This is a genomic window from Afipia broomeae ATCC 49717, assembly GCF_000314675.2.
Classification (GTDB): Bacteria; Pseudomonadota; Alphaproteobacteria; order Rhizobiales; family Xanthobacteraceae; genus Afipia; species Afipia broomeae.
Window position 1 is genome coordinate 709,939 of sequence record NZ_KB375282.1, and the last position, 115,343, is coordinate 825,281.

The following is a 115,343-nucleotide window of genomic DNA, read 5'->3' on the forward strand; positions in this document are numbered from 1 at the left end:
CTCCATTTGGACGAATAAGACGCCGGGAAAAGTTGTGGCACCTTCTTTGCGTTCATGTACTTCTGGATCGCCGAGTTCGACGGCGTCCCCATCGGGCTGAAAATCAGCAACACTTCGTCGCTCTCGATTAGTTTGCGCGCTTGTTCGACGGCCTTCGGTGGGCTGTAGCCATCGTCGTAGCTGATGAATTCGATCTTCCGGCCATTGATGCCGCCGTCATCGTTGATCTTCTTGAAGTAAGCGGCTTGCGTCTTTCCGATGACGCTATAGGCGGAAGCCGGTCCGCTGTAGGGCATGATGTTTCCGAGTTTGATGGTCGTGTCCGACGCGCCCGGATCGTATTTTTTCTGGGCGTGCGCCGGTGCGATAACGCTCATGCTCAAGCCGACGACGCCAGCAATTATCGACGATCGAATGTGCCTCATATTCCCTCCGTGTAATCATGTTTGGGTTGCCAGATCTTGGGCCTGGTCACAAAGCGCCGTGAAGAACCGGATTTGGGAGTGCGCCCTGATGCACGCCATCATTAAATTCGCGGCCGGGCCCCTCTGGAATGTCGCTTTGAGAACCGTTCTGCATGAGTCGCAGCGGTTGCCTTTCGAGAACAGCGCCTTCCAAAACGATCAGGGCATAAATGCTATCGAGGTTGCACATGGAGTCTCCCAGGCGGCCACGCCAATCTTGTGCGCTCTACCTGGTATGACAACGTCGAACCGTGCCAAATGCCGCGTCCTAAAATGCCAAGGCGGGACGGTTGCATCGCGATTAAACGCGATGTTTTGCTGCGTATGTCAGGCTGGGACTGCTAGCCGGGGTGACGCGGACGATAGTGTGTCGGCGAATGACCGGTCCACTTACGGAAAGCCTTGCGGAAGCTCGTGGCGTCCGAAAACCCGACCCGCTCGGCAACCTCGTCGATCATGAGATGGGTATTTTCCAGAAATTCGGTCGCCACCGAGCGGCGCATATTGTCCAGAACGGATTGATACGACAGTCCTTCCTGCGCCAATCGCCGATGCAGCGTACGCAGAGAAAGACCGAGCTGGTCCGCAATCTCTTCAGCGGTCGGGAAGCGCCGCGGGCTGTTGAAGCACGCGGTTCTTATCCGGCGCACCAGCTCTGTTTCTCCGGGAGTTGGGGCCATCACTGCGTTGCAGAACTGCTGACAGACCTGTGTGGTGATCGGGTTGGCGTTAGGACAGCACCGATCCATCACCTCGACCGGGAAGTGCCATTCCATCGAGCCAGCGTCGAACTCAATCGGGCAATTAAACATCCGCTCATAGTTTCGCCAATGAACGGGGGCGGGATAGGGAAACAGCATGCGTGTTGTCGGGAACGGCGCCTCCAGAACCCTGCTGAAAAGCGCTGTCATCGAACTCCGCCAGAATTCCGCGACGAACGGAAGCAGGTGACCGAGTGACTGGGTGCCATGGCTGCGGAGGATCGCTGTGCCATTCTCCACGCGATAACTGATTTGCAGCACGGTGGATCCGGCTTGCGTGATGTGCTCGATAGAAAACTTCAGTGCTTCCCCGAATGTCGGGCTGCTGACCATCGCATAGCCATAGATTCCGTAATCGCTGATGCGCTGCCGCGCGCCTGCGAGCAGCCCGATATCCGTTCGTTTCGCGAGTGCGACGGCATTTCGATAGATCGCCAGACGCTGACGCCGCGAGATGCGCGCATGCGGGTCTTCGAGCTGGGACGGAAGGGCACCGGTGCGGGCGAACAGATCCTTCACGGAAACACCTTCGGCGGCGAGCTCGGCCGCAAGAGCGGCAAGCCCAAGCATGCTTTGAGTCGGCGCATCGATATCGTCCGACAGCGGACTGATGATCTTGGATATCAGCATTGGTTCCTCCGGCCGCGTCGTGTTCTTTTCTTTCAGATTGGCACGTTTGGACCCCCTCTGTCATCGCATTGTGCACTGCAGTTGGCATTTTCGGACCTGAATATTGGCACTTCTTGACGTTGCTGGCGGCGTGAGCGGCGGACAAGTTGCCGCAACGAGGAAGCGGGCTTCAGGACCCGCCGCGCCGGTGAAATGGGAGAGAGAATTGACGACAGTCACGCACGAGATGGACGGCGCAGTAGGCGTCGTGACGCTCGCCAAGCCGCCGCACAATTTGATCGACGACCAGATGATCGCGGATCTGATCGCAGCTTACCGGGCGGTGCTCGCAGGGGGCTGCCGCGCAATTTTGCTGCGCAGCTCGATGCGCCACTTCTGCGCCGGGGCAGAGCTTAAATCGTTCGGCACGACCACAATGATCCAGAGCGATCAAAAACGCTTCACCGAGTTTCTCGATGCGATTGAAGATGTCCCGGTCCCGACTGTTGCTGCGGTACACGGAGGCGTTCTCGGCGGTGGTCTTGAACTGGCGCTGACCTGCGACATGATCATCGCCGCGGACACCGCGTTTCTGGGGCAGGTTGAAGTTACCGTCGGACTGCTCCCGCTGCTTGGCGGGACACAGCGTTTGGCGCAGCGTGCCGGCGCGGCGCGGGCAAAGGAAATTGCCATGCTCGGGCGGCGGCATACGCCGGAAGCCTTCGAGCGCTGGGGCATCATCAATCTCGTGGTGCCCGAGGCGGAACTGCCCGCCGCGTCGCTGACGTGGGCGCGTCAACTGGCGGCGGGTCCGACGGCGGTGATCAAAGGCATCAAAATGCAGGCGAACCTCGCATCGCGTGGCGGCGTTGCGTCTGCCGACGAGCGGCAGATCGAGATCAATGACATGATCTGGAAGGCTGCTGATCGGCAGCGGGGCTTCGACGCGTTCTTTGCAACCGGCCCGGCCTCTGCAGCGTTCAAGGGAGACTGACCGTGTCTTCAGCTCCTCTGGAAGGATTGCGCGTTATCGATTTCACCCGTGTGCTCGCAGGACCGCATTGCACGAAAGCGCTTCGCGATCTCGGTGCGCAGGTCACGAAGATCGAGCCGCCGTCGGGCGATCTCGGCCGCGTGAGTCTGCCGCATATCGGCGATATGGGCCTCTACTATGTCCAGCAGAACGCGGGAAAGCGGAATCTGAGCATCGATCTGAACTGGGCGGAGGCGCGCGAGATCGTGATTGATCTGTGCCGCAACGCCGACGTCATCGTTGAGAATTTCCGGCCCGGCACGCTGAAGCGCTTCGGTCTGGCATACGAAGACGTCCGCGCCTTCAATCCGAAGGTTGTTTACGCTTCACTCAGCGGATACGGCCAGACCACGTCGTGGCGCAATCGGCCCGCTTTCGCTCCCACGGTGCAGGCCGAAACCGGACTGACTGCGATTGTCGAGGAGCATTTCGGCAATGCGCTGTCCGAGCCGCGAGGAGACGCCTGCAGCCACGCGGACGTCTATACCGGGCTCCAGGGTGTTATTGCGATTCTCGCCGCACTGAATCATCGCAGTCGAACCGGTGAGGGCCAGCACGTGGACGTGTCGATGGCAGCCACGATGCTCTCCGTCAACGAGCGCGCGGGCGCGCAGCTCTCGGGCATCGACACCGACGGCGAGCCGATCGCGCTGTCGGCCAATGAATCTCATATCTTCGAATTGTCCGACGGGCGCAGGCTCACCATCGCGGGAAGTCCGATCTACTCTCCGATGTTCAGCCGATATTGCGCCATGATGCGGCGAAACGACCTGCTGGCCGATCCGCGTTACGCCACGGCGAAACTGCGGCGTCAGAATTTGCCATCGCTTCTGGCGGAAATCCGGTCATGGCTGACCACATTCTCCGATCTTGAACTGCTTCAGGCGCAGGTCAGCGAGGCCGGCCTTGCGGTCGGGAGAGTCCGGACTGTCCGCGAGTTTGCTGAGTCGGAATGGGTGAAGGAATGGGGCGCGGTTGTCGAGGTTGAGGACCGCGCCGGAAATACCACCCGCATGCCGGGCAATCCATGGCGCTTCAGCGAATCCGAACTGCCTCTTCCTGGTGTCCCGGCGTTTCAGGGCGAGCACAACGAGGAGATTCTCCGGGAGAACAATGTTCCGGATTCGCGCATTACGGATCTGCAACAGCGCAAGGTGCTCCTCAGCAGGCGAAGTCCGGTCGGGGCGTATGACTGAGCAGTGCCCGCCGTCTTGCATGACCGGAGTTTGTAATGAAGCCAATGATCGATGAAAAAACTGCGGCGTACAATGTCATGCGTTTTTGGCTCGTGCACGGGTATGATTACCGAAGCGCTGCCACTTTGAATCACAGGCGCGGCTCACTTAATCCATACAAGGTGAGCCAAGCAAAAAGGGAATCACAGATCGTTCGTATTGGTACGCTGTTCTAGTTCAGCAATCACGTCTTTCAGCCACTTGCGAATTGCCTTGATCTTCGCGCTGGTGGCGTCCTCTTTCCGATAGACGAGATGAAAATCGCGCTTGTCCATCAGGAGTGATGGACGAAAAAGGGCCTTGAGGCGGCCAGCCGCCACAACCGATGCCGCCAAGGGGAACGGCGCGAGGACAACACCGACTCCTGACTCTGCCATCTGGATTGCCGCCAGCAGGCTGTCGCTCGACAGGTTGAGTTCATTCAATTTGATTCTGGGGTCTGCCTTGGCAAACCATTGCTCCCACATTCCAGGAATATTATTGAGCTCGATAAGAGGCATTCGCGCGAGATCCCTGGCGCTCTTCAATGGCGCGAATTTCTCGCAGAGATCGGGATGGGCCAAAGGCGCAAGTTTTGACCGAAACAGCCTGTGGGCATGCAAGCCGCGAAACGGCGGTCCACCGACCTGAATGGCGGCATCGATGCTTTCAGTGTTGAAATCCACATCGGTGTTTCGTGCTTCAAGTCGGAGATCGAGAGACCTGTTAGCGGATTTGAATTTCTGAAGATGGGGCAGCGCGGCGAATGTCGCGAAGCTGGGCGAGGCGCTAACCCTCACGATTTCCCTGCGTTCCTTGCTTAGCAGCGCTTCGCCGGCGCGTGATAATTCCGCGAAAGCTTTCAGGATTGACGTCCCGTACATCGCGCCATCTTTCGTAAGCACGACCTTGTTTCCGTCGCGCACGAAAAGTTTGACGCAAAAATGCGTTTCCAGCGAACTGATCTGATGGCTGATCGCCGACTGAGTCAGGCTCAAGTCTTCCGCAGCAGCCTTGAAGCTGCCCAATCTCACTGCGGCTTCGAATGACCGTAGCGTGGATAACGGTGGAAGCGATGATCGCGATCGTTGCATGTGAATTTCATTCATATGGCCGCAAGGGAATTCATTTGCGCCCCGGAAGACGCCTGATCATGCTCGCACCAAATGTCAGGACGGGCAACGCGGCTGCCGCAGCATGTCAGCCATGCTCGCTAACCGGCAACAAGCTCACAAAGGGCATGACGGAGGACGATGATTGGCCAAAGCATTCGAGCGCCAGGGCGATGCAGCATGTCGCTGCAATTGCCCGGCCGATTCAACCGCCTCCATTTCGGTTGCAGATGACCGCGGTTATCTCCGCCGACATTAATTCCTGCCGCGCGGGCGGGGCATGCGAGTGCCTGCTGGCCGGCGACCGTTCCAGTTGCGCATATACAGTGAAGGAGAACCAGATGAACGCCCCGCAGAAATTCCATGACTCAACACCGGCTGCCGAGAAGATGTACACGGATCTGCCGCGCCCGCCGGTATTTGCAACAGTTGGCGAGGAGCGGTTGCATCGCAAGCAGCGCCTGGCCGCCAGCTTCCGGTTGTTCTCGAAATTCGGCTTCGACGAGGGTGTCGTTGGCCACATCACGGCGCGCGATCCCGAATTCACTGACACGTTCTGGGTCAATCCGTTCGGAATGCACTTCAGCCTGATCAAGGCATCCGATCTGATCCGTGTCGGGCACGACGGAAAGGTCGTCGAAGGCAATCGGCCGGTGAATGCTGCCGCGTTTGCTATTCACTCGCGTGTCCATGCAGCTCGTCCGGACTCAGTCGGCGCGGCGCATTCACACTCGACTTATGGCCGCGCCTTTGCCGCGCTCGGCCGCAAGCTGGATCCAATCTCGCAGGACGTTTGCGCCTTCTACAACGATCACGCGCTTTACGACGATTACGGCGGGGTCGCGGTCGATCTCGACGAGGGACAACAGATCGCGAAAGCGCTCGGTCCGCACAAGGCGGCCATCCTGCAAAATCACGGCCTTCTCACAGTGGGCCAGACCGTCGACGAGGCGGCATGGTGGTTCATTACCATGGACCGGTCGTGCCAGGTGCAACTGATGGCAGAAGCCGCGGCTGCTCACTCCGGGCAGAAGCTCAAGATGATTTCGGAAAAGTCTGCACAGCAGGCTTATCAGATCGTCGGCTCGTCGTTCAGCGGATGGTTTCAGTTCCAGTCGCTCTACGCGCGCATTCTGAAAGAGCAGCCGGACTTTCTCGACTAGGAGCATCGCGGCAGCTCCTACGTGGGCGGCCACGGATCAAATTCTTAAATGCCAGGAGGAATTCATGAACCGGCACGTCAAACCAAAGCTGTCGCAGATATCGTCTGAAGAGCGCCACGCACGTGAGCAACTGGCGGCGTTTTACCGGATATGCGACCAGTTCGGCTGGACCGAGCTTATTTACAATCATATTACGGCGCGCGTTCCGGGACCGGAGCGTCACTTTCTCATCAACCAGTTCGGGTTGATGTACAATGAAATCACCGCGTCGAATCTGGTGAAGATCGATGTCGATGGCAACGTCGTTGACGGCAGCGATGCCAAGGTCAATGCGCCGGGGTTTACCATCCACTCCGCGATCCACATGGCGCGCGAGGATGCTCATTACATCGTGCATACCCATACGACCGAGGGCGTGACGGTTGCATGTGCGGACGGCGGTCTATCGCCGCACAGTTTTTATGGCGCGCAGCTTTACGGCGAAGTGGCCTATCACGACTTCGAAGGGATTTCGGTCGATCTCAGCGAGCGCGAACGGCTGGTGAAATCGTTAGGCAACAAGAACGTCATGATCCTGCGCCATCACGGTTTGCTGACCTGCGGAGAGACCGCCGCGGCTGCATTCTTCCGGATGTATATGTTGCAGCGGGCCTGCGAGGTGCAGGTGCACACCTTGCAGATGGGCAAGGAGCTGAGGCATCTGCCGGAAGCGGTACTGAAGCGTACCGTGCAGCAGTCGCAAACGGCCGTCGCCAAGGGCTTCGATGAGAAGCATGCGTTCGGTCAGGACACCTACGACGCATTGATCAGGCAGCTCGACGCCGAAGGATCGACGTTCCGTCAATAAGCAGACGAACGGACAAAACAAACAGTTTCAAAGCAGCAAACAGCCGGCGGGCCCCAAGAGCCGCGCCGGCTGCAATAAGACGCGGAAAAATCCGCCCAATTATTTGCACATGGGGAGAAACACAGATGAGTCAGATAGCAGTTGATGCCTTACCGAAGGATATGGCGGAAAGCGATATCGAAAAATCGACGATGCGCGCCGTTTCAGTCCGAATCTTGCCATTTCTGATCCTAGCCTATTTCATATGCGTGCTGGACCGGGTCAACGTCAGCTTCGCTGCGCTGACCATGAACGCGGATCTCGCATTCACGCCGCTCATCTATGCCTGGGGCGCCGGCATCTTCTTTATCGGCTATTTTATCCTGGAAGTGCCGAGCAATATCGCCTTGCATCATTTTGGCGCGCGTCGCTGGATTGCGCGCATCATGGTGACGTGGGGATTGATTTCGGCTTCGATGGCGTTCGTCAGCGGGCCGAACAGCTTCTACGCCCTTCGCTTTCTGCTCGGTGTTGCCGAGGCCGGATTTTTCCCGGGGATCGTTCTCTATCTCACCTACTGGTATCCGGCAAAATATCGGGCCCGCGTGATGTCAGCCTTCATTCTGGGCGCGCCGCTGTCCGCAGTTTTCGGCGGACCGGTTTCGGGTCTCCTGCTCGAGATGAACAACATGCTGGGCCTGAAGGGTTGGCAATGGCTTTTCATCATCGAGGGAATTCCCGCTGCGATCCTCGGCGTCATTGCCTTCTTTTACCTGACGGACCGTCCGTCGGATGCGAAATGGCTCGACCCGGAGCAGAAGAAATGGCTCGAGGCCAGGCTTGACGGCGAGCGCAGCGCCAAGGAAGCGGCTCATCGCATGACGCTGTTGCAGGCGCTGAAGTCGTCCAAGGTGCTGGCATTGAGTTTCGTCTACTTCGGACTCCTGGCTGGTCTCTACGGAATACAGTTCTGGTTGCCGCAGATCGTAAAGGGCTTCGGGTTGACGAACGTTCAGACCGGATTTGTCAGCGCGCTGCCGTTCGCCTTCGGCACCATCGCCATGTATTTGTGGGGACGCCGCTCGGATCGGGCACAAGAGCGCGTGTGGCACATTGCAGTTCCGCTGTTCATAACGGCCGCCGCGCTCGTCGCATCAGCCTATGCGGGGAACCTGCCTCTTACCATGGTGGCGCTCATCGTGGCGGCCGTCGGCGGATTTGCAGCATTCGGGCTGTTCTGGACTCTTCCGACGGCCTTGTTGACCGGGGTTGCAGCCGCCGGCGGCATTGCGCTGATCAATTCGATCGGCAGCCTGGCGGGCTTCGGCGGCCCTTATCTGATCGGCTGGGTCAAGGAACTCACCGGAAACACAATAACCGGATTACTTGTTCTCGCGGTACTTCCGGCTGTTGCTGCGTTTTTGGTGCTGGTATTAGGGCACGATACGAAAACGGAATTCGCAGGCGACTCGAAGAAAGTCTGACGCCACCAGCTTCCGGCCTGCGGTGTTCTGACGACACCGCAGGTTTTCGCTACGTGCAGCGTACGCTACGCGTCCCTTTCGCACGGTGGATTGCCTCCAGCACCCGCCGCGGTGTCATCGGACAGCACAGTAATTCTACCCCCAGCGATTTGAGTGCGTCGTTGACAGCGTTGCCGATGGCGGCGGGAGGAGCAATCGCTCCGCCTTCACCGAGACCTTTGACACCGAACTCCGTGTAGGGTGACAGCGTTTCCATGTGCTCGACTTGGGGAGCGGGAACCTCGGTTGGCCCCGGCAGCAGATAATCCGCGAAGGTCGATGCCAGCGGTTGTGCTGATGGATCGAACGGCATCTCTTCATAGAGAGCCGTGCCGATACCTTGTGCGAGGCCGCCGTAGATCTGGCCGTCGACGACCATCGGATTGATCAGCTTGCCGCCGTCCTCGACGATCACGTAGTCGAGAATTTCGATGTCACCCATTTCCGGGTCCACTGCAACGACGGCGATATGTGCGGCGTAGCTAAATGTGCCGGAGTCGCGCACCGGCTTGTAGCCAATCGTGGTTTCAAGGCCTCGCGGATCGACCGAGGCAGGCAGATCCTGAGGGCGCCGATACCAGGTGTGAGCGACTTCCTTCACAGTCACGCTTCCCGATGGCCCGATCACACAGCCGTCCTCAAGGCGTACATTCGCAACATCGGTTTGCAGCAGATGCGCCCCAATGCCTTTGATGAGGCCGGCGATTTCCTGCGAGGCGCGTGACACGGCACCGCCTGCCATTACCGCTGATCGCGAACCCCAGGTTCCGGTCGAGTATGGCGTGTATTCGGTATCGCCGTGGACGAGCTTGATCTTCGGAGTCTCGATGCCCAGAATCTCGTGGGCGATCTGCGGCAATGTGGTTTCCATGCTCTGCCCGTGCGAATGGACACCGATACGAAGCTCGAGACCTCCATCCGGCGTGACGCGCGCAGTCGCCTGTTCGTGTCCCGGGATCATCGGGATTCCCCAGCCGGAATAGACCGATGTGCCGTGCGCGCCCTGCTCGCAATAGATCGAAAGACCGATGCCGATCAGTCTGTGGGTGTTTTCCTGCTGTTTGCGGATGGCGTCGAGATCGATCCTCGCCATGGCGCGTTTCAAAGCTTCAGGATAATCGCCGCTGTCAAAATGCTTTTTGGTGATGTTGTCGAACGGCATCTGCTCAGGCTTCACCAGATTTTTCAGCCGCACCTCCAGAGGATCGAGTCCTGCCTCGCGCGCGACGGCATCCACCATCAGTTCCATGGCATAGCAGACGCCCGTGCGGGCGACGCCGCGATAAGGGAGAATTGGACACTTGTTGGTTGCGACCGACCAAGTCCGGCAGCGATATGACGGAAAGTCGTAAGGCCCCGGCAGGATGCTCGCAATCTGTGCGGCCTCAAGACAGGCCGAGAACGGGTAGGATGAGTAAGCGCCGGAATCGACGGTGGCCTCGCACTCGATGCCGCGCAGCGTGCCGTCGCGATCCGCGTATGCGGTGATGACATAATGGTGCTCGCGGCAGTTTGCGCTCGCAGTCAGATGCTCGCGGCGATCTTCGATCCAGCGGACCGGATGACCGCAGTGCATCGCAAGCCAGGCGAGGCAAACATCTTCCGGCGGCATGAGCGCCTTGTAGCCGAAGCCGCCTCCGACGTCGGGCGAGATGACCCGTACCTTGCTCTGGTCGAGCCCGAGACATTCGGAGATGCCGGTTCTGATAATGTGCGGCTGCTGCGTCCCGGTATAGAGCACAAGCTGATCGAGGCGCTTGTCCCAATAAGCAACAGTGGCGCGCCCTTCCAGCGGCGCCATGCATTGCCGCGCCGTCCTGATTTCACGGGTCACTTTGATCGGGGCGTCGTAGGCCGCCTCCATATTCACGTCGATATACGTTTCCAGGAAAACGTTATCGCCCCAATGGTCGTGAACCAGCGGTGCACCGGGCCGTCTCGCGGTCAGCATCTCGCTCACCACCGGCAGTTCGTCGAGGTCGAGTTCAACTGCGCCGGCGATGTCTTCAGCTTCGGCGCGCGTACCGCCTATGCACATGGCGACAAGCTCGCCGACCTGCCGGACCTTTTCGTGCGCCAAAAGAGGCTGCTCCGAATGCTTGAAGCCGGGCAGGCCGGATGCGGCGACGATCGGTTTGACGTCTGTAAGATCGCTGGCGGTGAAAACGCGATCCTGAAATTCCGGCGGGATTCGCACGCCACGGATCTTCGCGTGAGCGAGTGGGGAGCGGACGAAGGCGACGTCCTTGAGTCCGGGCAGCTTGAGGTCGCCCACATACTGGCCGCGGCCGCGCAAGAAGCGGTCGTCTTCCTTTCGCAGCAACGACGCGCCGACGCCCTGAAAATCCATCATCCCTCCGATCCGATCACCGCTTGCCACAGGCCGAATTGCTTTATATCATTCTATCTATAGGACAACAATGAGATAGAGAGATATGGTTCAGATTACAGTCATTCAGCCGTCGGGAACAGCATCTCAACTGGATGTGCCCGAGGGCTGGAGCCTGATGCAGGCCGCGGTGAAAAACGGCATCGACGGTATTGTCGCCGAGTGCGGCGGGTCCTGTGTTTGCGCAACCTGCCATGTCTACGTCGAGCAAGAGCGATTGACGGAACTCCCGCCGCCCGGCGAGGACGAACTTGAACTTCTGGACGAAGTGAAAGCCGAGCGGCGCCCCAATAGTCGCCTGTCATGCCAGATCAAGGCCTCACCCGCGATCGAGGGACTCGTTGTCACCGTTCCCGAGTGCCAGACGTGACCGGTACCGATCCCCACATAGTCATTGTCGGGGCAGGGCAGGCCGGTCTTCAGGCAGCCGAAACGCTTCGCAGCGAAGGATTTGAGGGCCGGGTCACGTTGCTTGGTGCCGAGCCGCACGCGCCTTATCAGCGGCCTCCGCTTTCGAAAGCGTGGCTCATGGACAAACTGGACCCTGAACAGCTCACGCTGCGTGATCCCTCCGTGCTGGAGAGGAAGCAGATCGATCTCTGCACCGGCGCATCCGTGTCGGCGATCGATGTGAGATCGCAAGCCGTGTTGCTGCGCGATGGGCGAGCATTGGCCTACACCGGGCTGGTTCTCGCCACGGGCGCAACGCCGCGTCAGCTTCCGCAGGCGCAAGAAGCCGGCGATCTGGTTCGGACGCTGCGGTCACGCGCCGATGCTGACGCTATCGCGCGCGGACTTCAGAATTGCGCGCAAATGAAACTACCTCTGGTCGTTGTCGGGGGAGGGTTCATCGGGCTGGAGGTCGCAGCGAGCGCGCGAAAACTTGGTATCGAAGTTACTGTCCTCGAGGCGGCTCCGCGTCTGCTGGAAAGAGTTTTGTCCGCCGAACTGTCCGCGTGGTATGCCCGGCTGCATGCCGATCGCGGCGCGACATTGATTTTTGAAGCGCGGATAGCTGAAATCCGAAAAATCACAGCGCATGCTGTCGAGGTCCAGCTTTCTGATGGGCGTTGCATTGTTGCCGGGCTGGTGGTTGCGGGAATTGGCGTGACGCCCAACGACGAACTGGCGAGGGCTGCTGGAATCGTGTGCGAAAACGGAATCGTAGTGGATCCATGCGGACGCACCTCCGTTCCTAATGTTGTCGCTGCGGGAGACTGTACGGTTCGCCGCTTGCTGGATGGCACCATGCTTCGGCTGGAGTCGGTTCAGAACGCAGTCGAGCAGGGCCGGTCGGCGGCCTGCGCACTGCTGGGAACGGACAAGCCAAGTCTTGGAACGCCGTGGTTCTGGTCGGACCAGTACGACATGAAGCTCCAGATTGCGGGGCTGTCGCGGGGGGCAGACACGCATGTTCTGCGCGGCGACATGGGAGGCCATTCGTTTTCGATCTTTCATTTTCGCGAAAGCCGTCTTGTGGCGGTGGATTCGATCAACGCCGCCAGGGATCACATGGTCGCGCGGGACCTGATCGGGCGGCAAATTTCACCAACTGCGCAGCAGGCCGGTGATGCCGCGTTCAATCTCGCAAAGCTTCGCACCGTTCAGGCCTAGTTTTTTCGGAGTAAAAAAATAGCGGCGGCGCCGATATCGGCGCCGCCGCTGATCCTTGCCCGTTACTTGCTGACCAGCACGACCTTTCCATCGTCGATCTTGACGAGGTGCGTTGTCGCCGGGCTCTGTCCGCTCTCGGCGCCGGCCGGGCCGACTTTCTCGAAGACGATGCGGCCGGTCAGGCCGGGAAACTCGATCTCCCAAAGAGCTGCGCGAATCTTCTCCGGCTCAGCGACACCGGCTTTCTTGATGGCTGCGGCCAGCACCTGAATGCCGTCATAGCCGCGCGCGCCCTCAGGCAGTCCCGCAAACGGAAGTCCGGTTTTTTCCCACGCTGCGATGAACGAGCGGGCCGCTGCCGGATCTGCCGAGGTTTCCGGGAACCATGGCGCAAACATCGCGTCATGCAACGAATTGTTCGCTGCCGAGCCGGCCTGGGCAATCAACTGATCCGGCACGGTACCGCCGGTGGTGATGATCTGTCGCTTGATGCCGAGCGCCTGCGCCTGCTTCATCACCAGCGTCATCTGTTCCGGGCCGGATGTCGTGAAGAGGGTGTCGCTGTCTGTGCTCTTGATGGTCGAGAGCTGCGAAGACATGTCTTGCGCCGCTGCGTCCATGTGCAGTGTGCGATTGACGGTGATGCCCTTCTCCTTCAGCATTTTCCCGAATTCGGCAGCCGCACCGAGACCCCAATCATTGTTGACGACAAGGAAGTCGACCTTCTTGATCTTCAGCGGTTCGACAAAGCGGGTGAAGCTCTTGGCTTCCATGCTGTTGGTCGGGCTGATGCGGAATACATACGGGTTGCCCATGGTCGTGATCTTGTCGGCGCTGGACGTTTCGACCAGCATCGGGACCTTGTATTCCATCAGCTTTGGCATAACTGCGAGTGTGTAGGTCGAGCTCCATGCGCCCATCATTGCAGGCACCTTGTCGCGCGTAATCAGCTTCTCGGCGACGTTCGCAGCTTCGGTGGGATTGCTCTTATTATCTTCGATGATCAGTTGAAGCTTCTTTCCGAGCACGCCTCCTTTCGCATTGATCTCTTCCGCGGCGATCTTGGCGCCGTTGGTGACGAAATTCCCCGACGCGGCGACCACGCCCGTCAGGGGCTGATTGACGCCGAGCTTGATGGTTTCCTGGGCTATTGCGCCTGTCCCGACACTGGTTGACAGGACCGCTAGCAATATTCTGGACCAAGACGATTTCATTGAATTCCTCCCTCCGGTTTACCCGCCCGCTCGTTTGCGCGCTAAGTCACACTATCACTCTATTAATAGGATGACCAAGCCGCAAATGTAATCGATGATGCTATTTTTCGGGGCAATTTGCACGAAAAACTCACTTTGTGTACTTGCCGCATATCTCTATCATGCTATAAATAGAATGATTAGGTCGGCGGACGCGCTTATTGTTTGGCGAATGCCGCAAATCCACGTCGGAAGGCCGCGCATTCTGTGCGCCAGGTGAGTGCGGAATGAATCGGAAGCTTGCGCATCTTCGTCGTCTCGTTCGGTTAAGTGACGCCAGGGCGGACCTGCCTGCACACACTCTGCTTCATGCTGGACCGCCTTACAAAGGCAAACCGCCGGGCGCGGTCATGGCGGCAGCGGAGCAGGCCGCGGTGATCGGAGGTTTCGCCGAGGATATCTCAGCCGCGCGCGGGATGCTTGAGGCGGGTTCACTTTCACTCAAGCCGGCGCAGGACCACGGCATTGCTGTTCCGCTCGCGATGGTGGCTGCGCCGTCGATGTGGTGTTTCGAGGTCGGGGACAATGACAGCGTCTTCTATTCTCCTGTCTCCGAAGGGCCGCCGCCAGCGTTGCGATTTGGCTCCGCCGATCCACTCTGTGTCGCGCGCGCGCGCGATTGGACTGCGGAGGTGGCGCGAGCACTCAATCCGCAGCTTGGCAAACTGCCGGACATCGAATCGATAATGCGGGAGGCGCTGCGCGAGGGGGACGACTGCCACGCCATTACACGGGCCGGAAACGATCGGTTCCTCGAACTCATGAGCGAATTGCCCACCGGCATCGGGGCCGATATCCGGGCGAATCCCGGTTTCGTCCTGGGCATCTGGATGGCTTGGGCCGCGTGGAAACTGCACACATCGGCAAGCGAGATCGTGGCCATTGGCGGCAACGGCATTGAGTTTGGCTTGCGACGGCGCGGCGAGACAAGCTGGTCGACCGTATCATGCGCGCCGCCAACAGGAATCCGCTTCAATCCACAGCAGACGGCGCCGGCCTTGGGCGCCATCGGTGACAGCGCGCTCGTCGATGTCTGCGGGTTTGGCGGACAGGCGTTAAGTCATGCACCAGTGCTCGCAGCGGAGTGGGCACATTTGCTCCCGCCGGATGCGCAATCGCGCGCCAGCGCCATCATCAACGCCGGTATGCGTGTCATCGATACCGACGTCGTCCGCGCCACCGGCGTCACGCCAATCATCAATCTTGCGATCCTCGATGAAAGAGGTGCTGCCGCACCCATCGGAAGAGGGTTCTACATCGTACCGCCCTCACTTTTCGGAACTGGAGACTAGGAATGGACCTGACAGGAAAGGTGGCTGTCGTCACCGGCGGCGCGATGGGGATCGGCTATGCGATCTGCGAGGCGCTGGCCGGGCAGGGCGCGTCGATCATGATTGCAGATCTCAAGGGAGGTTCGGCCGCCGCCGATAAATTGCGCCAGCGCGGATATCAGGCCCACCATGTCGATGCGGATGTTTCCAGCGAGCAGGACACCGGCCGCATGGCGTCAGCGGCCGTCGAACGGTTCGGGCACGTCGACGTTCTGGTGAACAACGCCGCGATCTATTCCACTCTATCCCTCAAGCCCTTCGAGCAGCTTACGGTCGATGACTGGCAAAAGATGCTGAATGTCAATGTCATCGGGCAGTTTCTGTGCTGCAAGGCGGTGCTGCCGGCATTCAAGAAGCAGGGCTCCGGGCGCATCATCAACATCTCGTCGGGTGTCGCCTTCAAGGGCAATCCCGGCATGTTGCATTACGTCGCCTCAAAGGGCGCGATCGTGTCCATGACGCGAACGCTTGCGACCGAGCTTGGCGAGCACGGTGTTCTCGTCAACAGCGTCGCGCCCGGCTTCACGCTGAGCGATGGCGTTCAAAACAATCCCGAACTGGCGAACACGGTTTCCGGATTTTCCGTGCGCAGCAGGGCGCTCAAGCGGGACATGCTGGCTGGAGACGTTGTTGGCGCCGTCGCTTTTTTTGCGGGCCCGCATGCCGCTTTCATCACCGGCCAGACCTTGGTTGTCGATGGCGGCGCTTACTATCATTGACGGCTGCGGAATTCTTGACTGTCGAAGGGAAGCAACAAAATGAAATACGTTACCAATGCATGGTACCCGGTGGTGTGGGCCGATCGTGTTGGCCGGGAGTTGACTCGGCACGTGGTGCTCGAAGAACCCATCGTCATCTATCGTCTGGAGGACGGAAGCATCGCGGCTCTTCAGGATGCGTGTCCGCATCGTCTTGCCCCGTTGTCCCTGGGCAAATTGAAGGGTGACAACATCGAATGCGGCTATCACGGCATGACATTCGACTGCAGCGGAAAATGCGTCCTCATTCCGGGGCAGGATGTGATTCCGGGCAACGCGCTGGTCCGCTCATATCCGCTTCAGATCAAGTACGGGCTGGTGTGGCTTTGGATGGGCGATCCGAAGAAAGCCGATCTCAGCAAGATGTTTCATCTGCCGCAGTATGAGGCCGAAGGCTGGCACGCCGTGCAGGGCGACACGCTGCGGATCGAGTGCAACTATCTCAGCCTTTGCGACAACCTGCTTGATCCGGCGCACGTCACGTTCGTTCACACAACAACTCTTGGCACTCCGGCCGGTGCCACCGTTCCGGTGAACAACGAATACCGCAACAACGAAATCACCGTGTGGCGATGGATCCGCAACGGGCCGGCGATTCCGCTTTTCTCGAAGTACGGCAAGCTCACCGGGTCAGTCGATCGCTGGCACTACTACAATTACTCGACGCCGTGCTACTTCGCGATCGACATGGGATCGTGCCCTGCCGGCTCGATTCCCGATACGGAGGACAGGGATAAGGGCGTTCGGATGTTTGCCTGCCACGTTCTGACCCCGGTCGATGAACGGACGGTGCTTCAGCACTGGTTCCATGTCCGTAACTTCCGCACCAACGAGCACAACATGGACGCCTCGCTGACCGCCGATCTCGATATGGCGTTCAAGGAAGACAAGGTCATCCTGGAGCGGATCCAGCTCGAGGAAGAGCGCGACCCGAACTACAAGCGCATCATTCTGGGAATCGACGCGGCGCCGATGAAGATGCGCCGGATGGTCGATAAACTTATTATCGCGGAACTGGAGTCTGCCGGTTGAGCTGACGATCCGTACACAATCGCGCGCGCCAAAGATCATCTCTGGCGCGCGGACACTTCCTCTGTACTGCCTGGGGTTTCGGCCCCAGGATTTTTTTGGGGGCGGGGCTTTGCCGGAGCGCTTGGCTAGCTGCGATTCATCAGATCGCGCCGAAGCGCGAAACAATTCCGGTGGTAATGAAAATCCGCGACGTAGATCGCAACATTCCGGTCGTCCAGAAGAACGATCCTGCAGTCGGCGGTGGGCTCGCCAAGTCCGATCTTGAGCAGGTCGGCGACCTCGGGATTCGCTATGCCGATCGTCACCGTCTGATAGGCGTGACTGATCGAGATATCCTTCATCTCCATAATGCGCGGTAGGGCCGGTAAACGCGTGAACTGTTTCCGTTCGCGTGCGAATATCTCCTGCGACAGGTGCAGGTTGACGACTGAAAACGGCTCATCCCCGTTGTACTGCACGCTTCTCAGCAGCGCATATCTATGCGCGGGGACACCTTCACCCTCGCCGAGGGGAGGGCTGGCAACTTTTTCTTCAATGTGAACGATCTCGACGCGATTGTCCTTGATAGAGCTGATAAGGCCGTCGAGGTCATTGGCGATGTTCAGCCAGTGCCGTTCCTTCGGCACGTAGGATACAAAGGTGCCGAGACCCTGCCGGGAATCGAGCATTTTTTCTTCGCGAAGAATCTCGATGGCCTTGCTGATGGTGATCTTGGCAACGCCGAATTCGGCTTCGAGCTCTTCTATCGTCGAGATCTTGTCCCCGTTCTGCCAGCGGCCCGCTTCAATGCGCTGCCGCATTACCGATGCCAGCTGCAAGTACAGAGGCATACGGCTGCGGTCGAAAATGACTGAGAGCTTATTCATCTCTCTATTATAGAGTAGTCCTATATATAAGGCGAGCCGTGTTTAGAGGTCATCTAATGGGTGCGGGACTGCGACAGCCGGCGCCGGCGCACGATGTGCCGCGCCGTCCAGGTATCTTACCGAACGGTGAGGACTAGCGCCGCTTAGAGCGTCGCCATTGCTTTTGGCGAGAAGGGTGCAAGTTCGGCGAAGCGTCTGTCGCGCACCTTGGCCGGCCACTCCGGATCGGTAATCAGCGCGCGGCCAACTGCGACCAGATCGAACTCATTATCCGCAAGCCGCGCCTCGAGTTCGCTGAGATCGCCAACTTCCGCGCTTTCACCCTTGTAGGACTGAATGAAGTCGCCGCCCTTCAGACCCACCGATCCCACCGTGATCGTTGGCTTGCCGGTGAGCTTCTTGCTCCAGCCGGCGAGATTGAGGTCGGAGCCCTGGAATTCGGGCTCCCAGAACCGCCGCGTCGAACAGTGGAAGATGTCGGCGCCTGCGTCGACCAGCGGCTGTAGGAGCGCGGCGAGTTCGTCGGGCGAGTGAGCCAGCTTCGCACCGTAGTCCTGCTGCTTCCACTGCGAAAACCGGTGAATAATGACGAAGTCTGGCCCCACACGCTGGCGGATGGCCTTGATGATATCGGCAGCAAAACGAGTACGCTTGATGAGATCCCCGCCGTAAGCGTCGTCGCGCCGGTTCGACTGCTCCCAGAAGAACTGGTCCACCAGATAGCCGTGCGCACCATGAAGTTCGACGGCATCGAAGCCGATCTCCTTGGCGGCGCCCGCGGCTTTCGCAAACGCTTCGATGGTGTCTGCGATATCCGCGTCGGTCATCGGCTCGCCAACCAGCTTGCCTGAACCGGACAATCCCGATGGCCCATCAGACTTGCCTTCCGGACGCGGACCGGTCCCAGCCTTGCGGACCATTCCCTGATGCCAGATTTGCGGCGCGATCTTTGCTCCGGCCGCATGCACTTCTTTCACCACGCGACGCCAGCCATCGAGGCTTTTCGGGGCATAGAAGTTCGGAATGTTCGGATCATTCGATGCGCCTGCGCGGTCGACCGTGGTTCCTTCGGTGATGATCAACCCGACGCCGCCTTCCGCGCGGCGGCGATAGTAGGTCGCGACATCCTCACCGGGGGTCCCGTCCGGACTCTTCGAGCGCGTCATCGGCGCCATCACCACGCGATTGGGCAGTGAAAGCGATTTGTGCCGGAATGGCTGGAACAGCGGGTTCGTGGTCGACATGAAGGCCTCGCGACAGTTGACTGGCGATTTTCTGATGAAAATTGTGCGGTTGTAGTTCTGGCAACGTCAATTCAAAACGGTGGCGCGGCAGCTATGCAAATGGTTCTCCAAGGATAGCCGCCTGATTTGGATCGCCCTCTAGGCCCCCTGAAAAACGACCTTGCCGCGGAAGTTTTTTGAACCGTGTTCCACCACTGCTTGCACGCCGGCCCTGAAGTCCGCGCTGTCGAAGAGCGGCGGGCCGAGGTCGAGCAGCAGTTCGTCCGCAGCGCGCACGCCGTGGTCAAGAAACGCGCGCATCAGGCGCTTGGTGACGGCGTGAGCTTTGGTCGGTGCGTTGGCGAGCTTTTGAGCCCATGCCATGGCCTCGGCTTGCAGCGAGGCCCGAGGAACAACCCGATTGATGATATTCCAGCGTTCAAACGATGCCGCGTCATAGAAGTCGCCGGTGAAACAGATTTCGCGCGCGCGGGCGGGGCCGCATCGCTCGGCCAGAAGATAAGCGCCGCCCAGGTAGGTCGCAGCGCCAATGTGCTGTTCGACCTGTGCAAACTGCGCATCATCGGCCGCGATGATGACATCGCATCGGAGTGCGATTTCGAGCGCTGCTGCGAGGCAAAGCCCCTGAACGGCGCAGACGACAGGAATGTTCAGGCCTTCCAGCCGGGTGCAGATCCGAATCCCCCGGCCCAGCATCTGACGGGCGCTCTTGCTGTCGACACCAACGAAGGTGGTCTGCACATTCACGCCGCAGCCGAAATGATCGCCCGCGGCCTGGACCAGCAGCGCGCGGATGTTGGACGCCTCAACCTCGTCGAGTACAGTCTCGAAAGCCGCAAACAGCGCGTTATCGGCGAGATTGATCGGCGGATTGTCGATTGTGATGACGCCAACATTCGCCTGTTTTTCGAAGCGCACTGAACTCATTTTTTATCCCTTCTCGAACAGTCGGGCCGGGCTGGACTCGATGTGTCCCGCGGCTAAGTGCCTGGAAACCGGTAGTGCTGAAACTGTTCCCGTAAATCGGTCTTCTTGATCTTGCCGGTTGCGGTGTGAGGTATCGCATCGACGACGGCGACATCGTCGGGCATCCACCACTTCGCGATCTTGCCTTCCATGAAGTGGAGAATGTCGGGACCCTTCGTCTTCGAATCCGGTTTAAGCTGGACGATGAGAAGGGGCCGCTCGTCCCATTTGGGATGGCGGATGCCGATCACCGCGGCCTCCAGCACGTCGGGATGGCCGACCGCCAGATTTTCCAGATCGATCGAGGAAATCCATTCGCCCCCGGATTTGATGACATCCTTGGAGCGGTCGGTGATCCGCATATAGGCGTGCTCGTCGAGAGTGGCGACGTCTCCGGTGTCAAAGAATCCCTCGTCATCGAGAATATCGTCGGTGATCCGATAGTACGCCTTGGCGATGGCCGCTCCGCGGACCTTCAGGCGTCCAAACGTCTTCCCATCCCGTGGCAGCTTCTTGCCGAAGTCGTCCGTGATCTTCATCTCGACAAGGAAGGGCGGAAAACCTTGGCTGGAGAGCCGGTCGATCTTGTCCTTGCCGGAGAGATTTTCGAATGGCGGTTTGAGTGCTCCGATCGAGCCGATCGGACTCATCTCGGTCATGCCCCAGCCCTGACGCGCCGGAATCCCCATGCGGCCGAAAGCCTCGATCATGGCGGGCGGTGGGGCTGCGCCGCCAATTGTCAGATGCTTGAGATCGGGCAGCCGCAGGTTGTTTGTTTCCATGTATTGCTGAAGCATCAGCCAGACGGTCGGCACACCAGCCGTCAGTGAGACCTTTTCGTCCCGGAGAAGTTCGTAGATCGACGCACCGTCCATCTTCGCGCCCGGAAACACCAGCTTGGTGCCGGTCATCGGAGCATGGAACGCCAGCCCCCAACTGTTGGCGTGAAACAGCGGGACGACAGGCAACACGGTATCGGTGGACTTCAGGCCGACTACGTCAGCCTGCGCGACCATCAGCGAATGCAGGACATTGGAGCGGTGGGAGTAGAGCACCCCCTTCGGATCCCCGGTCGTCCCAGACGTGTAGCAAAGACCGGCTGCGGTATTCTCGTCGAACGACTTCCATTCGAAATTGCCGTCGACGCTATCGATCCAGTCCTCGTAAGCAATTGCCCCGGGCAGATTTGTCGTCGGCATGTGCGCGCGGTCGGTGAGAATCACGAAACGCTCGACCGAGGAGAGTTGCGGCGCCAGCTTCTCCAACAGCGGCACGAAGGTGAGGTCGGTCAGCAGGATCCGATCCTGAGCGTGATTGGCGATCCACGCGATTTGCTCAGGGAACAGCCGCGGGTTGATCGTATGACAGACCGCGCCGATGCCCATGATTCCGTACCAGGTCTCAAGATGACGCCATGTGTTCCAGGCTAGGGTCGCGACGCGGTCTCCGAGCCTGATGCCGTCACGGTCGAGCCGCTGTGCAACCTTCAGGGCGCGCGTCCGGATGTTCAGATAGTTGGTGCGATGGATCGGTCCTTCGACTGACCGGGTCACGACCTCTCGCGTGGGGTGACAGTCCGCGGCATGGTCGATGATACGGTGGCACAGCAACGGCCAGTCCTGCATCAGGCCTAACATGGTGTGAAGCTCCTTGAGTTCTTGTCCTGCAAATAAAAAGAAACCCGGCACTCGATGAATGAGTGTCGGGTCAGTCTGGGTGGAGCTACATAGGTTTGTTTTCGCTGCTGAGAATAGGGCCGAACAACTCCCATTGATCCTTGGAAAAGCGCATCATCTGAAGCTGCTCGATCGGCCGGTAGTCGCTCGCGCTCGTCTTCACGCGGATGCCAGGCAGAAGCATATTCACGTCCATATCGAGACTGGCGGCCTGCTTCATGACGTTTTCGCGGGTCAGGTCGTCGCCGCACTGCTTGAGCACCTGTGCCATGATTTGGGTGACCGCATATCCATAAATGTAAAGGCTATCCGCCCGGTCTGCGTCCGGAAGATACTTGTCCATGAAGGCATTCCACTCGATCATGCCCTGATCGTTCTTCCATTTCGGATCGGTGGCGTCCTTCAGGTAATAGGCGCTGAGCACGCCCTGCGCGTTCTCGAAGCCTGCCGGCTTGATGACGCCTCCGATCGTGGTCGAAACCTGAGGGATGATCTGAACAACCTTCCAGTTAAGCTCGCCAACCTTCTTGATGCTTTGTGCGACGAACTTCGGCGTCCCGATGTTGATGAAGACCGCCGGATTCGCGGCCTTCATCTGCACGATCTGGGAATCGATGGTTGGAGCCGAAACCTCGAAGGGCACCTCGGCGACGATCAGCTTGCCGGCGTTTTCGCCGAGTCCTTCCTTCAGGCCGATCAGATAGTCTTTGCCGAAATCGTCATTCTGATAGAGCACGCCAATCGTGGCGCCGGGATAGTTCGATAGAATGTACTGGGCATAGATGCGTGCCTCGCCGCGATAACTGGGCAGAAGTGCCATGGTCCACGGATAGTTCGCCGGATCGGCCCACTTGTCCGCCCCGCTGGTGACGAACAGTTGCGGCACCTTCTTCTGGTTCATGTACTTGTGAATGGCCGTGTTGCCTGGCGTGCCGAGATTGCTCAGCAGGAACAGGACCTCGTCGCTCTCGACCAGCTTGCGGGACTGTTCGACGGTCTTGGGCGGACTGTAGCTGTCGTCATAAGAAATGTAAGTGATCATGCGGCCGTTGATGCCGCCGCGGTCGTTGATCATCCTGAAGTAGGCCGCCTGCGCTTTTGCAATCGCAGAGTATGCCGAAGCGGGTCCGCTGTGCGGCGATGTGTTGCCGATCTTGATTTCAGTATCGGTCGCTCCCGGGTCGTAGCGTTTCTGCGCGAGCGCTGCATCGCTTGTTGCGAGCCCATATGCTACGATCAGTCCAAGCGCGATTTTTGCGAATGTCTTGAAATTCATGGCGCCCTCCCAGGCTTTACGGCTTTGCGTTGCCTTTTTCGGCTTTTGGCAAAGTCGCGAGAGCTAAGCAGGCGGACTTTGTCGGCCCCAATGAAAATCTTGAACCGGCGCTATTCAGAGGTGAAGCGCTGCGTGGCCCAAGATGGTCATTCACTGATGAATAGCAATCATCCAGAATTTTAGTAGCTGGAAGACGTGTCGGCTGATCTGATCGAGCCCAAGCGCGCCCGACGCCTGATCGGATGGCAACGGGTATTGCAGGAAGCTGGATGGAGCATTCGGAAGGTGGCTGGTTTCATTCCGCTAATCCATTTACCCCGATAGCGCGCCCGGCTTTTATGGCGGATCGTCGATCCCAATGTCGGGCAACTTGATCCAAGAGAATTCAGGAGGAAACAACGTGAGTGAGACAAAGGCTGCTGTAGGGCAGGTTCGAACCGAGGTGCATGGCCATGTATTGAAGATCATCATCGACAACGCGGCCAAGAAGAATTCCTTCAGCCCGCAGATGATGCATCAGATGTCCGATGCGCTTACTCTCTTGCACAATACCGACGACTATTGGGTCGGTGTGGTCTGCGCGGAAGGAAGCGATTTCACAGCCGGCCTCGATATGCCGAAGTTTTTCGGTCCTACGGCGGACAAGGATGCGCTCAAGCTAAAAGAAGGCAACGTAGATACATTCGCGCTTCAGAAGCGTTGCCGAAAGCCCGTCGTCACGGCGGTTCAAGGTATCTGCTTCACCATCGGCATCGAAATGATGCTTGCCGGCGATATTGTTATCGCTGCCAGCGACGCGCGTTTCTGCCAGATGGAATCCAAGCGCGGGATCGCCCCGCTGGGTGGCGCGCATTTTCGCTTTCTGACGCGCGCCGGCTGGGGCGACGCGATGTATCATCTCTTCCTTTGCGATGAGTTTTCGGCGGAGCGGGCCTACAAGATCGGTCTGGTCCAGGAGGTGGTGACGCCCGGCCAGCAGATCCAGCGCGCGATGGAGATTGCGCAGACGATAGCGAAGAATGCGCCGATCGGCATTCAGGTCACCAAGGAAGCCGCCCTGAAGTTCATCGAGAGCGGCGAGCGGTCTGCAATCGACTACATCCCGAAGATCAGAGACCGCGTGTTTAACAGCGAGGACTTCAAGGAAGGCATTCAGTCCTTCGTTGAGCGCCGCCCTGCGGTCTTCCGCGGAAAATAGCCGCATCCGAGACGGTAACCATTCAACTCATCAGAGGGACGACAAGCGACATGGGAAGCATCAAGAAGGCATTCGATCTGACCGGCAAGACCGCACTCGTTACAGGGGGCTCGCGCGGGCTTGGGCTTCAGATCGCCGAGGCACTTGGCGAGCAGGGGGCAAAAATCGTCCTCTCGTCGCGCAAAGCCGGTGATCTGGAAGACGCTCAGGGCCATCTCGCCAAGCTCGGCATCAAGGCAGACTGGATCGCAGCCGACAATTCCAAGGACGAAGACATCAAGCGGCTCGCGGATGGCGCAATCGCCAAGCTCGGCAAGGTCGACATCCTCGTGAACAACGCCGGTGCGACCTGGGGCGCGCTGACGGAAGATCATCCCATCGAAGCATGGGACAAGCTTATGAACCTCAATATCCGCGCGTTGTTCGTGCTTAGCCAGCAGATCGGCAAGAAATCGATGATTCCCAACAAGTACGGGCGGATCATCAATCTCGCATCGGTTGCCGGGCTGTTCGGCAGCAGCGGTGAGATGCAGACGATCGCCTACAACACCAGCAAAGGTGCGGTGGTGAACTTCACTCGCGCTCTTGCGGGCAGTTGGGGCCGTCATGGCATCACGTCCAACGCGCTTGCGCCGGGTTTCTTCCCGTCAAAAATGACGAAGGGAGTGATCGCATCGGTCGGTGTCGACAAGTTGACCGAAGGTGTGCCGCTTCGCCGCCTTGGCGATGATGACGATCTCAAGGGTGCTGCGCTATTGTTCGCCAGCGACGCCGGAAAGCATATCACCGGGCAGATACTGGCGGTCGATGGCGGTCTGACGGCTGTGCTGTCGTCGTCCTGAGCTATCAAACCCGGCCCGGAAACGGGTCGGGTTTTTGATGATCGGTCGCATCGTCACCTGATTAAGGGATGATGAGAGCGAGACTCTCCGCCACCAGAGCCGGAGACTGATTGTTTTCGATCTCCAGCGTTGCTTTGCTTTTGATCAGGAATTGCCCGTTTTCCTTCGGCTCGATGCCGATCAGAGCCAATTGCAGGCGAACCCGCTCGCCGGCCTTCACGGGCGTAATGAACCTGACTTTATCCAGCCCATAGTTGATGACTGCAGAGGCATCCTTAGGAGCAAGTCCCAGCTTCATTGCCAGTGCGGCGACCAACGAGAGACTGAGATATCCGTGGGCGATCGTGCCGCCGAACGGGCTCTCTTTCCTGGCGCGTTCAATATCGATGTGGATCCACTGCCGGTCGCCGGTGCATTCGGCGAATTGATTGATTCGGAGCTGGTCAACATCGACCCAGTCCGACGCCCCAAGGCTCTGGCCAACGAAGTCCTTGACGTTGGCGAGCGTGATATCCGTCATAACAATCAGCACCTTTCATCATGGTTATGACCGTCATTGTCGTCGCAGCCGGAATGATCGCCATGGCAGATATTTCGAGCCTATACCCAGCAGTGAATAGCGATTGCGTCATTCATCATTGAATAGCCAGTCGCCAAATTCTCCCTACCTCTTCAGGACGGGCACGTTCAGCCTGCTGTCCTAAGGGTCCAGATTCAATGGAGCCCAAGGGAAACGCTGTTCATGACCAACTCCATAGCCTTGGCTGACGCCGTCGCGCCAATCGAGACGCTCTCCGATATTCCACGATACTATGCAGCTTTGACCCCGGATGCGGTCGCGCTGAATTTTGAAGGCAGGGAAACCACCTATGGTGGTCTCGATCGTGCTTCAAACCAGGTTGCAAATGGCCTGATCGCGGCCGGCGTCAAACCTGCGCGCCGAATCGCGATTCTCGACAAAAACAGCGACGCCTTCTTTTCGGTTCTTTTGGGTGCCGCCAAGGCGAATGCGGTGCTCGTGCCCATTAACGCACGGCTTGCCGCTCCGGAGATCGCGTTTGTGATCAACGATGCCCAAGCGGAAGTGCTGTTTATCGGTGAACCGTTTCTGGAAACGCTCGGCAAGATTCGCGATCAACTTGTCACGATCCGCGAGGTGATTGTTCTCGATGCATCTTACGCGGCGTGGCGCGACGCGCAGAACCCCCGTGATCCCGGCGTGATCTCACAGCCCGAGGACGTCTGTATTCAGATGTACACCAGTGGAACGACTGGTCATCCCAAGGGGGTTCAGCTCACTCACCGGAATTTTTCGTTGACGTCGCCGGCGGTATTCGACTTCTGGGGTCACTGGACATCCAGTGACACGCTGTTGATTACAATGCCGCTGTTTCATATCGCCGGGGCCGGGACGGGCATCCTGGGCCTGCTCGCTGGTATGAAGATCGTCGTTCTCCGCGAGTTTGTCCCGTCTCAGGTCCTTCAATCGATTCAACACGATCGTGTCACGGCTTCGTTCTTTGTGCCCGCGATGATACTGGCGCTTCTGTCGGAAAAGAATATCGATCAGATCAATACGTCTTCGCTAAAGCGAGTGATTTATGGCGCCTCGCCAATTCCAATCGATCTGTTGAAAAGCGCGTTGCGCGTGTTCAGGCAAACCGCTTTTGTCCAGGTCTACGGCCTTACCGAGACCACCGGAGTGCTGACCGCGCTTTTGCCGGAAGACCATTCCCGTATCGATAGCGAAGTCATGAAATCATGCGGCCGGGCCATCGACGGCGTTGAACTGCGAATTGTGGATGCTCTGGGAGCGCCGCTGCCACCGCGCGAGGTGGGAGAGGTCGTCTGCCGGACGGCAAAGAACATGGTTGGATACTGGAATCGTCACGACGACACAGCGAAGACCCTCAAGGGTGAATGGCTCCATACCGGCGATGCAGGATATCTTGATGAAAACGGATACCTTTATATCCACGATCGTATCAAGGACATGATTGTCTCCGGCGGAGAGAACATCTATCCCGCGGAAATCGAGAGCGTCTTGTTCAGCCACCCGGATGTCGCCGATATCGCGGTCATCGGCGTACCGGATGAGCGGTGGGGCGAAGCCGTCAAGGCTCTTGTAGTGCCGATGCAGAATGCCGTTGCGGACGCCGACAGCATTTTGCGATATGCGCGGGAGCGCCTGGCAGGTTACAAGATTCCGAAGTCGATCGAGTTCTTGTCAGAGATGCCGAGAAATCCCTCGGGAAAGATATTGAAGCGCAAGCTTCGTGAACGGTACTGGCAGGGACACGACAGGCGTGTAAACTAGCTCTGCATGCCCGTCCCATTACTATCCCTTCCCAGGCAGCGCGGAATGCAGATGTGACCGAAGCAAACTGGGACCTGTACCGTCTATTCCTGGTCGTGGCCCGAACGGGAAGCGTCAATCGCGCCGCCAATGAACTTGGGATGAGCCAACCGACACTGAGCCGGCGGCTAAAGGAGCTTGAGCGGTACGTCGGAGCGCCGCTGTTCTTTCGGGCGTCGTCGGGAGTAAAACTCACGCCGGAAGGCGAAGATCTCCGACGCTCGGCTGGGGATATTCTGTCCGCGTTCGACTTGTTCAATCGCGAGCTGCGTTCGCGGGTCGGCCAGAGGTCGTCCGTCGTCAAGATCTCCGCGACGGAGGGGCTGACAAAACACTGGCTCCTGCCTCGCGTCAAACAACTCCGTGGCCTGAACAGCCGTCTGCGTCTCGAACTCACATCGACAATGCATCAGCAGTCCCTGGCGACGAGCGATCTCGACTTCGTCATCAGAATGGGTGATCCCGGCGAAAGTGAACTGATCGGAAAGCGGGTAGCGACCGTCGCGTTCGGGATATTCGCTTCGGAGGAATATCTGGCGGCGCATCCTGCACCGCGATCGCTGGCTCAACTCAAGGATCACGACATTATCGGACTCACAGAGGATTTTGCCGGCTTCCGAAGTGAACGCGCCGGCCAGATGCAGTTGGCCACACAGTTCTTTGCCGCGACGGAGGTGCGAAATGCCCTGCGCATTTTGCCCGTTGCAAGTCACTTTGCTGCGGCGGCGGAAGGCCTTGGTCTGGCCTTTCTCGCTGTGCCCTTTGCGCAAGCCGAACGACTTGTCCGGGTGCTTCCGAATGAGACGGCATTTTTGAACGTGTGGTTGCTTCGCCGTCCTGAAAGCGATCTTAGAAAGCTGACCAGAGAGGTCAGGCGTTTTCTTGAGAGTGAGTTCGTAAAGTCGAAGAGCTGGTTCTCCGGTAACCAAAGACCCGCGCATACCCCAACCCGGCGTAAATTCTGAGCGCCGCGAGATAAGCAATATGGATATGGCGAGAGCTCGTCGCTGGACCCATTTTGGAGACGATGTCAAAAAGCAGCATGCTGCCGAGTAGACGAACCCCACAGGAGCCCTGACATGATCGACGGCGGCCGGGACGTCGGCTGAGATCCATCCCGGTTCGCGTGTCGTCCGAATGGACACCTCATTCTGCGGCCGGCTGTCCGCAAGTAACAGCTAGATGGTCGGACGGAACCTTCCCCCGAACCGCGGATCTTGCATATGTTGGCGTCAGGAGCGCGCAGACGAGGAGATCTTGCTCGATCGGATCATGATCAGGGCTCGTGAGATGCAGCAAGCCGGCGGGGACGTTCGTCTCGATGACAATCACGAAGCGCTGAAAGTGCGTCTGCATACGTATGATGAGCAGACCGCTCCGCTCATCGAATACTATCAATAGAGAGCCATCCTCAGGAGCATCAACGGTTTGCTGCCGGCCGACGCCGTGACTGCGGAGCTTTTGACGCTCATCGGGGGCAGCCGATAGCGACAACCGGCTCAGGTGATGCATAACGTCGCGAGCATTGCAAATGAGCCCGCGACGCGGTGGATCATGCCCCGACCCCAATCCTCTCTGCGCCGCTTGCCTGGGCCTCTCCTCCCAGATAGGCGGCTTCGAGCGAGGGGTCCTTCGCGATGGTCTCTGCGGCTCCACTTTTGACGATCGCGCCTGTTTCCAGAAGATAGGCCCTGTCAGCCAGAGCAAGAGCCTGTCCGGCCATCTGGTCGACGACAATCAGCGTCATTCCTTCAACGCGGAGGCGTTCGAACGACGCGAAAAGCTCGTCGACCACAAGCGGCGCGAGTCCAAGCGATGGCTCGTCCAGCATCAGCACTTTCGGCGACGTCAGCAGCCCGCGGGCGACTGCCAGCATTTGCTGTTCACCGCCGGAGAGAAGACCGGCGCGATGATCGATACGCTGGTTGAGGCGCGGAAAGCGGGCCAGCATGGCTTCGACTTCGGCATCGAGATCGATGTCCGTGCGAGCATAGGCCCCAAGCTGCAGGTTTTGCCGGACCGTGAGTTCCGGGAATACCTGCCGTCCCTCTGGCACCAGCACGACACCAATGCGGGCGCGTGCATGCGCGGGCAGGCTATCGATCCGTTTGCCGGAAAGCGAAATCTCGCCGGTTGTGCGTGGCGGCTCAAGCCCTGCGATCGAGCGCATCAGCGTGGTTTTACCCGCACCGTTTGCGCCAAGCACGGCAATGGCCTCGCCGTTACCGACAACGACGTTGATGCTTTCGAGCGCCCGCGACAGACCGTAGAACGCATCGAGCTTCCTGATGTCGAGCACAGTCTCCTGCCCGGGCTGCCGGGCGGGACGGTGGCGCTGTTCGCTCGCCGTTGCATCGCCGAGATAGGCCTTCCGGACCAGAGGATCGTTCCGGATGGCCGCAGGCTCGCCGACGGCGATGCGTTTGCCGCCATCCAGGACCACGATGTGATCGCTCAGCGACATGATCATCGGCATGTCGTGCTCGACAATGATCACGGCGACACCGAGATCCGCGATGCGGCGCAGCAACGTTGTCAGGCGCAGCTTGTCACCCTTCGACAGGCCGGCGGCGGGCTCGTCAAGAAGCAGGACCTTCGGCCGCAACGCCAAAGCGCGCGCGATTTCGACGAGACGTTTCTCACCATGCGGAAGCGATTCCGCCGGCCGGTCGAGGTCACCATCAACTCCCGCGAACCGCAGCAGGGATCGCGCGAAACGCTCGGTGTCCGGATTGCGGAGCGGCGAGACGATGCCGCCCAGCTTGCCGGCGGTTTCCGCCAGGAGCGTGTTTTCGATAATGGTGAGCGAACCGAACAATTGCGTGGTCTGGAATGTCCGGGCCACGCCGGCGCGGGCGAGGGTGTGTGAGGGCAGGCCGGTCAGGTCACGATCACCAAGTTTCACCGTACCTGAAGTCGGCCGATAGAATCCGCAAAGCAGGTTGAGTGCGCTCGTTTTGCCGGCGCCGTTGGGGCCGATTACGCTCGTCACGTGACTGAGCTGCGCGGTAAACGAGACGTTCTGCACCGCGCGGACACCGCCGAACGCGATCGAGAGGTCCGTGACGTTGAGCGGGGGCGCGCTGCTGCTTTCCACGCGAAGCGCGGCGCCGGGGTCGCCGATCGTCGACACACCATCCGCGCCGGATTGCGGCCGGGACGCCGAAAAGAATTTTGCAAAGAGTTGCCCGGCGAGACCCGCGACGCCGTTCGGAGCAACGCGCAGCACAGCGAACAGCAAAAGACCAAACGCGAGCAGGCGATATTCCGCCAGATCCGAGAGAAGCTCTGGTAGCAGTACGACGAGTACTGCACCGATCACCGGGCCAAGCGCCGACCCGGCTCCTCCGATCATGACGCCGAACAGCAGCAGGATCGATTGCAGGAAGGGGAATGAACTGGGGCTGATGTAGCCTTGAAGCGGGGCGAATAATGATCCTGCCAGCGCCATGGCTGCCGCTGAGATGACAAAAGCCATGGTGCGCACGCGGACGAGATCGATACCCACCGAGCGGGTCGCAACTTCAGAGTCGCGGGCCGCGCGCATGGCATAGCCCCAGCCGCTTCGCTTCAGCCGATCGAATAGCACGACGCCGGCAAACATCAGGGCGACGCTGGCGATGGCGAGGCCGCGCTCTGATAGGGGCATGCCGAAAATGCTCGGTGGAACGGTAAGGACAAGGCCGTTGCCGCCGCCGGTGAGATCGCGCCATTCGATGGTGCCGTGTTCGACGATAAAGCCGAACGCAATCGTGACCATAGCCAGATACGGGCCTCGGACGCGCAACGCCGGCATGGCAAGAAGACCGCCGATGATGCTGACGAGGACAATGCCGGCGCCGGTCGCTGCCAGATAAGGCCAACCGGCCTTTTCCATCAGAAGCACCGTCGTGTAAGCGCCTATTGCCATGAAGCCGATATGTCCGAGCGAGATCTGCCCCGCCAGTCCGAGCAGGACATTCAGGCCGATGCAGGCAATGGCAGTCAGCGAAATGGTCGCGATGAGAAACACCGCGTAGCTGTCGGCGACTGCTGTATAGCCAATGGCAATCGCCAGCGCGGCGCCGCCGATGAAAAGAGACGTACGGGAAGTCATACCTTTTTCACTCCAGCGCGGCCGAGCAACCCGTGAGGCAGAACGACGAGAATCACGATGACAGAAGCGAATGTGATGATCTGGGTGTAAACCGAGCCGAGATAGCTGGTGGCGAACACCTCAATAAGGCCGAGGCAGAGTCCAGCCAGCATGACGCCCCATGCGCTGCCGAGGCCTCCGATGATTGCGGCGGCAAATGCCTTGATGCCGAACAGTGTTCCCATTTCCGATGAGACGTTGAACAGCGGCGCAATCAGAAGGGCGGCGATCCCGGCGAGAACCGCCGATACCGCGTAGCTTGCGGCGATGGCGCGGCCGACATCGATGCCCATCAGGCGTGCGGCATTTGGATTTTGCACGACCGCGAGCATGGCGACGCCATGGCGCGTACGGCGGGTGAAAAGATGAAGCGCCGTTGCCAGGAGAAGACCGATGACCGGGATCAGAAGCTGAAGCGGATAGACGCCGGCTCCTTCGACGATCTGGATAGGTTTCACCGCGAGCATTGAGGGGAAGCCGCGCGGCTCCTTGCCGAACACAAACAGCATCAGGTTATCGACGATGATGCCGACGGCAACGGTTGCCATCAGCCAGTTGTCCGATCCGCGCTGCACGAACGGACGCACGGCATAGCGTTCGATGATAAGGCCATACAGGGCGCAGATTGCGAGAACAGCCGGAATGCCGAGCGCGCCCGGCCAGCCCCACAGAACGAGAAAAAAGTATCCAGCCACGGCTCCCAGGGTCATCGAGCTGCCCTGGGAGAAGTTCACCGTGCCGGATACTGCGTAAGTGACGTGAAAACCAAGCGCGAGCAGTCCGTACATGCTGCCGAGCGCCAATCCTGTGATGATCGCAGGAAGAAGTGACATGTGCTGATCGCCTTGGGTTGTCGGCCAACGCGCCGGTTTACTTCTTCACAAACGGCAGGATGTGGTTGTCCTCGAAGCGCGTCCAGATGTAGTCGCTCTCCGTGAGCGCGTCGTGCTTCGTCTTCGTGAACGGCTTGTCATAGGTCTTGATAAGGCCGTCGACGCGGTCGATTGCATAGAAGCCGTCGCGAATTGCGACTGGCTCTGCTTTGCCGGCCTTCTCGATTGCCTTCGCAATGACGAGGACCGAATCGTAGGCGTTGGCAACGCCGACGGCGGGGGTGATATCTGCCGGACCCTTGATGTCAGGATACTTCGCCTGCAGCGCCGCGATGACTTTCTTGCCGACGGGCGAGAGGTCGCCGAAGAAGCTATAGGTCTGAACGAAGATCACGTTCTTGGCGTTAGGCCCTGCAAGTTCGGTGAAGCGGCCGCCGGCGGGCCCCCAATGCGAGACGATCGGCGGAGCCCATCCCATCCGGTCGAGCGATTTCACGACCTGCGAAGCCGGACCGACGTTGCCGACCAGGAACAACGTATCAGCGCCTGCCTGCTTCAATCGCGACAGCTGCGGCACGACATCGACGTCGTTTCCTTCGAACTTCTCGATGCCGGCGGGCTCAGTGCCAGATGCCTTCATGGCGGCCTTGAGGCCATGCTCGTTTGACTCGCCCCATGGATTATTGACCAGGATCAGCCCGGGCTTTTTGGTGTCGTAGGTCTTGCGGGCGAACTGGACGATGGCCTTGTCGACTTCATCATCCATCGCAGAGACGCGGAACACGAAGTTGTCGGCGGCACCGTTCTGCGTGATGTTGGTGCCCGCAGCCCATGGCACGACGAAAGGCATCTTGGCGTTGTTGACGAACGGCACGATCGCGAGAGCAACCGGCGTATCGAGGCCGCCGAGTAGGGCTGAAACCTTCTCACGCTGGATCAGTTCGCGTGCGGCGATGAGTCCTTTCGCCGGGTTGCTTTCGTCATCGCGGCGAACGAGTTCAAGTGGCCGGCCGAGAACGCCGCCCTTGGCGTTGATCTCTTCGATGGCGATGGTGGCTCCACGAGTCAGAGCTTCACCAGCCCGTGCCGATTGACCGGAAAGGGCGGTGACGAGACCGATCTTGATAGGGTCGGCGGCATGACCAGGTGAAGCGGCCAGTGTTACCGCGAAGGCCGCGCCCATCATGCCTTGCAGGAACGAAGGACGAGAAAAGGCACGGTTCGATGATGTCGAATTGTAGCGCATTCTGTTATTCCTCCCGATAAGGCGGTCGCTCTCCGTTTCGAGAACAAACTCGCCAGCATTTCCGCCGCTCATCGTTTCGCGAACTTGACGGAAGTAAAAACTTTCTTCAACTATAGTCGAAATGTCAAGCGGCCATAATTACTTTGAGGGAGTTTCCGGGATGGTCGAGAAAACGTCCACACCAAAAGAGAAGCAGATTGTGCCGATATCTGCGGCAGTTGCCGATGCTTCGAGCAACCAGAAAAATCAGTTGCGTTCGCGTAATGGGAAAAGTCTCGAGGTTCCTTCGCACGGGCGATACGGCTACAGCGCGATCGTCAACCGGCCTGACTTCAACTGGCCCGACGGCAAGCGACTTGCCGTCTATATCGGTTTGAATCTTGAGCATTTTTCGTTCGGCGACGGACTGGGCGCGGAGTTGTGCCCCGGCGGTCCGCATCCGGATGTCCTGAATTATGCATGGCGCGACTACGGCAACCGTGTCGGTGTCTGGCGGCTAATCGATCTTTTCGACGAGCTGTCACTGCCCGTGTCTGTCCTCGCGAACAGCAGTATCTACCATTACTGCCCGGAAGTGATGGAGGCTTTTCGGAAGCGCGGCGCCGAGGTGGTCGGTCATGGGCGAACGAACTCCGAGCGGCAGGGCATACTGCTCGAAGCGGAAGAGCAGCAACTGATCGCCGAGTGCACTGCGGTGATTGCCGATTTCGAGGGGCGCCAGCCGGCGGGATGGCTCGGACCGTGGATCTCGCAGTCTCACCTCACGCCGGACCTGTTGGCCGAGGCCGGGTACGGATACTTGCTCGACTGGTGCATGGACGATCAGCCGATCTGGTTTTCAGCCCGCAATGGCGGAAGGATTCTTTCGGTGCCCTATCCGCAGGAATTGAACGACATTCCCTCGATCGTCGGGCGAAAGGACTCGGGCGAGCAGTTTGCCCAAATGATCGTCGACAACTTCGAGGAAATGCTGGAGCAGTCCACGAAGCAGTCTCTCGTGATGGGCATCGCGCTGCATCCTTATATTGTGGGGCAGCCGCATCGTTTGAGGCCGCTGCGGCGCGCGTTGCAAACCATCGTTGCGAAGCGGCGCGACATCTGGATCACAACCCCAGGACGCATCGCCGATTACTGTCGCACGCTGCCCGAAGGAATCATCCAGTCGTGACGAGGCGCAACCGCACAGCCGATCGACGATGCATGTGCTTGCTTACAGATTTGGGGACTTTAATTGACTGACATCGATACCCTGTTTCAAAACGCACGACTGCCCGATGGGCGAACGGTCGATATCGCAGTGAAGAACGGGCAGATTTCTGCCATTGCGGCCGGTCTGCGCGTTGCGGCGCGTGAAAGTACTGATCTCAAGCGGCGTCTCGTGCTGCCGGGCCTGGTCGACGGTCATATCCATCTCGATAAGGGGTTCATCGGCGACGAATGGAAGCCGCATCGGCCGTGTACCGCAGGCTTCAATGTCCGCGAGCGGGTTGAGTTCGAGAAGCAGGCACTTGCCAAGGCGAAGCCGATTCCTGTCCGCGCCGCCGGTCTGATCGAGCTTTGCGTTTCGCAGGGTACGACCCATATGCGCAGCCATGTCGATATCGATCCGCAGATCGGATTGCGGAATCTCGATCAGGTGGCCGCGGTCCGCGATGCGCATCGGGGCAAAGTGTCGATCCAGATCGTCGCCTTTCCGCAAAGCGGCATCGTGACTGCGCCCGGCACGCGCGAACTGCTCGACGAGGCCGTCCGCAATGGGGCCGATCTTGTCGGCGGTCTCGACCCCGCCGACTTTGACGGTGACATCGCGGGACACCTCGATGCAATCTTCGATGTCGCGGAGCGTCATGGTGTCGGCATCGATATCCATCTGCACGACGGCGATCTGCTCGGTGTGTTCGAAATCGAGGAGATCGCGCGGCGCACGAAGGTGCTTGGCCTTGGAGGCAGGGTGACGATCAGTCACGCGTATGCGCTGGGTCAGGTTCCGCGAGATATAGCGCTGCGGGCGGCAAATCGGCTTGCGGAAGCGGGGGTTTCGATTCTGACGAATGCGCCCGGCGCTCACGCATTTCCGCCGGTCCTGCTGCTTCACGAAGCCGGCGTGAATGTCTTCGCGGGCAACGATAACATCCGCGATTCCTGGTGGCCTTATGGCGATGGCGATCTGCTCGAACGGGCGATGATCGTGGGGTATCGTTCAGGTTTCAATACCGACGCGGAGCTCGCGCTTGCGTTCAACATGGTGACGTCGCACGCGGCGCGAGCACTCGGTATCAAGGGGTATGGTCTTGTGGAAGGCGGGCCTGCTGATTTTCTGGTGATCGATGCGCAGCACGTTCAGGAAGCGGTTATCGCGCGGCCCAAACCCCGTGACGTCTATAAAGCCGGCCGCCTGGTCGCCCGCAACGGCGTGACAGTCTCCGATGTACGTTGAAGCAAGCGCATTGGCCAATAGGCCGTCCACCCGGCGAGGACGGCCGATCTCGTCATTTGATTGCAGTTGCGGCGATGTGGTAGCTAGGACCCATATTGCCCGCAGAATGCAGTTTCAGAGGTCGAATGACCCCGCCGGTAACGGCAACTATGTTAAAGTCACCAAATGCTTTCAATGGTGTTGACCAGGTGCACGAATGAACGAGACGTCAGCAAAGAAGCAGCCCGCACGCAAGAAAGCCGCCGGGGGCAAGCGCAAACGGGATTCCGCCCTCACCAAGGAATCGATCCTGCAAGCTGCGACTTATGAATTCTGCCGCAACGGACTTGGCGGGGCGCGCGTCGATGCGATTGCTCACCGTGCGAAGGCCAATATGCGCCTGCTGTATCACTACTTCGGCGACAAGGACGGGCTCTATCTCGCTGCTCTGGAGCATGTCTATACGGATATCCGCGCCGCCGAACAGCAGCTTAATCTCGACAGTCTCGACCCCGCGGAAGCCCTGCGCGAGCTGGTCGATTTTACGTTCACGTTCTTCCAGAATCACCAAGACTACATCGCGATGATCAACACGGAGAATCTGCAGCGCGGAAAGTATCTTCGCAAATCACGCAAGATCGCCGCACTGACAATGCCGCTCGTATCCAACATCGAGAACATTCTACGGCGAGGCGCGGCGGCCGGCATTTTCCGCAGCGGCGTGGATCCGATCCAGCTCTACGTGACGATTACGGCGTTCAGTTATTTCCACGTATCCAACCGGCATACACTGTCGCTGATGTTCGACAAGGATCTGGGCGATGCAGGCTGGCTTGAAGACCGCCGCAGGCACGCTCACGACGTGATCATGGCGTGGCTGACGGTTCCCGATACCTTGCGCAAGGATGGTAAGAAGGTCTCCTCACCGAAGCTTTCGCCGGTGCAGGGCAAAGCCCCTAATCTCGTCTAACCTTGTCCTGTTTACGCGCGCGGAAACAATTCGTTCCCGATCATGACGTTGTCGGTATGTGCAGCACGCTCTTCCCGTTTGACATAAAAGTAAGAATATTATTACTTATATGAAATTCGGGGCGCGGGGTCGCCTGAGAGCCGGATATGGCATTAAAAGGTTACATAGAGACTTCTGTGTCACGGCCGGGTATCCGGCCGTTGCCTACCATTCGCGAAATGGGGCTGTTCGCGGAGAAGGCGCTGCGGAGCGAGAGCGAAGGGCGGGTTGTCGCTGTTTTCGAGAACTCGTTTTATGCCGTGCTTGGTGGCCAGTGGATTTGTGTTGGCCTTCCGCATCTTGGCTCTGGTCCGCTGCATGTCCTGTGCGAACGTCGGCCGCTTTGCTGGCCAGCGATAGACGCTGCCGTTTCGGTGAATCGTTCAACTCTCTGTATCGACAACAGGCCATTGGCGACGATCGGCGATGCATCGATTTGGAGGCCGGTGTCGGCAGTATGCTGGACGCTTGCAGGATTGCAGCGCGGACTTGGCGCCGTTGATCAATCTTTTCTTGTTGGGGTGGCGGAGGAGGGATTGGCGTCTGCGGGTTGTGCGCAGCGTCACGAAAAGCTCACGCCGCTTGTCGCTGTCGCCGCGCCGGGAATAGCTGCTCTCGATCGCGTCATCACGAATGCGCTCGCTGGACGTGCTCCTCTGCCGGCGGATAGCGCGGAACTGGTAGCACTTATCGGTCTCGGACCGGGTCTGACGCCGTCCGGTGACGATCTGCTCGGAGGCGCGCTCATCGCGCTGGCGGCACTGGATCTGCCGAAAGTGCGGGACCTGCTGTGGAGCGCCTTCCGCGAGCATCTTGATCGTACCAACGACATCAGCGCGACACATCTGCGGACCGCGGCGCTGGGTTACGGAGCCGCCGCGATGCATGCTGCAATTCACACGACGATAAGCGGGGACATCAATCGTGTGGCGCCGGCTTTGGCCGCGGTATCGGCGATAGGTCACAGTTCGGGCAGGGACGGCTTTGCTGGCGCGTTGATTGCACTGCGGGCTATTGAGCGGCACTTCGCCCGCGATGAGCCGCGGCCTCCGTCTTTCAATCGCATTTAGCGGCACCGCATCCGATCTCCCAACTTAACTGCTCCGGGTGCATGCCCGGAGCAGTTCTTTCTCTGCGGTGCAGTGCCTTTTCTCGTCGATGGTTTCTGGCGCTGCGATCGCGCGCCGACTGGATGGGCGCTCGCTCAAGGCTCTTGACGGTATATAAGTAAAAACATTATTACTTATTTTTGCGTGCGGAGCTCTCGGATGTTGCAGACGAAAAGAAGCTATCGAGGCATGGTGACGGCGCCGCATCATCTTGCGGCCCAGGCCGGTCTTTCCGTTCTGTCCGATGGCGGCAATGCGATCGAGGCAATGATTGCCTCCGCTGCGGCAATCGCCGTGGTCTATCCGCACATGAACGGCCTCGGCGGCGATAGCTTCTGGCTGATCGGCAAGCCGGGATCGGCGCCGATCGGAATTCAGGCGTGCGGGCGTTCCGCGATGGCTGCCGATCGCAATTGGTATCGGGAGCGTGGGTGCACGGCCATTCCCGGGCGCGGTCCATTGGCGGCGTTGACTGTTGCGGGCACCGTTGACGGCTGGGAGAAGGCGCAAAATCTCAGCCGCCGGCAGCATGGCGGACGATTGCCAATGTCGCGTCTTTTGCAGGATGCGATCCGCTACGCATGGGAAGGTGTGCCGGTTCCGCAAACACTCCACGAGAACATCAAGAAGAAGCGCCCGGAGCTGCAGGACGTACCGGGCTTCGCTGATGTCTATTTGCCGAACGGTGCTCCACTCGCTGTCGGTTCAAAGCTGCGGCAGCCTCGCGTCGCGGACACCCTCGCGCGCCTGTCGCAAGCGGGCCTGTCGGATTTCTATCGCGGTGATCTCGCCCGTTCGATGGCCGCCGATCTTGAAAAGGCCGGCAGCCCGCTTCGTCTGCCCGATTTCGAGCGTTATCAAGCCACGCTGGTAACCCCGCTGTCGCTCGATGTGGCTGGCCACAAGGTTTTCAATATGCCACCGCCGACGCAGGGTCTCGCGTCGCTGCTGATCCTTGGACTTTACGCACGGCGGATTGCCAACGAGGCTGACGGCATCGACCATCTTCACCGGCTGGTTGAGTGCACCAAGGCAGCATTTCGTGTCCGCAATCGGCATGTGACGGATCCCGACTATATGGAACGTGCCGCGGTGGACTTCCTGACGGAGGAATCCCTCGCGGCCCTCGACAAGACTGTTGCGACAGATCGCGCTGCTCCGTGGCCCGATCCGTCAAAGCATGGCGACACGGTTTGGCTCGCTGCGACCGATCGCAGCGGTTTGAGCGTCAGCTTCATTCAGAGCATTTACTGGGAGTTCGGCTCGGGTGTCGTTCTTCCTCAGAGTGGCGTGACCTGGCAAAATCGCGGAACAAGCTTCGGCCTCGGTGAGAACGATACAAACCGGTTGGAGCCGTCGCGGCTTCCCTTCCACACCATCCAGCCTGCGATGGCAGAACTGAGCGATGGCCGCCTGATGTCCTACGGCACGATGGGCGGTGAAGGACAACCTCAAACGCAGGCCGCAATTTTCTCGCGCTATGCGCTGCACGGCCAGGATCTCCAGTCGACGGTCACCGCTCCGCGCTGGCTGCTTGGCCGAACGTGGGGTGAGGAGAACAACAATCTGAAAATCGAATCCCGTTTCGATGCAGGAACGATCGAGGCGATGCGCAGTCTTGGGCATGATGTGCAGGTTGTGGGGCCGTTCGAGGAATTCATGGGGCACGCAGGCGCAATCGTGTGGCATCCGGACGGATTGCTCGAAGGTGCAAGCGATCCCCGCAGCGACGGTGTGGTTGCTGCGCGATAGCTGCGATGGGACGGCGCCGCCACCGCCGATTTGCCGAGATGTAGTCGCGTGCACAATCGCGCGGCGTCTTGATGCTTATCATCGCTAAGCCGCCGCTGCCGCTTTCATTCGGATCATGATCCTTCAGGGTCTCAATTCAGTTTTGGTATCGGCAATTGACAAAGTAAGAATTTTCTTACTAATCTTGAAGCGTCGATAAAGAGTGAAGGAATGACGTCCATGGCAACTGAGAAAAATGCGCCGTATCAGGCTCTGCTGACGGGCGACGTGAAGGTCGTGAACGTCGGCCTTGAAGGCTTCGTGAAAGATCTGCGCGACTGCGACATCGAGGTCGTTCATGTCGACTGGTCGCCGCCGGCCGGTGGTGATCCTGAGATGGCTGCGTTGCTCGCGAAGCTCGGCGTGTGAGGAGGCGTTCATGAAATTAATAGAAGAAGCAAACAAGCAGGCTCTGGCGCGCATTCTGGAAGGCGAGCCGAAGCTGATCGACATCGTTCCGGCGCGGGAGGTGTTGAAAGGATTGAAGGATCGGATGGTTCTTCATGCCGGGCCGCCGATCACATGGGACAAGATGTGCGGTCCGATGCGGGGCGCGGTCGCCGGCGCAATTGTCTTTGAAGGCTGGGCGCCAGATCTCGAGGCTGCCACCAAGCTCGCCGCCAGCGGCGGTATCGAATTTCATCCGAACCATCATTTCGGCGCGGTCGGTCCGATGACCGGAATGACGACGGTGTCGATGCCGTTGTTTGTTGTCGAGAATACCAGGTTTGGTAATCGCGCCTATTGTGCGATCAACGAGGGACTTGGGAAGGTGATGCGCTTTGGCGGCAATGACGCGAGTGTGCTCGCGCGACTTGCCTGGCTGCGCGACGTATTCGGACCGGTCCTTGCCAGGGCCATTCGGGCGCGCGGCGGCATTGAGCTCAAGTCGATCATCGCGCGCGGCCTCTCGATGGGCGACGAGATGCACCAGCGCAATCTCGCCTGCTCAAGCGTGTTTCTGCGGGAGGTGGGGCCGTCGCTGGCGCGGACCTCGACCGACAACGAAGTTCTGGCCGATTGCATCGCTTTCATTGCGCAGAACGATCAGTTTTTTCTCAACATCGCGATGGCCATGGGCAAGGCGATGACCGATCCGGCGAAGGGCATTCGCGGTTCGACCATCGTCACCGCCATGTGCCGCAACGGCACCGACTTCGGTGTGCGTGTCAGCGGCCTCGGCGACCAGTGGTTCACCGCGCCGGTCGAAATGCCGGAGGGTCTCTACTTCGCTGGTTACTCTGAAAAGGACGCTAATCCGGACATGGGCGACTCCGCCATCGTCGAGACCATCGGTCTTGGCGGTTTCGCCATGGCTGCGTCACCCGCAGTCGCCGGATTCATCGGTGCCGGTGCGCCGTCGTCAGCGGGAAATTTCACCCGTGCGATGGGTGAAATCACGGCAGGCCAAAATCCTGAGTGGACAATCGCCGCGCTCGACTTCGCCGGCGTTCCTACCGGAATCGATGTGCGTCTGGTGGTCGAAACCGGGCTGGCGCCGGTCATCAATACCGGCATCGCACATCGAGAGCCCGGGATCGGGCAGGTGGGCGCCGGCGTGGTGAAGGCGCCGATGGCCTGCTTCCAGCAAGCTGTCCGGGCCATTGCGAAAGATCTGGGGGTATCATGAGCGCGTTCGTTCTGAATGAAATTCGAAAAGGTTTCTATCTGGATTCGGTCGCGCTGATGCGGCTGTCGCGTGAGATCGCGTCTGCGCCCGGCATTCTCGAAGCTGCGTTGATGATGGGGACGCCGTCGAATGTTGCCATCATGCGTAACGCTGGACTTCTCGACGGTGATGTCGCTGCACTGGGCAACGATCTCATCCTTGCGGTCAAGGCCGAGAGCGAACAGGCCGCACGGACCGCGCTCGGCGACGCGTTCAAGGCGCTCGATAAGCCAAAGACCCGGAGTGCGGGAGAGGCCGCATGGCGGCCGCGCAGCATTGGCGCGGCGGTCAAGTCCACGCCTAATGCCAATCTGGCGCTGATTTCCGTTCCCGGTGAATTCGCCGCGGCCGAAGCGCGCAAGGCGCTGAACCGCGGGCTTCATGTGCTGATGTTCAGTGACAACGTCTCGATCGCGGACGAACTGTCGCTCAAGCAGCAGGCTCGGGAGTTGGGCCTGCTGATGATGGGGCCGGATTGCGGCACGGCCGTCATCGGCGGTGCGCCGCTGGCGTTCGCCAACAAGCTGAAGCGCGGCAAGATCGGTATCATCGGCGCGTCCGGAACCGGCACGCAGGAAGTCTCGTGTCTGATCTCCGAGGCAGGTGAGGGCATCTCGCACGCGATCGGCGTAGGCGGACGCGACCTGAAGAAGGAAATCGGGGGCATCACAACGCTGATGGCTATGGATGCGCTGGATGCTGATCCGGAGACGGATCGCGTGGTTCTGATTTCCAAACCGCCGCATCCGGATGTTGCGAAGGTTGTGATCGCGCGCATCGCAAAAAGTCCGAAGCCCTATACGGTGTGCTTCATCGGTGCAGCTTCAGCCGCCGATCTGCCGCCGAATGCGAAATTTGCGCGCACCCTGAAAGATGCAGCGGAGCTCGCGCTCGGAGGCCGGACCATCGGCGGCAACTTCAACGTCACGAAGCTTGCCACGCGCTTGCCCCGGCGCAGGGGGGGACGCCGGATCGAGGGTCTGTTTGCCGGAGGGACACTCTGCGCCGAAGCGCAGGTGATCCTCGGAGCCGGCGGACGCAAGGTGGCGTCGAATGCCGCGATTCCGAATGTTCCCTATCTCGATGCGCCGGAGAGCGCTGGCCGGGATCGGATCATCGATCTCGGCGCGGACGAATACACCCAGGGCCGGCCGCATCCCATGATTGATCCATCGGTGCGCGACGACGCCTTGCGTGCGGCACTGAGCGATCCGGAGCTTGCGGTGATTCTCGTCGATCTCGTGATCGGTTACGGCGCGCATGCCGACCCCGCATCGCATCTGGCGGAGATCGTAGCCAACCGGCCTGACAGTGCCCCCATCATCGTCGCTTCGGTGACCGGCACGGAGCTTGACCGGCAGGTGCGCTCCGTGCAGGTCCGGCGTCTGGAGGACGCGGGCATTATGGTCGCGCCGTCGAACGCGCAGGCATGCGAACTCGTGCTGGCTCTTGCGGCCAATGACATGAAGGTGAGCCGTTATGCGAACTCTTAATGAAGTTCCGCGCCGTCTTGTAATCGCCATCGGTGGCAATGCGGTTCATCCGGAAGACATCAGTGGCACCTCCGAAGAGCAAAAGTCCGTTGCGCAGCAGACCGCGGAGGCGCTGTTGCCGCTGGCGCAGATCGACAATGAATTGGTGATCACGCACGGCAATGGCCCCGTGGTCGGCAAGATCATGATGCGTCAGATGCTGACCATGAGCCGCATTCCGCCGATGTCGATGGACATCTGCGTGGCGCACAGTCAGGGCGGCATCGGCTATCTCCTGATGCAGGCGATCGAGAACGCCTTGCGGGAACAGGGCAATCAGCGGCACGTTGCAAGTCTCCTGACCCAGGTGGAAGTCGATGCCGACGATCCCGCCTTCGGCAACCCGACCAAGTTTGTAGGTCCGTTCTTCACGGAAGAGGAAGCCAAGAACATCAGTAAGGAACTGAACTGGGCAATGCGCGAGGATTCCGGTCGCGGCTGGCGTCATGTTGTGCCGTCACCGAAACCAAAACACGTCTGCGATATTTCGCTGGTCGATGCGCTGGTCAAGCGCGGCACCATCGTTATTGCTGGCGGCGGGGGTGGCATGCCGGTGATCCGCGATGCGAAGGGCGTGCGTACCGGCGTGCCTGCGGTCATCGACAAGGATCTGACGTCGGCACACATCGCCAATGTGCTCGATATCGACGAATTGCTGATCCTGACGGCGGTGCCGCGTGTCGCCATCAATTTCGGCAAGCCGAACCAGAAGGAGCTTACGGAGGTCACGCTCGACGAAATCAAGGCCTATCACCGGGAAGGACATTTTCCGCCGGGCAGCATGGGTCCGAAAGTCGATGCGGCAATCCGCTTTCTGGAAGGCGGCGGCAAGCGCGCCATCATCAGTCACCTTGATCATGCGATGCCTGCGCTTCGCGGCGAGACCGGAACGCATATCGTTCGGAACCCATAACCGCTTTCGTACTCACAAGAAGAAAGCTTCGCCGACTGGGAGAAAAGAATCGTAGCTCACTCCGGCATGAACTCAATGATCGCGCTTGGACGCATGACGGGAGTGCATGATCCGCGCAGCGACGGGCGAGCACTCGGGATGTAACCGGTCTCAAGCGTTTCCGCTGTGGACGACGGAGTCGCAGCGGAAACGCTTCGGTGATTGGTTCTACGGCTTGTCGCGCCCCCACGGGAGCAGAGAAGCCGGAAAATCGGCCGCGTAGCGCCGTCCTTTCGGCGGGTGTGGCGGTTCCTGGTATGGATTCGGATCCGGCTCGAGCACCTTGCGATAAAGATGCCACGTGGCATGACCGAGTACGGGCAGAACAACGGCGAGACCGAGGAACAGCGGAATCGATCCGATCACCAGCAGCGCAGCAACAATGAGACCCCACGTCGCCATTGCAACGGGATTCTTCGCCACGACCCGCAGAGAGGTCCGGATGGCATCGATCGTATTCGCATGCCGGTCAAGCATCAGCGGAAACGCCACGACACTGATGCACAAAGCGATGACAGCGAACAGAAAGCCGACGCTGCATCCAACGACCATCAGCTGCAGCCCTTCCTTGGTCGAGAAAATGCGTGAGGCGAAATCGGGAATGCTTGCAGCAGGAGTGTTGCCGAAGATGGCAACGTAAATGGAATCTGCGGTGGTGACCCAGACAACGAAAAGAATGAGCAGGATCACGCCAAGTCCGAGCATGGCTCCGAAAGACGGTGATCGCAGCACGGCAAATGCATCCCATGCGGAAGGCTCTTCCCCGCGCTCGCGCCGGCGGCTGAGCTCGTAGAGCCCAAGCGCGGCGAAGGGACCGATCAGTGCGAAGCCCGCCGCAAGCGGGAACAGCAGCGGCAACACCGAATAGCCGAGCACTGTCCTTGCGATCACAAGTCCGAGCACTGGATAGATGACGCACAGAATAACCGCGTGGCTTGGGATCGCCTTGAAGTCTTCCCAGCCCAGCCGCAAGGCCTCGAGCAGATCGGAGGTTCCGATGTCGCGAACGACAGGGACGGCAGCGCCGGAAGACGCGTCTGGTACAACTTGTGGAATGTTGTCTGAATACGGTGTGGCCATGGCCGCAATCTCCCATGCGTTCGCACCGGCGAGATTGGGCGTCTTTTTCAAGCGACGTTCAATCGCCTTCGTGCGCAGAAATGGCGACCAGATGAGACGGCCAAGTTCACGAAAGAGCTATGCCGGGCAAACCGGGTCGCGACCTGTGGAGCAAGTATAGCGCAACCAGACAAGAATAGCACGCGCTGTTAGATCCATTGTGCATCTGCAAAATTTTTGAAGGCAAGGTGAGAAGACGTTACGCGCTTCTGTGTTCCCGATTGCATTGCGGCATTGTGCGACGGCACAGCACTCAACAAGCATCATCCGTTCGCATGAGCCGGTCTATTGACAATCAAGCCCGGCGAGGAACATCCTCTAGTGGTAATGCCCATAGTTCAATGACACCTGCGATCGCAGCATCTTCGCTGAATTGAACCCGACCGGCATACTTGCTCTTTAAACTGCTGATGTCGGTTTCGATGTTGCGACCGGTTAAGGGGGCAAGGCGGCCAGCATTGCGATGGCTATCTTGAGGCATGCCATCCCGTGTCGACATGAGCCGTGCCCCTTAAGTCTTGTCCGTAGCCTCTAGAGGCAAGGATGAACAAGGCATGGCTGTAGCACTCATACTGCTTTTGATCGCGATCGCTTCCGTGCTGTTCCACCTCTGGAGTCCGTGGTGGTGGACGCCGATTGCTTCAAACTGGAGCTACATCGACGACACCATCACGATGACGTTCTGGATCACCGGAGCGGTGTTCTTCGCGGTGATCGCGTTTATGGCCTATTGCGTCTTCCGCTTTCATCACAAGGAGGGAAGGCGGGCAGCCTACGAGCCGGAAAACAAGAAGCTCGAATTGTGGCTCACGATAGGAACCGCCATCGGCGTCGGCGCAATGCTCGCCCCCGGTCTGGTGGTCTGGCACCAGTTCGTCACCGTTCCGGCCAACGCCACCGAAATTGAGGTCATGGGCCAGCAATGGCGCTGGAGCTACCGCCTTCCGGGTAAGGATGGCCGGCTTGGCACAACTGATGCCCGCAACATCAGCGCCGAAAATCCCCTTGGACTGAATCCAAACGACCCGAACGGACAGGATGACGTCGTGATTGAAAACGACGATCTTCATCTGCCTGTAGGAAAACCGGTGAAGGTATTGCTGCGCTCGATCGACGTCCTGCATGATTTCTACGTGCCTGAGTTCCGGTCGAAGATGGACATGGTGCCCGGCTCCGTTACCTATTTCTGGTTCACTCCAACGCGAACCGGGACGTTTGAGGTCCTCTGCGCAGAGCTGTGCGGCATCGCGCACGCGCAAATGCGAAGCAAGGTTATTGTTCAGGAAGAGAAGGACTATCACGCGTGGCTTGAGAAGCAGCAGACGTTTGCGGAGCTATCCGGTGAGCGCAACATCATGAAGGCAATTTTCAAGACAGGCAGTGAATGAAAAATACTGATGAAGAGGCGCCGCACCTCGTGAGGCTAACTCCTCTCGGATGAGTGGAAGACCAAGGAGGACATTTCGATGGTTGATGTCCCGTCTGACGTGCTCGCAGGAATTCCGCCTGCTGAAGTGGGTGAGGTCGATCTTTATCATCCGCATAGCTGGTGGACCAAATACGTCTTCTCGCAGGATGCGAAAGTCATCGCGATCCAGTACTCGCTCACCGCGATGGCCATCGGCATGGTCGCGCTGGTGCTCTCGTGGCTGATGCGGCTGCAACTTGGATTCCCCGGTACCTTTTCATTCATCGATCCAAGCCAGTATCTCCAGTTTATCACCATGCACGGCATGATCATGGTGATCTATCTTCTCACGGCGCTGTTTCTCGGAGGTTTCGGAAACTACCTCATCCCGTTGATGGTCGGCGCGCGCGACATGGTTTTCCCGTACGCCAATATGCTGAGCTACTGGATTTACCTGCTTGCCGTGCTGGTGCTGGTGGCGACCTTCTTCGTGCCCGGTGGACCGACCGGCGCCGGATGGACGCTCTATCCGCCGCAGGCAGTTCTCTCCGGAACGCCAGGACAGGAGGCCGGCATCATCATGATGCTGCTGTCACTGGTTCTGTTCATCATCGGCTTCACCATGGGCGGCCTGAACTATGTGGTGACAGTACTGCAGGCCCGCACGCGCGGGATGACGCTGATGCGAATGCCACTGACGGTGTGGGGAATTTTCACAGCGACCGTGATGGCGCTGCTCGCTTTTCCCGCTCTGTTCGTCGCCTCGGTGATGATGCTTCTTGACCGGCTTCTCGGCACCAGCTTCTTCATGCCCACGCTGGTGGAAATGGGCCAGCAGATGAAGTACTCCGGCGGGAGCCCGCTGTTGTTCCAGCATCTGTTCTGGTTCTTCGGTCATCCCGAGGTCTATATCGTCGCGCTGCCGGCTTTCGGGATCGTCTCCGATCTCATCAGCACCCACGCACGCAAGAACATTTTTGGCTATCGCATGATGGTGTGGGCGATCGTCGGAATCGGCGCGCTGAGCTTCGTGGTGTGGGCGCACCACATGTATGTCAGCGGCATGAATCCGAAATTCGGCTTCTTCTTTGCGACGACGACGCTGATCATCGCGGTGCCGACTGCGATCAAGGTCTACAACTGGGTCCTGACCCTGTGGCGCGGCGACATTCATCTCACCATCCCGATGCTGTTCGCGCTCGCGTTCATTGTCACCTTCGTCAACGGCGGCTTGACCGGCCTCTTCCTCGGTAACGTCGTTGTGGATGTTCCGTTGTCCGACACGATGTTCGTCGTCGCACATTTTCACATGGTGATGGGCATTGCGCCGATCATGGTCGTGTTCGGTGCGATCTATCACTGGTACCCGAAAGTCACCGGGCGGATGCTGAACGAATCGCTCGGGCGTTTTCACTTCTGGGTGACGTTCATTGGCGCCTACGCAGTCTTCTTCCCGATGCACTATCTCGGGCTGCTGGGTATGCCGCGCCGTTATCATGACATTGGCGATACGGCATTCGTCCCGGCATCCGCCCACGATCTGAACGCATTCATGAGCATCGCAGCCTTGATCGTGGGATTCGCCCAGCTTGTGTTCGTGTTCAATCTGTTCTGGAGCCTGCGCAAGGGGAAAGAGGCTGGCGGCAATCCGTGGCGGGCGACCACGCTGGAATGGCAAACGCCTGAAACTCCGCCGGCGCATGGCAACTGGGGCAAGGAACTCCCCGTCGTCTATCGCTGGGCCTACGATTACAGCGTGCCCGGTGCTGCGCAGGATTTCATTCCGCAGAATGAGCCACCGGCTGCTCTTGCACTGAAGGGGACGCATCCGTGACAGCAATTGTCCTGTTCATGGCTGGAATCGCGGCCATTGCGGGATGGTGGCTCTCGCAGCAGCGCCTTGCCGCCAAGCCATGGCTGGAGGAGGGCGTCATTGGCGATTTTCCCGATGGGAGCGTTTCGTCGCTGCCGCCCGCGAAGATTGGACTGGGTGTGTTTCTGGCGGTCGTCGGATCGTTGTTTGCCCTCTTCATCAGTGCGTACTCCATGCGCATGGAGCTGATTGACTGGCGGTCGATGCCGGTACCGAAGCTGTTGTGGTTCAACACCGGCGTTTTGATCGTAAGCAGCGCAGCACTTCAATGGGCGCAAGTCGCGGCGCGCCGGGATGACGGTGACAATGTGCTTATCGGCTTGCTCGCAGGAGGCGTCTCTGCCGTCGTTTTTGTGATTGGCCAGTTGCTGGCGTGGCAACAACTCAACGTAGCCGGTTATTTTTTGACGGCTAACCCGGCCAATGCCTTCTTCTATCTCATCACCGCGGTTCACGGACTGCATGTGCTGGGCGGCCTCGCGGCGCTGGGCAGGACCGTCGCCAAGGCTTGGCGCGGCGTTGAGGTCTCGCGGCTGCGGTTGAGCGTCGAACTGTGCACCATGTACTGGCACTTCCTGCTTCTGGTTTGGCTGATCCTGCTTGCGTTGTTGACTGGCTGGGCGGACGATTTCGCCGCCATCTGCCGCCAACTGCTGACTTAAGGAGATTGGACCGATGGCGGAGACTGTGCTGACAAACACCGGACAATCCCACACACGGGCTAAGGGCTGGCGAGGCATTACGGCCGACTGGTCGTCAGATCAGCGGGCGTTCAAGAATGTCTCGTGGGGCAAGGCCATGATGTGGATCTTTCTCCTCAGCGACACCTTCATTTTCGGCTGTTTTCTGCTGTCATATATGACGGCGCGGATGTCGACGACGGTGCCTTGGCCGAACCCCAGTGAAGTGTTCGCGCTCGAGATCGCCGGACATCATATGCCGCTGATCCTGATTGCCATCATGACCTTCGTGCTCATCAGCAGCAGCGGAACCATGGCGATGGCCGTCAACTGCGGCTATCGGCGCGACCGCCGCAAGACTGCGATCCTGATGCTGGTGACGGCTGCATTCGGCGCGACGTTCGTCGGCATGCAGGCCTTTGAGTGGACAAAGCTGATCATGGAGGGTGTCCGGCCATGGGAGAATCCGTGGGGGGCAGCGCAGTTCGGCTCATGCTTCTTCATGATTACGGGTTTCCACGGAACGCACGTCACCATCGGCGTGATTTTCCTGATCATCATCGCGCGAAAAGTCTGGCGAGGGGATTTCGACACCGAGCGGCGCGGCTTTTTCACGAGCCGGAAGGGACATTACGAGATCGTCGAAATCACCGGACTCTATTGGCATTTCGTCGATCTGGTGTGGGTCTTCATTTTTGCGTTTTTCTATTTGTGGTGAGGTGACACATGGCTGAAGTCACGATGAACGGAGTTTCTCATGCGGTACCGGCTGCTGCACATGCCGAGGGACAACAGCATCCGATCAAGCTGTACCTCGTGGTCTGGGCATGGCTGTTTGTGCTGAGCGCCTGCTCTTATCTCGTCGATTATTTCGGCGTTCACGGATATCTACGCTGGTCGCTGATCCTGCTGTTCATGATTCTGAAGGCAGGTTTGATTGTGGCGGTCTTCATGCATATGGCCTGGGAGCGCCTGGCGCTGAGTTATGCCATCCTGCTGCCGCCGCTGGTGTTGCTGGTGTTCGTGGGCATCATGGTTCTGGAGTCGGACTACACCTTTTTGACCCGGATCGTGTTCTTCAAGTCAGGGGCGTGAGACTGGTGGGGGCCTCGTACGTACGGAGGACTGCCATGACGACATATATCATGCTGGCGAACTGGACCGACAAAGGCGTGCACGCCGTGAAGGACTCGCCGCGCCGTCTGGATGCGGCGAAGAAGGCGCTCAAGGATATGGACGGCGAGTTCAAATCATTTTTCCTGACCATGGGACAATATGACATCGTCGCGGTTTACGAAGCTCCGGACGATGCGGTTGCTGCGCGTTTCAACCTGCAACTTGGAATGATGGGAAATATCAGGACGCGCACATTGAAGGCGTTCCCCGAAGCAGCTTACCGGGAAATCATCAATTCGCTGGGCTAACCCGCCAACAGCGCGCTCGTTTCAGATTTGGTTTTCTCAGCCGTTCTGTTTGTCAGACATGGAGTGGTCGCATGCGCATTTTCATTCTCGTCGTAGGAGCAGGGCTTCTCTCGGTTGTTCCCGCCACCGCCCAGGATGCGGCCGCAGGCGAGAAGGTTTTTGCTCAGTGCAGGGCTTGCCACCAGATCGGCGAAAGCGCGAAGAATGCCGTCGGGCCCGTGCTCAACGGACTGTTCGGGCGCAAAGCCGGGAGTATCGAAGGCTTCAACTACTCGGCGGCGAACAAGAACTCCGGCCTCACCTGGGATGAAGCGACCTTCCGGGACTACATCAAGGATCCAAAAGCCAAGATTCCGGGCACCAAGATGATTTTCCCGGGCCTGAAAGATCCAAAGCAGATTGACGATGTCGTCGCCTACCTCAAGCAGTTCGATTCCAAAGGAAAGAAAGCGGAGGCAGTTCCATCGGGCATCAGGCAGGCGAGCCTGAAATGAAGTGCTGTCCTGGTAGCTCTCTAGTTTCGCCCGGGTCCAACGGTCTGCGTGCCGGGGGGCAGGAAGGTGTTCCTGCGTCCATGATTGCCCTTGCCGGGGCATGCAGATCGGCGTTGGAGCCCTTACTCGGTGCGGCGGTTGGCGCAGCAGATACCCTGCCGCCAATCATATCCACGCACTGTCACACTCGGCTGCTTAGATGGGAAGCGGGTAAACATGAGTGGTATCCATCGCTCTTCCGAAATAGATGATTTTATATTCATCTAGTAAATCAATGACTTGGTCGTGTGTTACTGAGTGGTAAACGCTGTCACACCGCTGTCATGTGGATTTCATAAAAAGTGCAGGCTCGGCCTTCTAAGAAGGCGGCCTCGAAGCGCGATAACGATCTCGAACGGTCAGGCGCTTTGTTCACACGATGGAGAGACCCAGTGAATTTCATTAAAAAAGCGATCGTCGCTGCCGGCCTTGTCGCCGCATCGACCTCGGCCTTTGCTGCCGACATCACCGGCGCGGGTGCGACGTTCCCGTTCCCCGTCTACTCGAAGTGGGCTGACGCTTACAAGAAAGAGACCGGCAACGGTCTGAACTACCAGTCGATCGGTTCCGGCGCCGGCATCAAGCAGATTCAGGCCAAGACCGTGACCTTCGGCGCGACCGACGCGCCTCTCAAGGCTGAACAGCTCGAGAAGGATGGCCTCATTCAGTGGCCGATGGTGATGGGCGCGATCGTGCCTGTCGTGAACCTCGAAGGCATTAAGCCGGGCGAACTGGTGCTCTCCGGCGAACTGCTGGGCGACATCTATCTCGGCAAGGTCACCAAGTGGAACGACCCCGCAATCGCCAAGCTGAACCCGAAGCTGACGCTGCCGACCGATGCCATCACCGTGGTGCGTCGTTCGGACGGTTCGGGAACGACCTTCAACTTCACCGACTATCTGTCGAAGGCCAGCCCTGAGTGGAAGGCCAAGGTTGGTCAGGGGACCGCTGTTGAATGGCCCACCGGCGTCGGCGCCAAGGGCAACGAAGGCGTAGCCGGCAACGTCGGCCAGACCAAGAACTCGATCGGTTATGTCGAGTATGCCTATGCCAAGCAGAACAAGCTGACCTACACTGCGATGATCAACAAGGCCGGCAAGACCGTGCAGCCGACCGTTGCTGCTTTCCAGGCGGCGGCTTCCAATGCTGATTGGGCCAAGGCTCCGGGCTACTACGTGATCCTGACCGACCAGCCGGGCGAAGCTTCGTGGCCGATCACCGCCGCAACCTTCATCCTGATGCACAAGACCCCGGTCGACAAGGCTGCCTCTGCGGAAGCGATCAAGTTCTTCAAGTGGTCGTTCGAGAAGGGCGCCAAGATGGCTGAAGAGCTCGACTACATCCCGATGCCTGAGCCGGTGGTCAAGCTGATTGAAAAGACCTGGTCGGCTGACATCAAGAGCTAAGCAAATGTTCCGGAGGAGAGGCTTGCCTCTCCTCCGTTTTCTTGGACTACCGCTGGCGTAACGACGTGTGCGGCCGGCAACTATGTAAAGTGAATGGGACAGGGGACTAGCGTGGCAGAGATGGCGGTTCAGAGCACCTCAATGGAAGCAGCCGGACCTTACGATCGCGCAAAAGCTCTGAGCGCATTCAAGTTCGGCGACAAGGCATTCTACTGGACCACCAGGGTCTGCGCGATCGCCGTCTTGCTTATTCTCGGTGGCATTATTCTATCGCTGATCGCAGGCGCATGGCCCGCGATGAAGGAATACGGGTTTGCATTCCTCTGGACGCAGCGCTGGGCGCCGTCCGCTGATCCTCCGGTTCTGGGCGCGCTTGGCCCGATCTACGGCACGCTGATAACCTCGGTGATCGCGATGATTATCGCCATCCCGGTCGGTATCGGTATCGCGATCTTCCTGACCGAGCTTTGCCCGCAGTGGCTGCGCCGTCCGATCGGCATCGCCGTCGAACTGCTCGCAGGGATTCCGTCGATCATCTACGGCATGTGGGGCTTCTTCGTACTTGGTCCATTCCTGGCAAACTCATTCCAGCCTTTCATGATCCGGCTGTTTGACGGTGTGCCCGTCCTCGGCACGATTTTCGCGGGGCCGCCGTCCTACCTCAGCCTTTTCAATGCCGCGCTGATTCTGGCCATCATGGTGCTGCCCTTCATCACCGCGATTTCCGTCGACGTATTCAAGACGGTGCCGCCAGTGCTGAAGGAGGCGGCCTATGGTGTCGGCTGCACCACCTGGGAAGTCGTCCGCAACGTCGTGATCCCTTATACCAAGGTCGGCGTGATCGGCGGCATCATGCTCGCACTCGGCCGCGCGCTCGGCGAGACGATGGCGGTGACATTCATTATCGGAAACTCGTTCCGGATATCCTCATCGGTCTTTGCTCCGGGCACGACAATTTCAGCGGCCATCGCCAGCGAATTTGCCGAAAGCGACGGTCTGCATCAGTCCGGTCTCATTCTGCTTGGCTTGCTGTTGTTCGTACTGACGTTCTTCGTGCTCGCAGCAGCGCGGCTGATGCTGATGCGTCTTGAAAAGAAGGCGGGGAACTAAGTCATGAACCCGATCTATGCCTCTCGCCGCCGCTGGGACATCGTCATCCGGTTCTTGTGCCTTGGCGCAGCTGTTTTCGGCGTGACCTGGCTCGCGCTGATCCTGTTCACGCTGTTCTACAACGGCTTTGCTGGCCTGCATCTCGGTGTCTTCACCGAGAATACGCCGCCGCCCGGATCTACCGATGGCGGATTGCTGAACGCCATCGTTGGCTCGATCATTATGACGGTGTTTGGCGTCGGCATCGGCGCGCCGATCGGATTGTTCGCCGGCACTTATCTCGCCGAATACGGCAAACACGACCGCCTGACCTCGGTGATCCGCTTCATCAACGACATCCTGCTGAGCGCGCCATCGATCATCATTGGTTTGTTCGTGTATGGTGCGGTCGTTGTACCGATGGGCGGCTTCTCGGCGCTGGCCGGCACGCTGGCGCTTGCGGTGATCGTGATCCCGGTCGTGGTGCGCACCACCGAAGACATGCTTGGTCTCGTGCCCAATCCGCTGCGTGAAGCAGCATCTGCACTCGGTCTTCCGCGTTCGCTTGTCATCAAGCGTATCGCTTATCGCGCTGCGCGCGCCGGCCTCATCACCGGCGTCCTGCTGGCGACGGCACGCGTTGCTGGCGAAACCGCGCCGCTGCTGTTCACTGCGCTGAGCAACCAGTTCTTCAGTCTCGATCTGACCAAGACGATGGCGAACCTGCCGGTGACCATCAACAACTTCGTCCAAAGCCCCTACGACTACTGGAAACAGCTCGCATGGACCGGGGCTTTGCTTATCACCTTGACCGTACTTGCCCTTAACATTGGCGCGCGCATTCTCGGCGCCGAGAGGACATCGAAATGAACGAGCAGCTTTCTGTCAGCGTAGATCTTTCCCGCAGCCCCGTACCGGGTGGTATTGGCCGGCTTGATGCGCGGCCCAAGGTGACCGCGCGCGATCTGAATTTCTATTATGGCGAGCACCACGCCCTGAAGAGCATCAATCTTGTTCTCGGCGAGAACCGCGTGACCGCCTTCATCGGACCGTCGGGCTGCGGCAAATCCACATTGCTGCGCATCTTCAACCGCATGTACGACCTTTATCCCGGTCAGCGAGCGGTCGGCCAGTTGATGCTGGACTCGACCAATATTCTTGATCCGAAACTGGACCTGAATTTGCTGCGCGCCCGGATCGGTATGGTGTTCCAGAAGCCGACCCCATTCCCGATGACGATCTATGAGAATATCGCGTTCGGTATCCGGCTCTATGAAAAGATTTCGAAGTCCGAAATGGACGGCCGCGTCGAGGCCGCGTTGAAGGGCGGCGCGCTCTGGAACGAGGTCAAGGACAAGCTGAACGCCAGCGGCCTCAGCCTGTCCGGCGGCCAGCAGCAGCGCCTGTGCATCGCACGCACTGTCGCCGTCCGTCCTGAGGTCATCCTGTTCGACGAACCTTGCTCGGCGCTCGATCCGATCTCGACGGCCAAGGTCGAAGAACTGATCCAGGAACTCAAGGAGGACTACACGATCGCCATCGTGACGCATAATATGCAGCAGGCGGCGCGTGTGTCTGACAAGACAGCGTTCATGTATCTTGGTGAGCTGGTCGAGTTCGACGACACCAACAAGATATTCACTTCGCCGACCGACCGGCGCACACAAGATTACATCACCGGCCGCTTCGGCTGACGCGCATTCGCGGGAGAAAACATATCATGGCTTCAGATCATACCGCCAAAGCGTTCGACGACGACCTTCAGGAACTCAACCGGCTCGTGGCCGAGATGGGCGGACTGGCAGAACGGCAGATCGTCGATTCCGTCGATGCGTTGATCCGGCGCGACGTCGCGCTGGGCAAGCGCGTTGTCGCGGCCGACCTCGAGATCGATAAACTGCAGCACTTGATCGAGGAACGCGCGGTGCTGACGATCGCTCGCCGCCAGCCGATGGCGGTCGATCTGCGTGAAATCGTCAGTTCGATGCGCGTTGCCACCGATCTGGAGCGCATCGGCGACCTGTCGAAGAACATCGGCAAGCGCGTCGCAGCGCTCGACAGCGATTTCCATCCGCTGAAGCTGATCCGTGGCCTTGAACACATGACCGACCTCGTTCAGTCGCAAGTCAAGTCGGTGCTCGATGCATATGCGGCGCACGATCTGCCTGCCGCGATGACCGTCTGGAAGGGCGACGAAGAGGTCGATGCAATCTGCACGTCCCTGTTCCGCGAGCTTCTGACCTATATGATGGAAGACCCGCGCAATATCGGTTTCTGTATTCACTTGATGTTCTGCGCCAAGAATATTGAACGGATCGGCGACCATGCGACCAACATCGCCGAGACGGTTTTCTACATGATCGAAGGCCAGCAGATGCTCGATCAGCGCCCGAAGGGCGACATGACGAACTTTGCAACGGCCGCGTCAGGCAGTTAATTTGTAAGACGAACTAAAGGACTTGAAATGAGCGCCCGAATTCTTGTGGTCGAGGACGAAGAGGCGTTGACCACGCTGCTTCGCTACAACCTGGATGCCGAGGGCTACGACGTCGAGACGGTTGCCCGCGGCGACGATGCGGACACCCGGCTCAAGGAACATGTTCCCGATCTCATCGTGCTCGACTGGATGCTTCCAGGCCTGTCCGGGATCGAGCTTTGCCGCCGGTTGCGTGCACGACCCGAGACCAAGCAGATTCCGATCATCATGCTGACCGCGCGCGGCGAGGAAAGCGAAAGGGTGAGGGGCCTTGCGACTGGAGCGGACGACTATATCGTCAAACCGTTCTCGGTGCCGGAACTGCTGGCGCGTGTGAAGGGTCTGCTGCGGCGCGCAAGTCCCGAACGCCTCGCGACCGTTCTCGCCTTTGGCGACATCGAACTAGATCGTGACCGGCGGCGCGTTGCCCGTTCTGGCCGCCCGATCGACTTGGGCCCGACCGAATACCGGCTTCTGGAGTTCTTCCTGGAACACCCGGGGCGTGTGTTCAGCCGCGAGCAGCTGCTCGATGGCGTGTGGGGCCGTGACATCTATATCGACGAGCGCACGGTGGACGTACACATCGGCCGTCTCAGGAAGCTGCTAAATCTTGGGCGCGAGTCGGATCCGATCCGCACGGTTCGTGGCGCGGGCTACGCGCTTGACGATCGCTTCGCCAAGGCTGATTCGCAAAACTGAGTCGCAAGTTGCCTGACCTTCACCTCGCATAAGCAGGGTGTTGGTCATCGGCAGCGACGTGCCTCACACAGGGTTGACGACGTCGCCGTCTTCCTTGACGAACCTGCCTATGTGAGGATTTGGCAGAACGTCGAGCACAGCCTCCGAAGGCCGGCACAGCTTGACGCCCTTAGGTGTCACGACGATCGGCCGATTGATCAGGATTGGGTGTGCGAGCATCTGATCGATCAGATCATCATCTGTCCATTTCGGATCGCCGAGCCCAAGCTCGGCATAGGGTGTGCCCTTCTCGCGCAAAAGCGAGCGCACAGAAACTCCCATCGCCGCAATGAGCTCGATCAGTTCTGAGCGGGTGGGCGGCTGCTTCAGATACTCGATAATTGTGGGCTCGATGCCGCTTTGCCGGATCATTGCCAGCGTGTTGCGGGACGTTCCGCAATCCGGGTTGTGATAGATGGTGACGTTCATGGCTGCATCCGTCTTTTAACCCGGCCAATCCGGTTTTCGACCGCTCAAGCCTTGTACGTTGACGGCCGGAATGCGTCGAGTCCGGGCCTTGCGCTTGCTTGTTTTATCGAGCCTCCAAGTCTACGCTCGCCGCGCGAACGTCGTTTGGGATGCAGGAATCGATGAGGCCGAGACTAGCCGATGTTGCACGTATGGCGGGGGTCGACGTATCCACCGCTTCGCGGGTGCTGCGCGGCGAGGAGAGCCAGCGCATTCGTCCGGAGACGCGAGAGCGGATTCTCGAAAGCGCTCGTAGTCTGGATTATTCACCAAATACGCTCGCGCAGGGTTTGCGAACGTCACGCAGCCGGACGCTCGGTCTCATCGTTCCGCAACTCGATAACCCGGTGTTTGCGTCTGCCATTCGCGGTGCCGAAAAATCCTCCGCACGGCATGGCTATTCGTTGCTGATTGCGCACCGGGAGTCGGGCGCGACCGACGCCGTCTATCACCGTCTGTCTCACGGCAACCGCGCCGACGGGCTGCTGGTTGCGAGCCTCGACGATGACGCCCTGTTGCGCGAAGAGCTTGAATCGACCCATACGCCATTCGTGCTACTCAACCGGCAACTGTCCGGCAGCCCTTATTGCGTCGTGCTCGACAGCCGCGCCGCTGCGGCAATTGCCGTCGATCATCTGGCGCAGATGGGTCACAAGCGGATCGCACATCTTGCGGGCCGTCCTGGGGGGTTCAACGCCGGCGAACGATTGGCCGGATATCGCGACGGATTGAAGCGGCACGGTATTCCGTTCGATCCGAAGCTGGTCGCCGTTGCTGGATACACGGCGGAGGGCGGAGCGGATGCGATGCGCAGTCTTCTTGCACTGAAGCCGACGGCTGTTCTTGGCGCCACGCTGGTCACCGCGGCGGGTGCGATGGCTCTGTTGCATGAAGCGGGTCTTCAAATTCCACGCGACATATCGGTGATGGGCCTGCACGATGCGCCGGTTGCGACAATGCTCTATCCGCAATTGACGTCGGTGAAGATGCCTACGGAGTTGATGGGTGAAATTGCTTCCGATCTTCTGATCGATCTTTTGAACGGCGGTACGCCGCAACCTGTCGCGCCTCTCGCGCCAGACGGTCTCGTCATCCGCGCTTCCACAGGCCCAGCCCCGCGCTAAATTTTAACTTGACCGCAGGGGCCGTTTGTAAGACGTTTGAACAAACGATTGTGCAAGCCATTTGTTCAATCACGAGAAAATATAATGCGATCAGGGGAGTGCGCCGAGTGAGCGTGGCGAATTTGGCCTCTGAAAAGGGGCTGTCATGACTGCAACCACCATCGCCGCCGTGCGCGAAACCGATCGTGTCGATGAAAGCCTCGTCTCTGCTTTTGGGGCAATCGTCGGTAATGACAACGTTCTAGCATCATTCGATCAGCGCCTCGGCTATGCGCGCGATCGCCTGCCATTCGCTGTTTTCCGCGAGCGCGCAGGCACTCTTGCCGGAGCGGTGCCGCGTCTCGTTGTGCGTCCAGCGAACGAGGATGAGATTATTCGCGTCGTTCAGCTTGCCAGGGCGCGGAATACTCCCATCATTCCCTATGGCAACGGCTCGGGTGTTCTGGGCGGCGCGATTCCGCTCGGCGGCGAGATCATGCTGGACACGCGCCGGCTCGATAAAATCGTTTCGATCAACCCGACCGATGCAGTCGTGACCGTGCAGGCGGGCATGAACGGCGCCGAGTTCGAGCGTCAGCTCAATGAAGCCGGATACACGTGCGGTCATTTACCGCAGTCGATCGAGATTTCCACCGTCGGCGGCTGGCTCGCCTGCCGTGGCGGAGGACAGGCCAGCAGTCGTTATGGAAAGATCGAGGACATCGTTGCCGGTTTGAAAGCTGTGCTGCCGGACGGCACGCCGCTTGAAGTGCGCCCGGTTGCGCGGCGCTCGGTCGGTCCGTCAATCCGAGATCTGATGATCGGCGGTGAAGGTGCCTTCGGCATTATTACGGAGGCCACGCTGCGAATCTGGAAAAAGCCTGAGATCGAGCGCGGTGTTGTGCTGGCGTTTCCGACGCAGCAGGCGGCTTGGGACTGCGCGCGGCTCATTATGCAAGCAGAACTGCGCCCGGCCGTCGTGCGTCTTTACGATCGGGTTGAGAGCGATGAGCGTACTAAGGACATCGCATTGTTCAAGACCAAGCCCTATCTGGCCATGATGATGTTCAGTGGCAGCGAGCCGCTGGTCACAGTCGAGCAGGATATGGCGCTGGCGATCGCCAAGGAACTTGGCGGCGAAATCGGGCCTGATGCTCCGTTTCACCATTGGAAGGAAAACCGCTACGTCGCTTACTCGCAGAAGTGGCACGATGCGGGCTATTTCAATGACACCATCGAGGTGACCGGCAACTGGTCGGCAATCCCCGCGATGTATGACGCCATCGGCAACGCTGTACGCAAGATTCATCCGGGCGTTCATTTCGGCGCGCACTGGTCGCACGTCTATCCCGAAGGCGCATGCCAATACATGACGATCCGCCTGCCGCCGATGGCAGATGAGGTAGCGCTGCCGATCCACGCCAGACTTTGGGATGCGGTGCAGGAACTGACGCTCGATCACGGCGGCTCGATCGCGCATCATCACGGCGCCGGCTTGTTCAGAAATCCATGGATGCAGCGCGAACTCGGCGCGGGTCTCAATGTGCTCCAGACAATCAAGGATGCGCTCGATCCCGCCAATCTCCTGAATCCCGGCAAGCTAGGTTTGCGTCCGGGGCCTAACGCGAAAGACATTCGCCGTGATTGACAGGACGCGCAGCGGCGCGGCATTCGGGGAGGGTGCGCATGGCTGTGTCTGATCCTCTCCTGGTCGGCATTGATCTCGGTGCCGGCTCGCTCAAGATCAGCATCATCAGGAGTGATGGTTCGCTGGTCAGCGAGGCGTCCGCGCCCGTCGCGACGTCGTCGCCACATCCGGGCTGGAGCGAGCAGAACCCTGATGACTGGTGGTTGGCGGCTTGCGATGCGTTACGCCGCGGTTTGAAAGCGTCCGGGCGCCCCGCGTCCGATATCGCCGCGATTTCGTTCTCGGCCGGCGCTCACACGCAGGTGCTCGAGGATGCCGACGGCCAAGTGATCCGCCCCGCGATTTTATGGAACGATCAGCGCAGCCGCGAGGAGACGCAGCAGCTTCGCGACAAGGCTGACGCGCGTATTCTGGAGATCGGGGCCAATCGCGCCAACCCGACCTGGACGTTGCCGCAGATGCAGTGGCTGCGCACGCATGAGCCGGAAGCGTTCGCGCGCGTCAGGCGGCTTTATATCGCCAAGGATTGGCTGCGCGCGCAATTCACCGGTACTTGGGAGACCGATACCATTGATGCTCTGGGCACTCTGATGCTGGATGCACAGAAGGGAGAGTGGTCGAAAGAGCTGTGCGACATGATTGGCTGGCCGATGGCAACATTGCCGCCGATCGTCAAGCCGAGCGCCATCGTCGGTAAGGTGACGGCGAAAGCTGCGCAGGCGACGGGCCTGGCGGAAGGCACGCCGGTGGTCTGCGGCACGTCCGATACCGCAGCGGAGACTTTTGGCGCGGGCATGGTGCGCGAGGGAATGGGGGTCGTGAAACTCGCGACCGCCGCGACAGTCAATGTGCTGTCGCGCAAGGCCCAGCCAGACTTCTCGCTGATCAATTACTATCATGTCGTGCCGGACCACTGGTACGTTATTGCCGCTACCAACTCCTGCGCGTCAGCGCACAAATGGCTGCGCGATACATTCTTCCGCCGTGACGGTGAAGACGGCAGCGCAGTTTTCGATGCCATGGATACCCGAGCATCTGCGGTGCGGCCAGGCGCAGAGGGATTGTTCTTCCATCCTTATCTGAATGGCGAACGCAGCCCTTACTGGGACCCGCTGCTGCGGGCGGATTTCGTCGGTGCAGGCTTCAACCACGGCGGCGGCCATTTTGTCCGCGCGCTCTACGAGGGCGTGGCCTATTCCCTGCGGGATTGTCTTGAGGTCATGAAGTCCAAGGGTCTTGGATTTTCGACGGCGCGCTTGACGGGTGGCGGCGCGCGCAGCGCCTTGTGGCGACAGATCGTCGCCGACGTGCTGAACATCACGGTTGAACTGCCAGCCGTCGCTGATGCCTCGTATGGCGCGGCATTGCTGGCAGGTGTCGGCATTGGCGTTTTCAAGGATGAGCGTGCAGCCGCCGGTGTCGTTCAAATCGTATCGCGGGCGGTGCCGGATCCGGCGCGAACCGCTGTCTACGATCAGGGTTTTCCGATTTACCGCGATATTCAGAAGGCGCTCGCGCCGATCAATCATCGCATCCACGGTTTCGTGGCCGGTCAGAACAAGTGATGCATGTCAGAGATTAGGCTCGAAAAGGTTCGCAAGGCTTACGGTCCGGTTGTCGCCGTTCACGGCGTTGATCTGACGATTCGCGACGGTGAATTCGTGGTGTTCCTGGGGCCATCAGGCTGCGGAAAGTCGACAACGCTGCGCATGATGGCGGGCCTTGAGGAAATTACCTCGGGCAAACTCTTTATCGGTGACCGCGATGTTACCGCGCTGGAGCCGAAAGATCGCAACATCGCCATGGTGTTCCAGAACTACGCACTCTATCCGCACAAGACGATTTACGAGAATCTCGCCTTCGGTTTGCGGATGCGAAAGATGGATCCCGCGCAGATTGACATGCGGGTCCAGCGCGCAGCAAAGATGCTGGGTCTTGATGAATTCCTGAAGCGTAAGCCGAAACAGCTTTCGGGCGGCCAGATGCAGCGCGTCGCACTCGGCCGTGCGCTCGTGCGTGAACCTGAGGTGTTTTTGCTGGACGAGCCGCTGTCGAACCTGGACGCCAAGCTGCGTGTCCGGATGCGAGAGGAGATCGCCCGCCTGCACCAGGAAGTCGGCACCAGCATGGTGTATGTGACCCACGATCAGGTCGAGGCGATGACGCTTGCCAATCGCATCGTCATCATGCGCGACGGTCACGTGCAGCAGGTTGGGGCTCCGCTCGAAGTTTACGATCGCCCCGTGAATCTGTTTGTGGCGGGATTTATCGGTTCGCCGGAAATGAATCTTGTCGAAGGACGAGCGTTCAATGGCGTGTTCGAGAGTGGTGCGCTGCGGGTTTCTCTGCCCGAGCAATACCGAGCGGCCAACGAGGATGTCGTGCTCGGTATCCGGCCCGAACATATCGCGCTTGGCGAGGGACCCGACGCGCTGGCATTTGAGGTCGGCGTCATCGAGCAACTAGGAGCTCAGACACTGACGATCGGAGAAGTGAGCGGGGCTCGTCTGCGTATTCTTACCGACCGTGTCGATAACTGGAAGTTCGGCCAACGAATTCCCGTCCGGCTGCAGGCCGGACGGCTCCACCTGTTCTCGAAGTCAACGGGGCAGCGACTTTAAGACGACCAAGAAACCAAAACGAACGTTCAAAACAGTGAAATTTCTAGGGGAGACAAGGGAAATGGCTAAAGACGGGATATCGAATATCGATCGCCGTACGCTCATCAAGGGCGCGGGTGCGGTTGGGGCGGGTCTTGCGGCAGGCACGCTCGGCGCACCGGCGGTATGGGGCCAGGGCAAGAAAACCATCCGCTTCCTGAACACCGAAACTTCCATCGACAGCATTCGCGCGCTGAAAGTTGCGTGTGCCGAGTATGAGCGGATGACAGGTACGCAAGTTATTGTTGACTCGGTGCCGCTCGACGATGCCTTCACCAAGGTGACGACGTCTCTGCGCGGCGGTCAGCCCTATGATATCGCGACATTCGCATTCGTCGGTCACGTTCTGCTGCTGCAGGCCGAAGGGCATTTGATGCCGCTGACCGAACTGACCAGCAAGCACAAGTGGGGACCGAAAATTCTCTTCCCCATCAAGAATGAGGTCTACTGGTATCCCTACGACTACAATCTGGCCTGGATCTACTATCGCAAAGATCTCTACGAGAAGAAGGGCTTGAGCGTCCCGAAGACTTGGGCCGAGATGCTGAAGAATTCACAGGCGCTGAACGAGGATGGCCGCTCGGGCTCGCTGTTCCCGATCGGCAGCAACGGCGCGACCAACTGGCTGTCGCCGGGCTTCATGTGGGCCGAGGGCGTCAAGCTTTTCGACGACAAATGGAATGTCTCCATCGACAACGCGGTGAACGCTCCGAAGGTCGCGGCCTATCTCGATTTCTTCGCCGACCTTTATAAGACCATGCCGTCGGGCACCAGCCAGGCGAGCTTCGGCGAGGTTCTCTCCAATTTCTCCTCGGACAAGGTCGGACACACTGCGTATGCGGGCCGTATCATTGAAGCGTTGGAGCGCACGTCGCCGGCTCTCGCGACCAAGTACGGTATTACGCCGTACATGGACAGCGCAGGGAAGGCGAAGGCCGTAAACCACGGCTATGACGGCTGGGTTGTGCTGAAGACGCCAAACTCCAGTGAATCGATGAAGTTCATGAAATGGTTCACCGAGAACCAGTACATCAACTTCCTGCACACCGCGCCGCTGCACTTCCAGCCGCCACGCCTCGACGTCTACGAGGACGCGCGCTGGCGCGCCCACCCGCTGATCGAGAAGCACAAGGACGCGGTGGAGACGATGAAAAATTTCATCGTCGACAAGTCGATGATCCTGACGTCCGTCGACACGGAAGGCCCGGCGCCGGACCTGCGTCCGGGTAAGGTGTTCGAAGGCTTTGTGATCCCTGAGATGTTGCAAAATCGCGTCTTGAAGAACATGCCGGCGACCGAATGCGTCAAGGCGGCTGGAGACAAGATGCGCAAGCTCACGGCATCATAAGAAACGCGTGTGCCAACTGCTCGGCCGGATGCTCCCGGCCGGGCTCTTCCCCGGAAAGACGAAGTTGAGTTCGAAGGCGACGATATACACCTTCCTGGTGATCGGACTTCTCGTGACGCTCGTTTTGATCGTTGCGCCGGTGGCGTATGCGATCAGCCTGAGCTTTTACAAGCTTGATTCGTTCGTTGGCGAAGCCAAGTGGGCTGGCTTCGATAATTACATCGCAATTCTGAAGTTACCCGAGTTCTGGCGCGCACTCTGGAACGGTGTGCTTTATTCTCTCGGGTCGATCGTGCTTCAAGTCGTGCTTGGCATCGGATTCGCGCTGATCCTGAACGAGACGTTTCCAGGCCGAAACTTCGTGCGCGGATTGTCCATCCTACCGTATCTTTTGCCGACCGTAGTCGTGATCCTGACGTTCAAATGGATGGTGGACGGCAGTATCGGCATTATCACCAAGACTATCGCCGCGATGGGCCTGCCGCCGGTGAATTGGTTTGAGAGCTCAGGCGCGGCAATGACATCTGTCGTTCTCGTCAGCGTCTGGATGTGGACACCATTTGTCACGACATGCTTTCTGGCGGCTTTGCAAACGGTGCCGACATCCCTTTACGAGGCAGCACGAGTCGACGGCACTACGGCGGTTCAGCGCTTCTTCCACATTACCTTGCCGATGCTGAAGCCGATCCTCACCGTGGTGGTATTGCTGCGCGCAATCTGGATGTTCAACAAATTCGACGTAATCTGGCTTCTGACCCGCGGCGGCCCGGTCGGCTCCACCGAACATCTGGCCATCCTGTCCTATCGTCACGCGTTCAGCCTGTTCGACATCGGCGGCGGTGCTGCGATTGCGACGATCTCGTTCGCGATCCTGTCGGTGGCCGTGTTCTTCTACTTCCGTATCTTCCCGCTGGAGGACGATTAATGGCCGCCGTTAAATCGCTCCCCGCCCGGCTCAGCCTCTATGCCTCCGCAATCGTGATCGCGATCTATTCGGCGTTTCCGATCTACTGGATGTTCATTTCCAGCCTCCGCGAGCCGACGAGCCTGCTCAGCACGGTCTCCCTTATGCCGGGGCCATTCACGCTAGAATACTACCGTAACCTGCTCGAACTGACCGACTATCCGACCCACTTCATGAACAGCGTCGTCGTGGCGGTGGTCACGGTCGTCGTGACCATGGTCTTTTCGGTGATGATTGCTTACGCCGTGACGCGACAGCGCATCCGCGGCAAGAAGCTCATCGTCGGCGCGATGCTCTACGCCTACATGTTCCCGCCGCTGCTGATCGCGATTCCTATGTTCACGATCTTTGCGCGGCTCGGCTTGAGCGACACGCTGATTGGGCTGATCGCGTCGCACCTGACACTGACGCTCCCGCTCGGGGTCTGGTTTCTGTGGGGTTTCTTCAAAGGCATGCCGTTTGAGTTGGAAGAGGCCGCGATGGTCGATGGCTGCACCCGACTCGGGGCATTTTTACGCGTCGTTCTTCCGCTCTCGCTGCCAGGGCTTATTACCGTTGCAATCTTCTCGTTTCTGCTGTCCTGGACCGACTACACCTTCGCGCTGATCATGATCGGCAGCGATGCCAACAAGACCCTTCCGGTGGGGCTTGCCTCGATGGTCGGTTCATTCGATTTGCGGTGGGGCGAGATCATGGCGGGCTCGACGCTGATCGCGCTGCCGCTGTTCGCAGCGTTCGCGCTCCTGACGCAGTACTTCATTCAAGGCCTCGGTGCCGGTGCAGTAAAAGGCTAATTATGGATCTCGGATTGAAAGGCAAAGCAGCGCTGGTCACCGGCGCGGCACGCGGCATCGGCAAGGCTGAGGCACTTGCGCTGGCGGCGGAGGGTTGCTCGATCGCAATCAACGACATCGACCGCGATGCCGCTGATGCGACCGTCGCGGAGCTGCGTGCGAACGGAGCGAAAGCCGCGGCCTGTATCGGTGACGTGTCCGAGGAGGTTGGCGCAGAAGCGGTCGTGCGTGAGGCGTACCGCGGTCTCGGGCAACTCGACATACTGGTCAACAACGCGGGTGCCGGCGGCCGCCATCTCGGAAGCCTTGCCGAGAACATGTCCCTTGACGATTGGGACATCATTGTCCGGACTCACCTGCGAAGCACATTCCTGTGCAGCAAGTATGCAGTGCCGTTCATGCGCGAGCGAAATTTCGGGCGGATCGTGAATACCTCATCGATGAATGTCACCGGGGGTGGACGTCCCGGCGTGACGAACTACTCCGCGGCGAAGGCAGGGGTCATTGGTTTCACGCGGACGCTGGCCAAGGAAGTCGGCAGCGCCGGCATCACCGTGAATGCCATCGCGCCGGGTTATGTCGAGACCGCGCTGATCGCCGGCTTTTCCGCCGAGAAGCGCGCCATCATCGCTGGGCAAAACCCTATCGGCCGGTTCTGCCAGCCCGACGAAGTGGGTTCGCTGATCGCATTTCTGTGCTCCACTCAGGCCGCCTTTATCAATGGCGCGCTGATCTGCATGGATGGCGGCAAGCGTGACTTCTTCTGGGGTGACCAATGACCATTCGAGCTTTCGGCGGCCCGCATCGGTATGTACAGGGCCCCGGCGCTCTGAATGAGCTTTCGGCACTGGTTCCGCTGTATGGCCGCCGCCCCCTGGTCGTGGCGGATGTCGCGGTGATGGGAGTCCTTCGCGAGCAACTCGAAACACTGCTTCAACCGTGCACCGACAGCATAGAGTTCGCTGAATTTTCGGGCGAATGCTCAGCTACCCAGATCGACGCAATGGCGGGCAAGGCTGGCGCTGCAAGTACAGACGTGGTTGTCGCGATTGGTGGCGGCAAGGCGATCGATACCGCAAAGGGTGTCCGGATTCAGCGAGGCGGGGGCATTATCGTGGTGCCGACGGTCGCCTCGAACGATGCGCCCACCAGCCGCCTTGCGATCGTCTACACCGACGATCATGTCCTGAAAGAAGTCAGGCTAATGCCGACCAATCCGGACGCGGTCGTTGTCGATACATCGATCATTGCACGCGCACCGCGCAGATTTTTTGTTGCGGGCATTGGCGATGCACTCTCGAAGAAGTTCGAAGCTGAGCAGTGTTTTAATTCCGGTGGCATGAATTTCTACAAGGCTCGACCGGCCGAGCTCGCGGTTTCAATTGCGAACCAGTGCTATCAGGTGATCCGGAGGGATGCGGTTGCATCGCTCGTGGCAGTCGACCGGAAGGAGCCTGACGCTGCGTTTGAGAATATCGTGGAAGCGACAATTCTGCTCAGCGGATTAGGTTTTGAAAGCGGCGGGCTGTCGATTGCGCACTCGCTGACGCGTGGCTTCTCGGCCATTCCATCGCTCAACGGCGCGCTGCATGGTGAACAGGTGGCATTCGGTCTTCTGACACAGCTCTGTCTGGAGCAGAGATCACAAGAATTTCTCGCCGACATGATGACGTTCTTCAAGACGGTTGGCCTGCCGACAAGCCTGAAGGACCTCGGGTTTTCCGGCGACAGGCAGGATGGCATCCAGACGATCGCCCAGCGCTCGATCGCCGAAGCGCCGTATCTGAGGCAGTTTGTAGGGGCGGTGACTGAGCAAAGCCTCGTGGCCGCGCTCGACAAGGCAGACCGTTTCGCGAGATCGGGTAGTTGAGCTCCGTCTGGCCAAAGACTCACCAGAGGGTCCAAGGCCTTGATCGGTTCCGGCAGGACCTTCCGAGCGGACAAGTCAGTCCGTCACGTGTTGAAGCAGGGCGGGCGACAAATTTTTTTGAGATTGGGTGGTGATTCAGCGCAGATCGCCATTCCATCCAAATGACCTAAATTGCGACCTTATTCGCTGGATGCCTCGACAGTTCGATTTCGTGCTGGCTCACGCGCAATCACGAAGACTGAACATCCTTATGGCTGCCGGTCCCAGAATCCAGCCACTTGTGATCGTTTGTCTTTTCAAAGAAATCCTTGGTCAGGACGGCAACCTCAGTCCGGTTTCTGACCTTGAGCTTTCTCATGATGTGGCGAAGATGGACTTTAACTGTATGCTCGCTCATACCAAGCTCATAGGCGATCTGCTTATTGGCCATCCCCTGACAGAGCGCTTCGACGACCATCATCTGCCGTTCTGTCAAAAGCTCGCTTGTTTTGGACACCGCCGGCTGCTTGTTGCGATCGAGCTCAAGGCTGCTGACAGGCACAAATGTTCCGCCGGCTTCCACCAGGCGCACAGCTTCAACGGCAACATTGAATGGTAAGCTAGTTGGGATGTAGCCGCGTGCTCCATTTCTCAGCGCGTGCATCACATAGTTCGTGTCGTCGATGTCGGACATGATGACGACAGGAATATCGGCGGCGCTGGATTCAAGAAATTGAAGGTCGGCGACGCTGGACGATCCGCTGCCATCGACAAAGAATACGATCACGGCTGGAGTAAGAGCGTTCTGTTCGGTGGAGTTTCTCCACTCAAAGATATTGGTGAATGCGAAAATGCCATGGCTTCGGTAGGAAACTTCAAGACAGCGAACAAAACAGTCACGAAAAAATGCGCGCTGATGGATCACGACGATCCCTGGCTTTTTTACAGGAGGAGGTTTGTGATTGTGATCCTTTTCGTTGGCGCCGTTGAGATGCCTAATTTCATTGGGCTTGGTTTGGGCTTTGGGATCTGCGCGATGGCGCGGAGGAAGCGGGCGTGCATCCTGTGAATTCGTCTCGTGCTTGCAGGCGGAGTCTAAACGGGTGTGCACGGCCGGTGAAGAAGGGTGGTCAGCGCCATCTCGCATGAAGAGACGAGCTCTGCTCGGAAGCGATTTTCTCAAAATGGATTGCTTGAGTGTGAATTGCAGAGAGTGACCGTTGGAATGTGTATTGTGACGCCGACTGGCATTTTGTTCAGCGGGAGTATTCTGAAATTCGCTACGAGAAATTTGTTCAGACAAATCGTCCAAAGCTTGTTGTCGTTCGCGGAATGAAGCTGAATTTGAATAACCGGTGATACTCATAATACGCCCCTACTCATTACTTCGGTGGTCGCACGGGCCTTTCCATTTCAAAACGCAATGTTTAGCGGGTCTAATCAATTTGCCCTTAATCCTCAGTATAGTCCCCCTTTTTTGCAATCCTGCAACGTTTTTATGTGAGGGCTCATCGCGCTGCACAAACTTGCGTTTTGAAAGTTGGCTGCACGTCAAACGTGTCCTCCAACCGGTTCCACTGGGGGAACTTTAGAGGGGTGCTGCGCCTGGCTCTGCCATATTATCACGGACGTACGCTGAAACGTGCGCATCGAAAAAACGCTCCCATGCAGCTGATACGTCATCCCGCTCTGTGATTGTCGAATCCGCTTCTTGCAGGTCGCGGGGCCGGTCCTGCCATCCTGTCCCAGCGCCGGCAAAGAGGATTGAATTCCCGACAAGCATCGAGCCGAAGGTGAATGCATTCCGGCAGCCGGTTTCAAAATCTCGATTGCATGAGGTGCTCAACAAAAGCACCTCTTCGCCGATTAGGCCGGATCGTATCGTGGTGATGTCTTCCCAAGATCTGGCCTGTACGCGACACAAAGCCTCGCCCTCGATCTTGCCGGCTTCGATCCTGGCCGCGATGGTGATCAACATGACCATGAAGCCGACCATGTATGGGTCCGACCATGTGAGGTCAGATATGCCCCCGAGGCGGTGGCGGCTTTTCTCGACCATGGGCGAGATCACAGCGGTTGCAGCCCTGTGAGCTCTGCGAACTTTGGATAGGTCTAGGGCCCAGCGCCACATGTCGCTGCACTCCGCAATGTCTCCAAAAAGTGTCAGAATGCCAATGCCGCCCTTGTTTTGTTCAAGGACCTGCTGGATCATACATCAATAATCGTGTGGTGCTCCAGACCCGTCAGGAGCGGACCTGTCCATGGTGTCCAGCCGGCTTCCGACAAAGCCCGATTTCGAGGCGCTTGCAGCATCGGCGCCCGCGTCGGCCGATCGCCGCACGCTCATTCTGGCGCTGATCGGTAATCTGGTTTCAAGCTGGACCAATAACGAGAGTTTGTTCATTTACGTTCTCATGCTCCTTCTGCGAACGGATCAGGCATCTGCGGCGCTGACCTTTGCCACGCTTAACACCACGCGCGCGCGGCTGGATCTGATTCAGCGTCTGGCGAAGATCACCATCCGGGACCCAAATCTCGAGAAGGCGCTTTCCAAGATCATTGAGCGGTTTAATGAGTCGACCGTTGTCCGTAACGAATTCAACCACTGCATGTATATTGTCGACGCGAGCGGCCAGATCACCCACACGCAATCGATGCGCATCGTGCAAACAAAGGATAGTCTTCGGTTCGGTGAAATGAAACCGATGGATGAAGCGCGGCTCAAAAGCATGGTGAAGGCGACAAAGGACATGACGCGCATCAACCGCGATATCTGGGATTTACTGCCGCGCCTGGAAAGTCATTTGGGTTCGGCCAAACCATCGCCTTGATATGGCTTGGCGCAGTTACGCGATTACAGGTGAAGCGACGGGTTTTTCGGTGGACAAGCCGCCGAGCTGATTACATCGCCGCTGCGTTCTCGCGTTCCTGCGCGTAGGCTTCTTCTGCCAGCTGTTGCCATGCGCACCGCGATTGCCACAATCCTGACGTGCAAGACTATCCGTTTGGGTGATCCTGACTAGTCGAAAGGATTAGTTTGGGGACTCTCGAATGGCTTAGGAGCCGCTGGAATCACATCGATCGGTGACGTTCGTCTAATGCTTAAGACGATTCGTAATGCTCGAATGTGCGGCTATTCCCCGCCTTCTACATAAGCAACGCTGACGATGCGGAGTCTCGCAAATAATTGCGAGGGGATCGCAGTCGGGAGACCGACCTCAACCGCATCGTAGCGCGTTGACGATCGCAGACGTAGAAGATCAGCGATCTTCGAGGCGATGAGATGCTCCTACCCCATAGGAGTTCGTCATGGGTTATCCGAAGCCGAAGAAGAACGATCCGAATCAAGACCAGAAGCAAGACCAGGATCAGAAGCAGGCCAACTTGCAGGGACAGCTTCAGGGACAAGGTCAAGGTCAGGCCCAAGGTCAAGCCCAGCTCGCTGTTCAGTCGCTCGATTCCAAGAGTGACAATAAGAACGGCAACGACAACAGCAACGATAACAAGAACGACAACAAGAACAGCAACACCAACGACAACAAGGTCGACAACAATCTCGACAACAAGGTAAGCAACAAGGCCGACAACAGCGTCGACAACAATGTTGACAACAAGGTCGAGAATACGGTCGACAACAAGGTCAATGTCGCTGTTGATGTGAAGGTTGACCTTGACCTCAAGGCTGACGGTCTGAGCAGCCCGGTTATTGATCTCCACGGGATCAACGACATCCACAACTCGGTGATCATACCGGAAGTGGTGAACCAGACCCTCAACGGCGGGTACAGCAACGCCTTCGATCTCAATCAGATCAACAATCTGGTTGACAACGACCACCTGAGCGATCCGAAGGTTTCGTTCAAGGGCGGCGAAGGTGACTTCCATATGGACGGGAAGGCCGAGGGCGGCGACGCCAAGCTGGACTCCAAGATGGGAGATGTCATCGGTGCCAACGCAAGCGGTGCAGTTTCGCACGCCGACGCGGCCCTGACACAAGACGCATTCAACCAGACCATCACACAGGGTGCGAACATCCAGTTCAACAGCATGACCATCCAGGCGGCAGGTCACGATATTCAAGACAGTCACGATCTGCACAGCTAATTGACACAATTAGACCCGCGCGGCATCCGCCGCGCGGGTTTTCCCTGAACCATCATGCTCACACGACCAAAAACGATTTGATGTCGCGGCTAGCTCCGCAGGATCGTCGATTCCTTGAGCCTGAAATAGGAGGCTCTCATGGTGCCCGGCGGCATTACCGAAGTAGTTTGGCATTTCGCAGGCTATCTCAAAATCATAAACGACATCGCGCGAGATCGTATCGACTACGATCAGTCGTCGTTTCGGCAAATTCAAGACGATTACGTTGCGAAGCTGCCAGATTACAATGCAAATCCGGATTTCGCTGGTCTTGACGGCCGGGGCTTGGGGGGGCCGGAGGCTCTTCCATTTGAAGACTATCAAGCGTCCCGGGTTCATCCAACAAAATCATTGAGCCCGCCGCCACTCCGCCCCGACCTGGATGATGACGGGATCGGAGGCCTTCCAAGATTGTCATGGCCTACTGCGGCCGGCGGAGCCGGAGGCGTGGGATACGATTTTCATATCACCGTCCAGTATCAGCCGGGCGGAGAGCAGACGTTGCTGCATGTTCATCAAGTCAATGCTCTATCAGATGATGACAGCCTTCTTGTGTTGCCTGCTGGATGTGGAGATGCGGCCGCCGCGCTTGTATCTATTCAGGCCGAACAGCTTACAGCTCATACCGAAGCGATCCTTCAACGAATGGCGGACGAGGCCAACGATCAGATTCCGAAAGAGTGGTGGATTCCCCAAAATGGAACCGGCCTCACGGATCTCGCCAACTCGCACGACGACAACCTTGTCTTGCGCGCTGGAGCACCTGATACCCATTCCGTCGAGCCTGGCTATTATCTGAACGGTGTGTTGCAGGACCCGGCTATGACACCGCCGGACCAAGTGCCGCTACCACCACCTGACCCCGCTCCGGATCTAGGACACGATCTCGGACAGTGGGCGTTGGCCGGAGGCAACAATAGCTGGAACGCCTCGTTGATCGTCGATCTGAGCGAGTCCGGACGCTCGATGATCGTGATGGGCGATTACTTCAAGACCAATGCGATCTTCCAGACCAATTCCACAATGGATCACGACCACGTCGATGTTATGGGAGGGCAAGGGCTTCCAATTGCGACAGGTGGCGATCAGGCAACCAATATCGCCGATTTCGTCCAGCATCCCGGCATTTATGCTGATTTGAAAGCCACCTTCGCTGGGCCGCACTGGAATGTGGATGTCGTAGACGGCAACTACTACGACGTGCACACCCTTGTTCAGATGAACTATCTGTCTGACAACGATATCATCGCTCAGAGTAGTTCAGACTCGCACTACGTCATTCAGGCGGGCGGTAATGAGCTTGGTAACCTGGCTCAGATTTTTGATGGATCGATTCACTATGATCTGATCATTGTGACCGGTGCGTATCACGGGATGAATGTGATCTTCCAGAACAACATCCTGTTGAACAATGATTACATCAAGATGCTTGCAGACGGTACAGATCCGTCACAGTCCGTCGTGTCGGGCAAGAACGAGTTGAGCAATACGGCAACGATCGAAAACTATGGCGATAACAATTTCGATCCGATGAATGACAATCTCAAGAGCCTTGTTTCTGCGGTCGGAGACGGTGCGACAACCCTCGATCCTTCCTACGGTAAATTCGTTGACGGGTCCGGTGGCGTATTCAACGTGCTGTACGTCAAAGGTGACTATTACGATCTGAATGCTATCTGGCAGACCAACGTCACGTCTGACGTCAATGTCATCGCGCAGCTCATAGGCGCACCGTCGGCTGCTGCCCAGACCCTCCACCCGGATGGAAACGAAATTCAGTCTGTGACAAGCGGGAAAGACAGCTTGAGCAATGACGCGGCAATCGTCGATGTTGGCGCGACCAACACTTTCGTGAACGGTCAGGTGTACGGCGATACGATTCTTGTGCAGGCAAATCTCCTGCCGGAAGATAAGGGTCATGTGCTGAATCACGATGCACAGGCCCTGGTTCCGGAACTGATCGCTTTCGTCAACGATAGTCAGGAGGAAGCGCCACTGGCGCAGCCGGTGCTAAGTACGCCGGTGCACGAGGATCCAATAGCAAGTGTCACGCACTGAACGGTAAAGGTGCTGTGAAAACGAAGTCATCGAGTTGAACCAGATCGGCGTTGTGGAGGCTGGGGTACATGACACGGGGCGACAACGAACCTCACATTAAGGCCAGCACGTCTGTGCATTTGACCGACGAAGAGAGCGCGAAACTGCGCACTGCGGAGGTTGTCCCTTTTCCCGCCCGTCACGATACGCCAGGTGGCACAAACGATGTGGCGCATAAGGAAGCTTCCGAACTGGCGAAAGATCAGTCCGGAGTCGCCGTTTCAATCCAGAAAGCCCTGTCCGCGGCAGACAGCGCAGCCAAGCGATCCGACGATCCCGCGCCACCCGAGGTGGCGAAGACACCACCAGAACCGCGAAGTGATGCGCGTCCGCCGGCAAGCGGCTCACCCGTCAGCCCTGGTGCACCAGTCCCATCCGTAGTGAATGGAGGCGGGGGTGGAGGTAACGGAGCGTCGAACGGCGGGGGAGGCGGTGGAGGCGGCGGCGGTTCGACACCCTTGCATAAGCGTTCCAGCGATAATGAATTCCGAGATGCTCTCGGCAAGGGCCTCGCCAACGCGCGGCGCAACCTTGTGACCGTCGGGATATTCTCCATCGCCGTCAACCTTCTCGTCCTCGCGATCCCCGTCTACCTTTTCAACATGTCGGATCGCGTCATGACGAGCAGAAGCACCGACACGCTTGTCATGCTGTCGATGATCGTGGTGGTGGCGATTGGTGCCCACGTGCTGATGGATATGATGCGCCGTATTATCCTGATGCGCGTTGCAGTCGAAACCGAAGCGCGGCTGGGCGGTCCTGTTTTAAGCGCAGCTGCGAAGGCAGCACAGGGTGGGTCCAGTCGTGAGTTTCAGACACTTGCGGACCTTCAGCATCTGCGCGCATTCATCACCGGCCCGGTGCTTCTGACGATGTTCGACGCGCCGGTAGCTCCTGTGTACTTCGCCGTTGTTTTTCTGATCCATCCCCAACTCGGGCTAATCGTTCTGTCGTCCGGCTTGGGTCTTATGGCTGTCGCCATACTGAATCAAAAGATCACCGCCATTCCGTTTACACGGGCGAATGCTTTTGGAACCCGCGCCAACCTTCAGGCAGAAGCGATGGCGCGCAACGCCCAGGTCATCAATGCCATGGGGATGATCCCGGAGGGCGTTCAGGTCTGGGGCAACGAAACGGTCGAGTCTTTGAAGGCGCAGGTCGCCGGGCAAGATCTCAACATCATGATGACGGGAATCTCGAAATTCCTGCGCCTCTGCACACAAATCGCGATTCTGGGCTGGGGCGCGTGGCTGGCATTGGAGAGCCAACTGACCAGCGGCATGATCATCGCGGCCTCGATCGTGGCGAGCCGCGCGCTTGCTCCAATGGAAGGGACCATCGAGGGGTGGCGTGGCTTTGTGCAGGCGCGTTCCGCCTACGGGCGTGTCAAAGCCCTTCTGCAAAATTCACCGCTGAACATGGACCGTTTACGGCTTCCGCGCCCGCAGGGTCATCTCAGCGTCGAGCGCATTCTGTACGTTCCGCCGCCCACCAAGAAAGTCATCCTGAACGGGATCAGCTTCCAATTGCAACCCGGAGAGTCGCTGGCGATCGTGGGTGACTCGGGAACCGGAAAAACCATGCTTGCGCGCATGCTCGTGGGTTCAATTATCCCGACGGCTGGCAATGTGCGCCTGGACATGATGGACCTTCGGAACTGGGACACGCGTCAGTTCGGCGAAAGCGTCGGGTACCTGCCCCAGGACGTCCAGCTCTTCCCCGCCTCCATCAAGGCGAATATCGCACGCATGCGGCAGGATGCGATCGATGAAGATATCTTCGACGCGGCAGAAACAGCCGACGTTCACGAGATGATATCGAGTTTCGCACAGGGCTATGAAACCATTGTCGGCATGGACGGAAGCCCGTTGTCCGGCGGTCAAAGGCAGCGAATTGGGCTCGCGCGCGCATTCTATGGCAATCCGCGCCTGATGGTTCTCGATGAACCAAATTCAAATCTAGATGCGAATGGCGAGCGGGCGCTGGCCAAGGCGCTCATTCGTGCAAAAGAGAAGCAGATAACGGTCGTGACGATCACGCAGCGTGCCGCGCTTCTTAGGAGCGTCGACAAGATCATGATCCTCAACAATGGTGCGGTACAGGCGTTCGGTACGCGCGACGAGATCATCCCGCTCATTTCCGGACGCAAACCGAGCGGCGGCGATGGGCCACCGATGCTGAATTCTTGATGAGGGAAATCTGAATCTAACAGGATTATCGAGGTGCCGTTGTGTCAGACAAAAAACTCATTGCGCAGGGGCCGGTAGCTGAAGGCACTTGGTACGATTCGCTTCCGCGGTCGACGCGTCTCCCGACGATTGGCGGCGTGCTCATTATGGCGGTTATGGTCATGGGTTTCGGCGTATGGGGCAATATGGCTCCGATCGCCGGCGCCATTGTCGCGTCAGGTGTGTTTGTCGCAACAGGCCAAAACAAGATCATTCAACACCTCGAAGGCGGCGTCATACGTGAAATCTACGTGCGCGAGGGCGATATCGTCGAGCAGGGACAGTTGCTGGTTGATCTGGATGAAACCGCTCCGCGCGCCGAGCTGCGTCGCCTGTTTCTCCGCCGCATGCGACTGACGGCTATGGATGCCCGGTTGCAGGCCGAAATGAGCGAAGCCGATGAAATCACGTTTCCCGATGAACTGATTCAGGCGATGGATGAGCCCGAAGTGAAGGAAATTCTGGGTAGTCAAAAACTGACCTTCACAGCCCGCAGGAATAACATGAACAGCGATATCGCGGGCATTAATGAAGGCATCAACGCGCTGAACGAAAGAATTCAGGGTTCCAGGATTCAGCTTGACGGTGTCCGCCGCCAGATCAAGTTCATCGAGGAGGAGATCGAAGCCAAGGAGTATCTCCTGAAGACCGGCTTGGTAAGGAAGCCGGAGGTTCTGCTGCTGCAAAGGTCGCAAGCGAACCTTGATGGAGAGGTCGGCCGGATCATGGGCGATATCGGCGACGCCAAAGAGCGCATCGCGAAGGCTCTTGAACAGATCAACGGCGTCAAGAAGACCGCGATCAAGACCGCAGTAGAGCAAATGCATGAGGTGCGGGGCGAACTGGTCGATGTACGCGAGCGAATGCTGAGTGCAAAGGGTGTGCTAGACCGCATTCACATTGCGGCGCCCGTCAGAGGGGTAGTCGTCAAGTTGCGGTATCACACGCAAGGAGGCGTGATCGAAGCCGGCAAGAACATCATGGAAATATTGCCGCTCAAGGATGAACTTATCATCGAAGCCCGCGTGCGCCCGCAGGATATCGACAGCGTCAGGCATGGGCAGCACGCAACGGTTCGGCTCAGCGCTCTCAATCAGCGCATTACGCCGATGATTTCGGGAGAAGTCATCTATCTTTCAGCCGATACGCTGGCCGACGAGAAAAAATCCCAACAAGTTGGGCCGACCGACATCTATATCATCCGCGTCAAGCTGAATAATGAGGAAGCAGCCGCAATCCCGGGTTTCAGCCCGACGCCAGGTATGCCGGCGGAAGTCTACGTCAAGACGACTGAACGAACGTTCTTCCAGTACATCGTGAAGCCGATCCACGACAGCATGACACGCGCGTTCCGCGAGCGATGAGAAAGCGCGTCTACGGTCTTAAATGAGGTTTGCTTAGGAAGGTTGAGGCGTTGATTTGAGGTATTGAGCATAACAAGCGAGGTCATCCTGTGCGCATTGATGTCATAGACACATTGCCGGATTTTGCCCGGCTGGAAGAGAACTGGAACGCAGTCTATGACGCGGATCCGGATGCCCAGTTGTTTATGTCCTGGAAATGGCTTTCAGGCTGGCTAGGGCAGATCTCAAGCCCCTGGTTTGTCCTTGGCGCGAAAGCGAGCGAGAAGGCAGACGCCCCGTACGTAGCCTTCCTGCCGATGCGGATTCAAACCAAATTGGAGAATGCGCGTTTTCACAATGAACTGAACATGGCCGGTAACTTCTCGGCCGACTATACCGGCGTTCTTTGCGCCCCCGGAGCGGAGCATCAGGTCATTCCTGCATTTGCCCGGCACCTGAAGCGGATGAACTGGGCGCGTCTCAATCTCGAAAACATTCGTATGTCAGAGCCGCGCATTCGGCTTCTTCTGGCGCATTTTCCGAAAGCCGGTTTCCAGACCAGTGAAATCAATCGTATCGGTAAAGTCGACAACATCGACAATAATCTCTGCCCGTTCGCGGCACTTCCGCCGGACTGGAACGCTTATCTGAATATGTTGAGTTCCAACACCAGACAGAAGATCAGGCGTCTGTTGAGGCTCGTCGACGAAACCGGCGAGTATCGCATCACCGTGGCAACGCCAGAGACGATTGAGCGTGACCTCAATACGTTGCTGCGATTCTGGGAGATCAAGTGGACCCCGCGCAAGGGTGATCTCGTTCACACGCTTATACGTTCGAACCGGGCCATGCTGACGCGCAGCTTCAGGGCCGATCTGCTGTTCCTGCCGACGCTTTGGAAAGAAGATCGGCCGCTTGCTGCGCTCGCGACGCTGATCGACAGGCGCAAGCATGCCTTTCTGTTCTATATGACCGGGCGAGACGAAACCTTCGAGGGCCCGCCGCCGGGTGTGATCTTGCATTCCCACAGCATCCGGCATGCGATCACCAACGGATTCACCGAGTATGATTTCCTGCGGGGCAATGAGCCTTACAAGTACTCATTCGGTGTGAAGGAGCGCCGTATCCGGTACGTCATGGTCAGCACCAAGAACGGACTAAATCTCGGCGGCAAGATTGATCAGCGAACCATTCCCGATGTTTTGACAGAGTCAACCGAGCTTCATCAGAAGGGCAGGCTTGTGGAAGCCGAACATGGCTACCGGCAAGTTATGGATGTGGAACCGAAGAATGCGGACGCGATCCATCGGCTCGGTCAGTTACTGGCCAGCAAAGGTGATCATGCCGCCGCAAAACGGCTTTTCAAGACGCTCACGGCGATCAGGCCCGAAATTTACAAACCGTGGTTCTGTCTTGCTCAATCGTGCGATGCGCTGGGACATCATATAGATGCCGTAAACGCTTATCGGGAGGTCATTCGGTTGAAGCCGGATCTGCCCGAGGCTTTCGCGAACCTGGCGGCGATACTCGTCAAACTTGGCCGGATCGAGGACGTCAATGCGGCGCTCGTGACTGCTCTTGGTCGGACTGATAGCGCTCCTAAACTGAATGGTCGCGAGCCGAAAGTACGGCGCGTCACCAACGGCAGAATGGAGCAAGGCGAAGTAGCAACGGCATAGCCAAGGATGGCATGAAATCGAGGCACCAGAACCCACATGAGTAGCAATCTCAGTATGCAAGGGTTGGCCGGAACCGCAATTTCAGACGGATTTGTGTTCGCTGCGAACTCAATCGAATGTCCCGCCGCATGTTCGCCGGCGGCCTTCGTCAATTCCGAACTGCTATTTTCCGGAAATTATGACAGGGTCGGCATTGATCTGATCATTTCCAAAGAAATCGAAAGCGTTACAGTTCAGGAATATTTCAAGGGCGATCATCGCGCGCCGCTGATGTCTCCGGAAGGAGCGAGCCTGTCGGGTCGCGTAATTGAAGCGATGACGGCGAGGGCCCAATATGCTCAAGCTGACCAGATCGCAAGTGCGGTACCTGCTGTGGGCAACGTCGCGAAAGTGAGCGGCACCGCGGTGGTTACGCGTAATGGCGTTCCTGTCGAGTTAAAGCAGGGTGACAAGCTTCTCAAGGGAGACGTCGTCCAGACCGGGCCGGATACCACGATCGGAATCAGCTTCGTTGACGGTACGGCGCTTGGTCTTGCATCGAATGCGCGCATCGTCCTGGATGAGATGACGTATGACCCAAACGGATCGTCCAACTCGTCGCTTTTGAGCTTGATACAAGGAACGATTACCCTCGTCGCCGGGCATACCGCGAAGTTCGGGAACATGCGCGTCGAAACACCGGTTGCCACGATGGGCATCCGTGGCACGGCGATTATGGTGGAAATCGCTTCGGACGATGGACCGAGCAAATTTTCCGTATTGAGAGAGCCGGATGGAAAAATCGGATCGTTTCATCTTTACGACAAGGCAACCGGAGAACTTCTCAAGGTGGTGTCTCACGCCGGCCTCGTAACGATTGTCTCGCCGCTCGGCGCGGGACAACCCGTCTCCGCTGTTGATCAACTCAAAACGCTTGCCGATATCCAAAGCGAGAAAAGCCTCATTCAGCAGGTTTTCCAGATTTACTACCCCAACTACAATCCGGATGGCCCGGGAGGCGAAAAAACCGGCTCCAGCGTCAACGCGCTGGCAAGTTTTGCCAGCAATTCCTTTGGCCCAGGAGCCGAATCCGGTGTGCCAGGGTTAATCGCTCTTGCAAGCGGTGTCGCCATCATACCGGTTATCGCGACGGCGCAGGATCTCTTGATTTTCCCTGAAGCGCCCCCGCCTCCGGTTGTGCGCGCGATCGCAGTCGCAAACGTGGTGGACGTCCAGGCATCGCAAGGTCCCGTCGAACGAAACTTTGCCATCAGTGATCAGGTCACGGTTTCGGTCGATGGGCAGGTGGTCGATCGATCGGCGGGGCGATACGTGCCCGGCACCGCCACCGTTACCGGGGTGGAAAGCAATGTGCCGATACCTCAGGGCGTCGATCTCGCCAAGCTGGTGCATGTCGATCCCGCAACTGGCGTCGTGACCTACGATGCGAGCCAATTCGCGTTTCTGGGTGTTGGGGAATCGGCAATCTATACGATTGGCTTCGAGAGCCAGCCTGGATCGTCTGCTGTTCCGGAAACGCTCACGCTGACCATCAACGGATTGAACGATAAGCCAACTGTCGAGCATCCGATTCCGGACCAGCGGGCCAAGGAAGGTTGCAGATTCGAGTATGTCATCCCGGCCTCTGTATTCGCCGATATCGATGCCAACGATACTTTGACGTTCCGCGCGACGTTAGCGAATGGCGATCCGCTTCCGAACTGGCTCACGTTTGATCCGGTGTCGATGACATTCTCGGGAACGCCGCCCGAGGGCGAGGAATGCGTTATCCATATCAAGGTCATCGCGAGTGATGAGCACAACGCCACTGCGGTTGACCAGTTTGACCTCGTTATTGCGGAAAGCCATGATCATCACCACCACCATCACTATTTTGATGACAGTCCGATTGATGCAGTTTCCGGAAACGACCAGGATTTCATCCTGGCAAGCGACAGCCGTGAGCTGTCGGCAGGAACCGACGACATCGTTTCCAATAGTCAGGAACAAGATCACCACAAGTCAGAGCTAAGAGAGGTGGATTCAGCCGGTTGCAACGAAAGGTGCTCGAGGGAGCCCTCGCAGGAGAGGGATGATCGCTCAAATTCGTCGAGAGAGGTGGGTTCATCATTGTCTGTAGAACATGCTTCGCATGAGTCGTCGTCGAGCGAGAGCCGCGGAAGCGGCGCGATTGATGTGCGAGCGCACGGATCGGCCCAGATCCCCGCTCCGACAGATTTCGACTCAGGCCGTTCTATCTCTACGGATCTACAAACCAGCCTGTCTCGCATGGCAACCGATTATTCAAGCCAGAGCAGTTCGTCTCACCATAGCCACAGTTTTTCAAGCTACGCATTTTCCTGGAACAGTAGCTCTGATCAGCGCGACAGCTTCGATTTCAGATCGGACCTCGGCCGCAATACCGACCACAACGTTCAGTCGACATCCGACCTTATGCAGTCTGATAGATCCTGGTCTGGTGACGGGGTTAATGTGGCTACTCTTGTTCAAGCCATGACAAGCTTCGACTTTTTCACCAGCCATGACGATCACGGGATAACGACCCGGCTAAGTTCGTCGGCAGAACTTCACACGCATCAACACGATTTTCATTTAACCTAGGCCGGTCCGTGAAAGCACGACGGTTCGGGCGGCTAGGGCCCTGCTGCGGCCGGCTGTGCGCCGGCCTTCTTTGCCTTACGCTCGGCGCGCCGGTTCTCTAGCCGCTGTATCACGACAAAGAATGTTGGAACGAACAGAACCGCAAGGCAGGTCGAAGCGAGCATTCCGCTGAACACGGTAATGCCGATTGACTTGCGGGCGCTCGCGCCGGCGCCGGTCGCGAACACCAGCGGAGCTACACCGAGGATAAAGGCAAACGACGTCATCAGGATTGGCCGGAACCGCGCCCGTGCTGCTTCCACAGCAGATTCCAGCAGCGGCTTGCGATCCCGGACGTGAAGTTCGAGCGCAACTTCCACAATAAGAATGGCGTTCTTGGCCGAGAGTGCGATCAGCAGGATCAGGCCGATCTGCGTATAGAGGTTGTTCTCGATCCTCAGTCCCGTCAGGACTGCCATCGGCCCGAGCAGAGATAACGGCACCGCCAGAATGACCGCAATCGGCGCGAACCAGCTCTCATACTGGCCAGCCAGAACCAGATAGACCAGCAGCAAGGCGAGGCCAAACACGTAGTAGATTTGGCTGCCGACGGCTTTCTCCTGATACGACATCGCGGTCCACTCATAGCCCGTGCCCGGCGGCAAGGTCTTGTCGGCGATCTGTTCCATCAGCGTGATGGACTGGCCGGAACTGTAGCCCTGTGACGGCAGTCCAATGATGGTGGCGGACGGGTAGAGATTGTAGAGGCTAATGAGAGAGGGACCTACCGCCGGTGTGACCGTTGCGATCGTGCCGAGCGGTATCATCGCGCCTTGCGAGTTGCGTATCGTGAGATTCTCGATGTCCTTTGTCGTCAGGCGAAACTGGGCGTCGGCTTGCGCATAGACCTGAAAGGTGCGTCCAAATTTGTTGAATTGATTGACATAGGACGACCCGAGATAGGCCGCCAATGTGGAAAACACCTGATCGGTCGTGATATGCAGCGTTTGTGTCTTGATCCGGTCAACCTCGACGTCGAACTGCGGGACCATGGAGCGGAACGGCGAACTGACGCGTTGCAACGCGCTCTGTGTCTGGGCGTTGGCGACGACCGCCTGGGTGACGGCTTGAAGTTTGCCGAAATCGGAGTTGCCGTCACGCAGTTCAACCTGCATGGCAAAGCCGGCGGCATTACCGATGCCCTGAATAGGCGGGGGCGGAAGCACAAAAATCCGCGCCTCCGGTATCGCTTCGAGCTTCTGGTTCAGCCCGACAACGAGTGATCGCAGATCTTCTCCGGGGCCCCGCGCGTCCCAATCCTTCAAAATGAGATATGCAACACCGGCATTGGCGAGACTTGAGCTGTTGTCGAGTGCCGATATGCCAGAGATTCCGATAACTTGCGCTACGCCGGGTGTTTTGCCGGCGATCTCGGTCACCTGATCGAGGACGCGCTGGGTGCGGTCCAGCGCGGCGCCGTCCGGCAACTGCACGGCAGCCAACAGGTATCCCTGGTCCTCGATCGGGATAAATCCGGTCGGCACGCGGGAGAGACCATAGCCGCCGATCGCAATCAGGATCAGCGCGACGACCACCGAGACATTGCTGTGCTGGACCATCCGATCGATGATTGAGGTGTAACCTTTCTCGATCCGGTCATAGATCGAGTTGAAGCCGCGATAGAACCAGTTGCGTTGCTCGGGCGGAACCGGACGCCGGAGCCACAGCGCGCACTGCGTGGGTTTCAGGGTCGCAGCATTGATGGCGCTGATCAGAGCAGTTGCAGCGATCACCAGCGCAAATTGTGCATAGATGCGGCCTGTCAGGCCGGGCAAGAAGGCGGCCGGCAGGAACACCGAGACCAGGACCAGCGTGATCCCGATGATCGGCGCAAACAACTGATCCATTGCCTTGATCGCTGCGTCATGGCCAGACATGCCCTGTTCGATGTTGTGGGCGGCACCTTCGACGACGACGATGGCGTCGTCGACCACGATTCCGATCGCGAGCACGATGGCAAACAGAGTGGACAGGTTGATGGTGAAGCCTAGCGCCGCCATCGCGGCAAAGGCACCGATAATGGTGACGGGGACCGTCGTTGCCGGAACCAGCATGGCGCGCCAGTCTTGCAAGAACACAAGAATGACGACAAGCACCAGAAAACCAGCCTCGATCAGCGTCTTGTAGACTTCGTGGATGGATGCTGAGACAAATTTCGTTGTGTCGAACGGGATGTCGAACTGCACGTCCTGCGGGAACCCGCGTGCCAGCTCGGCCATCTTCTTCTTTACGGCTTGCTGGACCTCAAGAGCGTTCGCTCCGGGCGACTGGAACACGCCGATCCCGGTCGCGGGCTTTTTGTCGAGCGAGAATATCTGGCTGTAGGTCTGGGCGCCGAGTTCAACGCGCCCGACGTCGCGAACGCGCGTGACATCGCCGTTGCTGCCCGTCTTGACAATGACATCGTCAAATTCGCTCGTTTCATCCAGCCGGCCCTGAACATTCAGCGTGTACTGGAATGCCTGTCCCTGCGGTGTCGGCGGCATTCCTATCTGACCGGCCGTGACCTGCTGGCTTTGCTGCTGGATCGCTTGAATGACGTCTTGGGGCATCAATTCGAGAGCCTGAAGCTTGTTCGGATCAAGCCAGACGCGCATTGAATACTGGCCTGCGCCGAAGACGTTCACGCTGCCGACACCGGGCAGCCGCGAGAGTTCATCCCGGATGTTGATCGTGGCGTAGTTGCTCAGATAGAGGCTGTCGTAGGTGGCATTCGGCGACGTCAGCGTCACGAACAGAAGAATTGCCGTCGATTTCTTCTGAACCGTGACACCCTGGGTTTGAACCGACTGCGGCAACTGCGACAGCGCGCTGGAGACCCGGTTCTGAACCAGCACCTGCGCAAAGTCGAGATTGGTGCCGATCCTGAATGTCACTGTGAGCGTATAACTGCCGTCGGCGCCGCTATAGGACTGCATGTAAAGCATGCCCTCGACACCATTGACCTGCTGCTCGATTGGCAGTGCCACGGTGTCAATGACCGTCTTGGCGCTGGCGCCGGGGTAGCGCGTTGTGACCTGCACAGTAGGAGGAACCACATCGGGATATTGCGCAACGGCCAGGCTAAACAGCGCAACACCGCCGATCAAAATCATCAGGATCGCGATGACGTTTGAGAGTACCGGCCGTTCGATAAAAAATTTCGAGATCATGGCCGTCCTCGGTCCCTAGTTCGCCGAAGCGCGAGGCTGATCTATCTTTTGTAGCTGAGGATCGACCTTCTGACCGGGGATTGCGCGAAGCAGGCCGGCAATAACGACAGGATCATCGGCCTTCAGGCCGCTCTCGATCACGCGCAATTCGCCCTCGAGAGGCCCGGTCTGAACCTTGCGCTGCTCGACGACATTTTCCTTGTTGACAACAAGGACATATCGTCCCGCCTGGTCGCTGCCGAGCGCGACATCAGGAACGAGCAGGGCATCCTGCTTATCGAGCGGAACGCGGACGCGCACATAGTATCCGGGAATCAACACACGGCTAGCGTTTTGAAAGATCCCGCGTACCGCAAGTGTGCCCGTTGCCTGGTTGATGGTTGGCGAGGCGTAGTCGAGTTTACCCGTGTGCGGATAACCAGCCTCGGTCTGTAGACCGACTTCGACGGGAGTGTCTTTGAGGTCTTTCGGTGTCATCCCTCTTTTGGCGGCGGCAGCGCGTATGCGTAGAACGTCCTGTTCGTTGACGTTGAAGTTTACGTAGATTGGATCGAATGCGACAATTGTCGCCAGCTGGGTTGGAGAGGCGGCGCCCACCAGTTCTCCAACCGAAACAAGGTGCGCGCTGACGATCCCGTCAAACGGCGCCGTCACATTGGTGTAGCCGTAATTGACGGCCGCAATCTTGGTGTTGATCTGAGCCTGTTGCAGATTGGCCTGCGCGTTATCACGCGCGGATGTGGACTGTTCCAGCGTTGCTTGCGAGACGATCTGTCTGGTGACCAAGTCCGATTGACGTTTGAAATCGGCTTCTGTCTGCTTCAACGAGGCCTGCGCACCGGCTTCGGCGGCCTGCGCCTGCTCAAGTTTCAATTTGTAGGTTTCAGGCTCGATCGTGAACAGTGTTGTACCTTGCTTTACGAACGCGCCGTCTTCGTAGCTGATTGTCTGAAGGACACCCTGTACGCGCGCCACCAGATCGACTGACTTGAATGGAGCGGTGTTGCCGGTGGCTGTCAAATACCGCGTGATTGTGCGCTGCACGGGAACACCGACATCGACTTTCGGCGGCGGCGGCGGGACGAAACTATTCTGTTCGCAAGCAGTTAGCGCGGCCAGTGAAAATATGACGAGAGGAATACGCGGGATAGCAGATGCGCTGCGCTTGGCGGCGCCGGGAAATTTGATGCTGGCCGGACACGAAGCTCTCATTTCGGTGCCCTATTCAAAATTTTTTGCGGAAATTATTCCGCTCGGAAATTGCGTCCGCAGCCTTATGGATAACAACAATCCACTTGCGGTGGAACCCAAAAGAGAAAATGATATCGCCAACTAAGAATTTGCTGACAAGTTTTTTGGAATTCACTTCTGTTGCGGGCATTGTCCTTCGGACGCCAATAGGGATTTCTTCAAATGACCGACACGTTGAAACGTGTGGCAGCGCTATGGTCGCTCTCTGTAATGATCGTTCTGGCGACAGCAATGTCAGCGATATCCCAGCAACCTACTGACGAACAACGAAATGCCATCCGCTCGGCGTGTCGTTCGGATTATGAAGCGAACTGCGCCAGCGTACCGCCGGGTGGTGCAGCGTCGTTGCAGTGCCTGCAGAAAAACATGTCGAAACTGTCCGGCTCCTGTCAGCAAACGGTGAAGGCCATCGAACCCGCGGCCGCGCCGAAGGCAGAAACCGCTCCGGCACCTGCCGCTCCCGCACCGGCGAAAGCTGCTGCGCCTGCAGCAGCTCCGAAGGCCGCTGCGACGACACCCTCGCAAAAGCCCACAGACGCACAGACTGCAGCCATACGCAGCGCCTGCCGCTCCGACTATCAGAAGAATTGCGCGAGCGTCCCGCCTGGAGGCGCACCGGCTTTGAATTGTCTGGAAAAGAACAAGTCGAAACTTTCGACGAGCTGCCAACAGGCGGTGAATGCTGTCAGCGGCGGCACTGCCGCTCCAGCCGAGGGGAGCGCAGCACCGGCAGCAAGTTCTGCGGCGGCTCCCGCGCCTGCATTGGTTTTGCGGCCGATGCGGCCACGCGAGGAGCTGTTTGTCCTGCGATCAGCCTGCGGTGGAGACGTTCGCACGCTTTGCGGAGGCGTCGCACCCGGTGGCGGCCGTATCGTGCAGTGTCTGGCTGTGCGGGCTGGTTCGCTGTCACCCGCGTGCAAGGATGTACTGAGCCAGTTCGCGGCGCAGTAATCGCCAAACCGGCAGTTACTCTCCGCGGAAGGCAAGGATCAACTGGACCAATCGGACGCTCAAGACGATGTAACAGATCGACATGGCGATTTGGTAAGCGATATGCCAATTCAACTTTGAAAGTTTATACAAGCCGTCGAGAAAGTTCAGAACGAGAAGAACGATACCAAACAATTCCACGCCGCGGCCAATGAGGCCGTGCCGTAAGTAGCCGAACAAAAGTATGGCGGGGTCAGTGCTGGAGACATGTGCGCCTGCCGATATCACCAATGTAGCCACGATCATTTTTTCGACGTGACCAAACATTTCCTTCGAGGCTGGTTCGACATGGTCAGCGTAGAACGTAAGCCACTTGGCTCTGATATTCTCCATGGTTTTCCCCCGCGACTGTGGCCGGTTTCGGATGCGCCGGCTTTGAGCAGTTGCCCGATCAGAGATTTTAAATCGTCTTAGTACAACGGCTACCAGACAAAGAAGCAAGAACCTCCGCCCGTCGTTTCCCAAGGCAACTGCGGGCGTAATGGGGACTTTGCCTGCCGCGTAGGATCAACTGAATCGGAAAAGGGAGCATACACATGCGACATGTCATACTGATTGCCGCTCTTCTGTGCGTTTCCGGCGCTGCGTATTCGCAGGATTTGACGGCCGAGCAGCGTAGCGCCTGCATGGGTGACTATGAAAAATTCTGTAAGGGCGTCGAGCCGGGAGGGGGGCGAATTATCGCTTGTCTGTCCAAGTCAAGCGACAAGCTCACCGCGGCTTGCAAGAAAGTCCTAATCGCTGCGGAGAAGAAGTAAGTCAGCGGCGCTGACGGCTTGAGAAAATCGCTTGTTTCAAGGATCAAACAAGACAGCTTTGGGAGTTTGCCATGCGCTCATTTCTGCTTATTGCATCTGCCGTTCTGGCGTTTTCCGGGACAATGGTTATTCGAACGACGGACGCCGGTGCGGTGGTTTGCGCGAAGGGTGTATACCGCGCCGGTTGCGCTGGAGCTCGGGGAGCCGTTGTTGTTCGCCGTCCACCAGCTGTAGTTTGTCGTACGGTGTGGGTTGATGGCGTGCGTGTACGCCGCTGTAGGTAACACGGGCTCTGCTTGTTGCAGGTCGTCTCTTGGCGTATCGGCTTGATCAGATGTTCAAGATGATGAGTTGCCTTTTATCTTCCGGCAAGGCGTCTATACGGTGGACGACATTCGCACAATGTTTGTGAGGGATGGAGCGAGGTGTTCAAGCCAAACACCGACGACATGCGTGATGCACCGCCCATCCCGCTGATCACGGCGCTTCAGGATATAGGAGCAGTCGTGAACGTCTTCGGCGATCATGGCCACTCCGTCATTGTGGATCTTCGCAATATCTACTCGCCGGACGAAGTCTCGCGAAATGGCATTCTGTATTGCGGGGTAGGGCGACCGCAGCCGGTAGCAGACGGATTTCCATGATTGCAGAACAGCTTGCGGCGCTAGATGCAGCGCAGCATCGCGCTCCATGCTCAATTCTGGAAGTGAATTCCGCAGCCAACGCGCACCAGGCTTGCTAATGTGTGGATGAAGAATCGCTCCCGGCGATTGCCATGCTTTCGTGAAGCTATCGGTGCCCGCTCAGCAGACGTGACCAGCTCTTCCTCTACCTCCAATTAACAGGTGCGACATAGATGACAGTCTATAGCGGTCCGGTTTTTGAGATGGCTGTGAAGCAGTTTGGTGTCATCGCGGACTATCTGGCGATTCCGAAGGACGATCGCGACAGACTTCTCATGCCGAAGCGCGCGATTGTTATTTCATGCCCTGTCCATCGCGATGATGGATCGACCGCGGTCTTTGAGGGGTATCGCGTTCAGCATCATCTGACGCTCGGTCCGACCAAGGGCGGCACACGCTTCGCTGCAAGCGTTGATCTTGGTGAAGTTGCCGCGCTCGCAATCTGGATGAGCTGGAAGTGTGCGCTTGTTGGCTTGCCATATGGCGGCGCCAAGGGCGGTATCGGCGTGGATCCCTTGAGCTTGTCCGCACGGGAGCTGGAAAATCTCTCTCGCCGTTACATGCAGGAGATGATTCCGTTTGTCGGGTCTCACGTCGATGTGATGGCGCCGGATATGGGGACGAATGAACAAGTGATGGCGTGGTTCATGGATACATATTCGATGTATCAAGGACGCACCGTCACCGAAATCGTAACAGGCAAGCCGGTCAGTGCGGGCGGGACCTTGGGGCGGCGGGAAGCGACGGGACGCGGGGTCGCTCATCTGGCCAAGCGGGTGATGCTTGAACGTGCGATCACCTTGAACAATGCAACGGCCGTGGTTCAAGGCTTTGGAAACGTCGGATCGATCGCGGCCGCAGAACTGCAAGCAATGGGTGTGACTGTCATCGCAGTCAGCGATCATACCTGTGCCTTGCATCGTGCCACGGGTCTGGATGTCACCTCCTTGATCAGGTATGTCACCGAACACGGGAGCCTTCAAGGATACTCCAAGGAACTGATGTGCGACCCATCTACCATCCTGACGCTGCCTTGCGATGTCCTTGTACCGGCGGCTACCGAGCGCGTTATTGACGCGACCATCGCCGAAAAATTGCAATGCAAGGTTCTCGCGGAGGGTGCGAATGGTCCCACAACCCCCGATGCCGACCTCGTGCTCGAAAGACGCCAGGATGAAATTTTCCTGATACCCGACATTCTTTGCAATGCCGGTGGTGTCGTGGTCAGCTATTTCGAATGGGTGCAGGATTTGCAACAGCTCTTCTGGGAAGAAGAAGAGGTGATGCAGCGTGAATATCAGATTCTCGATCGAGCTTTCGATCAGATGGCTGTGCGCGCGAAACGCGACAAGATCTTTAATCGGACGGCCGCCATGGCCATCGGTGTGGAGCGTGTACGCGCCGCAAAGACGACGCGCGGGCTGTTTCCATAGGTGGAAGAGCGGCACTCCGCAATTTCAAATAAATCCCGGCTGTATTCTGAATTCGGGCGATCTCCACCCGCCGAACGATCTTCGCACACAGGGGATCATGAAGCCCCGTCTCTGACGATCGTGCATGAAGGCGCCGGCGAGAGTTGTGCGCGGGCCTGTTGTGCGGGCATTTCCTTTTGAAGCGTTGATAAGATTTGGCGTCGGAAAAAATTTCAAAGGCCTTTGCCCGGTATCAGCGGCACCCTCAGACTCGTCTTGACGCGGTTCATCGCGACAAACGTATTGAAGTGCTTCACGTTCCGGTTTTCGAGGAATAGGCGGCGGCTGAGCTGCTCATACTCTTCCATGGTCGACACGGTGAGGACGAGGATGAAGTCCGCAGCACCTGTCACGTAGTAGCATTGCTGAACTTCAGGTGCCGCGGCGAACTCACGACGCGCCGAGTCCATCAGATCCGCCTGTTCGCTGTCGATCTGTACTTCCACGACAATCGTAATAGGCCGCCCAACGCTGGCGGGATCAACAATTGCCACGTTGGATTGAATAACGCGCGCGTCTTCCATCCGCCGGACACGCCGCTGCACGGCGGCGGCCGACAGATTGACGGATTTTCCGATCTCCTGAAGCGAGGTGCGGTTGTTGACCTGCAACTCCTCGAGAATGGCGAGGTCGAATTCGTCCAGTTGGATGCTTTTTGAAGGTGCCATCGATTTCTCGCAAAATTGTTGCGCTTAGACCATAAAATCAGGGGTAAAATAGCACGTCAAGTAAGCTAATTTTGCATCCGAAAGAGGTGCAGATATGATTGAACGCAACAAGAGCATCAACCGCGGCAAGACCCTCCTAGCCCTGGATCAGGAGATGTTTGGACCGGTGGCCGCCGAAAAAGCGCTGGCAATGCTGCGGCTGCACCCGAGTTATCGGCCGTCGCCGCTGCGCTCTCTGGGCGAGGTGGCGGCCACGGCGGGCGTGCGATCGGTTCATATCAAGGACGAGAGCGGGCGGTTCGGGCTTGGCAGTTTCAAGTCGTTGGGCGGTGCTTACGCCGTGGTTTGTCTCGCGCTTGAAGAGGCGGGCCGCGTGCTCGGCCGCTCCGTGCTTCCCGGCGAATTGCTCGACCCCGACGTGCGCGCTGTTGTGCGCAATATCAATGTCGGCTGTGCGACAGACGGCAATCACGGCCGGTCCGTTGCCGCCGGAGCCAATCTCGCCGGATGCCAGGCCAATATCTTCGTTCATGAAGGCGTCAGTCCTGAGCGGATCGCGGCGATTGCGCGCTTCGGCGCCAATGTTATCGAAGTTGACGGCAACTACGATGACGCGGTCGCTGAAGCAGAACGCGTCTGTCATGCCAACAACTGGATCATTGTATCCGACACGTCGTGGCCGGGTTACGAGCGCATTCCTCGTCTCGTGATGCAGGGCTACACCGCGATGGTCTCCGAGATTCTTGATGAAATGGCGGAACTGCCGACGCATGTATTCTTGCAGGCAGGTGTTGGCGGGTTTGCCGCCGCCATTGCTGCAAATCTCACGCTCCGTAGCGGCACTTCCCGGCCCAAATTCATCATTGTCGAGCCTGATCGCGCGGCGTGTCTGCTCGCCAGCAATGAGGCCGACGCGCCGGTCAAGATCGCGCCAGTCGAGCCGACCGTGATGGCGATGCTAGAATGTTACGAACCATCGATGCTGGCGTGGGGCATTCTTTCCCGGCTGGCGGAAGCCTACATGACCGTGCGTGATCCCGATGCGATCGCTGCGATGAAGCAGTTAGCTCGAGCGGAAAATGGACGAAGCCGCGTGGTCGCAGGTGAAAGTGGTGGCGCAGGCCTGGCCGGTCTGCTCGCTGCGGCCTCTGATCCGCAGGGCCGCGAATTGCTTGGATTGAACGCGAATTCGCGCGTGCTTCTCTTCAATACCGAGGGTGCGACCGATCCCTCGATCTACAAGAGCCTCACCGGCGTCGATCCGCGCATTCTTGTCCCAGCCTGATCGGGAATTCCTGATCAAGCCATGGCGTCGACTACGCCATCAATCAGGTTGCACGTATATAGCGCCTTGAGATTGATGCCCTGCATCTCGCTTACGGGCCGGATGTCCTGAATGATGTTCAGGACATCCTGATGCTCCGCCCGGCGGATCGCTTCGGCTTCTTCCCGTGAGACAGCTTTGAATCTCACGGTGCGACCGGCGCCGCGGACGCCGAGCAGCGGCAAGTCAGCGGAGATGACCGTGGCGATCTTTGGATAGCCGCCTGTCGTCTGGGCATCGACCATCAGAACAATGGGAAGCTTCGAGCCGGGCACCTGAATCGATCCGGCAACGATACCGTCCGAGACGATGTTGTAGTCGCTCTTGTGTGCAAGAGTTGGGCCGTCGAGGCGAAACCCCATCCGGTCGGATGCCGGCGTAATGGTGTAAGTGCTCGACAGAAATTCGCGGATGGCATCTTCAGTGAAATAGTCATCCTGCGGGCCGAGCACGACGCGGATCGGCTGATCAAAACGGAGATTGCGCTGTTCGCTCAGAGTGACTTCTTCGCGCACCGCGACGTCCTCGATTGATCCGTCGAGGACATCGCCACCGCGGAGTTGCCGTCCGGACATTCCGCCAAAGCCGGCGCGCGTATAGGTCGATCGGCTGCCGAGGCACAGCGGGACGTCGAATCCGCCCTCGATCGCGAGATAAGAGCAGAACGCATCGCCGCCCAGACGCACGCGTACGATCTCGCCTTTGGTCAACCGGATCGACTGTCCCGAAGGGATAAAGGGATCTTCGCGCCCGACGATATCGAGCCCGCCGCCGCTCCCGACAAGGGCCACGCGGACGGATGAGCTGACAACCTCCAGTTCAGGACCGGAGCCGATGATTTCCAGACACGATGCGTTCTGCCCGTTTCCCACTAACGCATTTGCCAGCGTGAAGCCGCTGCGGTCGAGGGCGCCGGAAACTGGCACCCCGACGTGCTGAAAGCCGCGCCGTCCTTCGTCCTGCACGGTGGTGTGAAAGCCGGGCGCGATAACTTTGAGCACAGAAATCACGCCGCAAGCTCCGTGCTGTCCGGAATGTAGTCATTGCGGTCCACAGCTTTGCGAATTCGGTCAAACTCTTCCGGTGTGACCGGCTCGAACTTGACGCCGTCACCGGGGCCGAGCAGGGACCCCCTTGCCGATGCCGCATCAAAGAAACGAACGGGCGAGGTTCCGATCAAATGCCAGCCTCCGGGGCTCTCGTATGGGTAGACGGCGGTCATGCTGGTTGCGATCGCGAGCGAGCCGGGAGGAACGCGCAGGCGAGGGTCCGACCTGCGCGGCAATTGCAGTTTCTCCGGCAAATCGCCCATGTAGGGATAACCGGGGACAAATCCGATCATGTAGACATGATATTGCGTGCCGGCGTGGAGCGCTGCGACTTCAGAAACCGAAAGACCTTTGGCCTTTGCTACCTCTTCGATATCGGGGGCGAATTTCGGATCGTAGCAGGCGGGGATGGCCCATAACCGCTTACGGTGGGTTGATTGAGCGGGTTGGTCCACGAATGCTACAATAGCTTGCTCAAGTTCGCTGCCGGTTGTCGTCAGCGGGTCGTAGTTCACGCTGAGCGAACGGAATGTGGCGATCACCTCGGTCACGCCAGGCAATCTGGCTTGTTCCAGAGCCGCGGCCAAGGCCAGGACACGATCGCTAATCTTGCGGTCGATGGCAGATCCGAACTCGATCACAAGGGCGCTGTCCGCCGCCTTTAAAATCCGGAAATCAGCCATGCGGTCCACATTCATTTGATTGATATTATAGTACTAAAGATAGTACGACTTCGTCAAATCCTCCTTGAATATCCGTGCAGGCAGGACGAAAATCGAGCGTGATCCACTCGGCGAAAGTTCACGCTTTGGCTCATGTCGCCCCGTCAGCTAGCGCATTGCTTTGATGTCGGCGTCAGTTATGATCTTCGCTGCGAGTCCCAGATTCCAGAAGAAGTAATAATGTGTCCAGACTGTTAAAGGCATACGACCGCAGCAGAGTGCCCCTGTATATTCAGGTCGCATCGGTGTTGAGGACACGGATTCAATCCGGGCAGTGGAGCGCTGGGGACAAGATTTCCACGCTTGAAGAACTCGAACGCGAGTTCGAGGTGGCGCGCGTCACGGTAAGGCAAGCTGTGGACATTCTGCGCGAGGAGGGCCTGCTTCAGGCGCGCCAGGGACTCGGCACCTTTGTTTCGAAGAAGACCCAGGACCGGCATTGGGTCAAGCTTGCGACCAGTTGGGCCACCTTGATCGAATCGCTCAAGGACAACGTGCCGCGGCGGCTGGCGATCGATGAGGGCGTGGCTCCGCCTGTTCTGGGAGAGTCCGATGGCGATCTCGCCTCCAGCTACGTCAAGCTGCGCAGCGTTCAGTACCGCAATGAGGATCCTTATTCGGTCGTCAATCTTCTTCTGGCGCGGGAAATCTTCGATCTGAACCCCGTACGGTTCAAGAATGCGGCCGCGCTTGTTGTCATCGACGCCATGGATGAAATTACCCTGTCCGAGGCGCATCAGACGCTGACGATCGGTAGCGCGGACCCCGAAATCGCAGATCTTCTGAAGATTTCGATCGGCGCCCCGACCGTCGAGGCCCACTGCGTTGTTATTGATGACGGCGGTATCGCGATCTATGTCGGCGATATCATTTACCGCAGCGAAAGTATCAAGCTGCAAATGGATCTTTTGGGTACCAAGCCGCTGCGGGAAAAGAAAACGCGGAACGGGCATAAGGCCGTCAACCTGTCACGTCGGAAATCCGGAAAAGCCTAGTTCCGGGGCGCTGAGCAGCTTTTTTCAGCAGCTTTACTTTGTTCCAGAATTCGCGCGAACGAGGTCTTGCTATCGTCCTAAAAATAGGATGAATTTGGCGGGTGGTGTTCCGCCTTCCGTTGAAGGAAATTGGTATGGTTGAGCAAGGGGTAGGCGCGCGGCTTCTCCGCAAGGAAGATGACCGCCTGATGCGCGGACGGGGCGAATTCGTCGGCGATATACGGTTGCCCGGCATGCGCGATGTGGCCTTCGTCCGGAGTCCTCTGGCTCACGCGCGGATCAAGGGCATACGGATTCCGCCCGAGTACCGCGACACTGTTTTCATTGCGGCTGACCTTGAAGGTGTGAAGCCGATCCGCGCTGTATCGGGCCTGCCGGGTTTCAAGGTTTCCGAGCAGCCGATTCTGGCCTTCGAAAAAGTGCGTCAGGTCGGCGAACTGATCGCCATGTGCGTCGCGGATACGCGGGCGGAGGCGGAAGACATTGCCGCCGCCGTGGAGGTGGATTTCGAGGAATTGCCTGCTGTTCACGACATGCTGCTCGCGAAGCGGCCGGATTCGGCGCTGCTCCATGAGCACTGGGGGGATAACATCTTCCTGGAGACGTTCGTCGATGTGAATATGGAAGCGGCGTACGATGCGCCCATCAAGATTACCCGAGAAATTTCCACGGCTCGCCAGAGCATGGCGCCGATGGAAGGTCGCGGTACCGTTGCCATGTGGCACAAGCGCATGGACCAACTGGTTCTCTACACCGGAAACCAGCAGCCGCACATCGTGCGCAACGGTCTTTCGGAGTGTCTCGGCCTCGAACAGATTCAGGTGCGCATTGTTTCGCCGGACGTCGGTGGTGGCTTCGGCTACAAGGGCATCGTGCTGACGGAAGACGTCTGTCTCGGCTGGCTTGCAAAGCGTTGCGGCTATCCCGTGCGCTGGATCGAGGACCGCCGCGAGCATCTCACCGCAGGCGCCAATTGCCGCGAGCATCACTACAACATCACCGTCTATGCCGACCGCGACGGCAAGCTGCGCGGTGTTGAGTGTGAGGCGACGGTCGATTCAGGGGCCTATTCGTCCTATCCGTTCTCGGCCTGTCTTGAGGCCGCGCAGGTCGCGAGCATTCTGCCGGGACCTTACGATTTTCCGTCCTATCGCTGCCGGACGTGGTCGGTCGCGACCAACAAGTGTCCGATTCTGCCGTATCGCGGCGTTGCACGCACGGGCGTCTGCTTCGCCATTGAACTGATGATGGACGCCATCGCCCGTGAGACCGGTCTCGAGCCCTACGAGGTGCGGCTGAAAAACCTCGTGCAGCCGGAGCAGATGCCGTTCGACAATATCACCAAGAAGCATTTCGACAGCGGCGATTATCCGGAGTCGTTGCGTCAGGCGCTGGCCAAGATCGATTTGCCGGCCTTGCGCGAACGTCAGAAGAAACCCGAGGCGGATGGGCGCCTGATCGGCGTCGGCCTGTCGGTCTATTGCGAGCAGGGCGCACACGGAACATCGGTTTACGCCGGTTGGGGCATTCCAATGGTGCCGGGCCACGAGCAGGCGACCGCGCGCATGACGCCGGACGGCGGACTCGAACTGCGCGTCGGTGTCCACTCCCACGGGCAGAGCATGGAAACCACGCTGCCGCAGGTCGCGCATGAGATTCTGGGCATCGATACGGCCAAGATCAAACTGGTGCACGGTGACACCGAATATACGCCGTACTCGACCGGAAGCTGGGGATCGCGCTGTGCGGTGATGGCCGGCGGAGCGGTTGCGACGGCGTCGCGCGAGCTCGGCAAACTCGTGCTCGGAATCGGCGCGCATCTGCTGCAGACGGATATCAGCAACGTAAAACTCAGCGACGGCGTCGTGGTCGGGCCGAGCGGCAGCGTCACCCTGCAGGAAGTCGCCTACACCTGGTATCGCCGCCCGCAGGATCTTCCTCCGTCGGTCGATCCGCGTGGCCTCGAAGTGACCATCGGATACAAGCCGGTGCGTGACTCCGGCACGTTCAGCTACGCCTCCCACATCGCTGTCGTCGCGGTCGATCCGGAAATGGGCGACATCGAGCTCCTCGATTACGTGATCGTCGAGGATGGCGGGAAACTCATCAATCCGATGGTGGTCGACGGCCAGATTTATGGCGGGCTCGCGCAGGGGATCGGCACCGCGTTGTACGAAGAGATGAATTTCGACACATCCGGTCAGCCGCTTGCGTCGACGTTCGCGGATTATCTGTTGCCCGGTCCGACCGAGGTGCCGGAACCCAAGCTCGGCCACATGGAGACCTTGGCGCCATACACCGAGTTTGGTGTGAAGGGCCTCGGCGAGGGGGGGGCGATCGCGCCTCCGGGAGCTATCGGCAATGCGGTCAATGACGCGCTGAAGTCGCTCGGTGCTGAAATACGGCACTCGCCGATCACACCGCGCAGGGTGCTGGAGGCAATCGAGGAAGCCAAGAGCACAGCACGCGCAAAGGCCGGTGAAGGAGTGCTCGCGTGAAGCCGGTTAATTTCGATTACGCGCGTCCCGGTGACGTCGGTGCAGCTCTCAAGCTGATCAGTGACGACAGTCTCACGGTCAAGATCATGGCTGGCAGTCAGTCGCTGGGGCCCATGCTCAACATGCGCCTCGTGCAGCCAGATCTTTTAGTGGATATCACCGGTATCGACGAGCTTCGCAGCGTTGATCAACGGTCCGACGAGATCGTGCTTGGCGCATGCATCACCCACGCGGACATCGAAGATCGGCGCGTGCCGGACGTGACCTGCGGTGCATTGCCGACAGTGGCGCGCGGCATTGCCTACCGCGCGGTGCGCAATCGCGGGACCATCGGCGGCAGCCTGACCCACGCCGATCCTTCGGCGGACTGGCATTCGATCATGGCAGCCGTCGGCGCCAAGGTTATGCTGCGTGGGCCAAAGGGCGAGCGTACCATCCCGGTTGAGGAGTACATGGTCGGCGCCTTGGAAGCCGATTTGCAGCCGGGCGAGATGCTGGTCAGCGTCACGGTCCCCAAACTCAGCAGCACGGCGCGATGGGGTTATTACAAGAGCTGCCGAAAGACCGGTGAGTTCGCGCATGCCATCGGGGCATTCCTTTCCGATCCGGATCGCGGGGTCAGCCGTGTCGTCATCGGGGCGACGGAGAGCCGGCCCATCGTGGTCGCTGAAGCCAGCAACATCCTTGGCGACGGAGGCGCCGAGCGCCTTGGCGCTGGTTTCAACAGTCAGGCGATTGGCGAGGTCATTGAAGCGGCGGGTATGACCGATCCGCTCGACAAGCAAACACATATTGTCGCGTTGCGGCGCGCTATCGAACAGGCGCAATCGGCATGAATACAGTCAGCCTCACAGTTAACGGTAAACAGGTCAGCGCGAATGTTCAGCCGCGCACCCATCTCGCCGATTTCGTGCGTGAGACCCAGAATCTCACCGGCACTCATCTTGGCTGCGAGCACGGCGTTTGCGGTGCTTGCACGATTTTGGTCGATGGTGTGCCGACGCGCTCGTGCATCACCTTTGCGGTTGCCTGCCAGCAGGCCGACGTGACCACGATCGAGGGTCTCGACAACGACGAGATCGCAACTGAATTGCGCGCCGCGTTCACGCAAGAACATGCGCTGCAGTGCGGCTATTGCACGCCGGGAATGCTCGTGTCCGCTCGCGATGTGGTGCTGCGGATGCAAGCGCCGAGCGATCATGACATTCGTGTCGCGATGAGCGGCAACCTGTGCCGCTGCACGGGCTATGTCGGCATCATTCGTGCGGTGCAGCGCGTCGTCGAAGCGCGCCGCAGCCGGGGTATTGCCGCGATTCCAAACGGCAATCGGACGCGGCTTGGCCCGTCAGGGTCGGGACATTCGGTCCCGGTGGCTGCCGGCTCCGCGCCCCGTGCAGTCGCGACGCTAGGAACTGCAAAGAAAGTCAGCGCGCCGTCCGCGTCCTCCGCGCGTATGGATCCCGACTGGAAGCCGCAGACAACATTCAACCAGAGCTTTACCGTTGCGCACCCGGTCGATGTCGTGTGGGACTTCTTCGGCAATATCGCCGGCGTTGCCTCTTGTCTTCCCGGCGCGTCGCTGGCGGGGGAGCCGATTGACGGCCGTGTCGAAGGTCAGATGAAGGTCAAGGTCGGCCCGATCTCAGCGGAGTTCCAGGGCGTCGCCGATATCACTCGCGATGATGCGAAGCGAACCGGGACCATTATGGGTTCGGGCAAGGACAAGCGCAGCAACTCTGCGACGCGTGGCATGGTCGGGTACGCCGTTAAGCAGGGCGACAACCCCAATGAAACACGTGTGGACGTCAGCATTGGGTTCACGCTGACGGGCGCACTGGCGCAGTTCAGCCGCTCCGGGCTCGTCCAGGACGTCGCCGGACGCCTGATCGCCATGTTTGTCCGGAACCTCGAGGCAAAGCTTTCCGGGAATACAGAGGCAATACAGGGAGAGGCCCCGGGCCTCGATGCAGCTTCGCTCGTGTTCGACGTCCTGAAGGCGAGGCTCAAGCGCCTGTTCGGGCGGCTTTTTGGCTCCCGTTAAGCGACGATATCGATAAAAGATATTGTCTTACTAACAATAGTACCTTATGTTCGGCGGGACCTTAAAAACAAGCACTTCCGCCAATCGCGCTAAATCCGGAGTGAGCAATGACCATCAAGATCAACCTCAACGCAGACATGGCGGAAGGCTTCGGCGCTTATCATATCGGCGACGATGACGGAATTCTGAAGATCATCGGGTCCGCCAACATCGCCTGCGGTTTCCATGCCGGTGATCCGCTGACCATGCGTCAGGTCGTTGCTGATGCTAAGCGCGCGGGCGTCAGCGTTGGTGCTCATCCCGGTTTCAACGATCTCTGGGGCTTCGGCCGCCGGCGGATCGACATGCGCCCCGACGATCTTGAGAATATGATCGCTTATCAGATCGGCGCGCTTCAGGCTCTGGCTTCCTATTCCGGTGTGAAGGTGACGCATCTGAAGCCGCATGGCGCGCTCAACAACATGTCGGCTGAGAACTACGATTACGCGCTTGCGATCGGTCGTGCGATCAAGGCGGTCGATGACAGCATCATCTATCTCGCGCTGTCCGGCTCCGAGATGGAAAAAGCCGGGCGCAGCCTCGGACTGAAGGTCGCGTTGGAAGGCTTCTGCGACCGCCAGTACGAAGAAGACGGTAATCTTACCTCGCGCAAGATTCCAGGCTCGGTTATCAAGGACCCGGCGGTTGCGACCAAGCAGGTCGTCGACATGGTGGTGAACAACACGATTACCACGCGGACCGGCAAGCAGATTCCCTGCAAGGTTCATTCGCTCTGCGTTCATGGTGACGAGCCGACTGCTGTCGCGCTGGCAAAGTCGGTGCGAGAGGGTCTCGAGAAGGCCGGTGTCAAACTGGTGCCGCTGACCGAAATGGCGCTCGACTGAACATTTGCAACTGACGTCGTATCTGAAGAAAGGCCGGTTACATGAGCGCTAAGCCAAGCATTGCTATTCTCGGAGGCACTGGCGATCTCGGTTCAGGTCTCGCAAAGCGATGGCTTGCTGCGGGGTATTCCGTGGTCATTGGTTCGCGTTCGGCGGAGAAGGCTCAGGCCTTTGCCAAGGAGCTTGGCGGCGGTGCCCGCGGCGACGACAATGTCGGCGCGGCGAAATCTGCCGACATAGTGGTGCTTGCCGTGCCGTTCGGCAGTCATGATGCGACCTTGCGCGAGGTAAAGGACGCGGTGCAGGGCAAGATCGTGGTTGATGCGGCTGTGCCGCTGGTGCCGCCGAAGGTGTCGGTCGTGCAGCTTCCTCCTGAGGGGTCGGCGGCGCAGATCGCGCAGACTCTGCTCGGCGAGGGTGTTAAAGTGGTTTCCGCGTTTCACAACGTCGGCGCCACGAAGTTACATGCAGGCGGTCGCGCGGATTGCGACGTGCTTGTATTCGGTAACGACAAGGAATCCCGTGACGTCGTGATCGGACTGGCGAACGAGGTTGCCAGTGCAGGTATCGATGGCGGCGTGCTCGCCAATTCGGCTGCTGCGGAGGCGTTGACGTCGGTTCTGATCGGAATCAATCGCCGTTACAAGGTTCCCGGTGCGGGCATCCGTATCACCGGGCTTTCTCCACCCGCTCCACAATGATCGTTCGCAATGGCGAAGAGCGTCACATATCATGCTGTACCCGGCATCCCGCTGATTGCTCCGGGCGATGATCTTGCTGCGCTCATTGTCGAGTCTCTGAACAAGGCGGAGCTTTCGCTGCTATCCGGCGACATCGTCGTAATCGCCCAGAAGATCGTCTCAAAAGCAGAGAACCGCTACGTTGCATTGAAGGACGTGATTCCTTCGGACAAGGCGCGAATGCTTGCCGATCAGGTCGGCAAGGACGCACGTTACATCGAAGTCGTTCTGTCGGAATCCGACGAGGTCGTGCGCCATCGTCCCAACGTCATGATCGTTGCACATCGGCTTGGATTCGTGATGGCCAATGCGGGAATCGATCAATCGAACGTCGAGCACATTAATGGCGAGGAGCGCGTGCTGTTGTTGCCGCGCGACCCGGATGGTGTTGCGGTGCAGTTAAAGGCCAGGTTTGACGCAGCATTCAGTGCAAAGGTTGGCGTCATCATCAATGACAGTTTCGGGCGTCCGTGGCGCAACGGCGTCGTAGGTGTTGCGCTCGGTGCTGCGGGTCTACCGTCATTGCTCGATATGATCGGTCAGCCGGATATGTTCGGCCGAAAGATGCAGATGACCGAAATCGCGGTGGCGGATGAGATCGCCGCCGGCGCGTCGCTGTTGATGGGGCAGGCGGCCGAAGGTCTGCCGGTGGTTGTGGTGCGCGGTCTGACATTCGACGCAGCGCCGCGTTCTGCATCGGCGCTGGTGCGCCCTCGCGAACGGGACATGTTCCGATGAGCGTCCAACCATCATCGCTTCGTGGACGGCCGGTCGTCGCGCTCTGCGGCGGCGTTGGGGGCGCCAAGCTGGCGCTCGGATTGGAGCGTCTTATCGGCGCCGATCTGACTGTAATCGTCAACACCGGCGATGATTTCGAGCATCTTGGACTTCATGTCTCGCCGGACATCGATACAGTTCTGTACACGCTCGGCGGTCTCAGCGATATCGAGCGCGGCTGGGGCAGGGCAGACGAGACCTGGAATTTCATGGAGTCGCTCGGCGGCTTGGGTGGCGAGACATGGTTCCGGCTCGGCGATCGCGATCTCGCGATGCATGTTGAGCGTACACGCGCGCTGCGCGCGGGAATGTCGCTCACGGATTTCACAACCGCGATGGCGCGCCGGCTCGGGATAGCTTCGCGCATCCTTCCCATGTCGGATGATCGCGTCGAGACCACGGTAATGACAGCCGATGGGCCGCTGCCATTTCAGCGCTATTTCGTCGGGCTGCAATGCGCGCCGGTGGTGAAGCGGCTTGAATTCAAGAATGCGGAGCATGCCGCGGCTTCCGATCAGGTTCTGGCGGCGCTCAATAACCCAAACCTTGCTGCTGTCATTGTTTGTCCGTCGAATCCATATCTGAGTGTCGATCCCATTCTGGCCGTTTTGGATATTTGGAATGCTCTCGAGCGCGTGACCGCGCCGATTGTCGCGGTCTCTCCGTTGATCGGTGGGCAGGCGGTGAAGGGGCCAACGGCAAAGATCATGGCTGAGCTAGGTGTGCCGGCGGACTCTGTCGCGATCGCCCGGCACTATCGCTTTATCGACGGATTGATCATCGACGAGACCGATCGTGGCGATGCCGGCAAGATGGATATGCCTGTGCATGTGACATCAACGTGGATGCGGAGCCTGGAAGACCGTGACCGGCTGGCAGCCGATTGCCTGGAGTTTGCGGAGCGGCTGGCAACCGCGGATAGAAGGAAAGTGACGTGATGGAAACGTTCGCTGAAAACCCTTCAAACATCTGGGCTGTTGTTCCTGTTAAACGGCTGAGCCAGGCCAAGCAGCGGCTCGCGCCGGTTTTGTCGCACAACGAGCGGGTCAAGCTTGCACGTACCATGCTGCACGAAGTTCTGACGACGTTGTGTGCCTCCGAACTTGCCGGCATTGTGGTCGTTACCAGCGACCCGATGGTTGCAAATCTTGCGTCGTTGTTCGATGCGAGGGTCGTCCACGATGGCACGGAAGCAGGTGTCAATGCGGCGGTTCAGCAGGGTTTGGAATCACTCGATGCAGCGGCAAGTGCACTGATTGTTCCGGCCGATGTGCCGTTTGCTACCGCAAGTGATCTGCGGGCGATCATCGCTGAACTTCAGCACAATCCTGTGGTGTTGGCGCCGGCCTTGTCCGATGGCGGCACCAACGCTCTCGCCATGCGCGCGCCAGATATGATCGTGCCGAAATTCGGCGAGGACAGCTATCTGCGTCATCAGATGCAGTCACGGGCGAAGGGCTTTGCCTGCGGCGTCGTCAGCTCGGACGGCATCGGGCGGGATATCGATCGCCCACAGGACCTGGTCGCGCCGATCGCGACCAGAAGGTATTCGCTGACAGCGGCGCTGCTCGCAGAACTGAATGTTTCAAACCGCCTGGGTGTTGGCGCGCTGCCGCTTTGCGTGAGGCATATGTGATGACGGTCCTTTCTTTGTTGAAGGAATTTCCGCTGGACCACCGATTGAGCCGCGACGAGGCGTCCGAGCTCATTCATGTGGGCGATCTCGATCAGCTTCTTGCCGCCGCTGCCGCACGGCGCGACGCTGTCCATGGGCATCAGGTATCGTATTCGCGTAAGGTCTTTATTCCGCTCACGCAGCTTTGCCGCGACGTTTGCCATTACTGCACCTTCGCGCATGCGCCGCGCAATGGCGAGAAGCCTTATCTCTCAATCGAGCAGATGGTTGCCATTGCGCAAGCAGGCAAGAAGGCCGGATGCAGGGAAGCGCTGTTCACCCTGGGGGACAAGCCTGAGTTGCGCTACCGCGTCGCTCGTGAAGAGCTGGACAGGCTGGGACATCTCACCACGCTGTCCTATCTCGCGGAAGCTGCAGCTGCGGTGTTTCGTGAAACGGGTCTGCTGCCGCATATCAATCCCGGTCTGATGAGCGGAGAAGACATCGACGCTCTGCGTAAGGTTTCGGTATCGCAGGGGATCATGCTGGAAAGCATCTCGGACCGCCTTGCCGAGAAGGGCGGTGCCCATCATGGCTCACCGGACAAGATTCCGGCCGCTCGCCTCGAAACGATGCGATTGGCAGGTGAACGGAACGTACCGTTCACGTCCGGGATTCTCATCGGTATCGGAGAGACGCGGCAGGAGCGCATCGACTCGTTGCTCGCCCTGCGCGATCTCAATGATCAGTACGGACACATTCAGGAAATTATCGTCCAGAACTTCCGTCCGAAGGCCGGCACGCGTATGGCGAATACCGAGTCGCCGGATGTCGAGGATCATCTCTGGACGATTGCGATCGCGCGGCTGATTTTCGATCCGGAAATGAACATTCAGGCGCCGCCCAATCTGAGCCCCAGTGCACTGGGCAGGCTTGTGGCAGCGGGCATCAACGACTGGGGCGGGGTGTCGCCGGTCACGCCGGATCACGTCAATCCGGAAGCACCGTGGCCGCATCTGCGGCTTTTGGAAGCAGCAACCAAGGCGGCGGGCAAGGATCTCGTCGAACGCCTTGCGATCTATCCGTCGTTCGCGCGCGATGCATCCCGATGGGTTGATGCTGGTTTGCGGACCTCGGTGCTCAATCACATTGACGGTGATGGTGCGCCTCGTGTCGATGACTGGTGCCCCGGCCACGTCGGGCAGTTGCCTTCACGTGAACTCGGCTGGATTCAAAGAGCGCCATCGGCCACACCATCCGCGAACCTTGGACAGGTGTTGGCGAAAGCGCAGCGCGGAGTCACGCTGGGCGAAGCAGAAATCGTCCGTCTGTTTCGGGCGCGTGGTGATGACTTCGCGGCCGTCTGCCGTGCGGCGGATGAACTGCGCCGTGAGAAGAATGGCGACACGGTGAGCTATGTCGTCACGCGCAATATCAACTACACCAACATCTGCTCATTCAAGTGTCAGTTCTGCGCTTTCTCCAAGGGCAAGATGAGCGAGAATCTGCGCGGCAGGCCTTACGATTTGGAGATGAGCGAAGTCGCCGGCCGCGTGGTCGAGGCTTGGGAGCGCGGCGCGTCTGAAGTCTGCATGCAGGGTGGCATTCATCCGTCCTATACCGGACAGAAGTATCTCGATATCTGCCGGGCGGTGAAACAGGCTGTACCGCAGATGCACATGCATGCGTTCTCGCCGCTGGAGATTCATCAGGGCGCTCAGACGCTGGGAATTCCTGTAATTGATTTTCTGCGCGAGCTGAAGGCGGCGGGCCTTGGCACATTGCCGGGAACCGCGGCCGAAATTCTCGATGATGAAGTGCGGGCGGTGCTGTGCGCCGACAAGATCAGCACCCAGCAGTGGCTCGATGTGATGCGCGCCGCGCATCAGGTGGGCTTCCGTTCGACCGCTACCATCATGTTCGGTCATATTGAGGGTTATCAACATTGGGCGCGCCACCTGCTGCGCATCCGCAATTTGCAAATGGATACCGGCGGCTTCACGGAGTTCGTGCCGTTGCCGTTCGTTCACATGGAAGCGCCGATCTATCTCAAGGGCCGCGCGCGGCCAGGCCCTACGTTCCGCGAAGCGATCCTGATGCATGCGGTCGCGCGGCTGGTGCTCAATCCGCATATCCCCAACATTCAGGCTTCCTGGGTAAAGCTTGGCGCCGATGGCGTTCGCCAATGTCTGATGGCGGGTGTCAACGATCTCGGCGGCACTTTGATGGACGAGAGCATTTCGCGCTCAGCAGGTGCATCCCATGGCCAGGAAATGACGCCGCAAGACATGGAAGCGATCATCCTTTCGACCGGGCGCAATCCGAGGCAGCGCACGACACTTTATCGCAATGCGGAAGAGGACGTCCGGTTGCGTTCGTTTGACGCGGCTGCTGCGCGAATGGCGGTCAATGGTGACAAAAACGTGCATGCCGCAAGTATTTCATAGGATCGGACAGCACCGGTCTGGACATCCTATTTTACTAACGTTAGTATCATTCAAATCGGTGTGAGCCTGAAAGAAGTTTGGTATGTCTTCGGTCATCAATCCCGACATAGTCGATAGCAAGCAGCGCGCGAGAGCCATTGCGCGGGTGCGCGAGCGGGGCGTGGTGATGCCGACGTTCTCGCAGCTTGCCAACCCGTCCAGCATTCCCGCCGCGGCGTCGAAGGCGCTGGTGGATATTGCGCCCGACGAACCTCATGCCGCAAATCTCTGGCGGGTCCATTGGTACAACGGGGCCGATCGCACCAGCCGGATCGATGTGCCGGGTTATATCGTGCTCCCGGAAGCGCTCACCGGTGTGAAAGCGCCGATTGTTGTATTGCTCGGCCGGCGTTTTCCGATGATCGGCGCGCACAAAGTCCTGCCTGCCTATTCGGCGCTGGCAGCGCAGCTTGTGACGGGGCGGTTCGATCCGGAGCAGCAAAAGGCGATCTGGCCTTCGACTGGGAATTACTGCCGCGGCGGCGTCTCGGTGTCGCGTGTGCTTGGCTGCCGCGGTGTGGCCGTGCTTCCCGAAGGCATGAGCCGCGAGCGGTTTGAGTGGCTCGAAAAGTGGGTTGCGCATCCGGATGATATCGTACGCACGCCCGGCACCGAGAGCAACGTCAAGGAAATCTACGACAAGTGCGCTGAACTTGCGCGCGATCCGCAGAACGTGATTCTCAATCAGTTCTCGGCATTTTCGAATTATATCATTCACTATGCCTGCACGGGCAGTGCGGCGGAGCAGGCGTTTCTCGCTTTCAACGGTAGCGGCCAGCGGCGTCTCGCTGCGTTTGTGTCGGCGACCGGCTCGGCCGGCACCATTGCGGCAGGCGACTATCTGAAGACGCGGCATGGGACGAAGATTGCCGCGGTCGAAGCGCTCGAATGCCCGACGATGCTGAACAACGGCTACGGCGAGCACAATATTCAGGGTATCGGCGACAAGCATATTCCATTCATCCATAACGTGATGAATACCGACGTTGTCGTCGGCGTCTCGGATCGTGTCACCGACAGCCTCAATCTGCTGTTCGGCTCTGATGTCGGCCGAAAGTATCTTCAGGGTCGCCAGAAACTCGACGGCAAGCTGGTTGCAGCCTTCGCGGATGTCGGCATTTCCGGCTTCGCCAACATTGTCGCCTCGATCAAGCTCGCAAAACAGCTTCACTACGGACCCGATGATGTCATCGTCACCGTCGCGACCGATAGTGCGTCGCTTTATGACAGCGAGCGTGACAGCTATCGCGCGAAGCATTTTCCGTCGTTTGACGAAGTTAATGCGGGAGAGATTTTTGGCTCCTGCCTAACGTCGATCGCAACCGACAATGTCGTGGAATTGACCGATCAGTTGCGCCGGCAGGTTTTCAATCTCGGCTACTACACCTGGGTGGAGCAGCAGGGCGTCAGTGTCGAAGATTTCGAGCGCCGCAGGCACCGGTCGTTCTGGAATGGTCTCGTATCGAGCCTTCCGGAATGGGATCGCCTGATCGAGGATTTCAACGTTGAGGCCTTCGGGCCGCAGTACAAGACCGAAATGGCAGGCAAGGCAAAGTCATGAGCGTAGGTCAGGATATCGTCCAGCCATATCAGAAGCTGCGAGAGAACCTCGCGCGCCGAGACCGAAGTCTTCGCGAGAAGGTTGTGAGTCTGGAAGAAGCGGCATCATTCGTCGGCGACGGCGCATCGGTTGGGATTGGGGGTTCGACCATATCGCGCACGCCGATGGCCATGATCTGGCAGTTGATCCGGGCGCGGAAGAAAGAACTTTCCTGTTCGCGCTGCATTATCTCGACTGACGGCGATCTGCTGCTGGGATCTGGTGCAGCCAATCACATCATTTCGAGCTGGTTCGCCCAAGGCATCCTGTGGGGCCTTTCGAAGGTGATGCGCCACCATGTTGAAGGCGGAACGGCACGTTACGACGAATGGAGCCACATGGGTGTCGGCATGCGCTTCCGCGCCGGTGCGATGGGTGTTCCGTTCATGCCGATGCGCTCGATGCTGGGCTCCGATGTGGCCCGCATTCGTCCGGAAGCCAAGGAATTCGATTGTCCCTTCACCGGTGAGAAAGTGCTGCTTGTCCCCGCGCTGAATCCGGACGTGGCGGTGATCCATGTGCAGCGCTGCGATGCTTACGGCAATGCTCAGATCGATGGCTTGCAGTTCATGGATATCGATCTTGCGATGGCAGCCAACCGCGTGATCTTGACCACCGAGCGGATTGTTTCCAACGACCAGATTCGTCGCGCACCTGACCAGACGAAGATTCCATTTTTCTGCGTCGATGCGGTGGTGGAGGTGCCTTACGGCTCCGCGCCGCACGAATGTTATGGCGTCTACGAGCCGATGATGAACCATCTCAATGCGTACGTGGCGCAGGTGAACGGCGATCCCGTTGGTGGAATGAAGAAGTATCTCGACGAGTACGTCTACGGCCCGAAAACCTGGAACGATTTTCTTGCGAAGATCGGGATGGACGAAATCGTGACGGCGAGCCGCAGGGGCAGGAGCATTTTCGATGACTGAACAGAATCGTCATACAGCTTCGGAGATGCTGGCGATCCTGAGCGCGCGCCAGCTTAAGGAAGGTCAGGTTGTATTTGCCGGCATTGGCATTCCCTTGCTGGCTGCGACGCTGGCGCAGCGCCTGCGTTGCCCTGGCCTGACAATCCTGTTTGAAGGCGGCGTGATCGGTGCGTTTGTCGAGCCCGGCAAGTTGCCGCCATCGACCAACGATCAGCGTTGTACCAAGCGTGCCAACATGGTGCTGGGCAGCGCCGAAGTTCTTCTGCTGCTGCAGCGCGGATATGTCGACGTCGGCTTCATGGGCGGCGCACAGATTGACAAGTACGGAAATCTGAACTCGTCTTTTATTGGCGATTCCGAGAAGCCCAAGACACGACTTCCGGGGACTGGCGGCGGAAACGACATTTCCAGCCTGACCAACATGATCGTTGCGATGAAGCACGAGAAGCGCCGCTTCGTTGATCAGGTCGATTTCATAACTAGCCCTGGCTTTATCCGCGGCGGAAAATCCCGCGCTGAAAGCGGGCTGCCGGAAGGCGGCATGTTCCGTGTGATCACTGAACTTGCGGTGTTCGGCTTCGACGAGACCTCGCGCCGGATGAAGGTACTCGCCCTCAATCCGGGCATCACGCGCGAACAGGTCCAGGACAACACCGGCTTCGATCTGATTTTTGACGATCAGGTCAACGTTACTGAGCCGCCCACCGAGCACGAGCTGACCACGCTCCGAATGCTCGATCCCGATCGTCTCTTCATCGCATAAGAATAAACGAGGAAGCAAACATGACCCTACTGTCGAACACGTTCGGTATCGCCGCACGCAATTTCACTGCCTATCCCGAAATGCCGGATGCGAAAGCGCTGGTGGACTACGGTGTGCGCGTCGAGGAACTGGGCTACGATTCGCTCTGGGTCTGGGATCACATTCTTCTTGGTGTGGACCCGCACTTTCCGATCCTGGATTCGCTGACAACGCTGACCGCAATCGCCGCGCGCACCAGCAAAATCAAGCTCGGCACCGGCATTCTTGTTCTGCCGCTGCGCAACCCGGTTGCACTGGCCAAGCAGTTGTCCAGCATGGATCAGTTCTCAGGTGGCCGCCTGCTGATGGGCATGGCGTCAGGCTGGTACAAGCGCGAGTTCGATGCCATGGGTATTCCGTTCGACAAGCGCGGCAAGCTGATGGATGAAAATCTGGAAATCATGCGCCGTCTGTGGTCGGAGCCGATGGTCGATGGAAAGTACATGGCTCACGACATCTCGGCCGCGGTCATGTATCCTAAGCCGGCACAGCAGCCGACTCTGCCTATCCTTATCGGTGGCTATGTCGACAGGGTCCTGCAGCGCGCAGCAACTGTCGGCGACGGCTGGCTGACCTACTTCTATCCGCCCGAAGCTTTCGCAAAATCTTGGGCCAAGCTCCGCAACTTCGCCAAGGAGGGCGGCAAGGATCCTGACAAGCTTCTCAACGCTTCGCAATTGCCGATCATGATCGGTCCGTCCAAGGCTGCCGTTCAAGATGAGATGAACGAGTGGCTGATCAAGGAATGGGACTTCCCTGAACACAGCGACTGCTCGCGCGAGAGCGCCATCATGGGCAACGTCGATGAGTGCGTCGAGCAGTTGAAGGCTCACCAGGCTGTCGGCGTTCAGAAGATCATCTTCGTGCCCTACAAGTACCGGATGGATCAGGTCGAACTGATCGCGAAGGAGATCATTCCAAGGCTGAGGGCGAAGTAACAACCCAAGCTGGAGCGGGCGATGCCCGGTCACCTATCATGATCAGTGTTTTTGATCTGTTCAAGATCGGGATCGGGCCGTCATCCTCTCACACGGTCGCCCCAATGAAGGCCGCAGCGGCCTTCATGGCAGCCCTTGATGAATCTCAGCGGTCGCGCCTGAGACGCTTGCAAGTCACGTTGCTTGGATCCCTTGCGTGGACCGGGCGTGGTCATGGAACGGACAAGGCCGTTATGCTTGGGCTTTCTGGTTTCTCGCCGGAGACTGTCGATCCTGATGATGCGGACCGCCGCATCGCTGTCGTTGCTGCCACGGCCAAGCTCGTACTGAGGGATGGATTGACGATCCATTTCGACCCGGTACAGGATATCGTTTTCAATTTTGATGAGCCGACGCCGGTTCATCCGAATACGCTCCGATTTGCGGCCCTTGATCAGGCTGGCCACGAGTTGTGGGCCGAAACCTGGTACTCGCTCGGCGGCGGATTCGTTCAGCGAGAGGGCGAAACGGGTTCTGCAGCAGAGTCGTCCGCGGCCATTCCATTCGACTACCGAAGCGCGGCTGAATTGATCGAAATGTGCGACCGCTCCGGTCTCTCGATCGCGCAGGTGGTGCTCGCGAACGAAACCGCACTTGCGGATGAAGCGTCAGTCTACGATCGGCTCGATCGTCTCGTTGCGGTGATGTTCGACTGTATAGACCGCGGGATACGCACCGATGGTCAGTTGCCGGGTGGCTTGAAGGTCAAGCGTCGCGCTCGCTCGCTTCATGCCCGGCTGCAGGAGTCAGAAAGCCGCAACGTGCGGCATTCCATCGCAGCGATGGATTATGCAAGTCTGTACGCGATCGCTGTAAACGAGGAAAATGCGGCAGGCGGCAGGGTTGTTACTGCCCCGACCAATGGCGCCGCTGGCGTCATTCCTGCCGTTCTGAGGTACTACACCGATCATTGCGAGGGCTCCTCGCAGGACGGCGTCAGGATTTTTCTCCTGACCAGCGCAGCGATTGGCGGGCTCTGCAAGATGAACGCTTCCATCTCCGGCGCTGAAGTCGGGTGTCAGGGGGAGGTGGGTGTGGCATGCTCCATGGCTGCGGCCGGCCTGACAGCGGCACTGGGCGGCAGCAGCCGGCAGATTGAAAATGCCGCGGAGATCGGGATGGAGCACCATCTCGGAATGAGCTGCGATCCGATTGGCGGGCTGGTGCAAATCCCCTGCATCGAACGCAACGCATTTGGCGCGATCAAGGCCATTAATGCGGCGTCGCTGGCGCTGAGCGGCGATGGGTCGCATCACGTTAGTTTGGATCAGGTTATCCGTACGATGCGGGATACCGGGGCCGATATGCAGACGAAATACAAGGAAACGTCGCGCGGAGGGCTCGCAGTCAGTGTGCCGGATTGCTGAAAAAACTTGACGGCGAGCGGCCTTTGCAGATGATACTAAGATACTAAAAATAGGACTATCTGGGTTCAGGATAACAGTTAGATAAATACAAGCGGACAACTGGCACAAGCTTTGCTTGAAAAGACCTGATTTCCGCACTCAAACGGAGGAAATGGAAGATGGCGAAACACACCAAACTACTTGCGACAATCGCGTTGCTGTCGGCTGGCGTTGCCGGTCAGGCCGCGGCTCAGACGATCAAAATCGGCGTCAACGAACCGCTGACCGGACCCTTTGCTGCGTCGGGTACCTATGTCGTCAACGGCGCCAAGATCGCCGCTGATGAAATTAATTCCAAAGGCGGCATTCTCGGCAAGAAGATCGAGCTTGTCATCGAGGACAACAAGAGCAACCCGACTGAAGCTGCGGCTGTAGCCGAGAAGCTGATCACGGCCGACAAGGTGCCGGTCATCATGGGCGCCTGGGGATCGAGCCTGACGCTGGCCGTGATGCCGAAGCTGATGGAATACAAGGTTCCGATGGTGGTTGAGACGTCTTCGTCGGGCAAGATCACGACGACCGGCAATCCCTACATCTTCCGCATCTCGCCGCCGTCGTCGGTCGAAGCCGCGGCGTTCAAGCCAATTCTTCCCAAGCTGTCGATCAAGAAGGCGGACTTCCTTGTCATCAACAATGATTGGGGCCGCGGCGCCGCTGAAGATTTCGGAAAGGTCTTGAAGGCTGACAATATTCAGGTTGGCCTCGTCGAGACGATGGACCAGTCCGCTCAAGATATGAGCGCTCAGTTGTCGAAAATTAAGGCAACCGACTCTGACACGATCATGGTGACGACTGCTGTCGAGCAACTCACGCTCGTTCTGAAACAGGCAACAGCGCTCGGCATCAAGAAGCAGATCGTGACGACTGGCGGTTCGCAGAATCCCGATCAGTTGATTGATCAGGCTGGCGTCGCTGCCAACGGAACGTTTCACCTGACGACGTTCGCTCCGTGGTATCCGGACGAGACGCCGAATCCGCCGGCGACCAAGTACTTCCTTGGCGAATGGAAAAAGCGCGGCTTCAACTTCGCCGGCGCGACCGAGAGCTTCCGTGGATACGACGGCATCCGTACGATCGCGGCTGCTATCGAGAAGGCAGGCAAGGCAGAGCCCGAGGCGATCGCTGCCGCATTGTGGCAGACTGAACTGCTCGGCCTGAACGGCAAGATCAAGTTCGAGAAGCAGGGGCCCTCCGGCAAGGAGAGCGGGCAGAGCATGCCCAATGTCTACCTGATCAAGATCGACAATTCGAAGGTCGTTCTTCCCAAGCTGTAAGTATGGAGGCGCGAGCATCGTCTCGATGCCCGCGCCTTTCCATTCCAAAGGCACGGCGGCCTCCGCCGAACGATGAGTTTTGACCTGGATAAAGCTCGATGACTGAATTTCTGCAACACATGATCAACATGCTGATCCTCGGCAGTACATATGCGCTGCTCGGAATCGGCCTGACCTTGATCTTTGGCATCATGCGCGTGGTGAACTTCGCGCACGGCGAGCTTTATGCGTTCGGTGCGTACTTCGTGTACTTCATCGCTGTGATGCTTGGGTTCAACTTTTTTCTGGCGCTGCTTTTTGCGATTGTCGCCGGATGCCTTCTTGGCGCGCTGATTGAGTTCGTTCTTCTGCGTCCGATGCGAGGTGCCGATATCGACACTACCATGCTGATCATGATCGGTGCGATGATCGTGATGCAAAACGCAGAGCAGTACGTCTGGGGCGGCGTCGCGAAGGCAGTCAATACGCCGTTTCCGGAGACGCCGTTGACGATTGGTCCTTTCTCGGTGTCGTGGTTGAGGCTTTTCGTATTCTTCGCGGCGCTGGCGTTGATCGCCATCTCGTACTTCCTGATCAACCGCACCAAGCTCGGCAAGGCGATGCGTGCGACATTCCAGGATACCGACACCGCCTCGCTGATGGGTGTCAACATTCAGGCGATCTACATGGCCACCTTCGCCATCGGTTCGGCGCTCGCGGCGGCCGCAGGCGCGCTGCTCGGGCCGGTTTACGTGATCTCCCCGCAGATGGGCAACATCGCGTCGCTGAAGGCGTTTGCCATCGTCATTCTCGGCGGTCTCGGCAGCATCGGCGGCGCAACAATCGGTGGCTTCATCCTGGCCTTTGCCGAGGAGATGGGCGCCGGGTACATCTCGTCGGGTTACCGCGACGCCATGGGCTTTCTGATTATCATCGCGGTCTTGCTGTTCAAACCGACCGGACTCTTTGCACGATCGGAGCGAATTGGATGAAACGGCTTCTCCCCTGGGTTGCGATTGTCGTATTCGCATCGGTTCCGTTGTGGCTGAAGGATCCTTATCTCCTGAATGCCTTTATCACGACGGGGATCTTCATCATCGCGGCGATGAGCCTCAATCTGCTGCTGGGTTACACCGGCCAGCTGAGTCTCGGTCATGTCGCCTTTTTCGGTATCGGGGCTTACGTCAGCGCGCTGACGGCGCTCGGGTTCGACGTGGAACTGATCGGCGGCATCCGAGTCGTTCATGAGCCATGGCCCGTCTGGCTTGGCTTTATCATCGCCATACTCGTGTCCGGGCTGTGCGGATACATTGTGGGCAAGCTGTCGTTCCGGGTTCGCGGTGCCTACTTCGTCATCGTGACCATCAGTTTTGCGGAAGTCGTCCGACTTGTGGCGCTGAACTGGGTAGAACTGACCCAGGGGCCGCTGGCGCTGACTTCGATTCCGCCCATGACACTCGGACTTCCCGGGCTCGGCTATTTCGATTTCTTCAGCAAGCAATCGAACTACTATCTGGTCCTCGGCGTCGTGGTTATCTCCTACATCATCATCAGCCGCCTGGTGAATTCGCGGGTCGGGCGCGCGATGGTGGCGCTGAAGGAGAATGAATCGCTGGCGGTTTCCGTCGGTATCGATGTCACCCGCTATCTGGTATTGGCGGCTGTCGTATCTGCCGGCATCGCCGGAGCGGCAGGAAGCCTGTACGCGCACTATCTGAAAATCATCGATCCCGACGTCTTCCTCTTTCTCTACACCGTTACCATGGTGATCATGGTGATTACCGGCGGCAAAGGAACGTTGGCAGGGCCGCTCGTCGGCGGATTGATTTTCGGGTTCATCCCCGTTGTTGCGCGCTCGTTCGCCGCTCCGGAAATTCAGTGGATTCTCTACGGGGTGTTCATGATCCTGATCGTGTTCGTGCTGCCGCAGGGGATCGTTCCGGCCATTGAGAAGTGGTTCGGGGTCGATGAAACCAGGGATCCTGCCATTGCGCCGGAAGCCAAGATGCAGGATGCGCCATGATGCAGGCTCAAGCAGCTAAGGTTCAAGTAGCCAAGACGCTACCAGCACTCTCGATCGAACACATTGCGGTTCACTTCGGCGGTCTTGTTGCGATCTCGGACATGAACTTCGTCGTTAACGAAGGCGAAGTCGTCAGTCTGATCGGGCCGAACGGCGCGGGCAAGACGACCGCATTCAATGTCATCACGGGCTTCCTGCGACCGACAAAGGGAGAAGTGATTTATCGCGGCACGTCGCTGAACAATCTGAAACCGCACGAAGTTACGGCATTGGGCCTGGTGCGGACGTTTCAGCGCACCAGCGTGTTCCAGAGTGTCAGCGTGTTCGAGAATGTCATGAT

Annotated in this window: 103 protein-coding genes (2 of these 103 only partly in view); 78 read left to right on the forward strand and 25 right to left on the reverse strand. The window is 58.6% G+C overall.

Annotated features, from left to right (window positions below; genetic code table 11):
* From HMPREF9695_RS03375 to HMPREF9695_RS03385, 3 genes are all read right to left on the reverse strand, one after another.
* Positions 1 to 425 carry the start of an ABC transporter substrate-binding protein gene (locus tag HMPREF9695_RS03375; RefSeq protein WP_006019385.1) on the reverse strand. Its footprint begins 796 nt before the window's first position, so 425 of the gene's 1,221 nt are visible here — the first part of the coding sequence; it begins with the start codon at positions 423 to 425; its stop codon lies off the left edge, out of view.
* A 46-nt stretch (positions 426 to 471) separates the two neighbouring features.
* Entirely contained in the window at positions 472 to 654 is a 183-nt protein-coding gene (locus HMPREF9695_RS03380) for a hypothetical protein (protein WP_006019386.1), read from the reverse strand.
* A 151-nt stretch (positions 655 to 805) separates the two neighbouring features.
* Positions 806 to 1,855, reverse strand: coding sequence for an AraC family transcriptional regulator (locus HMPREF9695_RS03385; protein WP_006019387.1), 1,050 nt, complete (start codon positions 1,853 to 1,855; stop codon positions 806 to 808).
* 205 nt (positions 1,856 to 2,060) lie between these two features.
* On the opposite strand from HMPREF9695_RS03385, the gene HMPREF9695_RS03390 reads away from it, so the two are divergent.
* Positions 2,061 to 2,828, forward strand: coding sequence for an enoyl-CoA hydratase/isomerase family protein (locus HMPREF9695_RS03390; RefSeq protein WP_006019388.1), 768 nt, complete (start codon positions 2,061 to 2,063; stop codon positions 2,826 to 2,828).
* A gap of 2 nt (positions 2,829 to 2,830) precedes the next feature.
* The gene (locus tag HMPREF9695_RS03395) at positions 2,831 to 4,063 is read left to right on the forward strand and encodes a CaiB/BaiF CoA transferase family protein (protein WP_006019389.1); all 1,233 of its coding nucleotides are present in this window, start codon (positions 2,831 to 2,833) and stop codon (positions 4,061 to 4,063) included.
* 182 nt (positions 4,064 to 4,245) lie between these two features.
* Here HMPREF9695_RS03395 and HMPREF9695_RS03400 read toward each other — a convergent pair whose 3' ends face one another.
* Entirely contained in the window at positions 4,246 to 5,190 is a 945-nt protein-coding gene (locus tag HMPREF9695_RS03400; protein WP_006019391.1) for a LysR substrate-binding domain-containing protein, read from the reverse strand.
* 344 nt (positions 5,191 to 5,534) lie between these two features.
* On the opposite strand from HMPREF9695_RS03400, the gene HMPREF9695_RS03405 reads away from it, so the two are divergent.
* From HMPREF9695_RS03405 to HMPREF9695_RS03415, 3 genes are all read left to right on the forward strand, one after another.
* Positions 5,535 to 6,356 carry a class II aldolase/adducin family protein gene (locus HMPREF9695_RS03405; RefSeq protein ID WP_006019392.1) on the forward strand — a complete coding sequence of 274 codons (822 nt, stop codon included), beginning with the start codon at positions 5,535 to 5,537 and terminating at the stop codon, positions 6,354 to 6,356.
* 64 nt (positions 6,357 to 6,420) lie between these two features.
* Positions 6,421 to 7,203, forward strand: coding sequence for a class II aldolase/adducin family protein (locus HMPREF9695_RS03410; protein ID WP_006019393.1), 783 nt, complete (start codon positions 6,421 to 6,423; stop codon positions 7,201 to 7,203).
* A gap of 125 nt (positions 7,204 to 7,328) precedes the next feature.
* The gene (locus tag HMPREF9695_RS03415) at positions 7,329 to 8,666 is read left to right on the forward strand and encodes an MFS transporter (RefSeq protein WP_006019394.1); all 1,338 of its coding nucleotides are present in this window, start codon (positions 7,329 to 7,331) and stop codon (positions 8,664 to 8,666) included.
* 49 nt (positions 8,667 to 8,715) lie between these two features.
* Here HMPREF9695_RS03415 and HMPREF9695_RS03420 read toward each other — a convergent pair whose 3' ends face one another.
* Entirely contained in the window at positions 8,716 to 11,055 is a 2,340-nt protein-coding gene (locus HMPREF9695_RS03420) for a xanthine dehydrogenase family protein molybdopterin-binding subunit (protein WP_006019395.1), read from the reverse strand.
* Positions 11,056 to 11,140: 85 nt separating this feature from the next.
* Here HMPREF9695_RS03420 and HMPREF9695_RS03425 point away from each other — a divergent pair, with 85 nt between their 5' ends.
* The gene (locus tag HMPREF9695_RS03425; RefSeq protein WP_006019396.1) at positions 11,141 to 11,464 is read left to right on the forward strand and encodes a 2Fe-2S iron-sulfur cluster-binding protein; all 324 of its coding nucleotides are present in this window, start codon (positions 11,141 to 11,143) and stop codon (positions 11,462 to 11,464) included.
* Positions 11,461 to 12,708, forward strand: coding sequence for an NAD(P)/FAD-dependent oxidoreductase (locus HMPREF9695_RS03430; RefSeq protein WP_006019397.1), 1,248 nt, complete (start codon positions 11,461 to 11,463; stop codon positions 12,706 to 12,708). Before HMPREF9695_RS03425 ends, HMPREF9695_RS03430 begins: the two co-directional genes overlap by 4 nt.
* 62 nt (positions 12,709 to 12,770) lie before the next feature.
* Here the strand turns inward: HMPREF9695_RS03430 and HMPREF9695_RS03435 are convergent, their stop codons facing one another.
* Positions 12,771 to 13,922: an ABC transporter substrate-binding protein gene (locus HMPREF9695_RS03435; RefSeq protein ID WP_006019398.1), complete on the reverse strand. Its 1,152-nt coding sequence runs from the start codon at positions 13,920 to 13,922 to the stop codon at positions 12,771 to 12,773.
* A gap of 389 nt (positions 13,923 to 14,311) precedes the next feature.
* Between HMPREF9695_RS03435 and HMPREF9695_RS03440 the strand changes: the two genes are divergently transcribed.
* The 3 genes from HMPREF9695_RS03440 to HMPREF9695_RS03450 are packed head-to-tail and all read left to right on the forward strand — an operon-like array spanning position 14,312 to position 17,082.
* Positions 14,312 to 15,253, forward strand: a complete 942-nt coding sequence (locus HMPREF9695_RS03440; protein WP_006019399.1) for an oxamate carbamoyltransferase subunit AllG family protein — start codon at positions 14,312 to 14,314, stop codon at positions 15,251 to 15,253.
* A 2-nt stretch (positions 15,254 to 15,255) separates the two neighbouring features.
* The gene (locus tag HMPREF9695_RS03445; protein WP_006019400.1) at positions 15,256 to 16,011 is read left to right on the forward strand and encodes an SDR family NAD(P)-dependent oxidoreductase; all 756 of its coding nucleotides are present in this window, start codon (positions 15,256 to 15,258) and stop codon (positions 16,009 to 16,011) included.
* Between the two features lie 39 nt (positions 16,012 to 16,050).
* Positions 16,051 to 17,082 carry an aromatic ring-hydroxylating dioxygenase subunit alpha gene (locus tag HMPREF9695_RS03450; RefSeq protein ID WP_006019401.1) on the forward strand — a complete coding sequence of 344 codons (1,032 nt, stop codon included), beginning with the start codon at positions 16,051 to 16,053 and terminating at the stop codon, positions 17,080 to 17,082.
* Positions 17,083 to 17,207: 125 nt separating this feature from the next.
* Here the strand turns inward: HMPREF9695_RS03450 and HMPREF9695_RS03455 are convergent, their stop codons facing one another.
* The 5 genes from HMPREF9695_RS03455 to HMPREF9695_RS03475 all read right to left on the reverse strand — a co-directional run bounded on the left by HMPREF9695_RS03455 (position 17,208) and on the right by HMPREF9695_RS03475 (position 23,110).
* Positions 17,208 to 17,948 (reverse strand): GntR family transcriptional regulator, encoded by a 741-nt coding sequence (locus tag HMPREF9695_RS03455; RefSeq protein ID WP_006019402.1) that lies wholly within the window; start codon positions 17,946 to 17,948, stop codon positions 17,208 to 17,210.
* Between the two features lie 143 nt (positions 17,949 to 18,091).
* Positions 18,092 to 19,192 carry an NADH:flavin oxidoreductase gene (locus HMPREF9695_RS03460; protein WP_006019403.1) on the reverse strand — a complete coding sequence of 367 codons (1,101 nt, stop codon included), beginning with the start codon at positions 19,190 to 19,192 and terminating at the stop codon, positions 18,092 to 18,094.
* Between the two features lie 138 nt (positions 19,193 to 19,330).
* Positions 19,331 to 20,119: an enoyl-CoA hydratase/isomerase family protein gene (locus HMPREF9695_RS03465; RefSeq protein ID WP_006019404.1), complete on the reverse strand. Its 789-nt coding sequence runs from the start codon at positions 20,117 to 20,119 to the stop codon at positions 19,331 to 19,333.
* A 53-nt stretch (positions 20,120 to 20,172) separates the two neighbouring features.
* The gene (locus HMPREF9695_RS03470) at positions 20,173 to 21,795 is read right to left on the reverse strand and encodes a fatty-acid--CoA ligase (RefSeq protein WP_006019405.1); all 1,623 of its coding nucleotides are present in this window, start codon (positions 21,793 to 21,795) and stop codon (positions 20,173 to 20,175) included.
* Between the two features lie 85 nt (positions 21,796 to 21,880).
* A complete protein-coding gene (locus HMPREF9695_RS03475; RefSeq protein ID WP_006019406.1) occupies positions 21,881 to 23,110 on the reverse strand; it encodes an ABC transporter substrate-binding protein in 1,230 nt (409 codons plus the stop codon).
* 400 nt (positions 23,111 to 23,510) lie between these two features.
* Here HMPREF9695_RS03475 and HMPREF9695_RS03480 point away from each other — a divergent pair, with 400 nt between their 5' ends.
* Both HMPREF9695_RS03480 and HMPREF9695_RS03485 read left to right on the forward strand, forming a co-directional pair.
* The gene (locus tag HMPREF9695_RS03480; RefSeq protein WP_006019407.1) at positions 23,511 to 24,308 is read left to right on the forward strand and encodes a crotonase/enoyl-CoA hydratase family protein; all 798 of its coding nucleotides are present in this window, start codon (positions 23,511 to 23,513) and stop codon (positions 24,306 to 24,308) included.
* Between the two features lie 50 nt (positions 24,309 to 24,358).
* The gene (locus tag HMPREF9695_RS03485; protein ID WP_006019408.1) at positions 24,359 to 25,150 is read left to right on the forward strand and encodes an SDR family oxidoreductase; all 792 of its coding nucleotides are present in this window, start codon (positions 24,359 to 24,361) and stop codon (positions 25,148 to 25,150) included.
* Positions 25,151 to 25,211: 61 nt separating this feature from the next.
* Here the strand turns inward: HMPREF9695_RS03485 and HMPREF9695_RS03490 are convergent, their stop codons facing one another.
* Positions 25,212 to 25,670 (reverse strand): MaoC family dehydratase, encoded by a 459-nt coding sequence (locus HMPREF9695_RS03490; protein ID WP_006019409.1) that lies wholly within the window; start codon positions 25,668 to 25,670, stop codon positions 25,212 to 25,214.
* A gap of 222 nt (positions 25,671 to 25,892) precedes the next feature.
* Here HMPREF9695_RS03490 and HMPREF9695_RS03495 point away from each other — a divergent pair, with 222 nt between their 5' ends.
* The 3 genes from HMPREF9695_RS03495 (at position 25,893) to HMPREF9695_RS25565 (ending at position 28,907) form a co-directional block, all read left to right on the forward strand.
* Positions 25,893 to 27,467, forward strand: a complete 1,575-nt coding sequence (locus tag HMPREF9695_RS03495) for a fatty acid--CoA ligase (RefSeq protein WP_006019410.1) — start codon at positions 25,893 to 25,895, stop codon at positions 27,465 to 27,467.
* Between the two features lie 53 nt (positions 27,468 to 27,520).
* Positions 27,521 to 28,471, forward strand: coding sequence for a LysR family transcriptional regulator (locus HMPREF9695_RS03500; RefSeq protein WP_006019411.1), 951 nt, complete (start codon positions 27,521 to 27,523; stop codon positions 28,469 to 28,471).
* Positions 28,472 to 28,763: 292 nt separating this feature from the next.
* On the forward strand, positions 28,764 to 28,907 hold the full coding sequence (locus tag HMPREF9695_RS25565) for a nucleoside monophosphate kinase (RefSeq protein ID WP_006019412.1): 144 nt from the start codon (positions 28,764 to 28,766) through the stop codon (positions 28,905 to 28,907).
* 151 nt (positions 28,908 to 29,058) lie between these two features.
* Here HMPREF9695_RS25565 and HMPREF9695_RS03510 read toward each other — a convergent pair whose 3' ends face one another.
* From HMPREF9695_RS03510 to HMPREF9695_RS03520, 3 genes are read right to left on the reverse strand one after another with little or no spacing between them, the layout of a single operon-like run.
* A complete protein-coding gene (locus HMPREF9695_RS03510) occupies positions 29,059 to 31,602 on the reverse strand; it encodes a branched-chain amino acid ABC transporter ATP-binding protein/permease (protein WP_006019413.1) in 2,544 nt (847 codons plus the stop codon).
* A complete protein-coding gene (locus HMPREF9695_RS03515; protein ID WP_006019414.1) occupies positions 31,599 to 32,474 on the reverse strand; it encodes a branched-chain amino acid ABC transporter permease in 876 nt (291 codons plus the stop codon). The genes HMPREF9695_RS03510 and HMPREF9695_RS03515 overlap by 4 nt, the downstream gene beginning before the upstream one ends.
* Before the next feature lie 37 nt (positions 32,475 to 32,511).
* Complete coding sequence (locus HMPREF9695_RS03520) at positions 32,512 to 33,720, reverse strand: ABC transporter substrate-binding protein (protein ID WP_006019415.1); 1,209 nt, start codon at positions 33,718 to 33,720, stop codon at positions 32,512 to 32,514.
* A gap of 160 nt (positions 33,721 to 33,880) precedes the next feature.
* On the opposite strand from HMPREF9695_RS03520, the gene HMPREF9695_RS03525 reads away from it, so the two are divergent.
* From HMPREF9695_RS03525 to arcC, 9 genes are all read left to right on the forward strand, one after another.
* Positions 33,881 to 34,888 (forward strand): polysaccharide deacetylase family protein, encoded by a 1,008-nt coding sequence (locus HMPREF9695_RS03525; RefSeq protein ID WP_006019416.1) that lies wholly within the window; start codon positions 33,881 to 33,883, stop codon positions 34,886 to 34,888.
* A 63-nt stretch (positions 34,889 to 34,951) separates the two neighbouring features.
* Positions 34,952 to 36,157 carry an amidohydrolase family protein gene (locus HMPREF9695_RS03530; RefSeq protein WP_006019417.1) on the forward strand — a complete coding sequence of 402 codons (1,206 nt, stop codon included), beginning with the start codon at positions 34,952 to 34,954 and terminating at the stop codon, positions 36,155 to 36,157.
* A gap of 196 nt (positions 36,158 to 36,353) precedes the next feature.
* On the forward strand, positions 36,354 to 37,106 hold the full coding sequence (locus tag HMPREF9695_RS03535) for a TetR/AcrR family transcriptional regulator (RefSeq protein ID WP_006019418.1): 753 nt from the start codon (positions 36,354 to 36,356) through the stop codon (positions 37,104 to 37,106).
* Positions 37,107 to 37,681: 575 nt separating this feature from the next.
* Complete coding sequence (locus HMPREF9695_RS26850) at positions 37,682 to 38,215, forward strand: oxamate carbamoyltransferase subunit AllH family protein (RefSeq protein WP_245258706.1); 534 nt, start codon at positions 37,682 to 37,684, stop codon at positions 38,213 to 38,215.
* A 198-nt stretch (positions 38,216 to 38,413) separates the two neighbouring features.
* Entirely contained in the window at positions 38,414 to 40,006 is a 1,593-nt protein-coding gene (locus HMPREF9695_RS03545) for a gamma-glutamyltransferase family protein (protein WP_006019420.1), read from the forward strand.
* Positions 40,007 to 40,225: 219 nt separating this feature from the next.
* Complete coding sequence (locus HMPREF9695_RS03550) at positions 40,226 to 40,414, forward strand: hypothetical protein (RefSeq protein WP_006019421.1); 189 nt, start codon at positions 40,226 to 40,228, stop codon at positions 40,412 to 40,414.
* Positions 40,415 to 40,424: 10 nt separating this feature from the next.
* Positions 40,425 to 41,675: a YlbE family protein gene (locus HMPREF9695_RS03555; RefSeq protein WP_006019422.1), complete on the forward strand. Its 1,251-nt coding sequence runs from the start codon at positions 40,425 to 40,427 to the stop codon at positions 41,673 to 41,675.
* Positions 41,672 to 43,207, forward strand: a complete 1,536-nt coding sequence (gene fdrA / locus HMPREF9695_RS03560; RefSeq protein ID WP_006019423.1) for an acyl-CoA synthetase FdrA — start codon at positions 41,672 to 41,674, stop codon at positions 43,205 to 43,207. Before HMPREF9695_RS03555 ends, fdrA begins: the two co-directional genes overlap by 4 nt.
* A complete protein-coding gene (gene arcC / locus HMPREF9695_RS03565; protein WP_006019424.1) occupies positions 43,194 to 44,159 on the forward strand; it encodes a carbamate kinase in 966 nt (321 codons plus the stop codon). The genes fdrA and arcC overlap by 14 nt, the downstream gene beginning before the upstream one ends.
* A 207-nt stretch (positions 44,160 to 44,366) precedes the next feature.
* Here the strand turns inward: arcC and HMPREF9695_RS03570 are convergent, their stop codons facing one another.
* A complete protein-coding gene (locus tag HMPREF9695_RS03570; protein ID WP_006019425.1) occupies positions 44,367 to 45,278 on the reverse strand; it encodes a DUF2189 domain-containing protein in 912 nt (303 codons plus the stop codon).
* Between the two features lie 593 nt (positions 45,279 to 45,871).
* Between HMPREF9695_RS03570 and coxB the strand changes: the two genes are divergently transcribed.
* From coxB to phoB, 13 genes are all read left to right on the forward strand, one after another.
* Complete coding sequence (gene coxB, locus HMPREF9695_RS03575; RefSeq protein WP_006019426.1) at positions 45,872 to 46,705, forward strand: cytochrome c oxidase subunit II; 834 nt, start codon at positions 45,872 to 45,874, stop codon at positions 46,703 to 46,705.
* A gap of 78 nt (positions 46,706 to 46,783) precedes the next feature.
* A complete protein-coding gene (gene ctaD / locus HMPREF9695_RS03580; RefSeq protein WP_006019427.1) occupies positions 46,784 to 48,559 on the forward strand; it encodes a cytochrome c oxidase subunit I in 1,776 nt (591 codons plus the stop codon).
* Positions 48,556 to 49,260, forward strand: a complete 705-nt coding sequence (locus tag HMPREF9695_RS03585) for a cytochrome c oxidase subunit 3 (protein WP_006019428.1) — start codon at positions 48,556 to 48,558, stop codon at positions 49,258 to 49,260. Before ctaD ends, HMPREF9695_RS03585 begins: the two co-directional genes overlap by 4 nt.
* Positions 49,261 to 49,273: 13 nt before the next feature.
* Positions 49,274 to 49,996 (forward strand): heme-copper oxidase subunit III family protein, encoded by a 723-nt coding sequence (locus HMPREF9695_RS03590; RefSeq protein ID WP_006019429.1) that lies wholly within the window; start codon positions 49,274 to 49,276, stop codon positions 49,994 to 49,996.
* An 8-nt stretch (positions 49,997 to 50,004) separates the two neighbouring features.
* A complete protein-coding gene (locus HMPREF9695_RS03595) occupies positions 50,005 to 50,373 on the forward strand; it encodes a cytochrome C oxidase subunit IV family protein (RefSeq protein ID WP_006019430.1) in 369 nt (122 codons plus the stop codon).
* Positions 50,374 to 50,408: 35 nt separating this feature from the next.
* Complete coding sequence (locus HMPREF9695_RS03600; RefSeq protein ID WP_006019431.1) at positions 50,409 to 50,702, forward strand: GYD domain-containing protein; 294 nt, start codon at positions 50,409 to 50,411, stop codon at positions 50,700 to 50,702.
* Between the two features lie 71 nt (positions 50,703 to 50,773).
* Complete coding sequence (locus tag HMPREF9695_RS03605) at positions 50,774 to 51,196, forward strand: c-type cytochrome (RefSeq protein ID WP_006019432.1); 423 nt, start codon at positions 50,774 to 50,776, stop codon at positions 51,194 to 51,196.
* 431 nt (positions 51,197 to 51,627) lie between these two features.
* A complete protein-coding gene (gene pstS / locus HMPREF9695_RS03610) occupies positions 51,628 to 52,641 on the forward strand; it encodes a phosphate ABC transporter substrate-binding protein PstS (protein ID WP_006019433.1) in 1,014 nt (337 codons plus the stop codon).
* A gap of 111 nt (positions 52,642 to 52,752) precedes the next feature.
* On the forward strand, positions 52,753 to 53,751 hold the full coding sequence (gene pstC / locus HMPREF9695_RS03615; RefSeq protein ID WP_024921456.1) for a phosphate ABC transporter permease subunit PstC: 999 nt from the start codon (positions 52,753 to 52,755) through the stop codon (positions 53,749 to 53,751).
* A 3-nt stretch (positions 53,752 to 53,754) separates the two neighbouring features.
* Complete coding sequence (pstA, locus tag HMPREF9695_RS03620; RefSeq protein ID WP_006019435.1) at positions 53,755 to 54,600, forward strand: phosphate ABC transporter permease PstA; 846 nt, start codon at positions 53,755 to 53,757, stop codon at positions 54,598 to 54,600.
* On the forward strand, positions 54,597 to 55,424 hold the full coding sequence (gene pstB / locus HMPREF9695_RS03625; protein ID WP_006019436.1) for a phosphate ABC transporter ATP-binding protein PstB: 828 nt from the start codon (positions 54,597 to 54,599) through the stop codon (positions 55,422 to 55,424). Before pstA ends, pstB begins: the two co-directional genes overlap by 4 nt.
* Before the next feature lie 26 nt (positions 55,425 to 55,450).
* Complete coding sequence (phoU, locus tag HMPREF9695_RS03630; protein ID WP_006019437.1) at positions 55,451 to 56,167, forward strand: phosphate signaling complex protein PhoU; 717 nt, start codon at positions 55,451 to 55,453, stop codon at positions 56,165 to 56,167.
* 27 nt (positions 56,168 to 56,194) lie between these two features.
* Positions 56,195 to 56,905: a phosphate regulon transcriptional regulator PhoB gene (gene phoB, locus HMPREF9695_RS03635; RefSeq protein WP_006019438.1), complete on the forward strand. Its 711-nt coding sequence runs from the start codon at positions 56,195 to 56,197 to the stop codon at positions 56,903 to 56,905.
* A gap of 63 nt (positions 56,906 to 56,968) precedes the next feature.
* Here phoB and arsC read toward each other — a convergent pair whose 3' ends face one another.
* Positions 56,969 to 57,373, reverse strand: coding sequence for an arsenate reductase (glutaredoxin) (gene arsC / locus HMPREF9695_RS03640; protein WP_006019439.1), 405 nt, complete (start codon positions 57,371 to 57,373; stop codon positions 56,969 to 56,971).
* Between the two features lie 161 nt (positions 57,374 to 57,534).
* Here arsC and HMPREF9695_RS03645 point away from each other — a divergent pair, with 161 nt between their 5' ends.
* The 9 genes from HMPREF9695_RS03645 to HMPREF9695_RS03685 all read left to right on the forward strand — a co-directional run bounded on the left by HMPREF9695_RS03645 (position 57,535) and on the right by HMPREF9695_RS03685 (position 67,799).
* Positions 57,535 to 58,536 carry a LacI family DNA-binding transcriptional regulator gene (locus HMPREF9695_RS03645; RefSeq protein WP_006019440.1) on the forward strand — a complete coding sequence of 334 codons (1,002 nt, stop codon included), beginning with the start codon at positions 57,535 to 57,537 and terminating at the stop codon, positions 58,534 to 58,536.
* A gap of 145 nt (positions 58,537 to 58,681) precedes the next feature.
* Positions 58,682 to 60,163, forward strand: a complete 1,482-nt coding sequence (locus tag HMPREF9695_RS03650; protein WP_006019441.1) for an FAD-binding oxidoreductase — start codon at positions 58,682 to 58,684, stop codon at positions 60,161 to 60,163.
* A gap of 38 nt (positions 60,164 to 60,201) precedes the next feature.
* The gene (gene xylB, locus HMPREF9695_RS03655; RefSeq protein WP_006019442.1) at positions 60,202 to 61,728 is read left to right on the forward strand and encodes a xylulokinase; all 1,527 of its coding nucleotides are present in this window, start codon (positions 60,202 to 60,204) and stop codon (positions 61,726 to 61,728) included.
* Between the two features lie 3 nt (positions 61,729 to 61,731).
* Complete coding sequence (locus HMPREF9695_RS03660; RefSeq protein WP_006019443.1) at positions 61,732 to 62,784, forward strand: ABC transporter ATP-binding protein; 1,053 nt, start codon at positions 61,732 to 61,734, stop codon at positions 62,782 to 62,784.
* A 61-nt stretch (positions 62,785 to 62,845) separates the two neighbouring features.
* On the forward strand, positions 62,846 to 64,171 hold the full coding sequence (locus tag HMPREF9695_RS03665; RefSeq protein ID WP_006019444.1) for an ABC transporter substrate-binding protein: 1,326 nt from the start codon (positions 62,846 to 62,848) through the stop codon (positions 64,169 to 64,171).
* 64 nt (positions 64,172 to 64,235) lie between these two features.
* Complete coding sequence (locus HMPREF9695_RS03670; protein WP_051054990.1) at positions 64,236 to 65,096, forward strand: carbohydrate ABC transporter permease; 861 nt, start codon at positions 64,236 to 64,238, stop codon at positions 65,094 to 65,096.
* Entirely contained in the window at positions 65,096 to 65,929 is an 834-nt protein-coding gene (locus HMPREF9695_RS03675; protein ID WP_006019446.1) for a carbohydrate ABC transporter permease, read from the forward strand. The genes HMPREF9695_RS03670 and HMPREF9695_RS03675 overlap by 1 nt, the downstream gene beginning before the upstream one ends.
* Positions 65,930 to 65,943: 14 nt before the next feature.
* Positions 65,944 to 66,708 carry an SDR family NAD(P)-dependent oxidoreductase gene (locus HMPREF9695_RS03680; RefSeq protein ID WP_245258707.1) on the forward strand — a complete coding sequence of 255 codons (765 nt, stop codon included), beginning with the start codon at positions 65,944 to 65,946 and terminating at the stop codon, positions 66,706 to 66,708.
* The gene (locus tag HMPREF9695_RS03685; protein WP_006019448.1) at positions 66,705 to 67,799 is read left to right on the forward strand and encodes a glycerol dehydrogenase; all 1,095 of its coding nucleotides are present in this window, start codon (positions 66,705 to 66,707) and stop codon (positions 67,797 to 67,799) included. The genes HMPREF9695_RS03680 and HMPREF9695_RS03685 overlap by 4 nt, the downstream gene beginning before the upstream one ends.
* Positions 67,800 to 68,028: 229 nt before the next feature.
* Here the strand turns inward: HMPREF9695_RS03685 and HMPREF9695_RS03690 are convergent, their stop codons facing one another.
* Both HMPREF9695_RS03690 and HMPREF9695_RS03695 read right to left on the reverse strand, forming a co-directional pair.
* Positions 68,029 to 69,144, reverse strand: coding sequence for a response regulator transcription factor (locus tag HMPREF9695_RS03690; RefSeq protein ID WP_245258708.1), 1,116 nt, complete (start codon positions 69,142 to 69,144; stop codon positions 68,029 to 68,031).
* 222 nt (positions 69,145 to 69,366) lie between these two features.
* Positions 69,367 to 69,990 (reverse strand): hypothetical protein, encoded by a 624-nt coding sequence (locus HMPREF9695_RS03695; RefSeq protein ID WP_006019450.1) that lies wholly within the window; start codon positions 69,988 to 69,990, stop codon positions 69,367 to 69,369.
* A gap of 49 nt (positions 69,991 to 70,039) precedes the next feature.
* On the opposite strand from HMPREF9695_RS03695, the gene HMPREF9695_RS03700 reads away from it, so the two are divergent.
* From HMPREF9695_RS03700 to HMPREF9695_RS03730, 7 genes are all read left to right on the forward strand, one after another.
* Positions 70,040 to 70,609, forward strand: a complete 570-nt coding sequence (locus HMPREF9695_RS03700; RefSeq protein WP_006019451.1) for a hypothetical protein — start codon at positions 70,040 to 70,042, stop codon at positions 70,607 to 70,609.
* Positions 70,610 to 71,087: 478 nt separating this feature from the next.
* Positions 71,088 to 71,882: a hypothetical protein gene (locus HMPREF9695_RS03705; RefSeq protein WP_006019452.1), complete on the forward strand. Its 795-nt coding sequence runs from the start codon at positions 71,088 to 71,090 to the stop codon at positions 71,880 to 71,882.
* A 138-nt stretch (positions 71,883 to 72,020) separates the two neighbouring features.
* Positions 72,021 to 73,979, forward strand: coding sequence for a hypothetical protein (locus HMPREF9695_RS03710; protein ID WP_006019453.1), 1,959 nt, complete (start codon positions 72,021 to 72,023; stop codon positions 73,977 to 73,979).
* A 68-nt stretch (positions 73,980 to 74,047) separates the two neighbouring features.
* A complete protein-coding gene (locus HMPREF9695_RS03715) occupies positions 74,048 to 76,207 on the forward strand; it encodes a type I secretion system permease/ATPase (RefSeq protein WP_006019454.1) in 2,160 nt (719 codons plus the stop codon).
* Positions 76,208 to 76,248: 41 nt separating this feature from the next.
* A complete protein-coding gene (locus HMPREF9695_RS03720; RefSeq protein ID WP_006019455.1) occupies positions 76,249 to 77,610 on the forward strand; it encodes an HlyD family type I secretion periplasmic adaptor subunit in 1,362 nt (453 codons plus the stop codon).
* 89 nt (positions 77,611 to 77,699) lie between these two features.
* Positions 77,700 to 79,268 carry a GNAT family N-acetyltransferase gene (locus tag HMPREF9695_RS03725; protein ID WP_006019456.1) on the forward strand — a complete coding sequence of 523 codons (1,569 nt, stop codon included), beginning with the start codon at positions 77,700 to 77,702 and terminating at the stop codon, positions 79,266 to 79,268.
* A gap of 36 nt (positions 79,269 to 79,304) precedes the next feature.
* Complete coding sequence (locus tag HMPREF9695_RS03730; protein ID WP_245258710.1) at positions 79,305 to 81,869, forward strand: putative Ig domain-containing protein; 2,565 nt, start codon at positions 79,305 to 79,307, stop codon at positions 81,867 to 81,869.
* Positions 81,870 to 81,901: 32 nt separating this feature from the next.
* Here the strand turns inward: HMPREF9695_RS03730 and HMPREF9695_RS03735 are convergent, their stop codons facing one another.
* Positions 81,902 to 85,060, reverse strand: a complete 3,159-nt coding sequence (locus HMPREF9695_RS03735; protein WP_006019458.1) for an efflux RND transporter permease subunit — start codon at positions 85,058 to 85,060, stop codon at positions 81,902 to 81,904.
* A 15-nt stretch (positions 85,061 to 85,075) separates the two neighbouring features.
* Entirely contained in the window at positions 85,076 to 86,188 is a 1,113-nt protein-coding gene (locus HMPREF9695_RS03740; RefSeq protein ID WP_245258756.1) for an efflux RND transporter periplasmic adaptor subunit, read from the reverse strand.
* Here HMPREF9695_RS03740 and HMPREF9695_RS26855 point away from each other — a divergent pair.
* Both HMPREF9695_RS26855 and HMPREF9695_RS25570 read left to right on the forward strand, forming a co-directional pair.
* Entirely contained in the window at positions 86,070 to 86,396 is a 327-nt protein-coding gene (locus tag HMPREF9695_RS26855) for a hypothetical protein (RefSeq protein ID WP_245258773.1), read from the forward strand. The genes HMPREF9695_RS03740 and HMPREF9695_RS26855 overlap by 119 nt on opposite strands.
* Before the next feature lie 77 nt (positions 86,397 to 86,473).
* Positions 86,474 to 87,262, forward strand: coding sequence for a cysteine rich repeat-containing protein (locus HMPREF9695_RS25570; protein ID WP_006019460.1), 789 nt, complete (start codon positions 86,474 to 86,476; stop codon positions 87,260 to 87,262).
* A 15-nt stretch (positions 87,263 to 87,277) separates the two neighbouring features.
* On the opposite strand, the gene HMPREF9695_RS03750 is transcribed toward HMPREF9695_RS25570, so the two are convergent.
* Complete coding sequence (locus HMPREF9695_RS03750; protein ID WP_006019461.1) at positions 87,278 to 87,634, reverse strand: hypothetical protein; 357 nt, start codon at positions 87,632 to 87,634, stop codon at positions 87,278 to 87,280.
* Positions 87,635 to 87,837: 203 nt separating this feature from the next.
* Between HMPREF9695_RS03750 and HMPREF9695_RS03755 the strand changes: the two genes are divergently transcribed.
* The 3 genes from HMPREF9695_RS03755 (at position 87,838) to HMPREF9695_RS03765 (ending at position 90,175) form a co-directional block, all read left to right on the forward strand.
* Positions 87,838 to 88,059, forward strand: coding sequence for a cysteine rich repeat-containing protein (locus tag HMPREF9695_RS03755; protein ID WP_006019462.1), 222 nt, complete (start codon positions 87,838 to 87,840; stop codon positions 88,057 to 88,059).
* 71 nt (positions 88,060 to 88,130) lie between these two features.
* Positions 88,131 to 88,343: a hypothetical protein gene (locus tag HMPREF9695_RS26860; RefSeq protein WP_083875159.1), complete on the forward strand. Its 213-nt coding sequence runs from the start codon at positions 88,131 to 88,133 to the stop codon at positions 88,341 to 88,343.
* 572 nt (positions 88,344 to 88,915) lie between these two features.
* On the forward strand, positions 88,916 to 90,175 hold the full coding sequence (locus HMPREF9695_RS03765; RefSeq protein ID WP_006019464.1) for a Glu/Leu/Phe/Val family dehydrogenase: 1,260 nt from the start codon (positions 88,916 to 88,918) through the stop codon (positions 90,173 to 90,175).
* 212 nt (positions 90,176 to 90,387) lie between these two features.
* Here the strand turns inward: HMPREF9695_RS03765 and HMPREF9695_RS03770 are convergent, their stop codons facing one another.
* Entirely contained in the window at positions 90,388 to 90,882 is a 495-nt protein-coding gene (locus HMPREF9695_RS03770; RefSeq protein WP_006019465.1) for an Lrp/AsnC family transcriptional regulator, read from the reverse strand.
* 94 nt (positions 90,883 to 90,976) lie between these two features.
* On the opposite strand from HMPREF9695_RS03770, the gene HMPREF9695_RS03775 reads away from it, so the two are divergent.
* Positions 90,977 to 92,167, forward strand: a complete 1,191-nt coding sequence (locus HMPREF9695_RS03775; RefSeq protein ID WP_006019466.1) for a diaminopropionate ammonia-lyase — start codon at positions 90,977 to 90,979, stop codon at positions 92,165 to 92,167.
* A gap of 14 nt (positions 92,168 to 92,181) precedes the next feature.
* Here the strand turns inward: HMPREF9695_RS03775 and HMPREF9695_RS03780 are convergent, their stop codons facing one another.
* Together HMPREF9695_RS03780 and pxpB are read right to left on the reverse strand one after the other, a co-directional pair.
* Positions 92,182 to 93,216, reverse strand: coding sequence for a 5-oxoprolinase subunit C family protein (locus tag HMPREF9695_RS03780; RefSeq protein WP_006019467.1), 1,035 nt, complete (start codon positions 93,214 to 93,216; stop codon positions 92,182 to 92,184).
* On the reverse strand, positions 93,213 to 93,938 hold the full coding sequence (pxpB, locus tag HMPREF9695_RS03785) for a 5-oxoprolinase subunit PxpB (protein WP_006019468.1): 726 nt from the start codon (positions 93,936 to 93,938) through the stop codon (positions 93,213 to 93,215). The genes HMPREF9695_RS03780 and pxpB overlap by 4 nt, the downstream gene beginning before the upstream one ends.
* Positions 93,939 to 94,195: 257 nt before the next feature.
* Here pxpB and HMPREF9695_RS03790 point away from each other — a divergent pair, with 257 nt between their 5' ends.
* From HMPREF9695_RS03790 to HMPREF9695_RS03880, 19 genes are all read left to right on the forward strand, one after another.
* Complete coding sequence (locus tag HMPREF9695_RS03790) at positions 94,196 to 94,972, forward strand: GntR family transcriptional regulator (protein ID WP_245258711.1); 777 nt, start codon at positions 94,196 to 94,198, stop codon at positions 94,970 to 94,972.
* 134 nt (positions 94,973 to 95,106) lie between these two features.
* Positions 95,107 to 97,470, forward strand: coding sequence for a xanthine dehydrogenase family protein molybdopterin-binding subunit (locus HMPREF9695_RS03795; protein WP_006019470.1), 2,364 nt, complete (start codon positions 95,107 to 95,109; stop codon positions 97,468 to 97,470).
* Positions 97,467 to 98,306: an FAD binding domain-containing protein gene (locus HMPREF9695_RS03800; RefSeq protein ID WP_006019471.1), complete on the forward strand. Its 840-nt coding sequence runs from the start codon at positions 97,467 to 97,469 to the stop codon at positions 98,304 to 98,306. The genes HMPREF9695_RS03795 and HMPREF9695_RS03800 overlap by 4 nt, the downstream gene beginning before the upstream one ends.
* Positions 98,303 to 99,511 carry a xanthine dehydrogenase family Fe-S subunit gene (locus tag HMPREF9695_RS03805; protein WP_006019472.1) on the forward strand — a complete coding sequence of 403 codons (1,209 nt, stop codon included), beginning with the start codon at positions 98,303 to 98,305 and terminating at the stop codon, positions 99,509 to 99,511. The genes HMPREF9695_RS03800 and HMPREF9695_RS03805 overlap by 4 nt, the downstream gene beginning before the upstream one ends.
* A 107-nt stretch (positions 99,512 to 99,618) precedes the next feature.
* Entirely contained in the window at positions 99,619 to 100,395 is a 777-nt protein-coding gene (locus HMPREF9695_RS03810) for a LamB/YcsF family protein (protein ID WP_006019473.1), read from the forward strand.
* A 41-nt stretch (positions 100,396 to 100,436) separates the two neighbouring features.
* The gene (gene npdG / locus HMPREF9695_RS03815) at positions 100,437 to 101,096 is read left to right on the forward strand and encodes an NADPH-dependent F420 reductase (protein ID WP_006019474.1); all 660 of its coding nucleotides are present in this window, start codon (positions 100,437 to 100,439) and stop codon (positions 101,094 to 101,096) included.
* Between the two features lie 9 nt (positions 101,097 to 101,105).
* Entirely contained in the window at positions 101,106 to 101,873 is a 768-nt protein-coding gene (gene cofE / locus HMPREF9695_RS03820; protein ID WP_006019475.1) for a coenzyme F420-0:L-glutamate ligase, read from the forward strand.
* The gene (cofD, locus tag HMPREF9695_RS03825; protein WP_006019476.1) at positions 101,870 to 102,850 is read left to right on the forward strand and encodes a 2-phospho-L-lactate transferase; all 981 of its coding nucleotides are present in this window, start codon (positions 101,870 to 101,872) and stop codon (positions 102,848 to 102,850) included. Before cofE ends, cofD begins: the two co-directional genes overlap by 4 nt.
* Positions 102,850 to 103,548, forward strand: coding sequence for a 2-phospho-L-lactate guanylyltransferase (gene cofC / locus HMPREF9695_RS25200; RefSeq protein ID WP_006019477.1), 699 nt, complete (start codon positions 102,850 to 102,852; stop codon positions 103,546 to 103,548). Before cofD ends, cofC begins: the two co-directional genes overlap by 1 nt.
* Positions 103,548 to 105,974, forward strand: a complete 2,427-nt coding sequence (gene cofH / locus HMPREF9695_RS03835; protein WP_006019478.1) for a 5-amino-6-(D-ribitylamino)uracil--L-tyrosine 4-hydroxyphenyl transferase CofH — start codon at positions 103,548 to 103,550, stop codon at positions 105,972 to 105,974. The genes cofC and cofH overlap by 1 nt, the downstream gene beginning before the upstream one ends.
* An 82-nt stretch (positions 105,975 to 106,056) precedes the next feature.
* A complete protein-coding gene (locus tag HMPREF9695_RS03840; RefSeq protein WP_006019479.1) occupies positions 106,057 to 107,574 on the forward strand; it encodes a pyridoxal-phosphate dependent enzyme in 1,518 nt (505 codons plus the stop codon).
* Positions 107,571 to 108,542 carry a CoA transferase subunit A gene (locus tag HMPREF9695_RS03845; RefSeq protein WP_006019480.1) on the forward strand — a complete coding sequence of 324 codons (972 nt, stop codon included), beginning with the start codon at positions 107,571 to 107,573 and terminating at the stop codon, positions 108,540 to 108,542. The genes HMPREF9695_RS03840 and HMPREF9695_RS03845 overlap by 4 nt, the downstream gene beginning before the upstream one ends.
* Complete coding sequence (locus HMPREF9695_RS03850; RefSeq protein WP_006019481.1) at positions 108,535 to 109,305, forward strand: CoA-transferase subunit beta; 771 nt, start codon at positions 108,535 to 108,537, stop codon at positions 109,303 to 109,305. The genes HMPREF9695_RS03845 and HMPREF9695_RS03850 overlap by 8 nt, the downstream gene beginning before the upstream one ends.
* 20 nt (positions 109,306 to 109,325) lie before the next feature.
* On the forward strand, positions 109,326 to 110,282 hold the full coding sequence (locus HMPREF9695_RS03855; protein ID WP_006019482.1) for an LLM class flavin-dependent oxidoreductase: 957 nt from the start codon (positions 109,326 to 109,328) through the stop codon (positions 110,280 to 110,282).
* A gap of 38 nt (positions 110,283 to 110,320) precedes the next feature.
* Positions 110,321 to 111,688 carry an L-serine ammonia-lyase gene (locus HMPREF9695_RS03860; RefSeq protein WP_041711213.1) on the forward strand — a complete coding sequence of 456 codons (1,368 nt, stop codon included), beginning with the start codon at positions 110,321 to 110,323 and terminating at the stop codon, positions 111,686 to 111,688.
* Positions 111,689 to 111,846: 158 nt separating this feature from the next.
* Complete coding sequence (locus HMPREF9695_RS03865; protein WP_006019484.1) at positions 111,847 to 113,001, forward strand: ABC transporter substrate-binding protein; 1,155 nt, start codon at positions 111,847 to 111,849, stop codon at positions 112,999 to 113,001.
* 98 nt (positions 113,002 to 113,099) lie between these two features.
* Complete coding sequence (locus HMPREF9695_RS03870; protein ID WP_006019485.1) at positions 113,100 to 113,972, forward strand: branched-chain amino acid ABC transporter permease; 873 nt, start codon at positions 113,100 to 113,102, stop codon at positions 113,970 to 113,972.
* Positions 113,969 to 115,003 carry a branched-chain amino acid ABC transporter permease gene (locus tag HMPREF9695_RS03875; RefSeq protein ID WP_006019486.1) on the forward strand — a complete coding sequence of 345 codons (1,035 nt, stop codon included), beginning with the start codon at positions 113,969 to 113,971 and terminating at the stop codon, positions 115,001 to 115,003. The genes HMPREF9695_RS03870 and HMPREF9695_RS03875 overlap by 4 nt, the downstream gene beginning before the upstream one ends.
* Positions 115,000 to 115,343: the start of an ABC transporter ATP-binding protein gene (locus tag HMPREF9695_RS03880; protein WP_006019487.1), read on the forward strand. Its footprint extends 478 nt past the window's final position; 344 of the gene's 822 nt are visible here — the first part of the coding sequence; it begins with the start codon at positions 115,000 to 115,002; its stop codon lies beyond the right edge, outside the window. The genes HMPREF9695_RS03875 and HMPREF9695_RS03880 overlap by 4 nt, the downstream gene beginning before the upstream one ends.

Bases quoted from the DNA above. Each gene is read 5' to 3' on its own strand.
- HMPREF9695_RS03515 (WP_006019414.1), bottom strand. From the start codon at position 32,474: ATGTCACTTCTTCCTGCGATCATCACAGGATTGGCGCTCGGCAGCATG.
- HMPREF9695_RS03485 (WP_006019408.1), top strand. From the start codon at position 24,359: ATGGGAAGCATCAAGAAGGCATTCGATCTGACCGGCAAGACCGCACTC.
- HMPREF9695_RS03675 (WP_006019446.1), top strand. From the start codon at position 65,096: ATGGCCGCCGTTAAATCGCTCCCCGCCCGGCTCAGCCTCTATGCCTCC.
- HMPREF9695_RS03555 (WP_006019422.1), top strand. From the start codon at position 40,425: ATGAAATTAATAGAAGAAGCAAACAAGCAGGCTCTGGCGCGCATTCTG.
- HMPREF9695_RS03385 (WP_006019387.1), bottom strand. From the start codon at position 1,855: ATGCTGATATCCAAGATCATCAGTCCGCTGTCGGACGATATCGATGCG.
- HMPREF9695_RS03455 (WP_006019402.1), bottom strand. From the start codon at position 17,948: ATGAATAAGCTCTCAGTCATTTTCGACCGCAGCCGTATGCCTCTGTAC.
- HMPREF9695_RS25570 (WP_006019460.1), top strand. From the start codon at position 86,474: ATGACCGACACGTTGAAACGTGTGGCAGCGCTATGGTCGCTCTCTGTA.
- HMPREF9695_RS26860 (WP_083875159.1), top strand. From the start codon at position 88,131: ATGCGCTCATTTCTGCTTATTGCATCTGCCGTTCTGGCGTTTTCCGGG.
- HMPREF9695_RS03715 (WP_006019454.1), top strand. From the start codon at position 74,048: ATGACACGGGGCGACAACGAACCTCACATTAAGGCCAGCACGTCTGTG.
- HMPREF9695_RS03595 (WP_006019430.1), top strand. From the start codon at position 50,005: ATGGCTGAAGTCACGATGAACGGAGTTTCTCATGCGGTACCGGCTGCT.
- HMPREF9695_RS03850 (WP_006019481.1), top strand. From the start codon at position 108,535: ATGACTGAACAGAATCGTCATACAGCTTCGGAGATGCTGGCGATCCTG.
- HMPREF9695_RS03750 (WP_006019461.1), bottom strand. From the start codon at position 87,634: ATGGAGAATATCAGAGCCAAGTGGCTTACGTTCTACGCTGACCATGTC.
- HMPREF9695_RS03600 (WP_006019431.1), top strand. From the start codon at position 50,409: ATGACGACATATATCATGCTGGCGAACTGGACCGACAAAGGCGTGCAC.
- HMPREF9695_RS03460 (WP_006019403.1), bottom strand. From the start codon at position 19,192: ATGTCGACCACGAACCCGCTGTTCCAGCCATTCCGGCACAAATCGCTT.
- HMPREF9695_RS03710 (WP_006019453.1), top strand. From the start codon at position 72,021: ATGGTGCCCGGCGGCATTACCGAAGTAGTTTGGCATTTCGCAGGCTAT.
- coxB (WP_006019426.1), top strand. From the start codon at position 45,872: ATGGCTGTAGCACTCATACTGCTTTTGATCGCGATCGCTTCCGTGCTG.
- arcC (WP_006019424.1), top strand. From the start codon at position 43,194: ATGCGAACTCTTAATGAAGTTCCGCGCCGTCTTGTAATCGCCATCGGT.
- HMPREF9695_RS03765 (WP_006019464.1), top strand. From the start codon at position 88,916: ATGACAGTCTATAGCGGTCCGGTTTTTGAGATGGCTGTGAAGCAGTTT.
- HMPREF9695_RS03845 (WP_006019480.1), top strand. From the start codon at position 107,571: ATGAGCGTAGGTCAGGATATCGTCCAGCCATATCAGAAGCTGCGAGAG.
- HMPREF9695_RS03590 (WP_006019429.1), top strand. From the start codon at position 49,274: ATGGCGGAGACTGTGCTGACAAACACCGGACAATCCCACACACGGGCT.
- HMPREF9695_RS03535 (WP_006019418.1), top strand. From the start codon at position 36,354: ATGAACGAGACGTCAGCAAAGAAGCAGCCCGCACGCAAGAAAGCCGCC.
- cofC (WP_006019477.1), top strand. From the start codon at position 102,850: ATGGAAACGTTCGCTGAAAACCCTTCAAACATCTGGGCTGTTGTTCCT.
- HMPREF9695_RS03660 (WP_006019443.1), top strand. From the start codon at position 61,732: ATGTCAGAGATTAGGCTCGAAAAGGTTCGCAAGGCTTACGGTCCGGTT.
- HMPREF9695_RS03495 (WP_006019410.1), top strand. From the start codon at position 25,893: ATGACCAACTCCATAGCCTTGGCTGACGCCGTCGCGCCAATCGAGACG.
- HMPREF9695_RS03525 (WP_006019416.1), top strand. From the start codon at position 33,881: ATGGTCGAGAAAACGTCCACACCAAAAGAGAAGCAGATTGTGCCGATA.
- HMPREF9695_RS03400 (WP_006019391.1), bottom strand. From the start codon at position 5,190: ATGAATGAAATTCACATGCAACGATCGCGATCATCGCTTCCACCGTTA.
- HMPREF9695_RS03545 (WP_006019420.1), top strand. From the start codon at position 38,414: ATGTTGCAGACGAAAAGAAGCTATCGAGGCATGGTGACGGCGCCGCAT.
- HMPREF9695_RS03690 (WP_245258708.1), bottom strand. From the start codon at position 69,144: ATGAGTATCACCGGTTATTCAAATTCAGCTTCATTCCGCGAACGACAA.
- HMPREF9695_RS03605 (WP_006019432.1), top strand. From the start codon at position 50,774: ATGCGCATTTTCATTCTCGTCGTAGGAGCAGGGCTTCTCTCGGTTGTT.
- HMPREF9695_RS03735 (WP_006019458.1), bottom strand. From the start codon at position 85,060: ATGATCTCGAAATTTTTTATCGAACGGCCGGTACTCTCAAACGTCATC.
- HMPREF9695_RS03415 (WP_006019394.1), top strand. From the start codon at position 7,329: ATGAGTCAGATAGCAGTTGATGCCTTACCGAAGGATATGGCGGAAAGC.
- HMPREF9695_RS03465 (WP_006019404.1), bottom strand. From the start codon at position 20,119: ATGAGTTCAGTGCGCTTCGAAAAACAGGCGAATGTTGGCGTCATCACA.
- HMPREF9695_RS03730 (WP_245258710.1), top strand. From the start codon at position 79,305: ATGAGTAGCAATCTCAGTATGCAAGGGTTGGCCGGAACCGCAATTTCA.
- HMPREF9695_RS03550 (WP_006019421.1), top strand. From the start codon at position 40,226: ATGGCAACTGAGAAAAATGCGCCGTATCAGGCTCTGCTGACGGGCGAC.
- HMPREF9695_RS03410 (WP_006019393.1), top strand. From the start codon at position 6,421: ATGAACCGGCACGTCAAACCAAAGCTGTCGCAGATATCGTCTGAAGAG.
- HMPREF9695_RS03510 (WP_006019413.1), bottom strand. From the start codon at position 31,602: ATGACTTCCCGTACGTCTCTTTTCATCGGCGGCGCCGCGCTGGCGATT.
- cofE (WP_006019475.1), top strand. From the start codon at position 101,106: ATGGCGAAGAGCGTCACATATCATGCTGTACCCGGCATCCCGCTGATT.
- HMPREF9695_RS03805 (WP_006019472.1), top strand. From the start codon at position 98,303: ATGAATACAGTCAGCCTCACAGTTAACGGTAAACAGGTCAGCGCGAAT.
- HMPREF9695_RS03770 (WP_006019465.1), bottom strand. From the start codon at position 90,882: ATGGCACCTTCAAAAAGCATCCAACTGGACGAATTCGACCTCGCCATT.
- HMPREF9695_RS03425 (WP_006019396.1), top strand. From the start codon at position 11,141: ATGGTTCAGATTACAGTCATTCAGCCGTCGGGAACAGCATCTCAACTG.
- HMPREF9695_RS03450 (WP_006019401.1), top strand. From the start codon at position 16,051: ATGAAATACGTTACCAATGCATGGTACCCGGTGGTGTGGGCCGATCGT.
- HMPREF9695_RS03855 (WP_006019482.1), top strand. From the start codon at position 109,326: ATGACCCTACTGTCGAACACGTTCGGTATCGCCGCACGCAATTTCACT.
- cofD (WP_006019476.1), top strand. From the start codon at position 101,870: ATGAGCGTCCAACCATCATCGCTTCGTGGACGGCCGGTCGTCGCGCTC.
- HMPREF9695_RS03405 (WP_006019392.1), top strand. From the start codon at position 5,535: ATGAACGCCCCGCAGAAATTCCATGACTCAACACCGGCTGCCGAGAAG.
- pxpB (WP_006019468.1), bottom strand. From the start codon at position 93,938: ATGGCTGATTTCCGGATTTTAAAGGCGGCGGACAGCGCCCTTGTGATC.
- HMPREF9695_RS03475 (WP_006019406.1), bottom strand. From the start codon at position 23,110: ATGAATTTCAAGACATTCGCAAAAATCGCGCTTGGACTGATCGTAGCA.
- fdrA (WP_006019423.1), top strand. From the start codon at position 41,672: ATGAGCGCGTTCGTTCTGAATGAAATTCGAAAAGGTTTCTATCTGGAT.
- phoU (WP_006019437.1), top strand. From the start codon at position 55,451: ATGGCTTCAGATCATACCGCCAAAGCGTTCGACGACGACCTTCAGGAA.
- HMPREF9695_RS03705 (WP_006019452.1), top strand. From the start codon at position 71,088: ATGGGTTATCCGAAGCCGAAGAAGAACGATCCGAATCAAGACCAGAAG.
- HMPREF9695_RS03570 (WP_006019425.1), bottom strand. From the start codon at position 45,278: ATGGCCACACCGTATTCAGACAACATTCCACAAGTTGTACCAGACGCG.
- pstA (WP_006019435.1), top strand. From the start codon at position 53,755: ATGAACCCGATCTATGCCTCTCGCCGCCGCTGGGACATCGTCATCCGG.
- npdG (WP_006019474.1), top strand. From the start codon at position 100,437: ATGAGCGCTAAGCCAAGCATTGCTATTCTCGGAGGCACTGGCGATCTC.
- HMPREF9695_RS03440 (WP_006019399.1), top strand. From the start codon at position 14,312: ATGGCGGCAGCGGAGCAGGCCGCGGTGATCGGAGGTTTCGCCGAGGAT.
- HMPREF9695_RS03695 (WP_006019450.1), bottom strand. From the start codon at position 69,990: ATGATCCAGCAGGTCCTTGAACAAAACAAGGGCGGCATTGGCATTCTG.
- HMPREF9695_RS03795 (WP_006019470.1), top strand. From the start codon at position 95,107: ATGGTTGAGCAAGGGGTAGGCGCGCGGCTTCTCCGCAAGGAAGATGAC.
- HMPREF9695_RS03755 (WP_006019462.1), top strand. From the start codon at position 87,838: ATGCGACATGTCATACTGATTGCCGCTCTTCTGTGCGTTTCCGGCGCT.
- ctaD (WP_006019427.1), top strand. From the start codon at position 46,784: ATGGTTGATGTCCCGTCTGACGTGCTCGCAGGAATTCCGCCTGCTGAA.
- HMPREF9695_RS03445 (WP_006019400.1), top strand. From the start codon at position 15,256: ATGGACCTGACAGGAAAGGTGGCTGTCGTCACCGGCGGCGCGATGGGG.
- HMPREF9695_RS03870 (WP_006019485.1), top strand. From the start codon at position 113,100: ATGACTGAATTTCTGCAACACATGATCAACATGCTGATCCTCGGCAGT.
- phoB (WP_006019438.1), top strand. From the start codon at position 56,195: ATGAGCGCCCGAATTCTTGTGGTCGAGGACGAAGAGGCGTTGACCACG.
- HMPREF9695_RS03775 (WP_006019466.1), top strand. From the start codon at position 90,977: ATGATTGAACGCAACAAGAGCATCAACCGCGGCAAGACCCTCCTAGCC.
- HMPREF9695_RS03435 (WP_006019398.1), bottom strand. From the start codon at position 13,922: ATGAAATCGTCTTGGTCCAGAATATTGCTAGCGGTCCTGTCAACCAGT.
- HMPREF9695_RS03470 (WP_006019405.1), bottom strand. From the start codon at position 21,795: ATGTTAGGCCTGATGCAGGACTGGCCGTTGCTGTGCCACCGTATCATC.
- HMPREF9695_RS03875 (WP_006019486.1), top strand. From the start codon at position 113,969: ATGAAACGGCTTCTCCCCTGGGTTGCGATTGTCGTATTCGCATCGGTT.
- HMPREF9695_RS03645 (WP_006019440.1), top strand. From the start codon at position 57,535: ATGAGGCCGAGACTAGCCGATGTTGCACGTATGGCGGGGGTCGACGTA.
- arsC (WP_006019439.1), bottom strand. From the start codon at position 57,373: ATGAACGTCACCATCTATCACAACCCGGATTGCGGAACGTCCCGCAAC.
- HMPREF9695_RS03490 (WP_006019409.1), bottom strand. From the start codon at position 25,670: ATGACGGATATCACGCTCGCCAACGTCAAGGACTTCGTTGGCCAGAGC.
- HMPREF9695_RS03685 (WP_006019448.1), top strand. From the start codon at position 66,705: ATGACCATTCGAGCTTTCGGCGGCCCGCATCGGTATGTACAGGGCCCC.
- HMPREF9695_RS03810 (WP_006019473.1), top strand. From the start codon at position 99,619: ATGACCATCAAGATCAACCTCAACGCAGACATGGCGGAAGGCTTCGGC.
- pstB (WP_006019436.1), top strand. From the start codon at position 54,597: ATGAACGAGCAGCTTTCTGTCAGCGTAGATCTTTCCCGCAGCCCCGTA.
- HMPREF9695_RS03860 (WP_041711213.1), top strand. From the start codon at position 110,321: ATGATCAGTGTTTTTGATCTGTTCAAGATCGGGATCGGGCCGTCATCC.
- HMPREF9695_RS03520 (WP_006019415.1), bottom strand. From the start codon at position 33,720: ATGCGCTACAATTCGACATCATCGAACCGTGCCTTTTCTCGTCCTTCG.
- HMPREF9695_RS03700 (WP_006019451.1), top strand. From the start codon at position 70,040: ATGGTGTCCAGCCGGCTTCCGACAAAGCCCGATTTCGAGGCGCTTGCA.
- xylB (WP_006019442.1), top strand. From the start codon at position 60,202: ATGGCTGTGTCTGATCCTCTCCTGGTCGGCATTGATCTCGGTGCCGGC.
- HMPREF9695_RS03420 (WP_006019395.1), bottom strand. From the start codon at position 11,055: ATGGATTTTCAGGGCGTCGGCGCGTCGTTGCTGCGAAAGGAAGACGAC.
- HMPREF9695_RS03665 (WP_006019444.1), top strand. From the start codon at position 62,846: ATGGCTAAAGACGGGATATCGAATATCGATCGCCGTACGCTCATCAAG.
- HMPREF9695_RS03840 (WP_006019479.1), top strand. From the start codon at position 106,057: ATGTCTTCGGTCATCAATCCCGACATAGTCGATAGCAAGCAGCGCGCG.
- HMPREF9695_RS03380 (WP_006019386.1), bottom strand. From the start codon at position 654: ATGTGCAACCTCGATAGCATTTATGCCCTGATCGTTTTGGAAGGCGCT.
- HMPREF9695_RS03865 (WP_006019484.1), top strand. From the start codon at position 111,847: ATGGCGAAACACACCAAACTACTTGCGACAATCGCGTTGCTGTCGGCT.
- HMPREF9695_RS03650 (WP_006019441.1), top strand. From the start codon at position 58,682: ATGACTGCAACCACCATCGCCGCCGTGCGCGAAACCGATCGTGTCGAT.
- cofH (WP_006019478.1), top strand. From the start codon at position 103,548: ATGACGGTCCTTTCTTTGTTGAAGGAATTTCCGCTGGACCACCGATTG.